The sequence below is a fragment of the Burkholderia arboris genome, from assembly GCF_902499125.1.
GTDB lineage: Bacteria > Pseudomonadota > Gammaproteobacteria > Burkholderiales > Burkholderiaceae > Burkholderia > Burkholderia arboris.
The window spans coordinates 1-97,569 of record NZ_CABVPX010000030.1 but is presented as its reverse complement, the minus strand read 5'-3'; the positions used below and the strand labels follow the sequence as shown (position 1 = coordinate 97,569).

Genomic DNA, 97,569 nt, shown 5'->3' with positions numbered 1-97,569 from the left:
TTCGCGCCGAGCAGGTCGTTCCGGTACTGCTGGAACGTGCGGATGTATTCATGCCCGATCGGCATCTGCTTTTCGAAGCCGGCATCCATGCGCAACTGCACGGCGAACACGGCCATCGCAACGGTGAACAACGCGATCGCCGCGAGCACGAGCGCGCGATGACCGAAGAAAAGCCTTTCCAGGCGACTGACCAGACGATTGAGCACGACGTTACTCCCTCATGTATTCCGGTGGCGCACGCCACCTGCCATCCCGCCACCGTCAGAAATTCCGCGTGACGAACAACCCGACGAAATTCCGGTCCGCATACGGCTGGCCCACCGTGTTGTGGCCGCCCCAGAACGCAGTGAAATTGATGCCGGCCTGCCAGTTCGGCGGGTTCTGGTTGAACAGCACGTAGACGTTCACCGACTTCGCACCCTGCATGTAATTCGCGGTGAAGGTCGGCGTGTAGCCGTACAGGCCGTCGGAGAACGTCACGCCCGGGGTGACCTGCCAGCCGGGAATCAGCGACCCGTCATAGGTCCAGTTGAAGTCGATCGTCGCGCCCACCGAGCTCGACGTGCCCTGGCCCATTCCGATCGGATAGCCGGCCGCGGATCCGTTGTTCAGCCAAGGCAGGTAGCCGGTCTGCGGCACCTGCGTGACGGTCTGGCCGTCGATCGTGCGCGTGACGCCGCTCGAACTCAGTCCCGGGTAGTAGATCCACGTGAGTTCCCACGTTAGCGCGGCGGAATCGGCACCGAGCAGCTTCAGGAACGGGTATTCGCTGCGCGTGAGCGCCAGCAGCCCGTTGAGGTCGTACTGAAACTTCTTCTTGTCGACCCACTGCCGGCAGTCGATGCCCGTCACGCCGTTCGTGTTCAGGTCGAGCGGGCCGCCCGGCCCGTAGCAGCCCGACAGCGCGACCGCGTCGCGCGGCCGGTACGACAGCTCGGTGCCGATCGCCCAGGGCCCGAGCCCGAAGTTCGCGCTGACGCCGAACAGTTGCCGCCGGCCGAGATACGACCATTGCTCGGTCCCGTTCGCGAGCGACGCGAGCACCGGCGACTTGTCCGTGTAGTTCAGGTAGTAGAACGCGAAGTTCGCATCGAACGAGCGCGGCGAATAATTGAACTTCACGCCGAACTGCGGCCGGTATTTCGCCGGCAGGCTCGTCGTGCTCGGCAGGCCGATATCGTTGAACGGCGGCCCCGCGTACGTGCCGTTCACGAGCCCGTTCTTGATCGCATTCAGTGTGTCCTGGTTGCCGGCAGCACCCGATCCGCCGATCGCGTTGGCGATCGTGCCCGCGCTCGGGCCGGTCACGTTCAGGTTGTTCGTGTTGATCGTGAACGGCTCGGCGCCGCGGCCGAAGCCGTTCGTCACCGACCAGTACGAGCCGACCGGCGGGTAGCGGTTGCCGTTCCACTGGAACTGGTAGTACGCCTCGGTGCTGAACCCGTGCGACAGGTCGGCCGCGAAGCTCGCCATCGGCGCCGGCAGCAGCGCCTGCTTGAGCTGCGAGCCGGGAATCAGCAGCTTCTGCACGTCGATCGAGTTGGTCGCGTTGATCCCGCTTTGCGCGAACATGCTCTCGCCCCAGTTGATCACCTGGTTGCCGAGCCGCACGTGCGCGTTGCGCCCGCCGATCGTGAAATCCTTCTGCGCCCACAGGTCGAGCAGTTGGGCGTTGTACACCACCTGCGCGGCCGCCGTGCTCGACAACGGCGTGCGGTTCGTATTGCCGGCAAGGAAGTCGTACATGCCGGTGCCGCGCACCATGAACTTCAACCCTTCACTCGGCATCTTCAGCAGCAGCTCGCTGGTCGCGCTGATGTACGTGCTGAACGGCTGGCCTTTCCGGTAGTTCAGGTCGCCGTTGTCCGCGTAGCCCCATTGATTGGTGTTCGCCGCCGCGCCACAGCCGAATGCATTCGGATCGCCGGTAAGCGAACAGCTCGGGTTCTTGGTCCGGATACCGGCGCCGGCCGTCAAGTTCGTCACCCACGAGCCCTGCAGGGCGCCGCCGCCCGCCGTGAAATCGTACGCGTAGGCGCTCGATGTCGCAGCACCGGCGATCGCAATCGATACTGTCGCATTCCTTACTAATCTTGCCGGTTCCATGATCCACCTCCTCCCCTGTCCGCCGCCGGCGCGCGATCGTTGCGCGCGCCGGTCCTTTCATCCGCCAGCCGTCAGCCGGTTGTCGTCACCGTTCGCTGACCGAGCGCAGCGATTCCGCCGTGAAAAAATCCTGCTTGAAGCGCGGTTCGTCGGCCTGCTCGAGCCAGCGTACGTCTTTGCCCTGCCCAATCGACGACGCATCGAACACGTAACGGCCGTTGATCATGTCGTACTGAGCGAGCGGTTCGTTGTCGCAGGTGCCGCCGAGCTCCCACACCGGAATCGGGTAGCTTTCCCGCACTTTCCACAACTTGCCTTGCGCGTCGTAGTCCTCGCCGACGAGCGCAAGCCAGCTGTCCTCGTCGAGATAGAACACCTTCTTCGACGCGACGTGCCGCGCGCTCGGCTTCAGCGTCGCCTCGACGATCCATACGCGATGCGTCTCGTAGCGCCGGCTCGCAGCGGACAGGCCGTCGGGCGTCGCGACGTCGTGCAGCTTGTTCTTGAACCGGTACAGGCCGAACGCGTTGTACGGGACGATCATTTCCTTCTTGCCGGCCAGCTTCCAGGTGAAGCGGTCGAGCGAGCCGTTGACCATGTTGCCTTCGTCGATCAGGTACTGGTTCTCGAAGCCGATCAGCGGCGCATCGTGCGTATAGGCCGGCATCCGCCGCACGCGGCGCTGGCCCGGGAAGTAGTAGTACGTTTCCGATGCCTTGTTGAAGTACTGGCGCTGCACGAACGCCTGGCCGGCCAGCGCGGCCGGCGAATTCATCTGGAAGTAGACGGCCGCGCTCAACTGGTCGACATCCTGCGGCGACGTCTTGCCGAGCTTGCCCGACGGGAAGTAATACGTCTGCGGGCCGACCGCGTCGATCCATTCGCTGCTGCCGGGGCGCGGCGAAACGGTCGTGGCGACCTGCGCCCAGTCGACGCCTTCGCCGCGATAGCGCATCTCGTAGTTCAGGATCGCTTCGATGCCGCTCTTCGGCTGCGGGAACGGCACGCCCGGCAATACCGCCGACGCGAGGTTCTCGCCGGTCGAATCGAGCTTTGCGGCAGTGAGGTTCGCCTTCGAGTTCTGTTCGACGGCATCCGGCAGCTGGCATTCGCGATGGGACGGGTACACGTCCATCCGGTAGCCCTTCTTCTGCTTGATCAGCGCGACCTGCCCGGGCGACAGCTTGTCCGCGTACTTGTCGACGTTCGCCGCGTCGATCGAATAGAGCGGCTTTTCGTTGCGGTGCTTCCAGAAATCACCGCGCACCTTGCCCCACTCCCAGCCCGCGTCGGGCGACTGCTTGCCGGCATAGGCCGGCACCGCGCCGTCCTTGCTCGCCGCACGGTCGGCGCCGGCCGGCGTCAGGTCGTCCGCCGCGACGGCGGTGCCGATCGCGACACATGCAGCGGCCGCGATCGCGGACGCGGCCCACAAACGATGCTTCTTCATCACGGTTCTCCTTCCCGTTCCGCCTGCGCTCGCCCGTCACGGACGAAACGCGTTCGTATCGATCGCCGTCGTCAGCCGACGAAGGCGTCGCTCCCTGATCGTGGCCGGCCGGGATTCCGGCCGGGGGCCCGCCAACTACCTTTCAACTTCCCGATTCTTCTTGAGGACTGCGATTCATATGAAATGCAGTTCCGGAAAAATCTCGATTCGCCTCGTCAGTCCCTGCCGGACCCGGCTACCGCCACCGCACGAATCTCGACGCACAGCCCCGGCAGTGCCAGTTGCGACACGCCGACCGCCGTCCACGACGGGTAGCGGTTCGGGAAATACACGTCCTTGACCGCCGCGAAGCCCTCCGCCTCACGCTGCAGATCCGTGTGGAAGGTCGTCAACTCGACGACGTCGGCGAGACTTGCACCGGCTTCCTCGAGGATCATCTTCACGCATTCGAACGCGATCTGCGCCTGCGCCTGCACGCCGTCGGCCGGCTGCATCTGCGCGTCGAGGCCGACCTGGCCCGACACCCAGATCGTGTCGCCGACGCGCGTCGCCGCCGAGAAGTGGTACGCGTCGTACCACGGCTGGAATGCGGCCGGTACGATCGATTGCCGCTTGGGGGTTGCCGTCATGATCAAATTCTCCCGGTTCAGACGAGTTGACGAAAACACGGTGCGCGGAACGGATCGCCGGCCTTCAGCGCGGCAAGCTCCTCGACGAACAGCACGCCGGCCGGCGTAAAACCCGAACGGCTTTCGTCGGGCAGCGGGCTGAACACCGCGTCGTCGCCGAAGAAGCGCAGCACCAGCGTGTGGCGGTCGGGGAAGTCGGCATCGACCGCACCGCCGCCGTGCAGTACGCCCGGATGCAGCAGCAGCACGTCGCCCGGCTTCGTTTCCCACGACAGGATGTCGTACGCCTCCGGTGCGGCACGCCGTTCGACCTCGATGTTCGGCAGGCGCGGCCAGACGTTGCCGCCATGCAGCGGATCGGTCGGATCTTCTGCGTTCTGGAACGTCGTGCCGTCGTGGCGCACGCCGTGATGCGAGCCGCGCACGATCTCCAGCGCATTGCGCTTCGGCACGCCTTCGAAGCTGATCCACGCGTTGCCGAAATGCATCCCTTGCCACGGCAGGTACGACGTGTCCTGGTGCCACGGCGAGCGTGCGCTCTTGCCGCCGGCCTTCATGAACAACTCCTCCGCGAAGTACCACACGTGCTTCGAGCCCCACAGGTCGGCGAACAGCGGCCCGAACGGCAACGTGGCGACGAGTGCGTCGAGCCGCGCCTTCGCATACGGGTTCGCGTTGTCGTTGTGCGATTTGTATTCGGTGCCGTCGAGCAACGCCGACGCCATCGGGCCCGGGTTCTCCATCCCCCAGTCGAACACCGCGCGGCATTGCGCCAGTTGTTCGTCGTTGAGCACGCCTTCGATGAGCACGGCCCCATCCTCGAAGAACGCCCTGCGAGTCTTTGCATCCATCGTCAATCTCCTGATTCGTCCAGCGACCACCGGCGGCTGATCTTCATTGCCGACCCTTCGATAGAACATGATGACTATGTTAGGTCATCATGACAAAAATAATGAAAAGAAAAAGACGGGGTATTCCCTGTTTCGTCTACATGATCGAACGCGCATCGCGGCAGACGACCGGCCCGTCGTGACCATCGGCTTTCGGCCTTCCGGCAATCCTGCGACCATGCGGGCCGCCGCTGCGCCGCTCCGTCACCCGCGCACGCGGCCGAACACCGTGTGCGCCAGGAATCCGGCCAGCACGGCGTCGGTCAGCGAATCGGCCGTGCTCCGTGCATCGGCCGCGCAACACGCCGCCACGCCGTCGCACAGTGCGGTCAGGCCGAGCGCCAGCACCTGCGTGGGCAACGGCAGCAACGCGCCGGTGCGCACCGCGTATGCGTCGATGCATGCAGTCGCCAGCGCCTGCCGGTCACGCAGGAACACACCGAACCGCGCGCGGAACTGCGGATCGCGCGCCGCCTGGAGCTGGGCTTCCAGCCACATCAGGCGCGACGGCTGCCGCCCGATGCACCGCCGCCAGTACGCGAGCATCGCGTGCTGCATATCGTCCGCCGGGTCATTTGCACCGGCGATCCGCTGCAACGCAGCCGCGGCCTCGTCCTGATCGCGCCGCAGCAGTTCGAACAGCATGTCCGCCTTGCCGCGGTAGTTCGAGTAGAACGCGCCGCGCGTATGCCCGGCCGCCGCCGCGATATCTTCGACGCTCGCGGCCGCATAGCCTTTTTCGGCGAAGACCGTGCGCGCGGCGCCGATCAGGCGTTCGCGCGTCGCGTCACGCCGTTGCGTTCGGGTCAGGCGTGGCGCATCCATCGGCCCGCTCCACCGCCCCTGCCGCAGCCGCCCGTCCGCGATTCGGCCATCCCGGCCACTTTCTCGGTACAGCGATTCATTTCGGATACGACAACACGCCGGCACCGGCCTGACTGCGCCCCTTCCCCCGCTCCAGCGCGCTGTATGCGTAATAGATCACGACCGTGAAGTACGACCACGTGAGCAACGCCAGCACGTAGAAGTTGAACACGACGTTGGTGTCCTCGCCCGGGATCCTGTAGAAATCGTAGATGCAGGCAATCGACTGCGACGCAACGAGCGCGACCGTCGTTGTCAGCGCATGGAACGCGTGCCCGGCACGTAGCAGCCGCATCACGAAACCGGCGAGATAGACCGAGAGCAGCGTCCACATCGTCACGTAGAAGTACGGCAGCACACCTTGCAGGAAGCCGGCCGCCACCAGCGCGACCGTGCCGACGGCCGCGAGCACGAACAGCAGCAGATCCTGCCGCACCGACGGCCGGTAGCCGTGCGTGACGGCCATCAACCCCGCGACCGCGATGACCGGCATCCCGAACCCACGCGAGAATGCGTCGAGAAAGTGCGAAATACCGTACGACACCGGCGATTCCGTCACGAAGAAGAGCAGCGCGTTGGACGCGGAGATCGTGACGATCCACCATTCGAAGCCGAGCAGGAAATTGCGCTTGCGGACGAACTTGAAACCGTAGACGCCCGTCGTCATCGCAAGCGTCGCGCTGGAAAGGCAAAGTGCAAGTGATCTGTGATCCATGATTCGAACTCCGTAGGTCGATTGCTTTCGATGATTCACTGTTTGCCGGGGCTGACGCTCGCGAGATAGGTCGCGACTGCCGCCCGGTCATCCGCCGACATCGCCTGCGCGACGCGCTGCATCGTGCCGGTCGCCTCGCCGCGCGATCCCTGCGCGAATGCGTCGAGCTGCGCAAGCAGGTAGTCGTAGCCCTGTCCGGCGAGGCGCGGGAACTGCGCCCGGCCCGTCAACCGCGCACCGTGGCAAGCAGCGCACGCGCCGCCCGTCACCAGTTGCTCGCCCTTCGCCCGCAGCCGGGCATCCGGTTTGAAGTACCGGTTGTCCACCGGTACCTGCTTCGCGTAGTAGCCGGCCAGATGCGCGATCTCGGTTTCGCTCATCGTCATCGCGAGCGGGCCCATCGTCGCGTTCTCACGTTGCCCGCTTGCAAACGCGCGAAGCTGCGCGGCCACGTATTGCGCCGGCTGGCCGGCCAGGCTCGGATACGCCGGGTTGAGCGACGTACCCTTCACGCCGTGGCAGCCCATGCACACGTCGGTTACGCGCGGCCATGCACCACCGTCCGCCTCGGCGGCCTGCGCGGCCGTATCGATATGACGCTGCAGGCGGTAGAAGCCGAGCAGCGTCGGGCCGTAGAGCGCCAGCAGCGCGCCGGTCGCCACGAGCGCCGCAAGCACCACAATCCGTTTCTTCATCTTCGCTCTCCTAAGCACGACGCAGCGCATTGAGCGCCTGAAGCGCGCTTTGGTGACCGGCGCGCACGGCGCCGTCCATGTAGCCGGCCCAGATGGTCGCGGTCTCGGTGCCCGACCAGATCAGGTTGCCGCACGGCGCGCGCAGCGCGTCGCCGTGCGCACTCCAGAAGCCGGGCGGGATCGCCGATACGCACGTGATCGTCCACGGATCGGCCAGCCCCCAGTCGCGATCGTGGTACGACACCGGCGCGCGCGCTTCGTCACCCCACGCCTGCGCATAGAGATCCATGTGCATCTGCTTGGCGGCCTGCGGGTCCGACGGCATCAGCGCATTCCGCACGAATGCGTTGATCACGCCGATCTCGCCGCCCGGCGGCGAATTGTCGTAAGCCCAGAACACCGGCCCGTCGGTCTGGAAGACGTGGCCGTTCAATCCCTTGCCGCGCCAGAACGGGCGGCGATAGACCATCGCCGTCTTGCGCGCCGGCGAATGGGCCGGCCATGCGCGCTGCAGCGCGTGGCGCTTGTCGGGCAGCGGCGGATCGAACTGCACCTGGTGGCACAGCGCCGGATGGAGCGCCATCACGACCTGTTTCGCGCGCACCGTGCCGCGATCGGTTTCCAGCGTGACGACGTCGCGATCCCAACCGACGATCCGGCGCACCGGCGACGACAGCCGCACCTTGTCGCCCAGTTGCTGCGCCATCCGGATGCTGAGGATCTGCGAGCCGCCGACGAAACGCGTTTCCTGCGCGCTGTGCCTGATCGAGTCGAGCTGTGAGTAATCGCAATCGGCGGAGTTGATCATCGACAGGAAATGCAGCAGCCCCATCTTCGCGGGCGCGACGCCGCCCGACAGCGAGATCGACGCGTTCCAGCCCATCCGGTCTTCCGGCTTGATGCCCTGCGTCGCGAGCCAGTCGCCGACCGACAGCCGGTCGAGCTCACCGGCCTTCGGCGACGTCCACGGCGCACCGGACGGCACGTCGCGCGACAACTTGCTCAGCTTCGCCGCGACGGTTTCGTCGGTGCCGAACGTGCCCTGCAGGTCGATCTCCACGCGCCCGTCGCCACCGAGAATGACCGTCTTGCCCGCGTAATAGCTCGGGAACGTGCCGACTTCCAGCTCGCGGGCGAGATCGGCGACGGCCGTCTGGCCCGGGCCGATCCACTGGCCACCGACCTCGGTCACATACCCGCCGCCCACGTCGTAGTTCAGCGTGCGGCCGCCCACCCGATCGCGCGCCTCGAGCACGGCGAACGATTCGCAGCCCGCGTAGCGCAGGTCGCGCGCGGCCGTCAGGCCGGCCAGACCGGCGCCGACGATTGCAACGTCGAGCACGCCGGCGTCATGGCCGGCGGCCGGCGCCGCGTCGGCCTTCGCCCGTGCGGCGCCGAGTGCCAGCCCGCCCGCCGCGACCGACGCGCCCGCGACCTTGAGCCACTGCCTGCGCTGCAGGTCGGCCGCTCCGCTGATGGATGACTTCCTGGACATGATGTGTGGGTACCGCCTGCAAATGGCGCGAGCGGCGGCCGCCCCGGCGGCACGCGGCCGTCGCTCGCGCGGAATCTGACAACGGGATGCGATCCCGATCCGGCTACACCTGCCGCCGGCCCGCCCCGAATCGGGCGCGCGAATCCGGTTCGCCTGCCTGCCTGATCACGTGCCGTACTGCCTTGTCCCGATAAGGATTTTCCGGCACCCTTAATTAGTACATGTTGCAAAAGATAGGTCATGATACATAAAACAGGATTGAAAAAAAAAGACAGGGTATTCCCCTGTCGCACCGCGTATTGCGACGATTCCGAAAAGTTGCGGAAAGCCATCGCGCACGCGCCGGAACGGCCGCGCTGCGCCCGCCTTCGTTCGATGGAACGGGTCGTACGGTAGTATGGCGATTCGATGGAACCCCGATGGATCTGAACGAGTGGCCATGCCCGAATTTTCTTCATCTCCCGGCGCCGGCCAGGGCGCGCAAGCGCTCGTCCTCATCGCCGAGGACGAACCCGAGATCGCCGAGATCCTGATCGCGTACTTCGCGCGCAACGGCCTGCGCACCGTGCACGCGGCCGACGGCCGCCGCGCGCTCGAACTCCACCTGTCGCTGAAGCCGGACCTCGTACTGCTCGACGTGCAGATGCCGCACCTCGACGGCTGGAAAGTGCTCGCCGAAATCCGCCATCGCGGCGACACGCCGGTCATCATGCTGACCGCGCTCGACCAGGACATCGACAAGCTGACCGGGTTGCGCATCGGCGCCGACGACTACGTGGTCAAGCCGTTCAACCCGGCCGAAGTCGTCGCGCGCGCACAGGCCGTGCTGCGCCGGTCGATGGCCGGCTCGCGCCAGGAAGAACAGCGCGTGCTGCGCGCCGCGCCGTTCGAGATCGATCTCGAGCACCACGAAGCGACGGTCGAAGTCGGCAGCGAACGCCACACGCTCGTGCTGACGCTCACCGAATTCAAGCTGCTCGCGCAGCTTGCGCGTGCGCCGCGCCGCGTGTTCAGCCGCGCCGAGCTGATGGCCACCTGCCTGCCGGAAGGCGACGCGCTGGAGCGCACCGTGGACAGCCACGTCAGCAAGCTGCGCAAGAAACTGGACGACCTCGGCGTGCAAGGCGTGCCCGCCAGCGTGCGCGGCGTCGGCTACAAACTGTGGAGCGGCGATTGAAACTCGACGGCCTGAGCCGCCAGATCGCGCTGACGATGGGCGCGATCGCCTTCGGCATCACGGTGCTGATCGTCGTGACGGCCTACGCGTTCTACTACCTGCTGTACAAGTACTCGCCCGAGTACTTCAAGCCGCAGAGCTGGCTCCCGAGCGGGCCGGAGTGGGTGTGGATCATCTCGACCACGCTGGTCGGCCTGCTGATCGCGATCATCGTCGCGGTCAACCTGTCGCGCCGCATCCTCGTGCCGCTGAACTCGGTGACGGACAGCATCCGCCGCGTCGCGCGCGGCGATCTCGCCGCACGCGCCGTCGCCGGCGACCGTTCGCTGCACGAAGCGGCGCTGCTCGCCGACAACTTCAACGCGCTCGCGAGCGAACTGCAGCGCGTGACCGACGAACAGACGTTCTGGAACGCGGCGATCGCCCATGAACTGCGCACGCCCGTCACCGTCTTGCGCGGGCGGCTGCAGGGGCTCGCCGAGGGCGTGTTCACGCCGAGCGAAGCGCTGTACCGCAGCCTGCTCACGCAGGTCGAAGGCTTGACGCGGCTGATCGAAGATCTGCGCGTGGTCAGCCTCGCCGACAGCGGGCACCTCAGCATCGAGATCCGCGACACCGATCTCGCTGCCGACGTGCGCGCCGTGGTCGACGTGTTCACGCACGCGCTGCAGGCCGCCGGCCAGCATCCGGAACTCGATCTCGACCCGCGGCGCATGCGCTGCGACCCGGTCCGCATCCGCCAGGCTTTACTGGCGCTGCTGGAGAATGCGCGCCGCCATGCGGTGCCCGGCGCGATCCGGATCCAGACGCGCATCGAAAACGGCATGTGCCGGCTGCGCGTCGAGGACGACGGCCCCGGCATCCCGGCCGATTTCGCACCGCACGTGTTTCAGGCGTTCCGGCGCGTCGACGATACGCAACCCGGCGGCACCGGCCTCGGGCTCGCCGTCGTCGCGGCGATCGCGCACGCGCATCACGGCGAAGCCCTCTGCGCACCGACCGGCGCGGGCGGCACGCGGTTCGAGGTGCAGTGGCCCGACAACCTCGCGCCGGCGCCCGACAGCGAACGGTTCCCGGCGTAACGCGCACCCTTACACCTTTAAACCTTTACACCTTCACGCGCGCGGTTCACGCCCGACCTGTTCGAGCGGCGGGCTGAACCCGAGCACCGTGTACTCCATCACGGATACCGTCCCTTTTCCGGCCGCGCCCTGCACGACCACCGCGCGCACGGCGCCGGCCCGGTCGAATTTCAGCCGCGTGCCGACGGTCGCGTGACGCAGCGCCTCCAGTTCCTCGATCCGCGCGATCGCCAGCTTGCGCACCGCACCGGATACGTACACCGGCAGGAACACCAGCGCGATGAAGATCGACACGGCATCCTTCGACACGCTGTCCAGCACCGGCTGGCCCGACATCACGAGCGACAGCGACGTCGCGGCAACGAAGATGGCGAGCACGGTCGCGCCGACGCCGAGCGACGAGAACCGCTCGGCCGCCTTCTTCATGCGCGCCTTCACGAGCGCGCGCGCGGTCACGGACGTCATCAGCCATTCGCGCTGCGCGCCGTAGAACCCGGCAAAGCCGAGGAACAGCGTCGCGACCGCGCTGACGGCGATGCTGGTGTACAGCGCTTCGAACATCATGCAGACGAATTCGAGCACGCACACGAGCACGAGCGGGTGCAGCAGCAGACGGAACGAATAGCCGTCGCTGCCGTGCCCGCGGATCCACCATCTCACCGGCGCGAGCTGCCAGAAGCGGCTCTCCCGGCGGAGCGAAAGTTCGTCGTTGTCGGTCAATTCTTCACCCGTGGTGTTGCGTTGCGTCTGTGGTTCCGGCGTGGCTGAAACAGGAATGAATACCTGCGGTTATCGATTGATCCCAAAGATTCATTAGACAGTGTCTCCGCCGCCGCGCGATGCTGGCTTCGCCCGTGAACGCCGCGTCATTGCAACGCCGCGCACGAAAATGGAGTGAGACACATGCATAACGATCACCGTCAACGGCGCCACACGCTGTGGCTGCTGTGTGCGCTTTCGTTCATTCTCTACGTCGACCGCGTCAACCTCGCGACCGCGGCCGGTGCGATCAAGGCCGAACTCGGCCTGTCGAATACCGAACTTGGCGTCGCATTCTCCGCGTTCGCGTATTCGTATGCAATCTGCCAGATCGGCGGCGGCTGGATCGCCGACCGGTTCGGCGCCCGCATCACGCTGATCGGCTGCGGGTTGATCTGGATCGTCTCCACCTTCACGACCGGGCTCGTGCACAGCCTCGGGCTGCTGTTTGCCGCACGCCTGCTGCTCGGCATCGGCGAAGGCGCGACGCTGCCGGCCCAGGCCCGCGCGATCACGCACTGGTTTCCGCGCGAGCGGCGCGGCGTCGTGCAGGGCTTCACGCATTCGTTCTCGCGGCTCGGCAACGCGGTCACGCCGCCGATCGTCGCCGCGCTGATGACGTGGCTGTCGTGGCGCGCGGCGTTCTTCGTGATCGGGGCGGTCACGGTGGTATGGCTCGCATGGTGGATCGTCGGTTTCCGCGAGCACCCGCTCGGCGACGACGACGGCCGCGCGCGCACCGCCCGCCCTGCCGCCCCGTCCGGCCCGACGCCGTGGGGGCCGCTGTTCCGCCGGATGGCGCCGACCATCTTCGTCTACTTCTGCTACGGCTGGACCGCGTGGCTGTTCTTCACGTGGCTGCCGACGTTCTTCCTCAACGGCCAGGGCCTGAACCTGAAATCGACCGCGCTGTTCGCGTCCGGCGTGTTCTTCGCGGGCGTCGTCGGCGACACACTCGGCGGCTGGCTCTGCGACCGCATCTACCGGAAGACCGGCAACCTCGCGCTGTCGCGCCAGAGCGTGATCGTCACGAGCTTCGCCGGTGCGCTGATCTGCCTGCTGCCGCTCGCGTTCGTCCACTCGACGGCCGGCGTCGCGCTGTGCCTGTCCGGGTCGTTCCTGTGCCTCGAACTGACGATCGGGCCGATCTGGGCCGTGCCGAGCGACATCGCGCCGACCCACGCCGGCATCGCGAGCGGGATGATGAACGCCGGCTCCGCGATCTCGGGGATCCTGTCGCCGATCCTGTTCGGCTATCTCGTCGACCGCACCGGCAGCTGGACGGTGCCGTTCATCGGCTCGGTCGCGATGCTGCTGATCGGTATCGTCGCCGCGCTGCGGATTCGCCCCGATCGCACGCTGTCCGAATCGATGCCGTCGCTCGCCGACGCGCCCGCCGCGCCGTCGGCGCGCTGAAGCCTTTCGCTTCGGGTTCGCCTGCCTCCCCCGTCTCGCCGGCGGCGCCATCACGTTTTATCGCGTTCCGCGATGCGGGCGCATGACCGGCTCGGTTTGCTCGGCTGGTTCGGCTGGTTCGGCTGGTTCGGTTGACTCGGTTGGCTCGGTTGGCTCGGTTGGCTCGGTTGGCTCGGCTGGCTCGGCTGGCTCGGCTGGCTCGGCTGGCTCGGCTGGCTCGGCTGGCTCGGCTGGCTCGGCTGATTCGGCCTGCTCGGCTGATTCGGCCTGTTCGGCCGATTCGGCCAGCGCGGCTGGTTCGGCCAGCGCGGCCGACGCGGCTGGCTCGGCCGCCTCGGCTGGCAAACCGCGCCATTACGCGTCGCCGTCATCCTCGGCTCCGTCGTGATGAAACAGCGCGAGAAACTGCTGCGCGGGCGCGCTCAGCGGCCGGTCGCGCCGCACGATGCTGCCGTACGACGGCAGTTTCAGCTCGAGCGTGTAATCGACGATCGCGACGAGCCCGTGCTCCGCGTTGCGCTGCGCAACCGTCAGCGGAATCACGCCGAGCATCGACGAGCGGTCGACGAGGTTCATCGTCGTCAGGATCGAGCCCGTTTCGACGAGCCCGCGCGGCATCGGCCGGTGGTGCGCGCGAAATTCGCGTTCGACGACTTCACGCGCCGGGCTGCCGGCCGGCTGCACGATCCACGCGTAATCGAGCAGCGCATCGAACGCCACCGGCCCCGCGCCCGCCAGCGGATGGTCGCGGCCCGCGATGATCGCGAGCGCCTCGTCGTCGACCACGCGGAAATCGCAATCCGTGCCGACATTGCGCCCGATCACCACTTCGAGCACGCCTTCGCGCAGTTGCGGCATCAGCCGGTCGCTCGTATCGACCGCGATGTCGATCGCGAGCAGCGGATAACGCGCCTTCAACTGCACCAGCGCCTCGGTGAGCCGCCCCGGCGACGCGGCCATGATGCTGCCGATCGCGAGCCGCCCGGCACTGCCGAGCTGCAGTTCGCCGAGCTCGCGATTCAACGCTTCCACGCTGCCGCGAATCCCGCGGAAATAGCCGAGCACGCGCTCGCCGGCCGGGTTCAGCACAAGCCCGCGCCCGACGCGATCGAACAGCCGCTGGCCGAGCGCGCTCTCCAGTTCCGCCAGCATCTTCGTCGCGGCCGGCTGGGTGAGGCCCATCTGCTCGGCGGCCGCGCGCAGCGTCGAGCATTCGTCGACGGCCAGCAGCAACGCGATCTGGCGCATGCGCAGCCGGTTCAGCAACTGCGGGGTCGAGTCTCGTCGGTCGATCGAGCCCATCTTTGATTACTCCAGGTTATCGATTCATCAAGAGTTTTCAATTTACCGACTCATTCCGTCTACCTAGCATGAACCCCATACACGAACGGCCACGCGCCGCCACCGGAGACACCGCATGAACACCTCCTCGACCGCCGCCACCCTGCCCGTCGTCGCGCTGACGCTCGGCGACCCCGCCGGCATCGGCGCCGAACTGATCGCGAAACTGCTCGCCCGCCCCGACGCCACCGCCCGCGCGAATCTCGTGCTGATCGGCGATCGCTGGCTGTGGGAAGCCGGCCAGCGCGTCGCGGGCGTCACCGTCGACGTCGAGCCCGTGGCGTCGCTGGCCGCCGTGCGCGGCCGGCCGTCGGCCGCGCGCGCCGCGTTCGTCGAAGTCGACACGATCGATCCCGCGCAGGTCACGGCCGGCCAGCCCGGCGCGGCCGGCGGCCGCTCGACGCTCGCCGTGCTCGACCAGTGCCTCGACGCGGCGCTGGCCGGCGACATCGACGCGATCTGCTTCGCGCCGCTGAACAAGTACGCGATGAAGCTCGGCGGGCTGCGCCACGACGACGAGCTGCACCACTTCGCCAAAGCGCTCGGCGTGACCGGCTACTTCTGCGAATTCAACACGCTCGGCGAACTGTGGACGGCGCGTATCTCGTCGCACATCCCGCTGAAGGACGCGGCCGGCTGCCTGAGCATCGAGCGGATCGAACAGGCGTCGGAACTCATCTACCGGTCGCTGCTCGCGAACGGCGTCGCGGCGCCGAAGGTGGCGATCGCCGCGTTCAACCCGCACGGCGGCGACGGCGGCAGCTGCGGCCGCGAGGAAGTCGACATCATCGAGCCGGCAGTGCGCAAGCTGCAGGCGCGCGACTGGCCGACCGACGCGCCGTTCCACGGCCCGTTCCCCGCCGACACGATCTTCCTGAAGGCGCAGGCCGGCGACTACCAGGCGATCGTCACGATGTACCACGACCAGGGGCAGATCGCGATCAAGCTGCTCGGCTTCTCGCGCGGCGTGACCGTGCAGGGCGGGCTGCCCGTGCCGATCACGACGCCCGCGCACGGCACCGCGTACGACATCGCGGGCCGCGGCACCGCCGACGTCGGCGCGACCTGGCAGGCGCTGCAGATCGCCTGCCGGATGGGCGCCGCGCGCCGCACCCCCGCTGTTTCGGCGTGACGGCCAAGCCGGCCGCCCGCCTTTCACACACGACAACACCGACTCTCGGAGACACCGCCATGAAAATCCGGTCCGTACGCGCACGCGTATTCCAGTGGAAAGGCAAGACCGTCCCGCCGCAGGGCAACTTCTGTTCGAACGCGATGGATCTGCTGTACGCGCCGCAGGAGACGATGAGCACGTTCCGTTTCCATGCGTGGACGGTCGTCGAGGTCGAGACCGACGACGGCATCGTCGGCCTCGGCAACGTCGCGCTCGCGCCGCACGTCGCGAAGGTCATCATCGACCAGTACCTCGCGCCGCTCGTGATCGGCCAGGACCCGTGGGACTACGAATACCTGAACCAGCGGATGTACCGCGCGACCCACGCGTGGGGCCGCAAGGGCATCGGCATGGCGGCGATCTCGGCGGTCGACATCGCGATCTGGGACATCCTCGGCAAGAGTGTCGGCAAGCCGGTGTTCAAGCTGCTCGGCGGCCGCACCAAGGAAAAGATCCCCTGCTACTACTCGAAGCTCTACCGCACCGACCTGAAGGCGATGCAGGACGAGGCGCAGCAGTACCTGAAGGAGGGCTTCCGCGCGTTCAAGATGCGCTTCGGCTACGGGCCCGCGCACGGCCAGCAGGGCGTGGTCGAGAACCTGAAGTCGGTCGCGGCGATCCGCGAGGTGATCGGCTACGACAACGACCTGATGCTCGAGTGCTACATGGGCTGGAACCTCGAATACGCGAAGCGGATCCTGCCGAAGCTCGAGAAGTACCAGCCGCGCTGGCTGGAAGAACCGGTGATCGCCGACGACATCGACGGCTATGCGGAGCTGAACCAGCTGACGCGCATCCCGATCTCCGGCGGCGAACACGAATTCTCGCTGTACGGCTTCAAGCAGCTGCTCGACCGCAAGGCCGTGTCGGTCGTGCAGTACGACACGAACCGTGTCGGCGGGATCACGATGGCGCACAAGATCAACGCGCTGTGCGAGGCGTACAGCGTGCCGGTGATTCCGCATGCGGGCCAGATGCACAACTATCACCTGACGATGAGCACGCTCGCGTCGCCGATGAGCGAGTACTTCCCGATGTTCGACGTCGAGGTCGGCAACGAGCTGTTCTATTACATCTTCGACGGCGAGCCGGTGGCCGAGAACGGTTTCCTGCAGCTGCGCGACGACGTACCGGGCCTCGGCCTCACGCTGAAGACCGAATTCCTCGACCAGTTCGACATCGTCGAGTGAGGCCGGCCATGAAAACACGCTACCAGGGCGTTTTTCCGGTCGTACCGACGATCTTCGACGCGCACGGCGCGCTCGATCTCGACGGCCAGCGCCGCTGCCTCGACTTCATGATCGATGCCGGCTCGCACGGCCTCTGCATCCACGCGAACTACTCCGAGCAGTTCGCGCTCGGCGACGACGAACGTGACCTGATCACGCGCACCACGCTCGAGCACGTCGCGGGCCGCGTGCCGGTGATCGTCACGACATCGCACTTCAGCGCGCGGCTCTGCGCGGCACGCAACCGGCAGGCGCAGGCGCTCGGCGCGGCGATGGTGATGGTGATGCCGCCGTACCACGGCGCCACGTTCCGCGTGCCCGAAACGCAGGTGCGTGCGTTCTTCCGCGAAGTCGCCGACAGCCTCGACATTCCGCTGATGATCCAGGACGCACCGGCGAGCGGCGTCGCGCTGCCGGCGTCGCTGCTCGCGTCGCTCGCACGCGAGCTCGATGCCGTGTCGTACTTCAAGATCGAGACGGCGGGCGCCGCGTCGAAGCTGCGCGAGCTGATCGCGCTCGGCGGCGACGCGATCGAGGGGCCGTGGGACGGCGAGGAAGGCATCACGCTGCTCGCCGATCTCGATGCCGGCGCAACCGGTGCGATGACGGGCGGCGGCTATCCGGACGGGATTCGCCGGATCACCGACGCGTATTTCGCCGGCCGCCGCGACGAAGCCTGCGAGCAGTACGCGCGCTGGCTGCCGCTGATCAACTACGAGAACCGCCAGGCGGGTTTCCTCACCGCGAAGGCGCTGATGAAGGAAGGCGGCGTGATCGCGTGCGACCAGCCGCGCGCGCCGTGGCCCGAGCTGCATCCGCAGGTGCGGGCGGGCCTGCTCGACGCGGCGCGGCGGCTCGACCCGCTCGTGCTGCGCTGGGGGCGCTAATACCGGAAGTACGTGCGGCGCGCGGGCGCCGCGCATCGGCGGCCGGCACCGGCCGGCCCGCCACGGCAAGACAGCGGCCCGTCAGATGGCCGCCGCGGCCGACGACCCAAACTGGATGGAGACGCCATGACCCTGTTGACCCCCGCCACCCCGGCATACGAAGCCGGCGAAGCCATTCCGCGCCGCCGCTGGCTGCGCGTGATTCCGCCGCTGCTGCTCGCCTGCATCATTTCCTACATGGACCGCGTGAACATCGCGTTCGCGATGCCCGGCGGGATGAACGCCGATCTCGGCATGGACGCGACGATGGCAGGGCTCGCCGGCGGCATCTTCTTCTTCGGCTACCTGTTCCTGCAGATTCCCGGCGGCCGGCGCGCGGCGCTCGGCAGCGGCAAGACCTTCATCGCGTGGTCGCTCGTGAGCTGGGCCGTGCTGTCGGTGCTGACCGGTCTCGTCACGCACACCTGGCAACTGCTGGCGCTGCGCTTCATGCTCGGCGTGGCCGAAGGCGGGATGCTGCCCGTCGTGCTGACGATGGTCAGCCACTGGTTCCCCGATCGCGAGCGTGGCCGTGCGAACGCAATGGTCATCATGTTCGTGCCGCTCGCGGGCATGATCACCGCGCCGCTGTCCGGCTTCATCCTCGCCGCGTACGACTGGCGTCACCTGTTCTTCAGCGCGGGCGCACTGTCGCTGCTGTGCCTGGTCGCGTGGATGATGTTCGCCGACGACGGCCCGGAGACCGCGCGCTGGGTGTCGCCCCGCGAGAAGGCATACATCCTCGACGCGCTGCGCGACGAGCAGGAGCGCAAGCGCGCGGCCGGCACGCCGGCGGCCGCATCGTTCGGCGAGATGCTGCGCAACCCGACGATCTGGCTGCTCATCGCGATCAACTTCTGCTATCAGGTCGGCATCTACGGCTATACGATGTGGTTGCCGACCCTGCTGAAAAACCTCACGCACAGCGGGATGGGCAAGATCGGCCTGCTCGCGATGCTGCCGTATGTCGCGATGGTGATCGGGATGTTCGTCACGTCGTATTGGTCTGACCGGACCGGCAAGCGCCGCCTGTTCGTGCTGCTGCCGCTCGTCGGCTTCGCCGCGTGCCTCGCGCTGTCGGTGCTCACGCACGGGTCGATGGCCGTGTCGTTCACGTTCCTGATCGGCTGCGGCTTCTTCCTGCAGGCGGCCGCCGGCGTGTTCTGGGCGATTCCGCCGAAGCTCTGCAGCGTCGAGACGGCCGGCAGTGCGCGCGGCCTGATCAACGCGCTCGGCAATCTCGGCGGCTTCTGCGGCCCGTATGCGGTCGGCGTGCTGACCCAGCACGTGAGCGCGGCGGCCGGCGTCTACAGCCTCGCGGTCACGCTCGCGGTGGCCGGCCTGCTCGCGATGACGCTGCCGAAGCGCTGCGAGGACTGACCCCGGATACGCGGGACTGCGAACGACATGACGGAGACTCACCATGAACGACATCCTGTTGCTGGTGCAGAAATGCGCCCACACCTTCAGCTTCTACGACCTCGACACGAAAGCGCCGCTCAAGCACATCGTGCTGCCCAACTTCCCGCACGAATTCACCGTGGATGCGAACGAGCGTCACGCGTACGTCGGCATCTTCGGGATCGAAACCGCGTGGTCGCGCGGCCATGAAGGCGATCACCGGATCGCCGAGATCGACCTCGTCGAGCGCACGCACACGCGCATGCTCGACCTGTGGCCGTACTACCGGCCGCACGGGATGGCGGCCGACCGCGACGGCCGGCTGTACGCGATGAGCGAGGCACACGACATGCTGCTCGTATTCGACGAGCCGACGCGGCAGCCGGTGCCGAACATGGCCGTGCCGTCCGGCGGCGTGAAGACGCACCTCGTGACGCTCACGCGCGACGCGAGCCGCGCCTACGGCGTGCACCTGCTGTCGAACACGGTCACGCAGTTCCATCCGCGCGACGCAACGGTCGCGCCGCGCGCGGTGATGCCCGGCCCGCGCCCCGAGGGCAATGCGCTGTCGGGCGACGAGCGCACGCTGTTCGTCGCGAATCGCGGCGACGACACGCTGGTCGAGATCGACACGGAAACGATGACCTGCGGCCGCCGCGTGAAAACACGCAGCGATCCGAACCGCATCTACCGGACGAGCGCGCCGGACGGCCGCGACCTGCTGCTGCTGACCAATTCGGGCGAACGGTCGATCTCGGTGTTCGATGCGCGGCAGCTCGAGGAGATCGAGCGCATCGCGCTGCCCGCGAACCCGACCGCACTGTCGTTCCATCCGTCGCGGCGCGTCGCGTACGTGTCGTTCCAGGACGACTACGTGCGCGAACTCGATCTCGATACGTGGCGCTTCGTCGGTGCGCTGGCGACGCTACGCGAGCCCGATGCGTCGTACGTGCTCGCCGGCGCGCGCTGACATGCACGACGGTTCGTCGCCCGACGACATCGACGGCCTGCCCGATGCGCTCGTCGATGCGCATCACCACCTGTGGCAGCTCGATGCGGGTGCGCACTACCCGTGGCTGCAGGCGCAATACGATCCGGCGCGCTTCATGTTCGGCGACTACGCGGCGCTGTGCCGCAACTTCGGCGTCGACGAATTCCGGCACGCGGCGCAACACGCGCCGATCGTCGCCAGCGTGCACGTCGAGGCCGAGCGCGCGCACGACGAGGCGCTGGCCGAAACGCGCTGGCTGCACGACGTCGCCGCCGCGCACGGGCTGCCGTCGGCCGTCGTCGCGTGGGTCGACTTGCTGGCCGGCGACGTGGACGAACGGCTCGCCGAACAGGCCGCGTGGCCGCGCGTGCGCGGCGTGCGCTTCAAGCCGCGCACCGCGGCCACGCCGGATGCGTCGATCGACGGGCCCGGCACGCTGCACGACTCGCGCTGGCCGGCCGCACTCGAGCGCCTCGCCGCGCACGGCCTGACCTGGGACCTGCGCGTGCCGTTCTGGCATCTCGGCGAAGCGGCCGCGCTGCTTGCCGGCGCCCCCGACGTCGACGTCGTGCTCGAACACGCGGGCCTGCCGTGGGACCGCTCGGCAGCCGGGCTCGCGCGCTGGCGCAGCGGCATGGAAGCGCTCGCCGCGTTGCCACGCGTCACCGTGAAGATCTCCGAACTCGGCCTGCGCGACGCGGCGTGGAACGACGCCGACAACGCGCGGATCGTCCGCGACACGATCGCGATCTTCGGCTGGCAGCGCTGCCTGTTCGCGAGCAATTTCCCGGTGGCCGGGCTGCGCGTGACCTATCCCGTGCTGCTGCGCACGTTCGCCCGCGCGATTGCGCATCTCGACGACACCGCGCGCCGTGCGATCTGGCACGACAACGCGCTGCGCGTCTACCGGATCGCGCCCGACGCGCCGCACCGGCCGGCGCGCGGCTAGCGCCCCGCCTTCCCCTCCCTTCCCCGCCCCTCCTGTCGGTCGGGCGGCGCACCACGCCACGCGCCCGACCGACACATTTTGTGCATCGCACGACCGACCCTGAGCAAAAAGTATCGGTTCGCGTTTTCTTTTGATGTGGTGCCCGCATCGCCGCCGTCACACCATGAGTCCTGCCGTCATCGACGGTATTCGAACAAGCAGAATCAAGGAGACACGGGTGAACAAGATGCGAATCGTCGCAGCCGGCTTGCTGCTCGGCGCCTGTCTGCCGGGCGTCGCGGCCGCGCAAACCTGCAAGGTGCCGACCCTTCGGGTGCTCGCGCAGAAGAGTCTCGGCCTGTCGGTGATGGAGAAGTCGCTGGCCGACTACGAGAAGAAAAGCGGGACCAAGGTCGAGATCAGCTATTTCGGCGAGAACGACCGCCGCGCGAAATCGCGGCTCGACGCGTCGACCGGCGCGGGTTCCTACCAGATCTACTACGTCGACGAGGCGAACGTCGCCGAATTCGCGTCGGCCAACTGGATCGTGCCGCTTCTCAAGTACTACCCGAAGGATTACGACTACGACGACTTCCTGCCCGGCCGCCGTGCGGTCGCGAGCTACAACGGCGTCGCGTACTTCGCGCCGCTGATCGGCGGCGGCGACTTCCTGTTCTACCGCCGCGACCTGCTCGACGCCGCGCACATCCCGGTGCCGAAGACGCTCGACCAGCTCGTCGCCGCGATCAAGAAGCTCAACGCGCCGCCGAAGCTGTACGGCTGGGTCGCGCGCGGCCAGCGCGGCTCGGGGATGAACGTGTGGCGCTGGTCGCCGTTCATGCTCGGGATGGGCGGCGCCTGGACCGACAAGGGCGGCCAGCCCGCGTTCAACTCGCCGGCCGCCGTGAAGGCCACGCAGCTCTACAGCGACCTGTTCAAGTACGCGCCGCCGGGCGCCGCGACCTACGACTGGAGCAACGCGCTCGAAGCGTTCCGCTCGGGCAAGGTCGCGTTCATGATCGAATCGACGCCGTTCGCGGACTGGATGGAGGATGCGAGCAAGTCGAGCGTGGCCGGCAAGGTCGGCTACACGCGGCCGCCCGCGCCGCTGCCGTCGGCCGCGTACGGCCACGGCTTCGCGATCTCGGCGGTCGGCGCGAAGGACGACTGCACGCGGATGGCCGCCGGCCGCTTCATCGCCTGGGCGACCAGCAAGGACCAGGAGCAGGCGCGGCTGCGCAGCGGCGTGTTCAGCGACTACAACCGCACGAGCACGATCAACAGCCCGTACTTCAAGCAGCACGTCGCGCCGCAGATCCAGGCCGGGCTGAACGACACCAACCCCGTCACGCAGGTGACGATCTGGCGCACGCCGCAGTGGCCGGATATCGGCGACAACCTCGGCATCGCGCTCGAACAGGTGTTCACCGGCACGCAGGCGGACCCGCGCGGCACGCTCGACGACGCGACCCAGTACGCGAAGGATGCGCTCGAACATGGCGCTCGCAAATGACGGCGCCGGCGGACGCGCGCTCGGCGTCCGCCCGGCCCCATCCACAACGTCGGCCCGGCGCGGCCGCGCGCGCCGCGACCGCACGAGCCTGCCGTGGGTATTCCTCGCGCCGACGCTCGCGCTGCTCGCGGTCCTGAGCCTCGTCCCGACCGTCGCCGCGATCAACCTCGCATTGCGCAACCGCGTGCTGCGCTACCCGGACAGCGAATACGTCGGCCTGCGCAACTTCATCCGGCTCGCGTCGGACCGCCGCTTCCTGAACGCGATCGAGGTGTCCGTGCTGTGGGAAGTCGTCACGGTCGCCGGCGCGGTGCTGGTCGGCATCGCGCTCGCCGTGTTCCTGTTCGAGCGCGTGCACGGCCGCTGGCGCCGCTTCGCGTCGCTGGTGCTGATCATGCCGGTGCTGCTGCCGCGCGTGTCGGCCGCGTTCATCTGGAAGTTCATGTACGCGCCGCTCACCGGGATCCTGAGCTGGCTGCTCGGCACGCTCGGCGTCGGGAACACCGCCTTCCTCGCCGATCCGCATCTCGCGCTGTACGCGGTCGCGCTCGTCGACGTGTGGCAATGGGGGCTGTTCTTCGCGGTCGTGATCCTGAAGCTGCTGGAGACGCTGCCGCCCGAGCCGCTCGAAGCCGCGCGGCTCGACTACGCGACGACGTGGCAGGTGCATGCGTACATCGCGCTGCCGATGCTGAAGGCGCCGCTCGTGAGCCTCGTGTTCATCAAGATGGTCGAGTCGCTGCGTTCGTTCGACCTGATCTACGTGATGACCAAGGGCGGCCCCGGCATCGCGACCGAGACGCTCGATCTCTATGCGTACCAGCAGGGCATCGGCCTCGCCGGCAAGGTGTCGTATGCGTCCGGCATGGCCGTGCTGATGATGGTCGCGACCACGCTCGTCTTCACGCTCATCTGGAAGAGGGTCAACAAATGGGACGACTGATGGCCCGCCGCGGCCCCGCCGCCGTTTCCACCGTCGCGATCGCCGGCGCGATCCTGCTGGTCGCCGCGTTCCCGCTGTTCTGGGCCGTGCTCAATTCGCTCAAGCACCTGCTCGACATCGTCACGCCGACCCCGCGCTTCTTCTTCACGCCGACGCTCGCGAACTACGAGCAGGTGCTGTCGAGCCCCGAGGTGCTGATCGGGCTCGGCAACAGCATCGCGATCGTCGGCGCGGCCGTGCTGATCGGCGCGATGCTCGGCGTGCCGGCCGCGTATGCGATCGCGCGCTACCCGGTGCGCGGCAAGCGCGACATCCAGTTCTTCCTGCTGTCGCTGCGCTTCCTGCCGCCCGTCGCGGTCGCGCTGCCGCTGATCGCGATCTGGGTCGACCTCGGGCTGTACGACACCAAGCTGTCGATGATCGTCACGTACCTGCTCGTCACGCTGTCGACCATCACGTGGCTGTCGATCCCCGTGTTCCGCCGGCTGCCGCGCGAGATCGAGGAAGCCGCCGCGCTCGACGGCTACGGCCCGTACGCGGTGTTCTGGCATATCGCGCTGCCGGTGTGCGCGAGCACGCTGCTCGGCGGCATCGTGTTCAGCTTCGTGCTGGTCTGGAACGAACTGATGATCGCGCTCGCGCTGACGTCGTCGCGCAGCGCGACGCTGCCGGTGGTCGCATCCGCGTTCACGTCGCTCGGCCAGGAAGTGCCGTGGGGCGTGATCAACGCGTCGACGGTGCTGCTCGCGCTGCCGCCGCTCGTGTTCGTCGGCATGCTGAGCCGCCTGCTCAATTCGATGGTCAAGGGAAAATAAGGAGGATGTGTTGAAAGCGCTCGTACTCGAACGCACGCGCGAGCTCGCGCTGCGCGACATCGACCTGCCGCAGGAGGTCGGCCCCGGCGACGTCCGGATCAAGGTCCATACGGTTGGCGTCTGCGGCAGCGACGTGCATTACTACGTTCATGGCGGCATCGGCCCGTTCCGTGTCGATGCGCCGATGGTGCTCGGCCACGAAGCCTCCGGCACCGTCGTCGAGACCGGCGCCGGCGTCACGCACCTGCGCGTCGGCGATCGCGTGTGCATGGAGCCCGGCGTGCCGCGCTTCGATTCGCCCGCGACACTGCGCGGGCTCTACAACCTCGATCCCGACGTGCGCTTCTGGGCAACGCCTCCCATCCACGGCTGCCTGACGCCGTTCGTCGTGCATCCGGCCGCGTTCACGTACCGTCTGCCCGACAACGTGTCGTTCGCCGAAGGCGCGATCGTCGAGCCGCTGTCGATCGGCCTGCAGGCCGCAAAGAAGGCGGCGATGAAGCCAGGCGACCTCGCGGTCGTGATCGGCGCCGGCACGATCGGCGCGATGACGGCGCTCGCCGCGCTCGCCGGCGGCGCCGCGCGCGTGATCCTCGCCGACGTCGTGCCCGACAAGCTCGCGCTGTTTGGCGACAACCCGGCCGTCACGACCGTCGACGTGCGCACGCGGCCGCTCGCCGATGCGGTAGCCGACGCCTCCGGTGGCTGGGGCGCGGACGTCGTGTTCGAGGCGAGCGGCAGCGCGAACGCGTATGCGGGCCTCGTCGACCTGATGTGCCCGGGCGGCTGCGCGGTGCTGATCGGCATGCCGGTCGAGCCCGTACCGCTCGATGTGGTCGCGCTGCAGGCGAAGGAAGGCCGCATCGAATCGGTGTTCCGCTACGCGAACATTTTCCCGCGCGCGCTTGCGCTGATCGCGTCCGGCGCGATCGACGTGAAGCCGTTCATCTCGCGCACGTTCCCGTTCTCCGAAGGCGTGCGCGCGTTCGAGGAAGCGGCGAGCGGCCAGCCGCGCGACGTCAAGATTCAGATCGAAATGGATTGAGCCATGGCCCAGATCACCTGCAAGGCTTTGTCGAAGCACTACGACGGCGGCCCCGCCGTGCTGCACCCGCTCGACCTCGAGATCGCCGACGGCGAATTCATCGTGCTGCTCGGCCCGTCCGGCTGCGGCAAGTCGACGATGCTGCGGATGATCGCGGGCCTCGAGGCGATCACCGGCGGCGAGCTCGTGATCGGCGATGCCGTCGTCAACGACCTGCCGTCGCGCGAGCGCAATGTCGCGATGGTGTTCCAGAACTACGCGCTGTACCCGCACATGACGGTGTACGACAACATCGCGTTCGGCCTGCGGCGCCTGAAGGTGCCGGCCGGCGAGATCGACCGCCGCGTGCGCGACGTCGCGCGCATCCTGAGCCTCGACGCGCTGCTCGACCGCCGTCCGCGCGCGATGTCGGGCGGCCAGCAGCAGCGCGCGGCGATCGCCCGCGCGATGATCAAGACGCCGGCCGTGTTCCTGTTCGACGAGCCGTTGTCGAATCTCGACGCGAAGCTGCGCACGCAGCTGCGCGGCGACATCAAGCGGCTGCACCGGCAGTTGAAGACGACCACGCTGTACGTCACGCACGACCAGCTCGAAGCGATGACACTCGCGGACCGCGTCGTGCTGATGCGCGGCGGCCACATCGAGCAGATCGGTACGCCGGCCGAACTGTATGGCCGGCCGCATACCGTGTTCGCCGCCGGGTTCGTCGGCACGCCCGCGATGAACTTCGCCGACGGCACGATCGAGCGCCTCGGCGCGAACCTGCTGCTCGACTGCAACGGCGCGCGCTGGCCGCTCGCATCGTCGCGCTTCGCGGGGCTGCAGGACGGCCAGCACGTGAAGGCCGCGATCCGGCCGAACCACCTGCGGCTCGTCGCCGAAGGCGATCCGGCCCCCGGCACGCTCGCACTGACCGGCACCGTGGAGCTCGTCGAGCTGCTCGGCGCCGAGGCGCTCGTCACGCTGGACTGGCGCGGCCAGCCGTGCGCGGCCCTCGTGCCGGCCCCGATGGCCCCCACGCCGGGCGCCGTGGTAGCGTTGCGCTTCGACGAAGAAGCCCTGCATCTGTTCGACGCCGGCACCGAGCGCAACGTCACGCTGCCGGACGCGAACCCGATCGCGCAGGCGGCGCCGCCGGCGGCCGCAACGCGCGCCACGCCGCCGGCCGCGACGGGCTGGTCGATGTCCCGTTCGTAGCACGCCGGCACGCCCCGACGGAGCACACGATGAACCCGGATCTCGAGATCGTTCCCACCCACCGCGACGAGTCGTTCCGCGCGTGGGTCCACGACTACCCGCATTCGGTCGCGAAGTGGCACTTTCATCCCGAGTACGAGATTCATCTGATCCAGGCGTCGCACGGCAAGGTGTTCGTCGGCGACCACATCGGCGATTTCGGCCCCGGCAACCTGATCGTCACGGGGCCGAACCTGCCGCACAACTGGGTCAGCGAGCTCGCCGACGGCGAACGCGTGTCGTCGCGCGACGTCGTGCTGCAGTTCTCGCGCGATGCGATCGAGAAGATGGTCGGCGCGTTCAGCGAGCTGCAGCCGGTGATCGACCTGATCGACGACGCGGCGCGCGGCGTGCAGTTTCCGGACCGCGTCGGCGCAGAGGTCGCGCCGCTGATGCTCGAACTCGCGAACGCGCACGGCTGCCGGCGCGTCGAGATCCTTATGTCGCTGTTCGACCGGCTGTCGTCGTGCCGCGAGCGGCGCGTGCTCGCGGGCCCCGGCTACCGCAGCGACGCGCAGCACTACATGTCGTCGACCGTCAACCAGGTGCTGTCGTACCTGCAGCAGAACCTGCCCGGCATGCTGCGCGAGACCGACGTCGCCGCGTTCGCCGGCATGAGCGTCAGCACCTTCACACGGTTCTTCCGCCGCCACACCGGCTCGTCGTTCGTGCGCTACCTGAACCGCCTGCGCATCAACGAGGCGTGCGAGCTGCTGATGTTTTCCGACCTGACGGTGACCGACATCTGCTACCGGGTTGGCTTCAACAACCTGTCGAACTTCAACCGTCAGTTTCTCGCGATGAAGCAGGTGCCGCCGTCGAGGTTCCGCGCGCTGCACCGGCTCAACGAACCCCATGGCCGCGACGACGCGCCGCCCCCGCGACGCGCGCCGCCGCGCGCCCCAGACAGGACGCTTCATACGTGACATTTCTCGGCATCGATCTCGGCACGTCCGAGGTCAAGGTACTCCTCACCGATTCCCGTTCGGTGCCACTCGCGACCGGCTCGGCCACGCTGTCGATCAGCCGCCCGCATCCGCACTGGTCCGAACAAAGCCCGCAGGCGTGGTGGCACGCGATGCTCGACGCGATCGCATCGGTGCGCGCCGCACACCCGGCCGGCTTTGCCGCGCTGCAAGGCATCGCGCTGTCCGGGCAGATGCACGGCGCGACGCTGATCGATCGCGCGGACCAGGTGTTGCGCCCCGCGATCCTGTGGAACGACACGCGCGCGGGCACCGAATGCGTCGAGCTCGAGGCGCTGGTGCCGGAATCGCGCGCGATCACCGGCAACATGGCGATGCCCGGCTTCACCGCGCCGAAGCTGCTGTGGCTCGCGAAATACGAGCCGGCCGTGTTCCGCGCGGTGCACAAGGTGCTGCTGCCGAAGGATTACCTGATCTGGCGCCTGTCCGGCGAATTCGTGTCCGACCTGTCCGACGCGTCGGGCACGCTGTGGCTCGACTGCGCGCGCCGCGACTGGTCCGACCGGATGCTCGCCGCGACCGAGCTGTCGCGCGCGCAGATGCCGCGCCTCGTCGAAGGCAATGCGCCCGCCGCACAGCTGCGCGACACGCTGCGGCGCGAATGGGGCATCGCGGGGCCCGTGACGATCGCCGGCGGGGCCGGCGACAACGCGGCCTCCGCGATCGGCATGGGCGTGACGGGCGCCGGCAGCGGCTTCCTGTCGCTCGGCACGTCCGGCGTGCTGTTCGCCGGCAACGACCGTTTCGCGCCGAACCCGGACGCCGCCGTGCACGCGTTCTGCCACTGCATCGAAGGGCGCTGGCACCAGATGAGCGTGATCCTGTCGGCCGCCGCGAGCCTCGACTGGCTCGCGCGGGCACACGGCACGACCGCCGCTGTGCTGGCCGCGCGCGCCGAACGCGCGGAGCCGGCCCGCGCGCCGCTGTTCCTGCCGTATCTCGGCGGCGAGCGCACGCCGCACAACGACGCGCATGCGCGCGGCGTGTTCTTCGGGCTGTCCAACGAACACGATGCGTACGACCTCGCGTATGCGGTGATGGAAGGCGTCGCGTTCGCGATGGCCGACGGCTACGACGCGCTGCGCGCGGCCGGCACGACGCTCGACGCGGTGTCGTTCATCGGCGGCGGATCGAAAAGCGCGTTCTGGGCGCGGCTGTGCGCGAATGCGACCGGGCTCACGATGCAGCGCCACGCGGACGGCGCGGTCGGTGCAGCACTCGGCGCCGCGCGTCTGGCGCGACTCGCTGCGACGGACGACTCGCTCGCGGACGTCTGTGTCGCGCCGCCGGTGACGGAGACGGTCGCGCCCGATGCGGCGTCGGTCGATCTGCTGGCCGGCCGGCTCGCGCGGTACCGGCGGTTGTATCACGCGCTGCGGGACGAGTTCGCGGCCGCCGACTGAGCAGCGGGGCGTGGCCGTCATGCCCGCATCGCGGCCGGCCGAAACATGCGGAAACCCGCTTGACCCGGCCCCTGGGATCGCCTTTATGCTGACCGCAACGAATCGACGACCCGGGGGCGACCCATGAGCAACGTCACGCGCGGCCTGAGCGCATCGGAAGCCGCGACACGGCTCGGCGTATCGGTCAAGGCGCTGCGGCTGTACGAGCGGCAAGGGCTGGTCACGCCCGGGCGCACGGTGTCCGGATACCGGGCCTACGGCCCGGACGATCTGGCGCGTGCCGCCGAAATCGCGGCGTTGCGCGCGCTCGGCCTGAGCCTTGCCCAGGTCGCGAGCGTGCTGGATGGCGACGCCGGCAGCCTGAACGACGCGTTGGCGACGCATGAAGCGGCGCTCGAGCGCGGCATCCGGGATCTGGTCGGCAAGGTCGGCAAGGTTCGCGCCATCCGTGCCGATCTCGCACGCGGCCGAATGCCCAACGACGGCGAATTGACCCGCCTGCTCGACCCCGCGGCCGCCGGCGTTGCGTTCAGCCTCCCCTGGCCGTGGAACGGCGAATGGTTCGAGTGTCGCGATATCCGTCCGTTGAACTACATCATCGGTTCGCTGGGGAGCGGCAAGACGCGGCTCGCGCTTCGGCTGGCCGACGCGCTGCCCGGCGCCGCGTTCATCGGGCTGGACCGGCTGGAGGACGACGGCGCGGCGGCATTCGCCGCGTTGCAGGCCGATCCGGTGCTGAAGGCGCGCGTCGGGCGCACGTCGGCCTGGCTCGCGGGCGAAGGCGCCACGCCGTCTCCGGCGCTGACCGCGCTGCTCGCCGGCCTCGAGGCGGACGGCGCCGGCGCCCGGGTCGTGGACATGATCGAACAGGATCTCGACCAGTCGACGCAGGCGGCGCTGATCGCATGCCTTCGCCAGCGCGCCAGGGCCGGCGGCATGCGGCCGCTGTTCCTGCTGACCCGCTCGTCGGCCATGCTGGATCTGTCGGCCGTCGGCCCCGACGAAGCGATCATTCTGTGTCCCGCCAACCATAGCCCACCGGCTCGCGTCGCACCGTACCCCGGCGCCCCCGGCTACGAAGCCGTGGCCACCTGTCTTGCATCGCCCGCGACCCGCGCACGGATCGCACGGCGGCCGGAGGCCGGGTAACGGCATCGCTCCGGCCCGGCATCACGGTGGGCGATGACCCGCATGCGCGGCCCGGGCGGCCGGCACGTTGCCGGCCACGCGCGGTTCACGCGCGAATGAGCCGGTGCAGGCGTCGAACCAGGGTCAAGGCCTGCTGCGCCGAGGCCAGGTTCGTGAAGCCGAGCAGCATGCCGGACGGCGTCCGGCCGCCCGGGCTCCAGCCGCTCAGCGGCTGGATGGACAAACCGTGCAGGTCGGCCATGCGTGCGACGGCGCGATCGTCGACTGCCGCGCGCCAGTACGCCACGACATGCAGGCCGCCCGCGCGGGGCGGAATGTGCAGCGCGTCGCCGAAGACCTTGACCAGTGCATCGATCAGCCACGTGCGGCGGGTTGCGTACAGCGCACGCATTTTCTTCAGGTGGCGCGCGAAGTGCCCGTGTTCCATGAAGTCGGCGACGACGGACTGCATCAGCATCTGGCCGCTGCCGCCGAGCCAGCCGGCGGTTTCGCGAAAGGCATCGACCTGCTCCTCGGGCACGACGAGATAGCCCAGTCGCAAGCCCGGATACAGCACCTTGCTGAACGAGCCGGTGTAAAGCACGCGGCGATGGCGATCCAGGCTTTTGAGCGCGGGCAGCGGGCGACCGTCGTACCGGAACTCGCTGTCGTAGTCGTCCTCGACGATCCAGGCCCGCTGCCGGCGGGCCCAGTCGAGCAATGCCAGGCGTCTCGGCAGCGACAGCGCGATACCGAGCGGGCTTTGATGGGTCGGGGTCACCACGGCGAAACGCGCATCGGCCGCACGGCGTCGCCCCGCTTCCACGCACAAGCCGTCGTCGTCGACCGGAACGGACACGAGCCGCATGCCCGCGTGCTCGAGCAGGCGGCGTGCGTGGATGTAACCGGGATCCTCGAACCAACCGGTATCGCCAGGGCGCAGCAGGGTCCGGCAGATCAGGTCCAGTGCGCCGCGATACCCCGCGGTGACGAAGATCTGCCCGGCCGAGCAGTCGATGCCGCGCGATACGCCGAGATAGGCGGACAGCGCGCGCCTCAGCGCGTCGTGACCTTGGGGCGGCGCGTAGTCCAGCGACGGTGTCGCCATCGCCCGCACATGACGCCCGGTCAGCCGAATCCAGGGCATGCGCGGAAACGCATCGAGCGCGGGAATGCCCATCTGAAACGGCTTCGGCCCGCTCGCCGCCGGATCGCCGTGCGGCGCTTCGTCCGGCCGGGGCGCGGCGGCGCGCGGCTGCCGGCCATCCGGCAGCTGCGGTGAAACGACGGTACCGGCCGGCCCGCGTGCGACCAGGTACCCTTCGCCGATGAGGATCTGATAGGCCGCTTCGACCGTGCCGCGTGCCAGATTCAGTTCGCCGGCCAGGCCCCGTACCGACGGCACGCGATTGCCCGGCGCAAGCCTGCCCGTCTCGATTGCATCGCGGATGCGCCCGTACAGCTGCCGGTAGACCGGCATGTCGAGATGGCGGTCCGGGATCAGGTCGTCGAAGTTCATGTCCCAGTCAAATAGTCACTTTTTGCCCCTTCAGGATAAGCCATCCGGTTTGTAAAGTAACGGCGTTACCGTGGAGCCATCGTGATGCAAGAAATTCATTTGAAACGAGCCGTGACGGATGCGGATTACCGGTCGGCGCTCGACGTGATGCGCGAGCTGCGCCCCCACCTGACCGATGCCGATGCGTTCGTGCGGCAGATGCGCCGCCAGGCCGAACAAGGTTATGTGTTGCTGACCGCGCGGCACGCCACCCCGGACGGTGCGGTCGTCGCGCTGGCGGGATACCGTCACCTCGAAAACACGCTGTACGGCCGCTTCGTCTACGTCGACGACCTGGTCGCGACCGGGCACGCGCGCGGCCAGCGGCTGGGCGAGCGGCTGCTCGATGCGGTGCGCGACGACGCGCGGCAACACGGCTGCATGCACCTGGTACTCGATACCGGGCTGTCCAATGCGCTCGCGCAGCGTTTCTATTTCCGCCAGGGGCTGCTGTCCCGCGGCATGCATTTCAGCCAGTCTCTGCAGGCGCTCGGATGAACCACCTTCTTTTTGTCGATGCCAGCCCGCATGGAAGCGATTCGCTGGGCGCGCGCCTCGCATGCGAAGCCATCGCGCAATGGCAGACGGCCCGCCCCCATGCACGTGTCGTGTCGCGCAGCCTCGGTGAACCCGGGTTGCCTTCGCTGTCGACCGCCTATGCGCACGCACTGGTCGCGAGACAACCGGATTCCGATCCCGCGCTGGCGTGCTCCGAACAACTGATCGCGGAAGTGGAACACAGCGGCGGCGTGTTGATCAGCACGCCGATGCACAATTTCACGGTACCCGCCGCGCTGAAGTTGTGGATCGATTACGTGCTGCGCATCGGCCGCACGTTCAGGGCCACGCCGGAAGGCAAGTTCGGCCTGCTCGCCGATCGGCCCGTGCTCGTGCTGGTGCGCTCCGGCGGCATCTGCACGGGGCCGGCGGCACGGCAGCCCGATTTCCTGACGCCGTACCTGAAGCAGGTGCTGGCCGTCATCGGCCTGTCGACGGTCGATTTCATCTACCTTGAAGGCATTGCGCCGGACGACGCAGCGATCGACGCGGTACGCGGCCAGCTGGCCGCATCGGCGCTGCTGGCTCAACGCGCGACGGCAACGGCATGAATGCGCCCCGGCGCTCGCATGCATGAGCCGATGCGTACCGGGGGCGGCGGATGTCGGGCGTCCCGAGCCGGGCGCTTCGGCGTCACGGTTCCAGCCGCCCCATCCTGCGCGCCATCGCCTGGCTCACCGCATGCACGGGATCGAACCCGAAGAATTCGAGCACGTGCCGCGCGACGTCGTCGCGATCGTTGTCCGCGCAGATCATGTGATAGCTGTTCTCCAGCACGATCCCGCGCGCATCGGGCATCTTCTCCAGCAGGAAATCGGCCGAGCGCAGGCTCGTCAGTTCATCCTCGCGTGCATGCAGCACGAGCGTCGGGCACGGCGTGCCGGCCGCGGCGTCGAGCGCCCAGTCGCGCATCCGGTCGACCTGCCGCACGCAGGCAAGCGGCACCCACGCATAGTGGAAACTGTCCTGCCGCTCGAACTTCTTCTTCACGATCGCGCGGATCGTCGCGTTCTTGATGCCGAACGGATCGCCTTCCTCGACGCGCATTCGCTCCGCCACTCCGGGCACGCGGTACAGCACGTGCCGCAGCGACCGGTACCACGGTGTCGACCAGCCGTCGATGAACATCGGCGTGGCCAGCAACGCGAGCCGGCCGCGCGCATGCTGCACGCGATGGCACAGCAGCAGCGCGACCAGCGAGCCCATGCACATGCCCGCGACATGCAGCGTGTCGTACTCGCGCTCCAGCGCGCGATATTGTTCGGTCACCGCGTCGAGCCACGCCTCCGCGCGCACGCCGGCCAGATCCTCGGGGCGCGTGCCGTGCCCGGGCAGCGTGATCATGTGCGTGTCGGCGCCCGCGCGCCGCATCGCCTTGTGCAGCGAACCGAGATCGTATTGCGTGCCGCCGAGCCCGTGGATCAGCAGGACGCCCGTGCGGCCTGTCATGACGCGTGCCCGCTCATTCGTCCGCCGGCCATACGCGTTCGATCTGCCAGACGCCCGCGACCACCGTCACGTCGACGTTCGAATCGAGCAGCGGTGCGCCGTGGTCGGTGATCGTCTGCGTGCCGCCGTCGCGCAGCACGATGCGCAGCGACAGCGATGCGCGATCCTCGCCCGCGATCTCCGCGTTCCAGTAGTCGCTCAGCGCCTCGCGGTCGCCCGGCTGCACGCGTTCGAGCACGAGCGGCACGCTCGCGATCTGCGAAGCATCGACGCCGACGCCGAACACGCGCTCGACGTCGCCGCTCCAGTCGATCCGGCCCGACTCCGGATCGAGCACGTACGCGATCTGGCCGGCGCTCGCGAGTGCGAGCTCCATGTTGTTCTGCAGGACCGCCGCATGCTCGTGCACGCGTTCGCGCGTCGTCTTCAGCGTGCTGACCGTCAGCACCAGCAGCGACGCGACCGCCAGATAGAGCTGCGCTTCGAGCAGCGCGCTGCCATAGTGCTCGTGGAACGACGAGAACGGGCCGTCGCCCTGCGCGGTCTGCTCGATCACGATCAGCGCGAGCACCAGCACCGACGACGAGCCCACGCGGCCGCCGAGCAGCAGCGTGACCGCGACGGTCAGGAACAGCGGGATATACGTGAGCGCGAAGCCGGCGCCCGTGCCAAATTTCCGCGACGTGTCGCCGTCGAAGATCACCAGCGCGACGACCGCGAGCAGCACGAACGCGACGATGCCGAGCACCAGGTCGAAGCGTTCGTGGTCGCCCGAGCGGTGCGCACGGAAGCGCGACCACGATGCGAGCACCGGCGTGACCAGCAGCACGCCGACGAAATCGGACGCCGCCCACACCGACCACACGTCGAAGAACGGCGCGCCCTTGACCGTCGTGTACCACGCCGCGCCGCCGACCGCGCCGACGACGCCCGCGATCATCCCGGCGAGGATCACCGAGCGCAGGAAGTACAGCCCTTCGAGCGAGAAGCGCACGCGCTGCACGAGCCAGACCGCGAGCGCGGCCGCGCCGACCTCGTCGACCGTGAACAGCACCGCGTTGACGAGGCTGCCGTGTTCGATCGTGGTCAGCGCGAGCTGCCCGACGAGGAACGCGCCGGCCAGCGTCAGCCAGTCGCGCACCGGCCGCAGCATGAACGCGCCGACCGTCACGCCGGCCGGCAGCCAGATGTAGCCCGTCAGCCGGACGGGGCCGTTGAACTCGTGCGAGATGTAACCGGTCGCGAGATACAGCGCCGCCCAGAGCAGCGCGGCGACGAGCCCCGGCCGCGATCGTTTGGTGTCCATCGAGAATCCCTGTGTGCCGCGCCTGCGGCCTGCAGGTGCGCGATGTGCGAATGATATGCGGACGCGGCGGGCGGGGGAATACCGGCGGGCGCAACGCCGGCCGCGCTCGCGGCCGTTTGCGGCTGGCTTCGGATCTCCGTCCGTCTCAGTCGACTCGCCGCCACACCGAAATCGGTATGTCTCCGTTGGGCCGCGGTGGAACGCGATAGCTCAATTCGCCCTCTTTCAATTGATAGCTGCGCGTTTGCGTCTGCCCGACCCAGTTCGGATAGGACGCGTTGACGATGTGAAACGCCAGCGTGTGCTCCGCGGGATCGACGGTCAGGGTGCCGTAATGGGTGCTGGACCCGAGCACGGCTGTACGGAATTCATCCGGCGTGCCGGTCGCCTTGTCGTTCGAAGCGAAACGCAGGCGTTCGGACTTGAAGATCTGCAGCGAGTAGTTCCCGTGCGGGTCGATCAGCAGCAGGCCTTTCGGATCCGCACCGTAGTCGCGGCCGATCGTGCCGTCGGGATGCTGAACGTCCGCCGCGACCAAGGTCCAGGTCCCCGCGAGCGACGGTGCGGCCGATGCGCCGCCGGGAACCATCGATGCGGCCAGCAACATGCCGGGGAAGCCTTGACGGAATATCGAGCCGATTTTCATTCGCAGTCCTTGTCGGAAAGAAGGGAAGAAACGTCACGGGAATCCGCAGTGGCGTAGGCGCGCATCCCCGTCAACCGCAATGAACGGTTCGCTTGATCGTAGCGGGGAGAATGTGCAATAAATACGATAATTTGAAACTGACTTATAAGAAAAACCGAATCATGACGCTCCCGAATCTCGACATGGATGCGCTGCGCACGCTGATCGCCGCGGACCGGCTCGGCAGCCTCAACCGCGCCGCCGACCGGATCGGCCGTTCGCAGTCGGCGGTCAGTCAGCAGATGCGCAAGCTCGAAACACAGATCGGCCAGCCGCTGTTTCGCCGGCAGGGGCGCGGCCTCGTGCCGACCGACGCCGGCGAACTGATGCTGTCCTATGCCCGCCGTATCCTCGAACTGAACGACGAAGCGGTGAGTGCCATCCGTGGCTCGGCAATCGAAGGCGCCGTGCGATTCGGGTTGCCCGGCGACTTCGCCGAATCGTGGCTGCCGGTCGCGCTCGGCCAGTTCAAGCGCACCCACCCAGGCGTGCGGGTCGACATCGTCGTCGACGGCAACGGCGCACTGCTGGAGCGGCTCGACGGCGGCGAACTCGACCTCGTTCTCGCAATGGGCCGGGGCCATCGCGCCGACGCCGAACGCCTGGTCACGCTGCCGATGGTGTGGATCGGGCCGTCCGGTGTCGACGTGCGCCCGCGCGCCGGCGCCTCGCTCGATCTCGCGTTGTACAAGCCGCCGTGCCTGTTCCGCAAGGCCGGGACCGAAGCGCTCGACAAGGCCGGCATCCCGTGGCGGCTCGCTTACACGACCGGCAGCCTGCAAAGCCTGTGGGCCGGCGTCGCGGGCGGACTGGGCATTACGCCGAGAACGATGGTCGGTGTGCCGTCGGCGCTGCGACGGCTTGGCGAGCGCGACGGCCTCCCGCCGTTGCCGCCCGTCGACGTGTGCCTCCACGGCGCGAGCGGCAATGCGCCCTCCGCACTCGCCAGCCTGAAACGCGTCGTGATCGACAACCTGACTGCCAATCTTGGCGACGCATGATCGACATCCGGCACGCCCATCGGGCAGGACGATCGGGTATGTCCCGCACATTCCGTTGCCCTGCCTTTGACCGGCTTCCCGCAATCGGGAATCATGCGCGGCGGGGAGCCACTTACCGCTCCCCATCCCGAATGCACGAGTCCGCACCATGACATACGCAATCAGCCTGCGCACCGCCTCCGACACCGACCTCCCCTTCCTGCTGACGCTCCGTCGACTGACGATGACCGAGCACCTGCAGCGCGTCGGCGCGCCGACCGACGACGCAGCGCACGACCAGCGCATCCGCGCGCACTTCGACGATGCGATGATCGTCTGCGAAGGCGCTGCCGCCATCGGCCTGCTGAAGGTGACGCGTGCCGCCGGCGAATGGCACGTCCATCAGATCCAGATCCTCCCCGCGCACCAGGGCCGCGGCATCGGCGAGGCCGTGCTGAACGCGTTGCTGGCCGACGCCGCGCGCGAGCACGTGCCGGTATCGCTCAGCGTGCTGCACGGCAACCCGGCGCGCCGGCTCTACGAACGGCTGGGCTTCCGGCTCGCGTCGGAAACCGGCACGAGCGCGAGCATGATCTGGCGCGCGTGACGCGCGCCATTGCAATGCCGCCGCATGACGATTACTGCGTGATCTTCGCGTCCTTCAGCAGATTGCCGATCATCTGCGCGCTCGCCTTCTCGACCGCGATCGCCTGCAGCTGCTGCTGAAGCCCCGGCTTCGCGGCCTCGAAACCCGGCACCTGCGTCGGCCGCTTCGCATCCAGCTTCACGATCGCCCGCACGCCGTCGACCGGAATCGAATCCTTCGTCACCGCGCCGGCGGTCAGCTTCTCGAGCGCCTGCGCGACCGGCAGCGGCAACCCGCCCGTCTTGCCTTCCGCAGCGGGCGTATTGAAGCTCACCCACGGCAGTTCGCCGCCGCTGTCGCGGCTCGGCGCCATGCTGTACTGCCGCGCCAGCCCGTCGAACGACTTGCCCGCTTTCAGCTCGCTCAGCACGGTCGCAGCCGTCACCGGATCCTTGACGACGATCACGCGCGGCTTGTATTCGCTCTTGCCGAGCGTCGCGACGAGTGCGTCGTAGCGCGCCTTCACCTGCTCGTCGGTCACCGGCTCGGGCTTCACGTTGTCGCGCAGGTACAGCTGCACCTCGGCCGTCACCTTCGCCTGCTGTACCGCCGCCTTGACCTCGGGCTTGTCGCCGTAGTTCGCCTTCTCGGCCGCCTGCTGCACCAGCAAGCGCGTGATCAGCTGGTTCTTGATCGCCTGGCGAACCTGCGGCGAGTCGGGCTGCCCCGACGCGCGCAGCAGCGTATCGACGTCGGCCTGCGTGATCGGCGTGCCGTTGACCGTCGCGACGGTCGCCGCCGTCTGCGCGTGGACAGGACCGATCAATGCGCCTGCGAGCGCGGCAATCAGCAACAGGCGGTTCGGTGTCGTTTTCATCTTCATCGTTTCGTCACTTCGAGCATGGAAAGCGCGGCACGGGGTGGCCGCGCCCGTTCATCGTGCACACCTGCACACGCAGCGTCTGCGTGTGCCGCTGTCATTGTGCACGGAACGGCATTTCCGCGTCGGGAGGTTGGGGAGAGGCCGCGCAACGCGGCACGGCGCGCATTGTGCGCGCCGTTCATTGCATTCGTGTTGTGCAGCAATCCCGCGAGAACGCCCCGATTGCCGTCATGACTTCGCGAGTACGGCCGCCAGCCGAAGCGGCCGCGCGTTCAGCGGCTCAGGGCGTCCACCGGTACACGGTGATGCTGTCCCCTTTCACGTTGTTCTTCATCACCACGTACTCGCCATTCGACCGGCGGTACGCGCGGATGCTGTACATCGCGTCGATTGCGCTGCTGGTATCGACGGTCGCGGGGCTTGCATTGACCAGCGTGGCGTCGAGATTGCCGGTGGTGAGGTTGAACGCGTCGACGTTCGGCCACAGCGGCCCGCTGCTGCTGAACCAGTAGCCGACGAACAGATGATTGCCCACCGCGTCGATCGATTTCGCGCCGCTGTGCGGCAGCGTGATCACCGGATCGGGCTTCGTTGTGTTGCCGGCGCTCCAGCCGTGATACACCTCGATGCGCGTGCCGATCGACGTCCAGTCGTTGCTGCCGGCCGCCCCTTGCGCGAGCACCATCGTGTCGCTGTCCGCGAGATAGACGATGCGCGTCAGCGGCACGATGCTGGCCGGAATGCGGGTCGCGACGCCCGGCCCCCACGACGGCTTGCCGTTCGCGTCGAAGCCGCTCAGCGGGTAATGCGTGATCGCACCGGTCTTGTCGAGGCCGGTCCACACGCCCCCCTTGCTGTCGAGGCTGAAGCCGCTCGTCACGCGTTGCGTCGTGTTGAACGCGGGGCCCGGAATCGATCCGTCCGGAATCGCGATATAGCCGTTCGCCGCGTTGAAATGGTAGAAGTAGAAGACCGGCGGATTCTGGCCGGCCGCGACGAGGATCCGGTTCGCGCCCACTGACGTGAGCAGCCCGAAGTGTTCGTCGCGCTGCGTATCGCTCATGTTGATGCGCGGGTCCGACGGGTAGGCGAACGGGTCGACGGTGTTCGCGACGAACTTGCCGCCCGCGGTACCACTGTACACGTGCGTGCCGCCGTAGAACAGCGCGCCGTCCGTGACGGGGTCCGGCGCGGCGATGCCTTCGAAGTTCAGCGACTGCAGCGTGTAGCGCAGGCTCCCCGTGCTGCTGTACGCATGAATGTCGGTCGCGCCGTTGCGGCCGAGATCCCAGCTGCCGCCCCACGGGTTGTTGAGCACGTAGAGGTTGCCGCCGGTGTCCTTGCCGATCCCGACGATGCGCGTGAAGCGCTGCGCGCCGACCTGCCCCTTGATGCCCGTCGTCGTGTCGAGATAGCCGCCGCGCACACCGAACGTGCCGGCCAGCGCGGGGCGGCCCGCTATCGAATAACGCTTGATGTTCTGGTCGGGGCCTTCGTCGCCCACCAGCAGCTGGGCGGCCGCCGCATCGACATACAGCGCCGACGGCTGCGAGCCGGCCGGCATCCGGATCGTGTTCAGCAACGCACCGGCCGGGCTGAAGCCGACGATCGAGCCCGCCGCCTTCTGCGCGACCCACACGTTGCCCGCGCCATCCACCGCGAGTGCGCCCGGCGCCGGCACGTCGATGTCGCGCTGCCACACGCCGTCGGTGGTGAACACGCGCACGCGATTGCCGTAGAAATCGCTGGCATAGAGCAGCGAGCCGGCCGTCGCGAGCCCGGTGACGACATCGATGCGCGGCTGGTTCGTCGCCGCGCTGATCTGGATCACGCGGTCGCGATACTTCGTCGCGCGGTTGTAGCGTCCCACCGCACCGCTGCCGTACGTCTTGCCAGGCTGCAGCGCGACGAACAGCGACGTCGCGTTGCCGGTGATCGCGCTGCCCTGGAATTCCGAATGCGTGCCGATCGAGCCGATGCTCTTGCCGTTCTGGTAGATCGCGACGCCGCCTTCATCCTCGTCCCACATCGACGCCGTGTAGATCACGCCTTCGGGCGCGACCCACATCGCGCGCGCGACGTTGCCGACGTGCGCCGCGAGCGTGCCGTACGTATTCGCCAGCCAGTCGGTGGTATTGCCTGCATGAGTCGCCGGCGCAATTGCGGCGATCGCTGCGGCAAGAAGCGCAGCCTGGATTCGTTTACTGGCGACCATGACGGATGCGCTCCTGAATGAGGCAAACATTCACATGAGGGATCGGGCCGGCCAGATGGCTTGAAATCCGCGATGCGGAACTTCTTCCCCTGAATCATCTGGCGCAGTCGGTATTACGTACGGCATGCCTTCGATAATGAGCAGGGCGAGAATAGCGTTATATAAATCGAAAAAAATTGCGGACCGCACGCTTGCGGCAAGCGCGACTGCGCAACAGTGAATGTTCACTTGCGCGCCTGAACGGGAATGGAGAGAGTCAGGCGTTCGCCTGCGGGAATATCGCCGCTTGTCCAGCGACGACAGATTGAAACGGCGGACGCTTTTACCGGAAAATCGGAACAGGCCGCCGCATACGGCGCAAAGTCATTGCACAAAACAAATCGCCGGCCTGAATCCGTATCGAATCCAGGCCGGCGATCGTCATGGACGCCGGGGCAGGCAACGCGTCGCCGCGTTGCCGCGCATCATGCCGATGTCTCCCGTACCTTCACGTCGGCAACCGTGCCGCCGTCCGACTCGTTGTCGTCGCGCGGATCACCGAGCTGCCCTTCCCACTTCGCGACCACGGCCGCCGCGATCGAGTTGCCGACCGCGTTGGTGGCCGAGCGCCCCATGTCGAGGAACATGTCGACGCCCATGATCAGCAGCAACCCGGCCTCGGGCATGTTGAACTGGTTCAGCGTCGCGGCGATCACGACCAGCGACGCGCGCGGCACGCCGGCCATCCCCTTCGACGTCACCATCAGCATCAGCAGCATCGTGATCTGCGTGCCGAGCGGCAGATGGATGCCGTACACCTGCGCGATGAACAGCACCGCGAACGTGCAATACATCATCGAACCGTCGAGGTTGAACGAGTAACCGATCGGCAGCACGAAGCTCGAGATCTTGCGGTTCACGCCGAAGCGGTCGAGCGCGTCCAGCAGCTTCGGATACGCGGCCTCGGAGCTCGCCGTCGCGAACGACAGCAGGAACGGCTCGCGGATCAGCCGGATCAGCGTGAACGCACGCTTGCCGAGGAACGTCACGCCGGCGAGCGTCAGTACGCCCCACAGCAGCGCGAGCGCCAGATAGAAGCTCGCCATGAACTTCGCGAACGTCAGCAGGATGCCGAGCCCTTCGGTCGTGATCGTCGACGCAAGCGCCGCGAAGACCGCGATCGGCGCAAACCACATCACCGCGCCCGTCACCTTCAGCATCACCTGCGCGAGATCCTCGATCACGCCGGTCAGGCGCTTGCCCGCATCGCCCAGCGCGGACAGCGCGGTGCCGAAAAAGATCGAAAACACGACGATCTGCAGGATTTCATTGTTCGCCATCGCCTCGGCGATCGACTTCGGCACCAGGTGGACCACGAAATCCTTCAGCGTGAAGGCGCCCGTCTTCAGGTTGAGCGCCGCATCGGAAGGCGGCAGCGGCAGGCTCAGGTGGCTGCCCGGCTGCAGGATCGTCGCGGTCAGCAGACCGAGCAGCAGCGACGTGAACGATGCGATGAAGAACCAGCCGAACGCCTTGACGCCCACGCGGCCCACCGCGCTGCCGTCGCCCATCTGCGCAATGCCGACGGTCAGCGTCGCGAATACCAGCGGCGCAATGATCATCTTGATCAGTCGCAGGAACACGTCGGACAGCAACGACACGTAGCCGGCGACTTCCTTCGCCATTTTCGGGTCGGGAAACGCGCTATGGCATGCGTAACCCACGGCGATACCAAGAATCATCGCGACAACGATGTACTTGGTAATGTTGTGCTTCTTCTTCATTAGTAATCCAAATTACAAAACGTATGTTGCTAACGGCTGGCAAATCATTCGCGTCCGGCTGCGAATCGGAACCTGTGTCGCCGCGCGGGCGACGCGTCCGCTTTGGCGGTCTCTGGCGGTCGCCTGGGCGGACAAGGGGGGGCATTCTAACGCAAATGGCGCACCGGCTTTCAAATCTGAAAGCGGCGCCGGTTGATTTGCGTCCGGATGTCGTCGTAAAAGGCGGGTTTGTCGCGATCCGGCCCGCTTCCTGTGGGGCCGGATGCCGGGGAATGCAGGCGGATCAGGCAGGGAACGGCGCGGCAGGCCCGTGGATGCGTCAGGGCGCGGGGGCCCGGCCGAACTGTGCGAGAAAGTCCGCCGCCTCGGCGGCAAACCGTTGCGCGAGCGCGCGCGCATGACCGGTGCGCTGGAAGCTCCCCATCAAATCCCGTGCGCCGCCATCGTCGGCCAGCAGCAGCAACGCTTCCTGCCGGCGCGTGCGGCCATCGAGCGCTTCGACCTCGATCGACAGGCCGCCCGTGCTGACCGGCCACAAGATCAACGACGTCGTCACGATATTGAGCAGCGGCGACGCGTCGGCCACGCGCGTGATGCGAACGCGAACGGTGAGCGAGGGGCCGGCATCGCCGCTCGCCGGCGCGGCGAAGCGCTTGTGCAGTTCCGCTTCCAGGCTGTGCTGCAGCACATCCCGCACCGCCTGAACCTCGTCGGGTGACACGTCGGCCGATACGGACGGCGTGGCCTGCACCGACTCGACGACGACCCGCTCATAGCGGCCCAGATCGGCCGGCCGCGGCGGCACCGCCATGCCATGCTCGCCGCTTTTCACGAGCCCGCGATAGGACACCGCCTCGCCGGACTTCACCACCTCCGGCGGCGTCGCGCAGGCACCGAGCAGGAGGACGCACACGATCGGCAACAACCGGCTGCACCGTTTGAGCAAGCCTGCAAGCGCATGTATCCAATAATAAACGGAGTACTTCGTCTCGTTAATGAGCAAAAAAAACGACCCGGGCGGGCGGGCCGATGCGTGAACGACGTCGGGCGTCATTGTCTGCATGATGCGATGTTCCTCATGAAGGGCAGCGTGGGGTGTCAGGAAACCAGGACGTAGGTCCGGAAGAAGTCGCCGAGCGCGGCGGCCATGTGCTCGATGTCGCTCGCGGTCCCGAGGCTCTGGTCGAGCCACAGGCCGTTGAACAGCGAGAAGACGATGTTCGCGGCCCCGGCCGGATCCAACGATGGCCTGACCCAGCCATCGGCCTGGCCGCTCGCCAGCACGCGCGCGAACTCCCCGCGCAACTTCCGGTCGAGTGCGACGAAATCGGGACGGCGGTCGGCGTCGCGCGCAAGTTCGAGCCAGCTGTCGACACCGAGGCCGCCATCGGTCTGCCCCGTCATCCCGGCCAGTTCGTCGGCCGTGATGCGAGCGAGCCGCGTCAACCCTTCCCGGTTCAGAAAACGCTCGACATCCTGCGTATAGCGCTCCACCTCGGCCACGATGATCGCGTCGATCATCTCGCGCTTGTCGGCGAAGTAGCGGAACACCGCGCCCGCGCTCATGTCGGCCGCCGCGCAAATATCTTCGGTGCGCGCGCCGTGGAACCCCTTGGCCTTGAAGACTCGGGCGGCCGCGGCAAGGACCTGCTCCCGGCGCTGCCGATGAAGGTTTTCGTTGCGTGTGCGAGCCATGCTTGCAGAGATAACCGGACTAATTCGTCGCATTATATGGAAAGCGCCCGTCGAGATCAAATCCCGGGGGCACATCTTCCAGTCAGGTTCACCGGAGATCGTCACGCCGGTGGCGACACGATCAAGCGATCGCGACACATTTTCACAAAGATGCGCAGACCTCGACACTACGGCACGTAAACGATATGTAATATTTGGAAATGTTTCGCCTTGACGCCATCCCTTGACGTCAATGCGCGATCCAGAGCCGGAAATGCAGCACCGTGTTCGAGTCATTGCTCCCATCAGGCTGAGTCGTTCTTTTCATCAGGATTCCTTTGAAGTGAGCGATCGAGAAAAAACGGCATCGTGATGAACATTCTGTACACCAACTTCCACGGCGATTACGGCGGCGGCCAGGACACCTACGTCCGCGATCTCGCCGTCGCGATGAGCCGCCATCACAGCGTGACCGTCGCGTCGCCGGAGGGGAGCCGCCTGTCGCGACTGTTGAAGGACAGTCCCGGCGTGGCCATCTTCGACATGGAATTCAAGCCGCGCTGGAACCGGCTCTGCCAGGAAATCGTCCGGCTGCGCCAGCGGATCGTCGCCGAGCGCTTCGACGTCATCCACGTCAACGGGTCCGCCGATCACCGGCAGGTGATGCTGGCGCTGCTCGGGTGCCGGTACCGGCCCGCGGTCGTGCTGACCAAGCACAACACCTATCGCGCCGACAGCTTCGGCAACCAGTTGCGCGCCCGGCTGGCCACCGACCACACGATCGCGGTCAGCGACTACGTCGCGAGCATGCTCGCGCTGCGCTCGCCGTATGGAAACGTGACGGTGGTCAAGCACGGCGTGCGCCGGCCGGCTGCCGAACGGCTGGCGGGCGACGAGCTCCGCCGCCGCAAGATCGCGCTGTTCGGGTCGTCCGGTGCGGATGCGATCGTGCTGGGCAGCAGCGCCGGCACTGCGCCGGAAAAAGGCTGGATGGATCTGATCGCGGCGCTCGGCCGCCTGCCCGAACCCGAGCGCGAGCGGTTTCGCGTACTGCTGGTCGGCGCGGAGCCCTCCGGCGAGCAACGCGAGCAGATCGCGCGGCACGGCATGGCGTCGCGCACCGCCTTCACCGGACGGCTCGACGACGTACGGACACCGTTCTCGATCATCGACGTGTCGTTCGTCCTGTCGTACCACGAGAGCCTGTCGTACGCGTGCCGCGAAGCGATGTCGCTCGGCTGCCCGGCCATCGTGACGCGCGTGGGCGGGCTGCCCGAGAACGTCGAGCCGGGCGTGGACGGGTGGGTCGTCCCGCCGCGCGAACCCAAAGCGATCGAGGCGATCCTGCGCGCGATCGTGCGGGAACCCGGCTGCGTTCGCGCCATGGGGCGCAGCGCGCGGCTGAAAGGCAAGCACGAATTCTCGTTCGACAAATTCGTCGAGGCGACCTTGTCCGTCTATCAGAACTCGATTCGACACAACCCCTATCGCTGGGTGACATCCCTGGGAACCACGAAATGGCAATGAATATCTGGAAGAAGTACTGGGATCTGCGCACGCAGGAATGCCCGTGCGACGTGCACTTCGTCGAATGGCTGGAATCCGTGCGCCTCAAGGGCGTGCGCATCTATCACTTCGGCACCGGCGGCCATCACCATGTCGGCGTCGAATGCGCGCGGCCGCACCTGAACAACACAGTCTTCGGCGTGACGGCGTCGCCGAAGGAATACAAGTCGTATGTCGATCTCGTCACGCGGCAACCCGAGGTGAGCAAGACCTATCTCGCGTATTTCGGCGACATCTACACGAGCAATTCGGGCCTGCTGCCGGCATTCGACGTCGTCACGCTGTTCCATCTGTGCGAATTCCGCGACGAGTCGAACAGCCGCTACGGCGCGAAGACCGACGAAGAGGTGCTCGACCTGTTCGCACGCCATACCACACCCAACGGCCACCTGCTGTTCTACAAGGGTTCGTCGGCGTACCGGAAGGCCGAGCCAATCATTACGCAATGGGCGGCGAATGCCGATTTCGTCGAGGTCGGCGACTTCAAGACCCTGCGGATTTTCCGCAAGGCCGCGTAACCCCGCTTTCCCGCGATCCGCCGATGCTTGCGCGCACCCCACGCTATCCGATCCTGATGTATCACCAGATCCGCCCGCTGCCGCCGCCGCCCGACCGGCTGCGCGGCCTGAGCGTCGCCCCCGACGCGTTCCGCCGCCAGATGACGCTGTTCAAGCGGCTCGGCTACCGCGGTGTGAGCGTGCGCGAACTCCAGCCGTACCTGCGCGGGGAGCGCAAGGGCAAGGTCTTCGGCATTTCGTTCGATGACGGCTTCCTCAACGTGCTGACGCACGCGATGCCCGTGCTGGACGCGCTCGGGTTCACCGCGACCTGCTACTTCGTCGCCGGCCGGTTCGGCGGGGCGAACGACTGGGACGCAGATGCCCATACGGCACGCTCGCCGCTGATGACGCGCGAGGATATGCTCGCGTGGCGCGATCACGGCCATGAAATCGGCTCGCATACGCTGGATCACGTCGCGCTGTCGTATGTGCCGACGCCCGTATCGGACTTCCAGCTGACCGAATCGAAGCGGCAACTCGAAATGCTGAGCGGCCGGCGTGTCGAATCGTTCTGCTATCCGTACGGCGACCTGGACGCGCGCGTGCGCGACCAGGTCATGGACGCCGGGTACGGCAACGCGACGACCACCCGGCGCGGATGTGCCAGCGCGGCCGACGATCCGTTTCTGCTGCCGCGGATTCCGGTGGCGGGCGGAGTCGGGGCCGTGCGGCTGTGGTTCAAGTGTGCGAGCGGGCGGTTCCGAAGGACCCGGTAGCATGCGCCGCCTCCGGCGTACCCGCCGACACTCCGATACCCGTCCATGCCGCGACGACACATGGACGGGCTCCGCCGTCCGCTCAAACCGGCGGACGAAACACGCGCGTCGCTGACGGCGCGCGTGCCTGCTGCTTCAGGTAAGCCAGCGCATCGTCGAGCTTCAGCACGTGCTGCTCCCCGCCTCTCGTCCGCAACGACACCTCGCCGGCGAGCGCCTCCTTCGGCCCCGTTACCGCGACGATCGGCGCGGCCAACTCCCGCGCATCGAAGATCTTGCGTGGCAAGCGTTCCGAACGAAAATCCCGCAGCACCCGGCAACCGATTTCTTCGAAGGCGAACGCCGTATCGTCGGCAAACGCGCGGTCGCCCTCCCCGATGTTCGCGACGACGATCTGATCCGGCGCCAGCCACGTCGGCAGCCACCCTTCATAGTGCTCGAGCAGAATCCCGATGAACCGTTCGAGGCTCCCGAGCACCGCGTGATGCAACATGACGGGCGTGGCCTTCGCACCGTCCTCCGCAACATAGGTTGCGCCGAGCCGCTCCGGCAACACGAAGTCGAGCTGGATCGTTCCGCACTGCCACTTCCGCCCCTGACGGTCGAGCAAATGAAACTCGAGTTTGGGGCCGTAGAACGCGCCTTCGCCCGCCAGGACCGCGAAATCCAGGCCCGCCGCTCGCGCAGCGGACGCCAGCATCGCTTCCGCGCGATCCCACACCGCATCGTCGCCGGCTCGAAGCGCCGGCCGCGTCGACAGCGCCACGTCGAATCCGTCGAACCCGAAGTCTGCGTAGATCGTCTTCAGCAGCACGCAGAAGCGCGCCACTTCGGCCTCGACCTGATCGGGCATGCACAGCACGTGGGCGTCGTCCTGCGTGAACGCACGGGCACGCATGAGGCCGTGCAATGCCCCCGACGGCTCCGCCCGGTGAACCGCGCCGAACTCCGCATACCGGACCGGCAGATCGCGATACGAACGCGTGCCTTTCCTGAAGACCTGTACATGGCCCGGGCAGCTCATCGGCTTCAGGCAGTATGGCTTGCTGTCGCTCTCGAGCGAAAACATGTTTCGCCCGAACTTCTCCCAATGACCGCTCTGCTCCCATAGCTCGCGCGAGACAATCTGAGGTGTCCTGACTTCTGCGAAGCCGGCCTGCCGCATCCGGGCACGAATATATTCCTCGACGACGCGAAAAAGGATCATGCCGCGCGGATGCCAGAAAATGGCGCCCGGGCTTTCATCCTGCTGGTGAAACAGATCGAGCCTGTTGCCAAGCACTCGATGATCGAAATCGTCCATCACGTTCTCCGTTGACGTCAGGTGCCGGTCGAACGGAGCATGAAAAAAGCCCCGTCCGTTTCCGGCGGGGCTTCTGGGGAAGATCGACGCATGGATCTACGACGTGCAACCTCCCCCCAGCCCGCCATTGGCGGTCGTGGTGGTGGTCGTGGTGGTCGTGACGAAACGTGCGTTCATGCGATGAATCTAGTCAACCTCGTGCCACCTGTCAATCAGGCGTTCGAATTTACCCGAATGAATCGCGTCGCACGATCGCGCTGCGCCGGCGATCCGCTGCACCGGACCGCAAGCAGTCACCCGGAAGGGCGACGCCCGTCGGCACTTGCGCCGACGCTGCCTCCGTTCCGACCAGTTTGGTCATCCCGCTGATCACGCCGACGTGATCCTTCGGCACCCGATCCGCGGCCACCCAGCAACCCGCCGCGACCGTGGCGGGAACACAGGCCGGGCAGATCCGGCGCGAAACCCGCGAGGCTGGCGGTATCGGTTCCGACATGAACAGGGAACAGCAGTCGACCGATATCACGAGTAGACGCAGGGGCAGAACAGGCTCGCCCAGAGAAAGTAGCGTCAAAAACTACAAGCTGAAATAAATGCTGCCGGGGCTTCCAGCAGGCAGCGCGACGCGAACGTCAATTGGACAAAGCAGATGTTCGGAGCGAATGCCAACGACAGCGACTATGACGTCGCGGCAGAAATGGCCCTCGAAGCGGCTCGCCAAAATTCACTCGTGTGGGCATGGATTAGTGAGCGTATCGATAACGATATCAGAGCGAGAAACAGCACAAGTCAATCCGCAAACCCAAGCCCGGACCAATCCGTGAGTCAGCTTTCTGATCGTTCTGGGCGCGCGAGCTTCTTTCAACTCGTGTGTCGACCTTTGATGAGCAAGTCGTTTCAGAAGGGCGCACTGAAGACCTGCTGTGTTTCGTCACAGCGCTCAATAACAGGTACAGCGGGATAGCGGCGGATACACCCGTCGCGAGCATACAAAATGGCGACTAGCCAACACGGGTTGCCGGCGCGGACGCGAGCGAAGTTTGCCTGCCTGAGGACAACGCTTGGCCCGGCTCACACAGGACGCCCCGAAGTGCTTTCCTTCGACTTGACCGTCGATGGGACGCTCGTCTCTATCGTCACCTGGATGGGCCGCATCTGGAAAAATACCCAACTCGTCGTGCTGCTCGCGCGAGATTCTCGTCAGCCGCCCTGCCTTGGCATTCAGTCGGCTGGAACCACCGATAAGATTCCGCTGCCCATTACCGCCCTCACGACCATGAAAATCGCCGCTTCTCGAAGAGGGCTAAAATCAGATCGCCGAGTTAGGTAAAATCCCACTTGTGTCCGCTCACTCGTCACATCAAGGTGATGAAAAATAATCAAACAGACCGAGGCGCGCTCTTCCTGAATGACAACGCGATACCAGGCTGCTACGAGACCATCATTCGCGAGAATTACAGAGTGGAAGGGGATATCGGGTGCCTTCAAAGGGCAGTCTGCCCATTTTCGACATGCGGACCGGAAAACCCACGCGCTAGATACCGCTTGTCCAATATATTGTTCATCGCTATTAGTCGCATTTCACGAGAATGTTCAATTCCCCTCCCGATCTACGCCAGTGGTACTACTTCGTGGCAGTTGCTGAAGAGCGGCACTTCGGTCGCGCGGCCGTGCGCCTTTCAATCACCCAACCTCCCCTCTCACAGGCAATTCGTTCCCTGGAGCGGGAACTCGGCGTCGTTTTATTTGCGCGCACGAACCGAACGGTTGCGCTAACCCCGGTCGGCGAAGCGTTGCTCCCCGAGGCGCGCAAACTGCTCGCTGAGGCTGAAGCGCTTCCGCGACTCGCGCAGAGCCTCGCGCGCGGCGAAACCGGGAAACTGTCATTCGCATTTGTTTCCATTGCCGATTACGGGCTCCTGCCATCGCTGCTACGCGAATTCGGCGCCCGCTATCCGCTAGTGCGGCTGCAACTCACCGAAGCGACAAGCGACGTTCAAATCGACGCGCTGGTCGCAGGCCGCATCGACGCGGGCCTGATTATCCCGCCAGTATCGCCGCGCTACGCGGCTGAAATATCGTATTTTCCGGTCTTGAGCGAACCACTCGTGCTCGCGATGCCGGCCGGCGCGTCGAACGCACCCGAGGACGTACCCATTCATCTGCCAGACGTCGCAGCGCTTCCGCTCGTGATTTTCCCGCGGCATCTCGCACCGGCTTTCTACGACACCATTATGGAGTGCTACAGTTCTGCCGGCGTCGTTCCTCGCATTGGTCAGGAGGCGATCCAGATGCAAACAATCGTCAGTCTCGTTTCCGCCGGCATGGGCGTCGCCCTGGTTCCGCAATCGCTTCGCAACTTGCGACGCACGGGCGTCGTCTATCGCCCTCTGGCACACGGGCCATCCATCGTTGAAACGGGTCTTGTGTGGCGGAAAGACGATATCGGGCACGTCCTCGCCAGCTTCATCAACATCGTGCGAACCCTCGCACCTCAAACGAGACAAATTTAATCCCGAGAACGGTCAACGCTCGAGACCGATTCGCCATCCGCTCACGGCTCGACCATCCATACGCGCGTCAATACGCGCGCTCGAGTTGCTCGGTCATTTAAAGCGTCGGGCATGCTCGTCCATTTGTCGGCGCCGTCGCATCCGATCGAAAAGACCGCTTGCTCGTCCATCTTCCGGGTAGAAACGCAGCACCCCGTCCGGTAGCCGGCCAACCAAGCATGGCATCCGTTGCCAACGCAAACAAAGAAGCCCCGCGTATTGGGGCTCCGTCCCACCAGTCGGATCCACGCTGGATCACACTTGCAACGCCTACGTGAGCGCGCTCAATGCAGCCCCCGCGGCACTTCGCCGAGCGTCGGGTGCGCGTGGATCGTGCCGCCGATATCGGCCACCGGCACACCCACCTCCGGCAACTGCAAGCGCATCGCAGCCTGTCCGCGCACCGCGGCGGGCACGCACCGGCCGCCGGTCAGGCCTTGCCGTGCCCCAGCGATCCAGGGCCGGACGAAAATTCGCGCACGCCGTCGCGATTGATGCCGAAGCCGAGGCCCGGCGCATCCGGCAGCGCCAGCGTGCCGTCCTGCTCGGCCGGCAGGCCGGTAAACAGGTTCCGGCAGATCTCCACCGCGACAACGTGCCACTCGACCGACCCGCCGTTCGCGAGCCCGCCGTGCAGGTGCATGTTGTGGAACGGGAACGTGCCGCCGTTGTCGATCGGCACGCCGAACGCCTGCGCGAGCGCGGCCGCACGCGCCGCGACCGAAAAGCCGCCGCACACGCATACGTTGGGCTGCAGGATGTCGACGGACTCGTTCACGAGGAAATCGCGGAACCGGAACAACTGCCCCTCGCTCTGCCCGGTCGCGACCGGAATGCCGCCGCGTTTTCTCAGGTCGGCGAGCTTGACGGGATCGTTGTCGGCAATCGGCTCCTCGAAAAAGCCGATGTCGCAGTCGGCCACGCGCTCGGCGAGCCGCAGCGCGTGATAGTGGTCGAGCCCGCAATTCGCGTCGATGTAGATTTCCGCGGCATCGCCCACCGCATCGCGGACGGCCCGCACGCGCGCCACGTCGTCAGCGACGACCTGGTCGAGCGGCCGGCCTTCGTTGCGGCGCGCCAGCGCGTGATAGCCGACGATCATCTTGATGCGTCGGTGCCCGGCGCCGACGAGCGCGCGCGCGGCATGCGTCAGCTCTGCGCGCTCGAGCGACGCGAAGCCGAACGTCGTGTACAGCGGCACCACCGGGCGCGCGCCGCCGAGCATTTTCCATACCGGCATGCCGGCGATCTTGCCGATCGCGTCCCAGACCGCGATGTCGATCGCGGAGATCACGTGCCCCGCGTAGCCGGTCTGCCCGCGCGGGCACAGCAGCCAGTAAAGCTTGTCGAGAATCCGCTCGCGCTCGACGACGTTCATCCCGACCAGGTTCGGCGCGGCAACGTGATCGATCGCGGCGGCCACGACCGCTTCGTCGGTGATCGCCGTGAAGCCGTGGCCGGTCACGCCCTGCGACGTCTCGATTTCGACGATGACGCCCGACAGCTTGCCGGACAACCGGACACCGGCGATCTCGGCGTCGCCGCGCGCGAACACCGGCGTCGCGGTCATTTTCACGATGGTGTGCTGCATGTTTGCTCCGTTTTGTTTTGATGAGTGCAACAGGACTTCGTCAGGCCGCGCGTTCGCGCGGCATCACCGGCTCTGCGCGCGACGCAGCACGAACGTGACGCCGATGCCGGTCAGCAACCCCCAGAACGCGCCGCCGATGCCGAAGAACGCGTGGCCGGCGATCGTCACGAGGAAGGTCAGGATCGCGGCTTCGCGCGCCTCCTTGTCGGTGAATGCGTTGAGCAGCGCGCCGCCGAGCGCGTTCATCAGCGCGAGGCCCGCAACGGCCTCGATGATGATCGGCGGTGCGACCGCGATGAAGAGCGTCGCCGCGCTCGCGGCCAGCCCGTACACGATGTACGCGGCGCCGCACACGATGCCCGCCCAGTAGCGGCGCGATTCGTCGGGGCCGGCCTCGTCGCCCGCGCACAGCGCGGCGGTGATCGCGGCCAGCCCGATCGGCGGTGCGCCGAACGGCGCCGCCAGCAGGCTGCACAGCCCCGTGGCGGCGAACAGCCGCGACGCTTCGGGCCGGTAGCCGTTCACGTTGAGCACCGCGACGCCCGGAATGTTTTGCGACGCCATCGTCACGATGAACAGCGGCACGGCGACGCTCATCATCGTCTCCGCCGAGAACACCGGCGCGACGAGCGCGAGATGCGGCATCATGCCGTCCGCACCGATGCCTCCCGTCTTTGCGATGAACGCGATCACGATCAGTGTCGCGACTGCCGCGCACGGCACCGCGAGGATCTTGCGGATCCGCATCATGACGACCCAGACGAGCAGGATCGGCGCGACGACCAGCGGGTACCGCGCGAGCGCATGCACCGGTGCGACGCACAGGTTCAGGATGATCCCGGCGAGCATCGCGTTCGCGATCGGCAACGGGATCTTCGAGATCGCGCGGCCGAGCGGCTTCCACAGCCCGGCCAGCGTCAGCAGCACGCCGGTCAGCACCAGTGCCCCGACCGCCGCCGGATAGCCGCCTTTCACCGCGCCCAGGCCGAGCAGCAGCGCGGCACCGGGCGTCGACCACGCGACGCTGACGGGCATCCGGGTCCGGACGCTGAGCACGATGCCGGCCAGCCCCATCACGATCGACACGGCCATCAGGCCCGACGCGGCCTGCGCGCGCGTCGCGCCGACGTTCGTCAGCGCATTCACGATCAGCGTGAATGTCGACGCGAACCCGACGAACGACGCCAGCGCGCCTGCGCCGGCCGCGCGTGCCGAGAACCCGCGTTCGGTTTTCATTTCCGCGATACTGCTCATCTGTCCTCCGTGGAATGGATTCGGTACAGCAGCGGCCTCATCGCGCGTCGCGCGCCGGCTCGCCGCACTCCTGGTTCAGCGTTCCCGCGTGATACGCGGCGAGGAACGCGTCGAAATTGCCGATCTGCGTGCGTTCCAGATCGGCCTGGCGGCTCAGCGACTCGGCCGCCGTCGCATCGAATCGCGCCTTCAGGTCAGCCGGCAGCGGCCGCGCGCGGAAGTCCCCGGTATGCGTACGCGACTGCCGCATCCCGAACGCAAAGCACGCGCCGCGCGGGTCGTCGCGCAACGTGTGCAGCGCGTCGAGCACAAGTGCCGACGGCGTCGCCCGCGGATCGTCGAGCTTCGCGTATTGCGCATCGAGCGCCGCGGTCGTGCGCGTGTCGCCGCGCTGGAGATCCAGCACACCGGCCGCCTCGTGAACGCGTGCGAGCAGTTCGTGCGCCCAGGTGCGCAGCGCAACGCGTTCGCCGCCGCGCTGCAGTTCGAGCCCCGGGCGCCGGCCCTCCCGTGCAACCGTCGCGAAATTGCGCCGGCACGTGTCCTGTTCGGCATCCGTGAAGCACGGGCTGTCGTCGAGCGCGCAGAACAGCAGGAATGCGTCGACGAAGCGCAGCGTCGTCTCCGCTACGCCGTGCGGTGCAAACGGATCGATATCGAGGCACCGCACTTCGACGTACTCGACGCCGCGGCCGCGCAACGCATCGAGCGGCCGTTCACCGCTGCGCACCGTGCGTTTCGGGCGAATCGCCGAATAGAACTCGTTCTCCATCTGCAGCAGGTGCGTGCTGAGCTGCAGCCACTCGCCATCGCGCTTCGCACCGATCGCCTGGTACTCGGGACACGGCTGCGCGACGGCCCGCGCGAGCCCTTCCAGATAGGCCGGCAATGTGTCGAGGCACGGCGCGAACGCGCCCTGCACCCGGTTCTGGTAACCGAGGTCGCTCATGCGCAGGCTCGTCGCGTACGGCCGGTACAGCGTCTGTGCATCGAACGTGTCGAGGTCGTGCAGGTCGCCCGCGACGAAGCCCGCGCACAACGCCGGCGATGCACCGAACAGGTACAGCAGCAGCCAGCCGTAGCGGTGGAAATTGCGGATCAGCGCGAAATAGCCGGCCGAACGCGCGTCGTGCCCGTCGCGGCCGGCCGGCGTGCGCCCGTCGCGCAGCAGCGGCCACACGGCATCCGCGAGCGAATAGTTGTAGTGAATCCCGGCGATGCACTGCATCGCCTTGCCATAGCGGAACGCGAGCCCGCGCCGGTACACGTGCTTCAGGATGCCGAGGTTCGACGTGCCGTACCACGCGATCGGAATGCGGCGATCGTCGTCGAGCGGACACGGCATCGACTGGCTCCACAGCAGCTCGTCGCCGATCGCATCGCACGCGTAGCGATGCAGCTCGTCGAGCCGCTCGATCACGTCGGCGGCGTCGTGCTGCGGCGGCGTGACGAACTCGAGCAGCGGCTCCGCATAGTCGGTCGTGATCGACGGGTGCGTGAGCGCCGCGCCGAGCGCGCGCGGATGCTGCGTCATCGCGAGCCGGCCGGCGGCATCGACGCGCAGCGTCTCGCGCTCGACGCCGCACAGCCCGTGGCCGAGCAACGGCAGGTGGGCCGCGTCGCTCAGCACGCCCAGCCGGCGGCGATAGGTCGTCGTCATCCACGTGTGTCTGGGTGAAGCTTCATGGGTCATTACGGTCTCCCGTCACGAAATCGGATGCGGCGCCGCTCAGTCGAGCGGGCTCTTCGGCCGCGGCAGGCCGATGTTCTCGCGCAGCGTCGCGCCTTCGTAGCGCGTGCGGAACAGGCCACGCCGCTGCAGCTCGGGCACCACCATCGTCACGAAGTCGTCGTAGCCGTCGGGCACCGTGTAGAACACGACGATGAAGCCGTCGCATGCCTCCGTCATCAGCCACTCCTCCATCTGGTCGGCGATTTCCGACGCCGTGCCGACCATTTCGCCGGTGCCGGATTCGGCTGCCCGCTTCGCAAGCTCGCGCACCGTCAGCCCCTCGCGACGCGCCAGCGCCGCCCATTCGCGCTGGTTGCCCTGCCCTTGTTCGGTATGCGGCAGCTCCGGCAACGGCTTGTCGGGATCGAATTTCGAGCAGTCGACGCCGAGCCGGATCGACAGGTTCGGAATGTTGCTGTCGACGTGCACGAGATCGTCCATGTAGCGCTTCTTCGCCAGCGCCTCGGCACGCGTGCGGCCGACGTACACCTGGTTCGCGGGCAAGACCTTCAGATGGTCGGGATTGCGTCCGGCCGCGACCGCGCGCGACTTCACGTCGCGATAGAACGCGCGGCCCGTCTCGATGCTGCGTGCGTTGCCGAACACGAGATCGGCCGATCGCGCGGCCATGTCGCGCGCCTCCTCGGACGCCCCGGCGAGCGCGATCACCGGCCAGCCCTGGACCGGCCGCGCAACGTTGAGCGGCCCCTTCACCGAGAAGAACTTGCCCTTGTGGTTGAGCGGCCGGATCCGGTCGAGATCGGAGAACACACCGGCTTCCTTGTCCATCACCAGCGCATGATCGGACCAGCCGTCCCACAGCCCCGTCACGACCTGGAAGAACTCTTCCGCGCGCTCGTAGCGTTCCGCGTGCCGCAACGCTGTCTCGAGCCCGAAATTGAGCGCGGCTTCCGGATTGACGGTCGTGACGATGTTCCAGCCCGCGCGCCCGCCGCTCAGGTGATCGAGCGACGCGAAACGGCGTGCGAGCAGGTACGGATCCTCGTAGCTCGTCGTGCCGGTCGCGATCAGGCCGATGCGGTCGGTGCACGCGGCGATCGCCGACAGCATCACGAGCGGGTCGTACGACGTGATCGTGCCGCTGCGCTTGAGTGCGTTCGGCGGCATCGGCATCACCGCCAGATGGTCGGCCGTGAAGACCGCGTCGAAGCATGCATGCTCGAGCTTCTGCGCAAGCGACCGGATGATCGGCCAGTTGAAATTTGCGAGCGTCGGCGCGCTGGGATGCCGCCACCACGCGGTGTGCAGGCAGATCGGTCGCATGAATCCACCCAGGCAGAGTTGCTTCGTCATACGGGGTTCCTCGTCGTCGGAATGGGGCGCAATGCGTGCGGGCCGCGCGCGGCGGGCCCGTCAGCGCGCGTCGTTGAAGCGGGCGAAGCCGGCCTCCAGATCGCCGATCAGGTCGTCGGCGTTTTCGAGACCGATGTGAAAGCGCACGCACGGGCCGCCCGGATCCCAGTGCGACGCGGTGCGGTAGGCCGAGCAGTCGAACGGCATCGCGAGGCTTTCGTAGCCGCCCCACGAATAGCCGAGCCCGAAATAGGCCAGCCCTTCGAGCAACGCGGCGACGGCCTGCGCGGGTGCCGGCCGCAGCACGACGGAGAACAGCCCGGTCGCGCCACTGAAGTCGCGCGCCCACAGCGCATGGCCGGGATCGTCCTCGAGCGCCGGATAACACACCCGCCGCACTTCCGGGCGGGCCGCGAGCCAGCGCGCCACGCGCAGCGCATTCGCCTGGTGCTGGCGAATCCGCACGCCGAGCGTGCGCACCCCCCGCAGCGCGAGAAACGCATCGTCCGAGCCGATGCACTGCCCCGTGTCGCGCTGGTACTGCTCGAGCGCGGGCAGCGCGCGCGCCGACGCCGACACCATGCCGATCATCACGTCGGCATGGCCGGCGAGATACTTGGTGCCGGCCTGGATCACGAGATCGGCGCCGTGCGCAAACGCATCGAAGAACAGCGGCGTCGCCCACGTGTTGTCGAACAGCACCACCAGCCCGCGGTCGTGCGCGAGTGCGGCGAGCGCAGGCACGTCGCACATCTCCATGCTCTGCGACGCGGGCGCTTCGAGATACAGCGCGCGCGTGTTCGGCCGGATCAGCGCGGCGAGCGTGTCGACCGACGCGCACGGATCGAAGTACGTAGTCTCGATGCCCGCGCGCCGCAGCACGCCGTCGCACAGCTGCCGGGCCGGCCGGTACACCGCATCCGTCATCAGCAGATGGTCGCCAGCCGACAGGCACGACGACAGCGCGGTCGTGATCGCGGCGAGCCCCGACGGACACAGCACCACGCCGGCGCCGTGATCGAGCGCAAGCACCGCGTCCTGCAGCGCGGCGGTCGTCGGCGTGCCGCGCCGGCCGTAAACGTATGGCTGCGTGTAGCCGAGCAGATCGGCCACGCTGGGCGCGAGCACGGTCGAGCCGCGATAGACGGGCGGATTGACGAAGCCGTGATGCGCGGCCGGCGCGCGGCCGCCCGTGACGAGCACGGTGTCGACCTGCGCGTCGGCTGCCGGACGGATCGGGGCGGGCCGCATGATCACCCCTTCACGATGCGCACCGCACCGCGCGCGGCGCTGGTGGTCATCGCCGCATACGCGCGCAACGCACCCGACACGCGGCGCTGCCGCTTCTCCGGCTGCCACGCGCGTTCGCCGCGTTCTTCCATTGCCGCACGACGACGCTGCAACTCGTCGTCGTCGACGACGACACGGATCGAGCGGTTCGGGATGTCGATCTCGATCACGTCGCCGTTCTCGATCAGGCCGATCTCGCCGCCTTCGGCCGCCTCCGGCGACACGTGCCCGATCGACAGTCCGGACGAGCCGCCCGAGAAGCGGCCATCGGTGATCAGCGCGCACTGCTTCGCGAGCCCTTTCGATTTCAGGTAGCTGGTCGGATACAGCATTTCCTGCATCCCGGGCCCGCCCCGCGGCCCCTCGTAGCGGACGATCACGACGTCGCCCGGGCCGACCGCACCGCCGAGGATGCCCTCGACCGCCTCCTCCTGCCCCTCGAACACGCGTGCGATGCCGGAAAAGCGCAGCATCCCGCCGTCGACGCCGGCGGTCTTCACGATGCAGCCGTCACGCGCGATGTTGCCGAACAGCACCGCGAGCCCGCCGTCGCGCGAGAATGCATGCTCGGCGTCGCGAATGCAGCCGGTCTTGCGGTCGAGATCGAGCTCGTCGTAGCGGTTGTCCTGGCTGAACGCGACGTGCGAACGCACGCCGCCCGGCGCCGCGCGATAGAAGCGCGCGACCGAATCGACCCGATTGCGCATCACGTCCCAGCGCTCGAGCATGTGCGCGACGCTCGGTGCATGAACCGTCGGCAGCGTCGTATTCAGCAGCCCCGCGCGATCCAGTTCGCCCATGATCCCGATCACGCCGCCGGCGCGATGCACGTCTTCCATGTGCACGTCCTGCACGGACGGCGCGACCTTGCACAGCACCGGCACGCGGCGCGACAGCCGGTCGATGTCGGCCATCGTGAACGGCACTTCGCCTTCGTGCGCGGCGGCCAGCAGGTGCAGCACCGTGTTCGTCGAGCCACCCATCGCGATGTCGAGCGTCATCGCGTTCTCGAATGCATCGCGCGTCGCGATCGAACGCGGCAGCACGCTCGCATCGTCCTGCTCGTAGTAGCGGCGCGCGAGATCGACGATCACGCGGCCGGCCTCGAGGAACAGCCGTTTGCGCTCCGCGTGCGTTGCGAGCACCGAGCCGTTGCCCGGCAGCGCGAGCCCGAGCGCTTCGGCCAGGCAGTTCATCGAGTTCGCGGTGAACATGCCCGAGCACGAGCCGCAGGTCGGGCATGCGACGTTCTCGACCGCGCGCACCTCGTCGTCCGATACCTGCTCATCGGCGGCCACCACCATCGCGTCGATCAGGTCGAACGACCGCCGCTTTCCGCGGAAGGTCAGCTTGCCGGACTCCATCGGCCCGCCCGACACGAAGATCACCGGAATGTTGAGGCGCATCGCGGCCATCAGCATCCCCGGCGTGATCTTGTCGCAGTTCGAGATGCACACCATCGCATCCGCGCAGTGCGCGTTCACCATGTACTCGACGCTGTCGGCAATGAGTTCGCGCGACGGCAGGCTGTACAGCATGCCGTCGTGGCCCATCGCGATGCCGTCGTCGATCGCGATCGTGTTGAATTCCTTCGCGACCGCGCCGGCCGCTTCGATCTCGCGCGCGACGAGCTGGCCGAGATCCTTCAGGTGGACGTGGCCCGGCACGAACTGCGTGAACGAGTTGACGACTGCGATGATCGGCTTGTCGAAATCGGCGTCGGTCATTCCGGTCGCGCGCCACAGCGAGCGAGCGCCGGCCATGTTGCGTCCGTGGGTGGAAGTACGTGAACGATAGGTAGGCATCCTGAACCTCGGTTGATTCGATTCGAAAAGGTCGGCGCGGCCGGCAAGCAGCCCGCCGTCAGTGCGGCCGGCCGGCCGCACCCCAGTTGTTGTCGTTCTTCGCGAGCGTCGGCAGCACGAACGACAGGATCTTTCTCCGGTCGAGATCGGACGACACGCTGAGCTTGTATTCGAGCGCGGTCAGCTTGATCACGATGGACCTGAGCGCCTGGGTCAGGCGTTCGTAGCCCCCTTCGAAATAGAGTGTTTCGCCACGCTGCGCGATCACGCCGTGACGAGACAGGTAATGAAACAGCGCGACGGACGAGCGCGCGTCGTAGTTGTCGAGCGGCGGCGCCTGCAGCGGGTAGCGGATCAGACGCTCGGCCAGGATGTACTGGATCGATGCGCGCAGCACGCGATCGTCCGAGCGCAGCCGGAACAGCGCGAGGATCGACAGGATGTCGACGCGCAACTCCTCGGCGCCGGCACCGTTGCGCGTACTCTTCGCATCGAGGTACTCGGGAATCGGCAGGAAGCCCGTGCGATGGTGGTATTCGTGCAAATGCACCCAGATCGCGCTGGCCTGCGTCAGCAGTTCGTCATCGGCCGCGAGCAGGTCCGGAAAGGCCGTCGGCGACCATCTCGCCTCGATCGCCGGGCGCGTGTAGCGTTTGAAGCGCTCGACGAACTTGTCGATGAAGTAATACGCCTTGTGATAGGCGTGCAGATCGGCATCGATGAAGTTCTCGCCGAACACGGCGACCGCCAGCGGATTGCGGAAGCCGTCCGTGCACATCCGGATCTGCACCGGCAGCGCATTGCCGTCCGGCGCGATTTCAAGCACGCTCGGCGGAATCGGCACGGGTGCGATGGCGGCCGCCTCGAGAAACGCGTCGGCGTTGTACGGTACATCGAAAAAACCGAGGATGAAGCTAGGGTCAACCGAGTACGTCAGGTCCAGCAGGCGCCCCGATGCGAGGCAACGGTTTTCCAGCGTCACGAGCAGCGCGCGCACGTGCGGATTGTCGGCATAGTTGCCGAGGTGCGTCCGTGCGCATTGCGCAATGCGCGTAACGTCGGTGCGAAAGCCGCCCGCGAGGATCTCGCTCCGGCAGCGGTTGGTGGCTTGTACGATTTCGCGTTTCATGTGAGTCGTCCTGTCGGCGCGCGTCGTTATACGACGCGGAATTCGCGCTGCAGATAGACGAGCGCGTCGTCGTCGGGCGCCGCGCAATGCAGCGACACCACTTCGCCCACGAGCAGCTCGTGCGTCGCGGCGCTCATCGATGCCACGAGCCGGCAGTCGAGCGCGATGCGTGCACTCGCCAGCACCGGCGCGCGCGTCGCGAGCGTGCCCCATTCGCCCACCGAGAAGCGCTCGTCGCGTGCGTGCGCGGTGCGGCCCGCGAACACGTCGGCGAGAAACCGGTCGGCCGCGCCGAGCGTGTTCACGCAGAACACCTCGTTCGCGATCAGCCGCTGCGCCGACACGCTGTCTCGATTGACCGACACCAGCACCGTCGGCGGCGCGTCCGACACCGACAGCACGGCGGTCGCCGTCATGCCGCAGCGCCCCGCCGGCCCGTCGCTCGTGAGTACGTGAACCGCCGACGCAACGCGGCACATCGCGTCGCGAAAGCGTTGCGGCGAAGCGCCGATCGACTGGTCGGTGAACAGCGCGGGTTCGTTGTGGATCATGTCCTGTCTCCGGGATGCATTGGGGGAAACGCCGCGCTACCGGTTCACCAGCGCCTTCGGCAACGACAGCGCGAGCAGCCCGCCCAGCGCCATGCAGCCGGCCATCATGTAAAGGCCTGCGTCGTTCGATCCGGTCACCTGCCTGAGCAGCCCCATCAGATAGGGGCCGAGGAATCCCGCGAGATTGCCGATCGAGTTGATCATCGCGATCCCGGCGGCCGCCGCGGTGCCGCCGAGAAAAGCGGTCGGCAAGCTCCAGAACAATGGAATCGCGGTGAGGATGCCCATCGTCGCGAGCGTCAGCGCCGCGATCGCAAGCCCGGTCTGATGCGCCCATCCGACCGCGAGCACGAGCCCGACCGTGCCCATCGCGCCAGGCACCGCAAGGTGCCAGCGCCGCTCGCGCTGCCGGTCCGAACTGCGCGCGATCGCGATCATCGCCAGCACCGCCAGCGCGTACGGCACCGTCGACAGCAGCCCGATCGTCAGCGGATCGGCCACACCGGTCGCATGAATGAGCGTCGGCAGCCAGAACCCGACGCCATACAGTCCGATGACGAACGAGAAGTAGATCGCGCACATCAGCCAGACCCGCGGATTCACCATCACGGCGCCCAGCGACAGATGCGACTTGACGGCTTCCTCCGCGTTCACGTTGCGCTCGAGCAGCGCGCGCTCGTCGTCGCTCAACCATTTCGCCTGCGCAATCCGGTCGTCGAGCAGCGCATACACGAGCACGCCGGCGACGATCGACGGCAACCCTTCGAGCAGGTAAAGCCACTGCCAGCCGTGCCAGCCGTTGAGCCCGTCGAACGCCTTCAGGATGTAGCCGGACACCGGGCCGCCGACGACCCCCGACAGCGCCACGGCCGTCATGAACACCGTCGTCATCCGCCCGCGCCGGTGCGCCGGATACCAGTAGGTCAGGTACAGGATCACGCCCGGGAAGAACCCGGCCTCGGCGGCGCCGAGCACGAAGCGCATCGCGTAGAACGCCGCCGGCGTCGTGACGAACATCGTCAGCGCGGATATCGCGCCCCACGTCACCATGATCCGCGCGATCCAGACGCGTGCGCCGACACGATGGAGAATCAGGTTGCTCGGTACTTCGAAGATGAAGTAGCCGAAGAAGAAGATGCCGGCGCCAAGCCCGTAGGCCGCATCGGACAGCCCGAGATCGCCGGCCATCTGCAGCTTCGCGAAGCCGACGTTGACGCGATCGAGATACGACACGAGATAGCAGAACAGCAGCAGCGGCATCAGCCGCCACGCGACCTTGCGATAGGCTGCTTCCTCCGAAACCCGCAATGCGGGCGATACGGTCGATACAAGCGTCTCCATGATTTTTCCTTTCTTTCGATCGGTTATTTTTTGTTGCGCACGGCGTCCGGATTCCGGCTTGCGCCGCTCGGCATCGGGCCGCGTCGCCCAGCGCGGCCGAGCGCAGCCGTCACGTTCGCGCGCGCAGGATGCCGCGGGCCGCACGCCTGCGTGCGACGTCCGTTCAGCGGTTCGTCGAATCCGGTTCGGGTGCTGCGGATCAGGTGCGCATCGGTGTCGCGATGGCCGGTCGCGACAGCGCGACGCCCCCGGGGGCTCGTTGTACGTCGTTGTGCCCGGGAACTGCGTCGCCGGCAGGATGGAACGCGCGCAGCGCGCGCGGGTAGTCGAAAGCGTTCTTCATGTTCAGCCTTTTGCTCACATGCCCGCTTAGGGCTCCTTTACAACGTTCGTCGACGTTCGAAGTCGAGAACGCACCGCTGGACCGGACGCCCTTGTGGAGCCTCCGGTATCGTGATTCCATCCGGCCGCGCACGGCGTGCCGTCACTGCATTGCTGGCGGGCGATCGCGCAACCCGGCGATGTAGGCGACCGTGCTGTCCCGATACGACGTCGACACGCCCGCATCGGCCAGCCCGCGCACCAGCAGGTCGCGATAGCGTGCACTCGGCGCGGCGTCGCAGTCGAGCGTGACTGCACCGCGATACGTCAGCGCGTGCACGCGCTGCCCGCCCTGCTCCGACACCTCGACCGCGCACCGTACGTAGCGGCCGAGATGCACGCCTTCGCGGCGCTCCAGCGCGGCGAGCATGCCCATCGGCAACCGGTACAGCGCCCCCTCGACGATTGCGCCTGCAGCCGGTTCGATGTTGGCGCAGCAAACTGGCTCGTTGAGCGACGCGTAGTTGAAGGCGAGACGGTGGTCATCGAGCCGCGCCGCGCCCGCGAAATATGCCGCCGCATCGCATCCGAGCGAGGTCGACAGGCTCGCGAGATTCATGCACGAGCCGTACGCGAAATACGCGAAATGCTCGCCGCTCAGCAGGTCTTCCGTCGTCATCGTGTCGCGTCCCGGGTCGTGACGTTCGAGGTTGGACAGGCGCGCATCAGCATGAAGAACCTGCAGCGCGCGGCGTACCCAGCACGTAGTGGTCGTAGATCGCCGCGACCGACGCGATCGAGTCGAGCACGAAATCGCCGATCGGAATCTCGATCCTGAGCGTCTGCTCGATGAACAACACGAAGTGCACGAGCGACAGCGAATCGAGCAGGCTGGCATCGAGCAGGTTCGTCTGCGCCGTCACACGTGCCGGGGCGCCCGGATCGATGCCGGCCAGAAACGTCTTCACGCTGTCGATCAATTCGTCGAGACTCATCATCCGCATCACGATTACGCTCCAGAAACTTTCGTTCGTCCCGTCCCGCATGCATCGCGCCCGCCGGCGACATTCGCATCGAGCCGCACTATCCTTCACATCGTCTTTCGTTTTTGACTTTCGAGCGGGCGTCATGCACCATGCGACGCGTCGACACGACAACCCGGTCAGCTTCCCGATTCATATAAATAGGACACTTAACCAATATGAAAACTCATACGTTGTTCTACTGCCCCGGCCACCTGTCATTTGCACCGCACGTCATCCTGCGCGAGCTCGGCGCGCCGTTCGAACTCGCACTCGTCTCGATCAAGGACGGTGCAACGCAGAGCGCCGAATTCCGGCAACTCAACCCGAAAGGCAAGGTGCCCGTGCTGCACACCGGCGACGATGTGCTGACCGAGTCGTCCGCGATCCTGCTCTATCTCGGCATGCGCTATCCCGAGGCCCGGCTGCTGCCCGATACCGCGATGGGCATCGCACGTGCCGTCGAGTGGATGAACTGGCTCGCGTCAGTGCTGCCCGGGACGGTCGCGCTCAATTTCCATCCGTCGCGCTTCAGCGACGACACGGCCGCGCACGACGGTATCCGTGCGAAAGGACGCACCGGCATCCTCGCCGCGTACGCGCAAATCGACGAACGGCTCGCCGCGCACGACTGGGCACTCGGCGAGCATTACTCGATCGTCGATCCGATGCTGCTGATCTTCTTCAAATGGGGGAACATGCTGAAGCTCGACATGCGCGGGTTCGCGCATTGGGCTGCACATACGGAGCGCATGCTCCGCCGCCCTGCCGTTGCGACCGCGCTGTCGGTCGAACAGATCTCGGTCTGGGCGTAATGGCGAAACCGGGTCGGGCATGTGCCCGATCCGGAGTGCTGCCCGCGTCCGTCGCGTCTCCTTCATCTTCTCAGGTCCTTTTCGCCGCTTTTCTTTCTTTGTTGCCCCGGCCTGGCCCACGGACATTATTTTCAATGCCCGGCCGACCCGTGCCACGACTCCGGGAACAGGAGCCGCGACCGCAATCGTGAATGGCGTTCGCTCGTGTCACCTGGCCCCTTCGGCACAATTTCCGCGATCACGGCGAATGCGTGAACAATGCAGCATCCATTTCGAGACGTCCAATATATTTTCGACAACCGATTGAGTCGCGGAAAATATCAATCCGGCGATTCCAGCCTCGTCGGAAACAATCACGCACCTTCTCGCCGATCACCAAACACGGCAAACGTATCGGCTGGCATGTAGGTGGAGGGCAACAGATTGAGAAGCCGGACATCTTTTCGGAGAGACAACAACAACTCGGGCCCCTCGGAAAAAGGGACTTTTCCGCCCGATAAAAATCAATGACTTAGCCATATTTTTTGAAACAACCCCATGCTACCCAGCTCGGAAAAAATGTCCTTGGGTATGGGATTTCTCAGAGAATTCGTCTTTGGGAATGTCGCCCGCCTGCATCGGAGTATTCCGGTAGAACCATCCGATGAATGATTTGCCGTGTGCCGCTGGTTTCCGGAAGTCGCGCAGGACCCGAGCGCCAGCGAAATACCATGGCCCATCGTCGGGTAAGGCATGGTCCGGCCACGATCTGCGCCCGAAACGGCTCGCTGGCAAGCCGCTCGACTACTATCCGGTCGAGCGAGCAGCGAAGCCGTGGTGGCTCGACAAGGACGCCTGACGCATAGCGACAGATATCTCGGGTTCGATCGAGCATGCGCCCCTGTCGGCCAAGCGGCCCGGGAACAGCAATCCGCCCGGGTATCGGTGGCGTCGAAGCGATCGGATGGCGCCTGTTGGCCCCGCGACTGTTCAACCGCGGTCTGTCGCAAGACACATGAGAGCGCATTTGCCTGCATCCTGGTGCCGAGACAGCAGAGGTTCGCTTTCCGACGCGACGCTTGTCCAGTCCATGACCTGCTTGATCGCTTGCGAACCGGGTCCGTGGCTATGGGGCGCTACCGATCGGAAAGAGGTCGAGCGTACCGTCCCCAGGATCGTATATGTGGAGGCGATACATCCTCGCGGCGTAGCAGAACTTGGGAATCCTTCCCCCAAGACGCCTAGAATTCAGTCATGGCTGCATTCCACAAGGAGGCTGTCATGACTCAGTCGATGATTGGTTGGGTGGTTGGTCTTGCGGTGGTCGCGGTGGTTGCCCTCGCGTTGGCGCGCCGTTACCAGAGCGAACATCCCGGTATGGAAGTTGTTCAGTGGTTGGACTCGCATCACCTGGGGTGGCTGCATCGCAAACATTGACGTGCCCACGCTGGCGGCGACAACCCCGCCTTGCCGAAGTTTACCGGGGACCAAACGCACGGATGCAGGCGGGCGGGTGTAGTCGACCATGTCGTTGTCTTACCAGGGGTCCTGGCAAGGAAGGCATCATGGATGATGAAGTATGTACAACCCATACGCACGTGGCACGCCTTCGCGTGGTGAAGACCGTGTCTGGGCGCTATCGCGGAATCGTCCACGTGCACCGCATTGGAGAGGATCCTGACTCCTCTGAGCAACACGATACCGAAGGGGATTTTTCGACGGACATAGAGGCGCGTGACGCCGCTCGAACGCTCGCGCGCAGTTTGCTCGACGAGCAAATCGAGGTGCACGAAAAAGCGCAAGGAATCGATTGAATCTGCGTCGGCGGATTAGTGGCTACGCAGCGTCGCTCGACAACGCGACGTCCATCAGCGCGTGGCACGCCAGTCGCACAATGCGGCCGCTCGTCCGTTGATCTGCTTTGAGAGCACGGAAAAAAGGAATGCCGGTGTTACGGTGCAAGTTTCCCGTGACCGGCAGCATGGCATCGGCTCGCTCAATATCGGATCGGGACGCGAGTCTCCGATTGACGCGCGCACCCATGCATTGCTGTTCGACAAAGAGTCGTCTCAAAGAACCGCGTCGAGCATCCAGTGCTCGCCTCGGTTCCGGTCGATGATGTCTTCTGCGTAACGTTGCGAGGCCCGGCGTGCGTCACCGGCACTGGCAAACGGCGCACCGTCGACAAGCTTGAAGGTCTGGCTCCGGGTCAGCGTGGTGTCGGTGCCGCGCAGGCAAACCTTGACCGCCGCGTCGAAACCGGCTTCGTAGTTGTGAGTACGGCCGGCGCCTGCGTGAAAGTGAGGGTAGATCAGCGGATATATTTCGAATCCGCGATAGGTACACATACTCATGATGAACTCCTGGTGATTGATGGCTACAAACTGCGTAGACGAGCGCGATCAATCCTGTATCGACGCTACATGGTCAGCGTCGAACAAATCGGTTTCGTGGCGCACTGGGCGAAGCCCGTTCGTCTTTGTGCCGGAAATTGATACGCCCTTTGGTCAGGTCATAGACCGACAATTCGAGCCTGACCTGATCGCCAACGAGAATGCGAATGCGGTGCTTGCGCATGCGGCCCGATGCGTACGCCGCAACGACCGCACCGTTTTCCAGGGTGACGCGAAACCTGCTGTCCGGAAGCACCTCATTCACTACGCCGTCCAATTCCAGCAATTCTTCCTTTGCCAAATCAATTTCTCCAATCGATGTGACGCACCGCAATCGCAGTGGCGTGCGGATCTCCGCCCCCGACAGGGCGCGGCTTCATTGCAAATACGAGATTGACCATGCGTGGGGAGCGCGTACCAACACGACATGCGGGCCACGCCCTGTCCGGCCGCTAGCGCGTCTCGGTGGAGCGCTTCTTCCCGCTCGATCTGGCGGGCGCAGCGGGTGCCTTCGGCGGCACCCAGTTCAGCGCCGCGCCGAGCATCGGCCAATCCTTGGAGCGCCGTGGTCTCGCGAGTGATCGCTTGTTGCGCAACTGACTCTTGGTCAAAGTTACCTCCGTACGCGTCGATCGCAAACTCACGATGAATGAGCCGTCCAGTCGTTCGCCGCCGGACGCGCGGCGTCCCCACCTTCTTCCTTGTGGTGTACGTTCGCACATATCCGTGCAAGTCGTCTCGACGCGAAACGGTAGTCGCAGGAGGACCGGGGACGCCTGCGGCGGATGCGAAAGATCCCGACCGATGACTGCATGACCGACCCTGTACGCAGGATCGGAGAATGATGTGGATTACTGAGGAGTGATGTTCGATGCCTGCAGACCCTTGGGCCCGTGCTTCGTCTCATAGCTGACCTTTTGACCTTCGGCCAGCGTCTTGAAGCCATCGCCGCGAATCTCCGAGAAGTGCGCGAACAGATCATCGCCGCCGCTGTCAGGCGTGATGAAGCCAAAACCCTTGTTGTCGTTGAACCACTTGACGGTACCGGTATCCATGGAAACTCTCCTGATATTGGACAATATGCATGCGCCCCGATAGGGGTGCACGAAAAAGGATCAAGGAGGGAGAGGACAACGAATACCGCGTTCCGCGGTCAGTGATGAGCAGCAATCACGCTTCTTGAAGGCTTCAGACACCCACCCTACGCGGGGCCAAACACCCTGTCAAGCTGTTTCGGTCGGAGCATGTCGGGTAGGCGCGCAAGAAGACGCCGCGATCGGCGAAGCTCGCCCCGGTTGCACATCTTTGTCTCCATGGCTTCGAGTTGTTTCGAATTTCTAAGTGAAATTTCGACGATACCGTCAGGGCACCATCGCTCCGCGTACCGGCGATTGTTCACACGTGACGGAACCGATGCGTCCCCGCGCCCGATCGGGGCCACAAGCCATGCGGCGGTTCGCGCAGAACTTTCGCTGTACAAGTTCGCCAATGGGCGTAGGATGGATTCGTTGACTGACTCGCTACCGATTCCCGCGCCACTCAAGGCGCGCCCCCCTCCGAACGTGATCGGGCCTCTCATCGAAACCGCGCAATGCGGACGAGCGCGACACGCATCGCCTCCCTATACGAAGCGTCTGATCGATACGTGTCTGCAGGGCATGAGCGTGTTGGATAGCGCGTCCCGATCTCTTCCCCTGTCCATCCTGCTTCTGCGTCCGCGGCGGCGCCACAGACTCGAGCACGCCTGGCGCATGGCGTGCCGGCATCGGCGGGAGACTGGACATGAACAGGAAAGACCTGTTGAAGTGAATTCGACACGATGGTTCTGGCGTCATCGAGCAGTTCCTGCCGTATGACGCTCGTGCCGAGCTGGATGACGTCATTCTCGATCGTCGTCATGAAATCGATGAGGATGCCTTTCTGATGTTTCTCTCGATCCGCGCGCTGTTGCGCAAAGGCGGAATGTCGAGCTGAGAATCGGGCCCGGAGGCAGGTCATATCATGGCATTCCTCGATATTTGATGGTCCCGGTCGCGACGAAACGCTCGCGGTGGCCACTGGTCCCGCAGCAACTGAAGGAGGAAGGAAAATGCAGCTCGATTCAACCCGATTCCATATCGACCCGACACCGCGCAGAGCCGACGGGGAATACATGGCACACGCGCGGATCAGCATCAATCGTTCGGATGGCAGCGAGTATGACGTGCAACTGAGCGGAGATCTGGCTGGCTTCGATGTGCGCGAGGACGCGATTGTCTTTGCGAAAAGCTGGGCCCTCGAATGGCTCGAGGCGTATTGGGTCGACGATCTCCCAGCGTCGATGATTTGAACTTCGGGTGGCACGCCAGCCACCCGCGCAGGAAGCGCCTCCATTGCGCCGCTCGTCTTTCCCGCGCCCACGCCATCGGGCCGCACGAGTCCCTCGCCCACGAAGTCCGCGACTCTCGTAAGCCGGACTTCCTCCCAGGTGCGGCACGTCGCGTCGGGAAATCATTCCAGTCTATCGAAGGCACCCGCTTCGAGATCTTTCCTGAAATGCTGTAGCCAGTCGCTTTCGTCGCCGACCACGTATTCCCTCGCAATCTGCGTCGAGAACCTGGTTATGGTGACATAGCCCTGCAGACCGAGGTTCTCATCACCCTTCGGATCGGTCGTATCGGTTTCCTGCAGATCGAAATCGCCCTCTGCCAAACCACGGCGCGCCAGGGTCGCCAGAAAGTCTCGGTGTTCATCCGGTTCGATCAGCCGCATATTCAGCCCCCTTGTGTTCAGCGCAGATGTCGCGGGGCTCGATGTCACGGGGGGCCGACGGCACCCGCTCAGGCGTTGAAATCATGCGCACTGAACCCATGCGGTGTACATCACGATCCCCGACATACGGCGCTACCAGACAGCAAGCATCATTGCCTGCGGTTTTATCGTCTCGGTCCTTTCATGCTTTCCGACTCCATGGCCGCATTCCGCTCTTCACTCGCCTCGATGGGGTCCATCGCTTCGTCAACCGACGCCGTTGCGCGCTCAGCAGCCGCTTTGGTTTCGTCTTCCGGGGAGTCGGCATCGCTGTTGCTGTCACCCGGGGGGAGCAGCATGTCCTTGAGCATCGCGCTCAGCTCCGGCGTGTCCCACGGCAGGCCACGGCTGGTTCGGACCTTGATGTAGTGCCTCACTTCCGCGTCCTGCTCCGCAGTTAGCGGCAGCCCCCGGAAGGTGCTTTTGGGGTCGGGGTCTCTCATCACTGTCTCCTACTGCTATAGCGTCTTCAGTGTAGTCCCATTGCGACCATGAGAGCCGTGACCGCAGCGCTCATTCGTTGAATCGAGTGCCATGCGTCGCTGCGGCAGGCAACAGGCGGCCATCAGCTGCCGCTGGCTGCCTACGTCACGATGACATTCGAGCCGCCGTGTCCCTCGGTTAAGCGGCATTCCGCCCAGGATTCCGTTCGCGAGTACGTCCCCTGGTACCGCAGGCAGTGTCTCCAGCCGCAGGCTGACTACGCACACGATATCCAGGCGCGGGGCGTTCAGGCAGGCGCCCTCTACGTTCACGACCTTCATCCGGGCCGGTAACGCAGTTGCAGCCGTCGCAGATATCCTCCTTCGTCGTTCATGACCGACTAGTCCTGCGGACTGCGAATGGATTTAGCCAGGCACCCGGACGATATTGGAGCAAGACAAATCAGCGACGGCCGGTGGCAGCAACTGGCCGACGCAGTTCAGGGGATGCTCGGCAATGCGAGCGATGACGTGCCGCAGGCAGGCTTTAACCGATCCATATGCACGTGGCATGTTGACGTCAACGGAACGGGACACCGGGTCGAACCGCTAATGGCCGGTTTCGGCTTGTGGCCACGGGCAGAGCGAAAATCGAGCGCGCGACGAAGTAGGGGCGGACGCCCCCGATCAACTATGCTGGAAGCTCACAAGGAGCCGACCATGAAGCCACATGACGTGATGACGATCTTCGAGCGGATGAACGCGGAAGGAAAGGCGGCCGCCGATCTGGACCATGCGTGTGCCGGGTTCGCTGGCTGGTTGGCGGAGGCATGGAGTCGATTGAGTGAGGACGAGATCGCACTGCTGACGTCAATCGGCGCTACGCTGTATCGCGAGGGGTATGCGCGGCGGTACTAGGCAGGTTCGGGGGCTGGCGTGATATATGGGCGGGGCGGACCGAAAGGGCGTATAAAGTCCGAATGACTATCCCCTCCGTGACCGCCGAGTCGGTCCTTGGTCTGTTCCGGCTCATTGCCGGGAGGGAGGAGCGCCGGACTTCTGGCGAGTCGGCCAGGATGGTGGCGCTCCTGGCTCTTGCCGAGCAGCTTGCACGCAACCATCAGGCAATGACCGAAGATAGCTGGGATGCAGCCGTTCGTGTCGGCGGCCTGCTGTTGCGAGCGGAAATGCTCAACAACGACGCTGACACGGTGGCACTTGAGCTGCTAAGCCGGCTGCGGCGGCGGAAATGAAAAGCCGCGTTCGGGCGGAGATGGATTCGAAGAGATCGCCACGCACCGAAGAGGAGCGAGGCTGACAGCCGTCGTCACGTGCAGGCAGCGATCCGCTTCGCGGAGCTCGTGATCGCGATACGCGCCAGGCCACCTTCGGTCAATTCAATTGCGGTAATCGTCTCGGCGCCGCCCTAAGGTGCTCGTTCGAAGGTATAGTGACTCACCCCCTGTGGAGTGACCAACATGTCGACACGCCCGCTTCTTTTCTACAAGGGGTATGAGCTTCATCCCCTCGTCTTCGCCCGCACATTCATTCGCTTTGACGGACATTCCCGCTACGCCGAAGGGTATGACGTTGCGGTGCGGATATGTCGCCCGGGCGCGATAGCAACCTCCGCCGCGAGCCGTGTTTTCAGGCTGGACCAACCGCTTGCATTCTCTGACTTTGGAATGGCAAGGCGTGCCGCCCGGCAGCAGGGAGAGGACATCATCGACGGAAAGGTGAGCGGCGCTTCGGTCATCGACATGTGACGAGGCTGCCGATGCCCGGCATCAGCTGACTGGTTCGGGCCGCGAGTTGCTCTCTCGTCGATGGCCGATTTGACCGTCGTTGTTTCTGAAAAACGATCACGTGCGGAGGGTATCCTCCGGCACATTTCTTCGTTCGGTCGAGCGCAGCGATCGGCCACGGCGACGCCAGAAGCCGAACGCACGCGTCATGGGTTCGCTTCCGCGGCGTTCATCGCATCGAAATGACTTGCGATGCCCGGGCAGCGAGCGATCCTCGCGGATATTCCCCCGCCAGGATCGATGCGTGGGCTTGCGCATCAAGGCTGAATCTCGTACGGCGGACATGCCGACAGGCGTGGATCGTCCACCGCGCCACCGACGGTGAAGTGATACAGGGATTGCCAGACATGATCCTTCACGCCGAGCAATGCGTGCATCTCATCATCGAAAAAGCAGCCAATCCCCGTCGCGCGCACACCGGCGGCTTCTGCTTCGAGATAGAGCGCCTGGCCGAGCATGCCGCATTCCCAGAACAGATGGCGATAACGCCAGGGTTGCTTCAACGCGATTTCGAATCTCGCGATCATTCCAAGCGCAAAGCAGGAATCGGCACCGATATCCTGATGGCAGCAAATCAACTTTGCCGCCGCGCGCAAATCGTACGGCAGTAGAAGATAGAGCGGCAGATGGTCCGGCCCGATCTTTTGCCACAACCATTCGGGACGCAGAGATCGCTTGAGATCCGGCAGTGCGCCCGGTGTCCTGACGAGCATATACAGGCCCGGCTCCAGCCCGTCGACGCGGTGCACCAACAGCGCCGCATGCACTGCGGCAGGAGACATCTGCGCATTCCACGGCGGCGTGTCGGGATGTGTCAGCAAGCACGCCAGCATGCTGAATAAAGTCGCGTCGCTGATGCGCGTCGTGCCATCGAAATTCACGGCGCTGCGACGCTGTCTGGCGATTCGGGCGAAGCTGAGATCGAGGGTTGGCGTCGCCGGCGCTGGACACTGCTCCGGATGCGGTGGCGAAGGTGGTTCGCGAGTGTGGGTCTTGTGGGTGGCGCGATGAATCGAATCGATGTCCGGCCAGGCCACATGTCCCGAACTCAGTCGATTGGCGCGTCCGTGCCACTGTGCCCCGTCCAAAGCGATCAGCATGCTCTCGAGATCGGGCCGCGTATCAGGGTTACCAATCCAGAGCAAAAGATCCGGCGCCTCCGTTTCGGCTTCCCTGAAATCTTCGCGGCGGTCCACTCCAAGCAAGCCGGCCACGGCATCATCCGCAACCGACTCCATCAACCGCGTCTGCCAGCCGAGCGCTGCGGCTGCGTAACTCATCGCAGCGATGACATGGCCGCAATCCTGCTGGCAGTAGCGCCAGGCGCGCATGCCGTATTTCCATGCCTCGCGCCAGTGGATCGAGCTTATGCCGACCAGGACACCACTTTCAGAAAACGCCTCGTTCCATTGTGGCTCGTCCACTGAAGCGCGATGTTCAAGCGCATGATCCCGGCTCAGGTAGTGGTAGACGCCTGCGGGCAAGCCGGGCAGAGCCGGACACAGAAGATAGCCCTCGGTCGGATGCAGATTTCCGCTCGAAGGGTTGCAGCGCAGTGCCCACCGCTGGGCACCAAAGGATTTCCACGCCGACAAGCCAAGCGAGAGTTCGAACAGGATTGCCAGACTGGATAGATCGAATCCCTGCGTGGGCGGCAGGGTGCCGCAGCGTAACGCGTTGTAGCAGGTGGCCAGGGTGTCCGCGGCCAACGGCAGAGCAACGCGCGGAGCGCCGTGAAATACGCGAAACGAATCCGGCTGGGTTGCCCAGTCGAGCCCCCCAGGGCCAGGAGCGTAGAAGTTGAGACGGTGCTTGCTGCGTTCGTGATAATCAAGCACCGCACGCCTTGACCGATCCATGTCCCCTCAGACCCGGAATACCCGCACGCGCGGCGAGTGCAGGTCAGAAAGAAGCCGCGCATGGGGTGCGCGCGCAAACGGGGGCCACGCTCACGAGATCGTGTACCGGTTCTGGGGCCCCCCCTTGTAAAGGTCTCTGGCAAGTCCCAGAATCCGGTCGCGATTGCGGTCGAAGGCCGCAAGCAAGGCGGGCTCGCCGGAACCCATGTCGGAGTTCAGTTTCGCCAGCATCGCATCGTCGACCAGAAAGGTAATCTCGCGAGAATTGTCGTAACCCCAGAAGCACACACAGTGTCTGGAAGCGTCGTAGGTGCGGCTGGGATTGGGAAAGTTGAGTGTTACGGCGCTATTCCCCATCTAACCCTCCTGACAGATATAACGCCACTTGCTCGCGTTGACATTAATTCGGGCGTCGTTTTCGCGCCGCTTCTCGGCGCGCTCGCTGTCCGCGCGCTTCAGTGCCAAGGCGCGCGCCTTTTTCACGTCAACGTAATCGCCTTGCCTGGCGGGCGTGTCTGGGTTCAGTTCAGTTTGCTTAGGCATGCCGGATCCCAAAAGAAGAAATTCAAGTTTCAGGACCGTCGCGGTGACTGAGTTTCGTCGTCGCCCGCCCCATACGAGGAGCGGACGACGACCCGCGGGCTTGCGGCCGACGGCATCTCTCGCGCACGGAACTGCCGGATCGAACCTCGGACGGAGGCTCGGTTGACGCGCGAAGTTCGCAGCTTCGACGTTCGCGCGCGGGATCGTCGTGGTGAGCCTTCTGCGTAGCTTGCGGACAGGGGGAAGCGTAAGGAGTCGAAGCAAAACCGTCGGTCGCGCGCATCGAACCTCACGAGAATGCGCCCTATACCACGGCCGTGCAAGCGCTATCTCATGTCAGGGCCATGATCGGCCCGCCCCCCAGGCAACGCTACCGTCATCAAAATTTGGGCATGGCGGCCGCCAGCCTTCCTGCCCGATGGCCTGGGACGGGGCGCGTTCATACCATCTTCGTTGAATCGCCTCTTCATTGCCGGTCCTCAACAATTGTGGGCTCTCAGAAAAGGTGTCTTTGGCCCCCTAGACAGATCAAGGACTTGGACATCTTTTTTGAGAACACCGCATGCTTCTTGTCTCAGAAAAGATGTCCGCAGCCCCGGAAATTCTCAGAAAAGTTGTCCTTCGGAATGTCACGCCCCTACCTAGGCGCCTCGGCGGAACTCGGCGACCAGCAGCACAATGGATGAGCGTTTCAGCGGCCAGCGATGTCGGCACTTCTTGTGCTATAAATGTGCACATAGTGTGCGCCGAGAAAGCTTCCATGAACTCCGGTCTGACCCGAGATTCAACACCACCCCTCGATTTCGATCAGTTCTTGGCGTCTTTGGAGGACTCGGAGAGCGCTGCGCCGATCGTCTCGGCGCGACGCTTCGCGGCCGCCCTGCATATCGATATGCAGACACTCGCACTGCTAGCCCACGTCCATCGCAATACCATCAGTCGTCTTCCCGGCGCCGAAAGCGTGCAAAAGTATCTTCGAGACGCGCTGCGGGTCATCCGAGTTGCAACCGATATCTCCGGAGATATACGGAGCACACTGTTTTGGTATCGCAATGAACCGCTGCCGACCTTTGGCTACAAGACTGCCGAAGAGCTGATATCGGAGGGACGCACTGAAGACCTGCTGCGTTACGTCACATCGCTCGAGGCCGGTGCGGCTGGATAGCCGGAGACACACGTTGCGGGTCCGCAAAATTGCGGCTACTCTCACATCGTAGCTAACTTCCGTTCGGCGAAAGAAAACAGGGTGCGGGGCTTACCGGCTTGGAGGTGATTCCACGGTATGTTCCTGCCCCACCTCTCCAAATGCCCGCCCGATGAGCGGGTATTTTTTCGGCCGCCTTGACCGTACAGCCATTCGAAAAATATGCATTTCGAACCCGTGCGCTGAACCAGCTTCAACGTCGCATGATGTCGGTTGTCGTGTCGAATGCCGCGCAAGCGGCGGCTGCCGCAGAGGACAAACTTAAATAAGCATTGCTTGTAAGAGGCGTGGGCAGCTCACTTACTCCTGAGCCAATAGACTCGGCGCAAATCTCCCAGCCGTGGCGTGCTATAAGAGCGGCTAAGGCGTGCAGTGCCGAGTTATGCATCTACGCGGAAAGGCAATGATGCTGACGTAAAGTTGCACCCATCACCATCACTCCATGCGACGATGAAAGCTCCCAAAACACTAATACAAGCGGCCGAGAACGCAATCCGAACCTGTCCGCGCGGGACCCAGTAACGTCCTGGTCAACGGCGGCTACACAACGAAGTAACGAGCGTGCGCATCGTTCGGGCAGCGTCGGGCGATAGCGCCCTGGTGCAACTTGCGCGGTCTTCCGGAGAAACATGGCCTGTTAGATGCATCACGTCGCCTGCGTGATCGATGATACGATCGCAGCGGCGTGACCCTGCGGCCCCGCACGGGGCGAGCTGGGGACGCGTCGCTGCGGTCAGGTACAACCGCGGCGAACGATTTACCCCCCGAACTAAAAAAGCGACGGCTTTCTGTCTGTCCGGAGTTGAAACTTGAAAAAAATCCGAATTCCGCTTGTTCTTTCGCTTTTCCTGTTCTGGGCAGCCGCGCAGGCGGCGACCGATGTGTCAAGTGCTCCCGACTACGGTCTCGAGCGCAACTGGCTTTGCAAACCGGGACGGGTCGATGCTTGCGCGACCGACATCAACGCGACGGAAATCTCGCGAAAAGGCGAACAAACCGTGGAGCCATTCGTCCACACGCCTGACGACGAGAAGAAAATTGATTGTTTCTACGTCTATCCAACGGTTTCCACACAGGACGCCGACGTCAGCAATCTTGAGCAGGAGAGCGCCCAGTTCGATCGCATTCGCACGCAGTTTGCGCGTTTTTCCAACGTTTGCCGCCTGTTCGCGCCGATGTATCGACAGGTTACGTTGAAACTCATGGCTGAATATGCAACCGACCTGAAGAAATTCGATCCCAATGCCGTCATGGCGGCGGCTCCGCAATACAAGACTGCCTATGACGATGTCGTTGCGGCGTGGAAGCACTACCTCGCCCATGACAATCATGGTCGCGGTGTTATCCTCATCGGCCATAGTCAGGGTTCGTTTATCTTGCGCGATCTCATCAAGAATGAGATCGACGGAAAGGCGGACCAGAAAAAGCTGGTATCTGCTTATCTGGCAGGTGTCGTGATTGCCACATCCAAAACCAATGTGGACAAGAACGAGTTCAAGACAGTACCCGTCTGCACGAAAGCATCGCAGACGGGTTGCTTCATTTCGTTCTCGAGCTTTGAGGCGGATGCGCCGCCGCCATCCTGGAGCAAGGCATTCGGTATGAGCACCGCAGCCGGAACGACCAATAACTGCTCCAACCCCGCAGAACTTTCCAGCGACAACGGCCGCTTGATTCCCTATATCGACGCCAGCCGCACAACGGATGATGGCAAGGCACCTATCGAATGGACGAGGCGTGCTTTGGCGGTGGGGACCCCGCTTGTCAAATTACCGGACTTTCTCAAGGCAAAGTGCGTGACGCGCGACGACGGCGCCGGTTATCTTTCGATCGACTTCATCACCCCGGACGCGAGTGGCGATCTGCGCAAGAGACATATCCCCGGGCACGTCATTGTCGGCCCCGTCTTGCTGTCGAACTGGGGTGTCCACGATGCTGACATGGAGCTGGTCATGGGGAACCTAGTCAAGCTTGCCGGACGACAGGCTGCAAGTTGGTCGCAAAAGTAGCGGCTCCGGTATTTGAACCGCACCGGGAATCGTGGAGGCCGGTTCGTTCCTCCATGTTCTCCGGTTTCGCGTGCGCCGCGACGCATGTCGAAACCGTGTTGAACGCAGGTTAAACCGTGCTGGGTGCGTCAAAATAGTTCTATTTTTGGATGCAACCGTATCGATTTTTCAGATATCGCGAGAATCGACCACCCGGCGCTGCGGCACGCGGATCTGCGTGGGTCGGGCGGCCCCGGATTGTCGCGAGACGGTCGGTTGATATGATGTTTACCGCGCCCCCATCAGTTTTCCACCGGAAAGGATCCTGACGCTCAGACAGCTCAAGTATTTCGTCGCGACCGCCGAGCTCGGACAGATCTCGCAGGCCGCGATCCAGCTCACGATCTCGCAGTCGGCCGTGACGAGCGCGATCAAGGAACTGGAGGACCGTCTCGGCACACCGCTGTTCGTGCGCACGTCGTCGGGCGTGACGCTGACCGATACCGGACGGCGTTTTCTCAATCACGCGTACACGGTCCTGTCGTCGATCGACGAGGCGATGCGGATCCCGAATCTCGAAAGCACGCTGACCGGTACGCTCGCGATCGCCGCGAGCTACGCGATGCTCGGTTACTTCCTGCCTCATCACTTGTTGCGGCTCAATACGCTCTATCCGCGCCTGACGATCCATCTGCACGAGCAGAACCGCGAGTCGATCGAGGACCGGGTGATCGCGAGCCGCTACGACATGGCCGTGCTGCTCACGTCGAACGTGTCGAATCTGGAGCTCATGCTGGAGCCGGTGATCCATTCGGTGCGCAGGCTGTGGGTCGGCGCGCATCATCCGCTGCTGCGGCGCGAGAGCGTCACGTTCGCGGAGGTCGCGCACGAGCCGTTCGTGATGCTGACGGTGGACGAGGCCGGGCAGACCGCGCTGCGTTACTGGAACGAGACGCCGTATCGGCCGAACGTGATCCTGCGCACCTCGTCGGTCGAGGCGGTGCGCAGCATGGTCGCGAACGGCAGCGGTGTCGCGATCGCGTCCGACATGGTGTATCGCCCGTGGTCGCTCGAAGGGCGGCGTATCGAGACGATCGTGCTGCGCGACCCGGTGCCGCCGATGAGCGTTGGCCTCGCGTGGCGCAAGAACATCGAGCTGAGTCCCGCGATGCACGCGGTGTGCGACTATTTCACGAGGGTCGGCCGGAATTTGTGAATATGGGGAACTTCTCATATTTATGATTAGGCGCAGTTCCCGACCATATCCGGCTCTTCAAGGGGTGAGTTCTGCGATGAGCGGAGAGTGCCGGCAATAGCCGGCCGGCGTCACGGATTTACAGTAATCACTCGACCAGCACCGTAGCGTATGTCGTTGACGACAGGAGAATCGCGATGCTATCGGATGGGCTCGACGTGAGCAGTAGACGGCAGCGACGGCGCCACGTTCCACGGCAGCAGTTCGTCGATGCGGTTGATCGGATGGTCAGCAATGCGCTCAAGCACATAGGCGAGATACGCCTCGGGATCGAGGCCGTTCAGGCGTGCCGTGCCGATCAGGCTATACATCGCGGCGGCACGTTCGCCACCTGAGTCAGCGCCGACGAACAAGTAATTCCGTCTGCCGAGGGCGACACCGCGCAGTGCTCGCTCGGCGATCAGATTGTCGATTTCCGCATGCCCGTCGCTGCAGTAGTAGATGAGCGCCGGCCAGCGATTCAGCGCGTACCGAATCGCCTTGGTCGTGTCGGATTTTGCAGAGAGCGTGGCGAGCGTTGCTTCGAACCAGCGTTTCATGTCGTCGAGCAGCGGCACCGCTCGCGCCTGGCGCACACCGTGCCGCTCATCAGGTGGCTTGCCACGGATCTGCTCCTCGATCTTGTAGAGCGCGCCGATCCGGTGCAGCACTTCCTCCGTTACCGCATTGGGACGGACGGCATGTAGATCATGGATCTTTCGGCGAGCGTGGGCCATGCAGGCAGCTTCCTGGATGGTGCCGCCGCGATACAGCTCGGCATAGCCCGCAAACGCATCGGCTTGCAGCACGCCGGCGAAGTCTGCAAGATGCTGCTGTGGATGCTCACCCCGTCGATCGGGTGTGTAGGCGAACCAGACCGCCGCCGGCTCTTCGGAGGCACTTGGCCGATCATCACGCACGTAGACCCACAGACGTCCTGTCTTCGTGCGGCCGTTGCCGGGCGCCAGCACTGGCAGCGGCGTGTCGTCCGCATGAACCTTGCCGCCGGCCAGCGCGTAGCGGCGCACGGCGTCGACCAGCGGTGCGAGCAGCGCCGTGATACTGCCCATCCAATACCCCATTGCGCCCGGATCGATCTCGACGCCCTCACGCGCGTACATAACTGCCTGGCGGTGCAACGGGATGTGGTACGCGAACTTCGACACGGCGATGTGTGCGAGCAGCGCCGGTCCCGGGATGCCGCGGTCGATCGGCCGACTCGGTGCCGCAGCCTGCACGATGCGATCGCAGCACGCGCAGGCCAGCTTCGGACGGCGGTGACGAATCACGCGGAAGTGCGCCCTCACGTATTCGAGCTGTTCCGCGACGTCTTCGCCCAGCGGCTTGAGTTGCCCGCCGCAATCGGGGCAGTCATCGTCGGCTGGCAGATGGATGCGCTCTTCGCGCTCAAGGTGATCCGGCAACGGCTTGCGGCCCGCACCTTCGCGACTCGGCCGCTTCACTGCTGCAGCCGTGGCCATATCGGCCGAACCTTCGTCGGCCTGCAGGTCTTCCAGACGTAATTCAAGCTGTTCGATCTGGCGATCCAGCTTCTCCGATTTCCGGCCGAACTGCATCCGGCGCAGCTTGGCGATCGTCAGCTTCAGATGTTCGATCTCGATCGCGCGCGACGAGAGCTGCTCGCGCAAACTGGCGACCATCGCCTTCAGCGCATCAATGTCGTCGGGGAGATCGGTGGGAGCAGCGGACATGCAGTGAGCTTACACGACGCCACCATCAAGCTCTCCACACGTAATGAACGTTTACAATGCGCTGCGCGGGCGTGCCGCATCGACCGGTTGCCGCCAATCGAAACCTTCGAGCAAGAGCGCGAGCTGAGCGGTCGTCAGCGCAACAACACCGGCATCGGCGCGCGGCCACGCGAAACGTCCTTTCTCGAGGCGCTTCGAGAGCAGGCACAGGCCACCGTCGCACCACCACAAGCACTTCAGCAAGTCGCCGCGCTTACCCCGGAACACGAACACGTGCCCGCTGTAGGGATCCTTCTCCAGCACGGTTTGTACCTTCGCGGCCAACGAGTTGAAGCCGGAACGCATGTCCGTGACGCCCGCCGCGATCCAGATTCGCGTGTTCGGCGGGATCACTTCAGACAGTCTCGCAAATACTGTTCGGCGAACTCCTGCGACACACCGCGGATACGAATACGTCGTTTGCCGACCTCGATCTCGATTTCACAGCCCGGTGGCATTGCCGGGCTCGCCGACACATCCAGCGTTTGCGGTAGAGCGCGGTTTGGGACGTCTTTCGCAGGCAGATCGACCACATCAACAGGCAGCAGCGCGATGTTTGGTACCGACGGTACACGTTGCGCATCTAGTAAGCTTCTTCGCCACTGCGCGACCATATTGGCGTTCAAGCCGTGCGCACGAGCTACCTCGGCAATCGAGCGATTCGGATCGTTCGCTTCTGCAGCAACCGCTTCCCGAAACTCCTTCGTGTAGTTCCTCGATCCCGGTTGTCTTCCATGCACCACTGGCCTCATCAATCTGATTCCCATTACATCTGATGGGAATCAGATTGCCTGTGCCGCGCCCTCATGAACAGACGGTACATGTCGAGTGCTTACGATTTACAGACCTCCAGAACAATACGGATTTTGTGTGCGCGCTCGGCAAGATCGCGACTTTCGCGGTGGCGGAGCCGACGACGGCTGGAAACGGCAGCCCACAGATGAAAACGCAATTCGAGGGTTGGCCGGGATTCGTAAAACATTCGCTACATCTGGATTGGCGCGACAAGACAGCGGCCAGACGCCTGATGTGCAAGCTCCTCAGCGGTAGCGGGGCGGCGCGTGATTGTGACGGACAAACTGCGCAGCTACAAGGCGGCCAACGACGACATCAGGCTGGAGAGCGTTGACCACCGCCAGCACAACCGGACGCGCATTTGCAGCGTTAGGCCGTCTGGAGCGCGCACACGAACGAACTGCGAGACTGCAGTTCCGGTCTGTTTGCGCTCGTCATGCAGGACCTGATACCCCCGCGCCGCGAGGAACGGTCCGACAGCGTCTCGCGTCACCGCCTCCTCGGCCAGACTTTCTGTGCTGCGAAATACGCGGGGCCTTTTGCTCATCGCTTTTCCTTCTATTGCTTGATCTGAATCACGTGCTCTTGAAGAAGGTGCCGACGGTAATCGATGCTCCTCCGCACTCCGGACATTTCGGACGCATGTCGTCTGCGCCGACGCGCTTGCGTCCGACAGCATAAGAATCAGGTGCTACGTTCTCGAACCCTTCAAACCGCGTTGCCGAACGTCCCCAATCGTCAGAAGACTTGATACAGACACCTTCGTGCCCGCAGGCATCACAGGTCGCCTTATAGTGATCGTGTTCCCAGGACATAAACGCTCAGTCTCCCGATTCAAGTTGCGAAGATTTACCGCACAGAATGTTGTGGTTTCTCCGACACCAAAGGCTAAAGCATAGACGGCCGAGAACGCGCCACGCGCCCTGCTAGGCGCTATCGACTACAGCTAGATCGTAACGCGCAAGCGCTTGGCCCGCTCCTTAAAGGCTCGTTCACCGCCCTCCAGAATGTCACAAACGTGCTTTCGGATCCGCGGGTTTTCCAAGCTACCGCTGTCGTACGATATTTCCGGGAGTTGCGACGGACGATGCGGTCCGCATGTCGCCACAATCACCTGCTCCGCATCGGTATTCACTACCAGATTGGCATTGTGCGTAACGATAATAATTTGCCGACGCTTTTTGGCCTCCCGAAAGCAGTCGACCAACTCCTGAAAAATGGACTGCGGATCAAGATTCTCTTCGGGCTGGTCAATAATGAGCGGACGATCGTCTTCCGCGTCGATAGCGAGGTATAACAACAGGAGCACAATCCCTCGAGTACCCGGTGAGAGTTGCTCAATGTCCACGCCGTCATACTGTAGCCCGTAGCCAACGGAAATGTGATCGGTACTGTAGAGCCAGTCTGATACATTTCGCGCCCAGGAACGAAAATCCTCGCCATCCGGGATATGCGTCCGAAGATCAGCCTCATTCGCTTTGACAAACTCGAACAGGGTCGCCGCAGCGGTCGCCGCGTCACCTGTCGACCAGGCCCCGAGCAGTTTTTCCTTGGCGCGCTTCAGCAGTTCGCCGCGGCCACGGAAAGGACCGCTCTTGCGCAGATCCAGCAAGCCCTCGCCGCGAGCGGCCCAATCGCCAAGATTGATAGCCCGCCGAATAGAGAAAGACAGCTTTGATAGCGATCCGGCGGACTGCTCGATTCGCTCCTTGATCGGTGCATATAGGGATGAAAGCTCGGTTTCCTCCTCCACAATTGCAGCGAAGACCTCCGCGTAAGCCTTACGCCGTGCGTCGATCAGCTCCTTTATCTTGGCGTCGGCCGCCTTTGCACGCTCTATCTGCTGCAGAACCTTCTTCCATGCAGATTCGGCCTTGGAAATTTTTTCGGACAGCGTGGTATATCGCTTGGCATTCTGGATGTCGATTCCAACCAAAGCCTGCAATCGACCAAATTCGCGCTCAAGTAGTGCCAGCGTCTGATTCCCAAGTACGGCATCGCCTGCAATTAGTGGGATGGTCGGATCGGCGTTGGGATCGAGCTCCCCCTGTACACCCTGGAGCGCAACCAAACCACGCTTGGCCTCGGCAACCCGGGTCTCAAGGAGCGCATCGACATCGCCGGCGAAGACGAGCTTGAATTGATCCCAGTCTTGCTGTGTCAGCGCACTTTCTTCCCTTCTCTGTTTGAGAGCCTCCAGATGCTCGACCGCTTCGCGGGCCCTAAAGTCCACAACGTCCTGCTGCAGGAGTTGCAGTGCGCGGAGCTTGCGATTCGCGAGATCCACGCTCTGACGTTTGCGATCGACAGCCTCTGAGAGCTGCTCAAGTCGCCGGGCGCGGGCCTCATCGCCTTTGCCAACCAACGAGTTTCGATTCTTCTTGTCCTTTTCGATAGCCGCCTGCCTCTCATCTCGGTCTTTCTCCAATACCTTCAAACCATCCTTTCTGACACGCTCCTCCGTGAGATCGACAGACGCCCTCTCAAGATACTGTTGACTGCGACTTCGCTTGTCGCGTGACGCTTCGAGCCGAATATTCAGAAGTTCTTCGAATGTGTCAGCACCGAATCTATCCTGATACGGGTGGGCATTAAAAATAACCCTCTCGATTTCGTCGACCAGCTCGTCGTTCGGCCCTTCCGCAGAGCACAGCAGATCAACGAATTGCTGGGACATGTATTGCACATGCGGGCGATCGAATACGTCCCCTGGGTCTGCCGTGGTTAGAGGGCTATGCGTTTGCTCGCCAGATGCCCAGTACAGACGAGCTTCACTGCCGCCCAGAAACGGTCTTGCCCGAGAGAGGAACGATTTTTCGTTGGTCCATGGCGGCAACGAATAGCCAGCGGCCGCGATAAGGTCAGCCAAAGCGGTCTTTCCGGATCCGCGGGCACCGATGATTGCCACGAGGCCCGTGTTGAGTTCAATGTTGCTTCTCGATAGCCACGTTGCGTCCGAAACCGATATCGACTCGATCGTCGATCCACTGAGCGCGCCTTTCGGCGGCTCTTCACCGATAAACACGCGCTCACCGGGCTCGATGCACACCTGCCGTAACGTCTCGAAATTCAGATCGCCTTTTATCCAACATAGACGCTTGATATCTGGCACCCCCACCTTATTTGCAGAATGTGCGTCAGAGCCGTGCAAGCAAGGTTTTGGTCCACCGTACTGCTGCTGCAGTTCCTCAACGGATAGCGCCTCCTTGCCCAGCCAAAAGCTAACCTGCTTCGGATTGCCGCTGAAAATAATGTGGACGGTACGTTCGATTTCCTTGCGCAGCGCAGCAAAAGAAGCAGATATGTCGCGCAATCCTGAAGTCCCATCCTTTTCGCCGCCGGCGACAGCAAATAAAACGTTTCTCCGAGCCCATTCCGACTTGTGAACCGCTTCTTTCAGATGATCCAGCGTAACCTTGAATTGATTTGCGCCCTCTGCGCGAGCCGAGTCATCATCCGTGAGCCTCGGGTTATACGTACGACCGAGACGGATGAGATCCGTGCGCTCACAACGATACGTTTCGCCTTGGTATGAAAATTGCAGTTCACGTAGGAAACGATGAATGCGGTCAACGTGATCCGCATCGCCTGGGTTGAAAAGCAGGTGTAGGTTGATCGCAGATGCCTTTGATGTCTCGATACTCAGGCGCAGCTCGACGTTGGGAAAGACAAAATCGACGTTCGAAAGGCGTCCCTGCTTCCTGAATTCTAGCGCCTGTACATAGCCATCAACACCAAAATAGTCGGTGATACCTAGCGCACACAGCGGCGGAGACGTCGCCTCAACTGCTTTGAGGAAATCTTCCCACGGTGCGTTGCCACTATACTGATCGTTCAGTGCAGTGCCTGGCGCGTGAACGTGCGGATCCCATCGATGCCACACCGATCCCCGAGCGTTCCGTGCATCAAATTTATCTGTCATTGGTTTCCCCAGATCCATGTTCCTAACCGATCGCATAAGTTTTCATTCGACCGGGTCTCGGCGAATTTTATAATGTACCGCACGATCGAAAGAGATCGACAAAAAATAATGTACCGAACCAATTCGGGTAAGTTACTAGTATTTATGGCCTACCCACTCACCATCCATCGCGAATTATCAACACTATCATTTCGAAAGCTTGCGATTGCATTGACTCTCTCTACGGAATCTTAGATTATCAGCATCACGCGAATTCGACGTCCTCTCTAGGTAACCCGTCGCATAATCTGTCCCGCTACAATGATCTCAACATCGGCGGCAGCAAGCTCACGCATTCCCAACGAAATGCTTCCCAAAACCAGCAACACCGCGCGTATCAATTCGATGCATAGCCCCTACGCCAGCCACATCCTTGAAAACATGGCTAGTTCCACAAGACGAGGATAGCCCGGCGGCAATTCGCTACTGCCTCACTTCCGCGCGTCGGCCATCGGGACTTTCCGCGAGCACATTGCAGCCGTTCCTGACAGCCGAAAAGCGCTATCATGTGCATAACATCACTAGGAGGAAATTATGGCAACCTACAAAGAATTGAAGGCCAAGATGGATGCTCTCGCAGAGCAAGCCGAAGCTGCGCGCATCGCCGAACTTCAGACCGTTATCGCCGACATCCGTGTCAAAGTGGCGGAATATGGGATTACCGAAAAGGATATCTTCGGCAAGCAGCGGGGCCGCGTGGCGGGGGCCACGTCCGAAGCGAAGTATCGCGATCCGAAGACGGGTGCGACTTGGTCGGGTCGAGGACGCGCGCCGGCGTGGATCAAGGATGCCAAGAATCGTGATCGATTCCTGATCCAGGAGTAACTACACGCGGCCGCAACTCGGTCGTTCGATTGCTGCACGCGTCGAACGCAATCGACACATGCCTTACGTCCGGTTACCGCGCCGCAATCCCACCAATCAGCATCGGAAAGCGGCGTCGCTCGACAACTCGCGACACCTTAACAGTTGCTCAGCCGCGCTCGCAAGCTGAAGCATTGACTGCTGCCAAATCTGCATGGACCAAAATACGTCCACATCACGTCCGCGAGCATCCGTGTGCCCGTTGTGTAAGCGGTCCTGGATCGCCCCTGCCAATTGTGGTGGGTGGAATAATCACGGACTAAACAAAAACCGAGGACCCGATAACCAACTCGCGTGCCCCGGTTGCCGCACACGCATTGCTTCGTGTGCCAAGTCGCCACGAAATACGCGGCTGCAGGAAATGCTTTATTTGTAGTTGAACGCGCCAGGATGGTTTGCGAGGCTACCTGTCAGCGCAGCATAGAGGATAGTCCGGCCATCAATCGATTCATCACCGCCGCCAATGTTCAGCCACGTCAGTCGCTCAGTTCCCTTCTTCGGGCTGACGGTAGACAGCACGCCGTACATTTCGTTCTTCTGCGGATCGTATAACACTGCGATGCTCTCTGAGCTACAGTCGTGCGGCTTGCAGGCGGTCATCACGTAGACATCGTGTCCTCCGAACGACACGGTGATCGATGGCGACTCGGTTCCACCGCGCACCACCCACGCCGGCAACTGATGTCCTTTCTTCATCGCATCGAATGCTGCGCTCGCGGCGCGATTACCCGCGATTGCGCTCATTGTCCACGTCTCCGTTGTCGCGGGACTGCCAGCCCATACGGCTTGGGCAACGAACAATGCAGCGGCAGCAAAAGGCATTCTGATATACATGTATCCTTCTCCTATCCAATGTACAAAAATCCCATTAGTCTCGAAACGAGTCGGTAAGTTTCGTGAGCAAGTCGACGATATGCCTCCATATTAGATCAGTAGTCGGCAGGCGTTCTGTGCCATTGCCTCTTGGACCTCCATGCGGCATCATTAAAGAATAATGAGCGAACACGGCTCTATATGGCTACAAAATCCCGCTGCAGGTCATTCACACATCGGTCAAAAAATATCCGCCCTGTAGGGATACGCCTCGTAAATGGTAGGTGACATCCAACGCGTCCCCAGAATGAACTTTTATGGTCTACACAGGCTTGCGGCACACACTCGCTTGCCACGCACTTGGCCTCCTCATGCGCGATCGTGCGGCCTCATCTTACTCAAGATGACTTCCTCGACGCACGAACCATGGCAAAGATCGCATCACTCAAAGCCTCATCATGATCCACCGACGGCGCTGTAGTTTCGCAACGACAACGTCGATCTATTTTCACTCGGCGCTCCGATTTATTGTCATGCGTCAACTCCACAAATCGTACATCAACTACAACATCATCGAGGAGCACAATCCGATAGGTGTTCTTGTGAAGCGATTCAATGCGGCTACTTTGATAGATCTGATGGGCGTCGATCAGCACTCGAACTGCTGACCTGACTTGCGCGATCGACAATTCAAGTTCGGAGGCAAGCTCCGGAATTGTCCAATCGCTCTTGTCAGCCATAACTTTAAGGATACGCTTACGTACGCGTTCTGCTTTACCCGACGGAGCCATGTTGAAGAGCGAATACGTTGATTGTGGCGATTTCTATCCGATGCTAGACCAAAGGAAAGCAGCGCGCCCGCTGAAATTTTGACTGAACCTTAAATCACCACTACACGCTTCCTTTTTGGTAAGCGACGATCATCGAATCAATTTTTCATCATCTAAAATATCATTTTCGATCGCTTACTGTTCTTGCATAATTGCAATTCCTCTCCATACCGAATAGACGTCAACGCAACCCTTCAAGGCTACCTACTTAAACGATACTTTGTTTCGGTAAACCCAAGTCATCATTGCCAAACCAGCGAATCACGCCAGTTGATTCAGACGATAGCAATTCCGTACGCGCGGCCTGTATGGCAAACAACATCGACTGCAGACCATCAATCCCCCACACTTCCCGACGAACAGTACGATGTGGCCACATGACTTCAAGAGTGCAGCGCCAATCACGAACGGATACCACCTCGGGAACATGAAGTCGGACCCGAACGGTCCACTCCGCGTCCAGATCGTAGATGCGCTCTACAAAAACACGCGAGTTTCCGGAATCGGTGACTCCGCGTGCCATCTTAAGACTGCGTATCGACGTGACATCCGCCCAATCCTCCATCGTTACTCGCCGCTCCACCGCAACCGAATAACCCACATCCACTCAGTGCCAGCGCACCGTGCCGCCAACATGGTGACATTCACAAGCCTTCGTTGTACTTTTGCTCTCATCGCTGACTCAACGCCGCAAATAAAATCACCTGAGATATCACATGCAATGCTCTCGGGTTCGACAATATGACAATGACAGGTTCAGCTGATCCACGGCGCTGCGCAACCATCGTGACAAAATGAGTCGATGTCGAGGAACACGTCCATTCCGAATGATTCAGATCGTCAATTCTCCTGTCCATTTTCGGCTGCGACTGACGAACTCGACAAGTCACGCGGCGACGATACGCAGGGCAGTCGCATCCCGGACCATGACGTCGACCGCGTGAATCTCGTCTGGTGTTGACCGAATACGGGATCCTTCGATTGGAGTTCGACCGTTTTTCACCACAACGTACATGAGCTTTCGCCACGCGTCGGCATATCGATAAGCCGGCGCGACAGCCAGTTGCATGTCGAACAGTAGGAGGACTTGCTCGATGATTGAATACTCCTCCTCTCTCAACGCCCATCGTTCATTACGTACCGCGTGTATGATGCAATTCTCTATAAGTACTTCGGCCACACGGAACTGCTCAATATCAGCTCCTACAGACGTCACATCACGCATGAGATACGAGAGATAGTTGACTTTCGCAAGATGCCCAATCAGTACGACATTTCCTCTCCCACTTCGTAAAACTGATAGTGCAATATGCCCTTCCAGCGACAGACCTCGAACCTTCTCAGCAGGCATCGGAAGAAGTTCCTTACGGGTTAGCGGCTTGCGCTTCATTCTTCGTGGATTTCGAGACATGTACATACGGGATTCAAATCCCGTCCTCCTAAGATACTGCCGCATCAGTCCGTAACTCGCCTCCACCAAATAATGGAGTTCTCTCTATATAAAAAGATGCAGCAACACTTGCTGCTGCGTAAAAACTCAGGTCCAAGAGGATGCAAAACCTGAGTTAGGCCACTTATAAATTTTTTAATCACACACCATTTAGTCATGTGCGATCAGTCGCAGTGACGATCTCCTTACGAGCGACTACACCGACACCTTTCGCCCGGCGACCATAAAGCTCGGGAAGATCACGAGCTTCCCGTCGAGCCGCCTCGCGGCCTCAGTCGAGGATCCCAAATGCCCCAAGTTCGCTACACCCACCGGCGATACGATCCGTCGCAGCACAGAAATGTGCAAGCACCTGGCACGTGGCCCAGCTAGCACGTGTCTCTTTCTCGACTATACATTTCGACGAATTCCCTACCAATTTCCTTGCAATTCCATAATTTCTCTCATGATTGAACGCCATGAGGAGTCGACCTCTACCTCTCTCATAAATTAGCCTCCGGATAAAAAAGAGGCGCACGCAAGATATCAGCACATTGGATCATCTCGCAAAGAATCCATCCAAGCTCAGTACCCAGCACAAATGAGACAAATAAAAGCATTGATAGAGACAAAACGTCCGATACTTAAGAACCGCTCATGCACTCATTCATCAATGGAAAATCCAACCCCATAACTCAACATCACAAAATCGTCGTATTCATACCACTTACCGGCCGTGGATATGAATGTATCGTGACGCAATCTCGCCCACGCAAAGGGCGTCACAAATTCAAAAAAAACAATAATTACAATCACTTACCAAGCACACCCGAACCATCTATTTCTAAATCAGAAATACATAATTTCCATTTCCGAAAAGTATCGCTTCGCACTCCCTCATAAACTCATATCTCCCAAGAGGGCATCCATCCGGACACACTCGGGATGATTGTTAGCGCTCCATATGGTTGAGACCATCGATGAAACCAGGTCGCAAGGCTTGCATCTTTATGAAAGGATTTCCACGCATGAAAAAGACACTGATCGTGGCAGCAGTCGCATCTGTTGCGGCATCATTCGCAACCGTCGCTCACGCACAAAGCAGCGTCACACTCTATGGCCTGGTTGACGCAGGTATTACTTACCAAAGCAACATCGCCGGCAAGTCGCGGTGGGCGATGGGTTCAGGTATCGACCAGAGCCGTTTTGGTCTGCGCGGGTCGGAAGATCTCGGGGGCGGCCTGAGGGCGATCTTCACGTTGGAGAGTGGCTTCAACATCGGAAACGGCAGCTTCACGAATAACAGCGGCATGTTCAACCGCCAGGCATTTGTCGGTTTGTCGAGCCAGTACGGCACAGTTACGCTGGGTAAGCAGTACGACTCCGTTCAAGACTATCTGGCGCCGCTAACGGCAACGGGCAGTTGGGGCGGTGGGTACTTCGCACACCCGCTGAACAACGACCGCCTGAACAACGGTGGCGACGTCGCGATGAACAACACCGTGAAGTTCGCGAGCGCAAACTACGAGGGCCTGCAGTTCGGCGGCACGTATTCTTTCTCGAACAGCACCAACTTTGGCAACAACCGTGCGTATAGCGGTGGTGTTTCGTATCAGTACCAAGGCCTCAGGCTGGGTGCGGCATACTCGCAAGCGAACAATGCGGGCCTGAGCACGTCAGGTGCGGTGAATCCGTACGTTGATTCGCGCGGCATCACATACGGCATCCAGGGCCGCACCCGAACGTATGGTGCTGCTGCCGCGTACGCATTCGGCCCGGCACAGGTCGGCGCTGCATGGACGCAATCGCGTATTGATAATCAGACGAATGGCGCCGGTACCCTGCGCGCCGACAACTACGAAGTCAACGCAAAGTACAACCTGACGCCGGCTCTGGGTCTTGGCGCCGCGTATACGTACACGAGTGGGAAGCAGAACGGCCACAGCACACACTGGAACCAGTTCGGCTTGCAAAGCGACTACGCACTGTCGAAGCGCACGGATGTGTACGCACAGGCGGTCTATCAGCGCGCTGCGAAAAATGGCATCGGTGCATCGATCTACAATGGCGATCTGAGCACACCGCCGAGCTCGTCAATCAACCAGACCGCCGCAACGGTCGGTCTGCGTCATCGCTTCTAAGAGCGACGGTCAAGCAACACCGTCGAGGCACCTTCGGGTGCCTTTTTTCGTGGTCGATTAATTCCATCGACGTTGCCATCAAGAGGCAAGTGGCTAGCTTGAGTTGTTCTTTACACGGACGCGGCCGAGGATCGCGCACTGCGGACACCATTTCCCAGCACTGATATTCACCGGACGTGTTTCCCAAGTGTGTCCGCGATGGCATTGCCACATCAGTTTAACCCGCCTGCCGCGATATTCACTCGAAAGACATAATCCGCCGCGCATAGCCGCTAGGTTCCGCATATCCTCGATTGTATGGCGCCGTTTGAGGTTCGCGCATTGCCGGCACCAATGCCCAAGCCACACCTGGCTCGCTATAGCCAGCCACTCGTGACCAGCTGCACAACGGAAAGGGTACTTTTCACCTGCGCCATGATACGCAGTCGCCAAACAGACTCCGCCTCGCCTGCGAGCTGCCGCCTCCAAGCGGACCAATCCATTGGGATCCACTTGCCCAGCAGAGATCAGCTTCGCACAACGACTACACCATGTACCCCGAAGAATGTCAGATGCCTTGGCCTCCCATCGATGGCCCTGTGCACATTCAAACTTGTATTTACGGCCACGCGCCGTATATTCGGTTGGCAGACATCTTCCGTCCTTCGCTTGCGCCGCGGCCTGCAGTTGCGTCAGGCTGTCAGCATGCCAACCGCGATGCTTAGATTCAGTTCGAGCACAGTCTGGACACCAACGACCTTCGCTAATCTTCCGTCCTTGTACATCCCATTCGTGTCCTGCAGCACAACGAATTCGGTAACGCCTCATCAGTCCAGTGAACGGGCCATTCAAAAGCGTCCCGCCCCTCTCGGCTAGCTTGTCCATCCATCGATCCCGAAGACCTTCGTCTTCGCACCGGGCACACACCGGCGCCCCGCCGCTTCGGTAAAGTAAGGTGGCCGCGGTTCGCTCAAAAACGTGGCCACGCGCGCAGATAAACTCGTAGCGCGCGTTCGTATCGATCCACGTGCTGGACAAACAACACCAACCGAGATCAGCAACGCATTGCTGCAACTTCACCAACATAGCCTCGCGCTGCACCGCACCAGTCGACTTACATTGGCCCCGTGTCAATGCTTGCCCCTTTCATCAGTCCATCGACAAAACTCGCCGTTGCCTTCTCTGTTTCTAACGCTTCCAGTTCCTGCCGAATCGTCGGCTTGGCCGCCTCGAACGTCTGCATCTGAGTCGGTCGTCTCGCATCGACCTTCACGATCGCTCGCGGCCCGTTAGCGTCATTGCTCAGTGGAATCGACTCTGATGTCACTCCGCCAACCGGCAGACGAGTAATCGCCTGCGCAACAGCGACTGGAAACCCGTGCGTCTTGCCTTCCTGTACCGGTGTCTTAAAACTCACCCACGAAAGCTCACCGCCGACGGATGCTGTCGGCGCCTGACTGTATTGATGCGAGGCCCTTAACATTGCATCGACCTCCCCCTGCGTAATCGACGTGCCGTTGACCATCGCAACTACGCCTGCAGGCAATGAAGTAGTTTGCGCCTCGACTGGTATAGGTAGAATCAGTTGCCATGCCCATGCAGTAACGACCAGCATGCGATCCAAAACTTCGTTTTTCATCTCTGCTCACACTTCATATATAAAGAGCGCAGCGACCCACTACCACGCGAAGCACCTGCTGTTAAGAACGAACGGGTATATGCAGCCAGTAGTTCCTATCAATCGACGTGGCTAGGGGAACGGTGTGCATGGGTTCCAGGGTGGAAGACGCGGTCAATTCCGCCGAATACCTGATCTAACATCGGCGTATTCTTTGCGTTGCCGATCAACAAACAGCCGACTAGAACTCTGGGCAGGATTCGCGCCGACGACAGCGGGTATCTGCGCAACCGAACCACGCGCAAGCCATAGAATCAACAGCAGCAGCACGATCATCACTAGCCACAACTTAAATAATGTTCCCATAGTCACGCGGCCTACCGCGCAATGACAAAGATCTGGCGACCGCTACTAGTGACTAACTGGAAGACAGCAGAACGGCGTGTCAATTTTGATACCGCCCTCTTCGCAGGCCGTGTCGATCACACCGGACCAATGCTCGTGCGCATAGGTAGGCCAAGAATTGCAAGACGACTTCATCGTCATTCATTTTTCTCAGGCAGGCAACGCCAATGACAATTTTTTAATTTTATTGATTTAATAAAAAATTAAAGTCATTTAAATCTCTTAAAGATTAATGACACAAGCCGTCACGTCACCTCAATATCAAAGCAAGCTCGCAACGTCACCTATGCGATAGTGCCCGTCAATCCATGTATTTTTTTGCTGATTCTTCTTCCGATTGCAGCGAAGTCTCTGCATCGGACTCGTATGTAGGCAAACTTCCCGTCTCATGTGATAGCCTGCCCTAACAGCGCAATCCCTCATCGTCCACGACATCTATTTGGCCATGCTCACTCCTGCGCGTCCCAACCCTGAGCACCCTTCGACTGACGTTATCTCCGTCTGGCGCCTCACCACGGCAACGAGTACTTACACTATCGAAGTCCGTTCTGATCGAACCTGGTTGCCGTTCCAGATCGATTCCCACCCACGTCATCGCACTTGGACGATGAGTGCGCTTGCTCCTCAGCCGACTGCAGACGATTTAGTAGCGGCGATTTGCAATTGGACCGCATCGCGAGGCGGTTTGCAACAACTTCATTGCGTATGGGAAAGCTGACAGCCCGATCAAGGCACTTCGCTAACTGATTCTAGATCCATTGAGGGTGATACATTGCGCGATGAATTGATGACCGAAGCCATGTGCTGGCAACTCGAATCGAAAGTTACCGCAGAATACGCATACTCGGTGAGAACGACCTTTGAGCTTGCCTGCTATTGTCCGTACGAATCCTGCCTCGCCAAGGTGTACCCAAAGCAGAGAATCAACACATATTTCTACGCGCCGGACAAGCACGTCACCGGCTGTCCGAATGAGGCTCCCTCCACGGAATCCTCACTCAATCCCGCCCCCTCCAAGCCGAGACCAGTAGACGTTCAAGCGAGACCGATTCCGAATATTCTGGGCCCAGGACCAACAATCGAACACAAGCCATGCACCCCGACGAAAGAAGAACTACTGCAGCTCGCCGCAATAGTAAAAACGCGCCCAGCGTTGCATCCTGGAACGCTGGGCACAGTGATTGAAGCGTGGGTATGCACGACGCCTTATGAACGAGCAACGCAACCGTTAGTTGTTGCAGGGCGTAGCTTGACGTACGCAACCGCATTTACATTTCTTGGCAGCGCGACCGACGATATAGACACACTGAACATACTGGAGCGGATCGTCTTTGGTGCAGCTACTGTCGTTGACCTCGAGCATTGCTGCCTTGTAGAAAGCAGGAAAAAGTTTTTGCACGGGGTCAAGAGATCTTCGTTACGGGTGGTATTGAAGAAGCCAAACTTGTCGTCTGACCATCTTCCTGTGGATTGGCCCCGTCGAAAACCGGACACGAGGTAACGCTTAAAATTTGATTCATCGCAGGAAACCGTGGAGGGTTTGAGAGCGATTGCGTAACCTGACGCCTGACTTTAAGGACGTCAGGAGATGCAATTGCTCGATCGCAAGGCACTTCAGGCACTGGGCTGCTGGACGGGTTACCGACTGGAGCGTGTGGAATGGCCGGAAGGCGAAGGCCGCACGCTGTCGCTGTATTTGAAGCCGGTCAGCAAGATCATGTACTGCGAGCAGTGTGGGGCACGTTGCCAGCAGATCCACGAGACGACGGTTCGTCGGGTGCGTGACTTGCCGCTATTCGAATACCGGGTGGTGTTGCATGTGCCTCGTCGCCGGGTCTGGTGCGAACGCTGCGGCGGCCCGCGACTGGAGAAGCTGGCGTGGTTGGGCCGTTACCAGCGAGTGACGGAGCGCTTCGCCAAGGCTTGCGAGAAACTGCTGCAAGCGGCCAGCGTACAGGCGGTGGCGGCCTTCTACGATCTGGGCTGGCACACGGTCAAATCGATCGACAAGATGCGCCTGCGGGCGCGCGTGAGCGAGCCCGATTGGTCAACGATCCGCTATCTGGCGATGGACGAGTTCGCGCTGCATAAAGGTCATCGCTACGCCACGGTGGTGGTCGACCCGATCAGCCGGCAAGTACTCTGGATCGGACCGGGACGCTCGCGTGAGACGGCCCGGGCCTTCTTCGAACAGCTTCCCGAAGGCGCGGCCAAGCGTATCGAAGCGGTCGCGATCGACATGACCACGGCCTATGAACTCGAAATCAGGGAACAGTGTCCGCAGGCGGAAATCGTCTTCGACCTGTACCACGTGGTGGCCAAGTACGGCCGCGAAGTGATCGATCGGGTGCGGGTCGATCAGGCCAATCAACTCCGACATGACAAGCCAGCCCGCAAGGTTCTGAAGTCCAGCCGCTGGCTGTTGCTGCGCAACCGCCACAACCTCAAGCCGGATCAGGCCGTGCACCTGAAGGAATTGCTGGCGGCCAATCAGGCGCTGTTATGCGTCTACGTGTTACGCGACGAGCTCAAGCGGCTCTGGTTCTACCGAAAGCCGGCCTGGGCTCAAAAGGCTTGGGAACAATGGTTCGAGCAGGCTCAGCAAAGTGGGATCGCGGCCCTGCAAAAGTTCGCCGAGCGTCTGCAGGGCTACTGGCACGGCATCGTGACTCGCTGCCGCCATCCGCTCAATACCAGCATCGTTGAAGGCATCAACAACACCATCAAGGTCATCAAGCGTCGAGCTTACGGGTACCGCGACGACGAATACTTCTTCCTTAAGATTCGCGCCGCGTTCCCCGGTAATCCTCGATGAACCTAAAATTTAAGGTAGTCTTCCGCCTATGTTTAAGCCTAGCTCCAATGTAGAACCCATCGAGGTTCTGACCCAGCCGGAACAGCGCCGGCGCCGCTCTGTCGATGAGAAGCTTGCGATAGTGCGCGAGACCTTCGAACCCGGAGCGAGCGTTTCCGGGGTGGCCCGTCGCCATCAGGTGAATGCGAACCAGGTGTTTGCCTGGCGCAAGCTGTATCAGGATGGAAGCCTGTCAGCCGTGAGTGCCGGAGAACAGGTGGTGCCAGCCTCCGACCTTGTCGAAGCGATGAAGCAGATTCGCGAACTCCAGCGGCTGCTGGGCAAGAAGACGATGGAAGTAGAAATACTTCGCGAAGCAGTGGAGTACGGCCGGGCAAAAAAATTGATTGCGCGCTCACCATTGCTGCCAGGGGACGACCGTTGAAGACGGTCTGTGAAGTCCTGGGTGTGTCGCGCTCTAATCTTGCGGTCAAATCGAAGCGCCCCGCTGAGTGGGTCGACCAGCGCAGGATGCCGGTTCTGGACGACATGCCACTGGTCAACGAACTTCGGGGACTGGTCGCCGAGCTTCCCACCTACGGTTACCGGCGTGTGTGGGCGCTGTTGCGGCGAAACAGGGATGCGCAGGCCCAACCTCGCGTAAATGCAAAGCGGGTTTATCGGGTCATGCGCACGCACGGTCTGCTGCTCGAGCGCCGCCCTCGACATCCTGAATCCACACGCCGGCACGACGGCAGAGTCGCGGTGGAGCGAAGCAATGCGCGCTGGTGCTCGGACGGCTTCGAATTCCGTTGTGATGACGGCTCGCCATTGCGCGTCGTCTTTGCATTGGACTGCTGCGACCGCGAGGCCATGAGTTGGGCGGCAAGCACCGGGGGCTACACCGGCGATATGGTGCGTGACGTGATGCTTCAGGCCGTCGAGAACCGCTTCCAGGGAGCGCTGAAAACCGATAGCGAAATCGAGTGGCTTAGCGACAACGGTTCCTGCTACATTGCCGACGAGACGCTGACGTTCTGTAAGCGTCATTTCGTGGCCGCATGGACAGAGCTGCAGCCGGTGTCCAAAGTGATGTCCGTTACTTCAAGTGATGGG

The 97,569-nt window shown here is 63.9% G+C and carries 88 protein-coding genes and 1 pseudogene; 40 read left to right on the top strand and 49 right to left on the bottom strand.

Annotated elements, in window-relative coordinates; genetic code table 11:
- The 9 genes from BLA15945_RS29220 to BLA15945_RS29180 form a co-directional block, all read right to left on the bottom strand.
- Nucleotides 1–206 (bottom strand): hypothetical protein (locus BLA15945_RS29220; protein ID WP_174994016.1); only part of this gene is annotated, 206 nt, incomplete at its 3' end.
- Nucleotides 207–261: 55 nt separating this feature from the next.
- The gene (locus BLA15945_RS29215; protein ID WP_174994015.1) at nucleotides 262–2,106 is read right to left on the bottom strand and encodes a DUF1302 domain-containing protein; all 1,845 of its coding nucleotides are present in this window, start codon (nucleotides 2,104–2,106) and stop codon (nucleotides 262–264) included.
- A gap of 85 nt (nucleotides 2,107–2,191) precedes the next feature.
- Nucleotides 2,192–3,556 carry a DUF1329 domain-containing protein gene (locus BLA15945_RS29210; RefSeq protein WP_059238038.1) on the bottom strand — a complete coding sequence of 455 codons (1,365 nt, stop codon included), beginning with the start codon at nucleotides 3,554–3,556 and terminating at the stop codon, nucleotides 2,192–2,194.
- 215 nt (nucleotides 3,557–3,771) lie between these two features.
- The gene (locus tag BLA15945_RS29205) at nucleotides 3,772–4,185 is read right to left on the bottom strand and encodes a RidA family protein (RefSeq protein WP_059238040.1); all 414 of its coding nucleotides are present in this window, start codon (nucleotides 4,183–4,185) and stop codon (nucleotides 3,772–3,774) included.
- Between the two features lie 17 nt (nucleotides 4,186–4,202).
- Nucleotides 4,203–5,036, bottom strand: coding sequence for a phytanoyl-CoA dioxygenase family protein (locus tag BLA15945_RS29200; RefSeq protein WP_059238042.1), 834 nt, complete (start codon nucleotides 5,034–5,036; stop codon nucleotides 4,203–4,205).
- 243 nt (nucleotides 5,037–5,279) lie between these two features.
- On the bottom strand, nucleotides 5,280–5,900 hold the full coding sequence (locus BLA15945_RS29195) for a TetR/AcrR family transcriptional regulator (RefSeq protein WP_174994014.1): 621 nt from the start codon (nucleotides 5,898–5,900) through the stop codon (nucleotides 5,280–5,282).
- A 76-nt stretch (nucleotides 5,901–5,976) separates the two neighbouring features.
- Nucleotides 5,977–6,654, bottom strand: a complete 678-nt coding sequence (locus BLA15945_RS29190; RefSeq protein WP_059238046.1) for a hypothetical protein — start codon at nucleotides 6,652–6,654, stop codon at nucleotides 5,977–5,979.
- Nucleotides 6,655–6,689: 35 nt separating this feature from the next.
- Nucleotides 6,690–7,349, bottom strand: coding sequence for a c-type cytochrome (locus tag BLA15945_RS29185; protein WP_174994013.1), 660 nt, complete (start codon nucleotides 7,347–7,349; stop codon nucleotides 6,690–6,692).
- Nucleotides 7,350–7,359: 10 nt separating this feature from the next.
- On the bottom strand, nucleotides 7,360–8,844 hold the full coding sequence (locus tag BLA15945_RS29180) for a flavin monoamine oxidase family protein (protein ID WP_174994012.1): 1,485 nt from the start codon (nucleotides 8,842–8,844) through the stop codon (nucleotides 7,360–7,362).
- Nucleotides 8,845–9,283: 439 nt separating this feature from the next.
- On the opposite strand from BLA15945_RS29180, the gene BLA15945_RS29175 reads away from it, so the two are divergent.
- A complete protein-coding gene (locus BLA15945_RS29175; protein WP_174994011.1) occupies nucleotides 9,284–10,021 on the top strand; it encodes a response regulator in 738 nt (245 codons plus the stop codon).
- Nucleotides 10,018–11,103, top strand: a complete 1,086-nt coding sequence (locus BLA15945_RS29170; protein WP_059238053.1) for an ATP-binding protein — start codon at nucleotides 10,018–10,020, stop codon at nucleotides 11,101–11,103. Before BLA15945_RS29175 ends, BLA15945_RS29170 begins: the two co-directional genes overlap by 4 nt.
- A 33-nt stretch (nucleotides 11,104–11,136) precedes the next feature.
- Here the strand turns inward: BLA15945_RS29170 and BLA15945_RS29165 are convergent, their stop codons facing one another.
- Nucleotides 11,137–11,823, bottom strand: a complete 687-nt coding sequence (locus BLA15945_RS29165; RefSeq protein ID WP_174994010.1) for a hypothetical protein — start codon at nucleotides 11,821–11,823, stop codon at nucleotides 11,137–11,139.
- Between the two features lie 183 nt (nucleotides 11,824–12,006).
- Between BLA15945_RS29165 and BLA15945_RS29160 the strand changes: the two genes are divergently transcribed.
- Nucleotides 12,007–13,278: an MFS transporter gene (locus BLA15945_RS29160; protein ID WP_174994009.1), complete on the top strand. Its 1,272-nt coding sequence runs from the start codon at nucleotides 12,007–12,009 to the stop codon at nucleotides 13,276–13,278.
- Nucleotides 13,279–13,632: 354 nt separating this feature from the next.
- Here the strand turns inward: BLA15945_RS29160 and BLA15945_RS29155 are convergent, their stop codons facing one another.
- Nucleotides 13,633–14,580, bottom strand: a complete 948-nt coding sequence (locus BLA15945_RS29155) for a LysR family transcriptional regulator (protein WP_174994007.1) — start codon at nucleotides 14,578–14,580, stop codon at nucleotides 13,633–13,635.
- A 115-nt stretch (nucleotides 14,581–14,695) separates the two neighbouring features.
- Here BLA15945_RS29155 and BLA15945_RS29150 point away from each other — a divergent pair, with 115 nt between their 5' ends.
- From BLA15945_RS29150 to BLA15945_RS29085, 14 genes are all read left to right on the top strand, one after another.
- Nucleotides 14,696–15,751 (top strand): 4-hydroxythreonine-4-phosphate dehydrogenase PdxA, encoded by a 1,056-nt coding sequence (locus BLA15945_RS29150; protein ID WP_059238063.1) that lies wholly within the window; start codon nucleotides 14,696–14,698, stop codon nucleotides 15,749–15,751.
- A 59-nt stretch (nucleotides 15,752–15,810) separates the two neighbouring features.
- A complete protein-coding gene (locus tag BLA15945_RS29145; protein ID WP_059238065.1) occupies nucleotides 15,811–16,983 on the top strand; it encodes an L-rhamnonate dehydratase in 1,173 nt (390 codons plus the stop codon).
- 8 nt (nucleotides 16,984–16,991) lie between these two features.
- Nucleotides 16,992–17,909, top strand: coding sequence for a dihydrodipicolinate synthase family protein (locus BLA15945_RS29140; RefSeq protein ID WP_059238067.1), 918 nt, complete (start codon nucleotides 16,992–16,994; stop codon nucleotides 17,907–17,909).
- Between the two features lie 126 nt (nucleotides 17,910–18,035).
- A complete protein-coding gene (locus BLA15945_RS29135; RefSeq protein ID WP_174994006.1) occupies nucleotides 18,036–19,328 on the top strand; it encodes an MFS transporter in 1,293 nt (430 codons plus the stop codon).
- Nucleotides 19,329–19,371: 43 nt separating this feature from the next.
- A complete protein-coding gene (locus tag BLA15945_RS29130; RefSeq protein ID WP_059238071.1) occupies nucleotides 19,372–20,319 on the top strand; it encodes a YncE family protein in 948 nt (315 codons plus the stop codon).
- Between the two features lies 1 nt (nucleotide 20,320).
- Entirely contained in the window at nucleotides 20,321–21,289 is a 969-nt protein-coding gene (locus BLA15945_RS29125; RefSeq protein ID WP_059240856.1) for an amidohydrolase family protein, read from the top strand.
- 226 nt (nucleotides 21,290–21,515) lie between these two features.
- Nucleotides 21,516–22,781: an ABC transporter substrate-binding protein gene (locus tag BLA15945_RS29120; RefSeq protein ID WP_264168222.1), complete on the top strand. Its 1,266-nt coding sequence runs from the start codon at nucleotides 21,516–21,518 to the stop codon at nucleotides 22,779–22,781.
- Nucleotides 22,765–23,724: a carbohydrate ABC transporter permease gene (locus tag BLA15945_RS29115; protein WP_233464333.1), complete on the top strand. Its 960-nt coding sequence runs from the start codon at nucleotides 22,765–22,767 to the stop codon at nucleotides 23,722–23,724. The genes BLA15945_RS29120 and BLA15945_RS29115 overlap by 17 nt, the downstream gene beginning before the upstream one ends.
- On the top strand, nucleotides 23,712–24,539 hold the full coding sequence (locus BLA15945_RS29110; protein WP_174994005.1) for a carbohydrate ABC transporter permease: 828 nt from the start codon (nucleotides 23,712–23,714) through the stop codon (nucleotides 24,537–24,539). Before BLA15945_RS29115 ends, BLA15945_RS29110 begins: the two co-directional genes overlap by 13 nt.
- 10 nt (nucleotides 24,540–24,549) lie before the next feature.
- Complete coding sequence (locus tag BLA15945_RS29105) at nucleotides 24,550–25,584, top strand: NAD(P)-dependent alcohol dehydrogenase (RefSeq protein WP_174994004.1); 1,035 nt, start codon at nucleotides 24,550–24,552, stop codon at nucleotides 25,582–25,584.
- A gap of 3 nt (nucleotides 25,585–25,587) precedes the next feature.
- Nucleotides 25,588–26,781, top strand: coding sequence for an ABC transporter ATP-binding protein (locus BLA15945_RS29100; protein WP_059238077.1), 1,194 nt, complete (start codon nucleotides 25,588–25,590; stop codon nucleotides 26,779–26,781).
- A 29-nt stretch (nucleotides 26,782–26,810) separates the two neighbouring features.
- Nucleotides 26,811–27,746: an AraC family transcriptional regulator gene (locus BLA15945_RS29095; protein WP_174994003.1), complete on the top strand. Its 936-nt coding sequence runs from the start codon at nucleotides 26,811–26,813 to the stop codon at nucleotides 27,744–27,746.
- Nucleotides 27,743–29,209 carry a xylulokinase gene (gene xylB / locus BLA15945_RS29090; protein WP_174994002.1) on the top strand — a complete coding sequence of 489 codons (1,467 nt, stop codon included), beginning with the start codon at nucleotides 27,743–27,745 and terminating at the stop codon, nucleotides 29,207–29,209. The genes BLA15945_RS29095 and xylB overlap by 4 nt, the downstream gene beginning before the upstream one ends.
- A 123-nt stretch (nucleotides 29,210–29,332) precedes the next feature.
- Nucleotides 29,333–30,358 (top strand): MerR family transcriptional regulator, encoded by a 1,026-nt coding sequence (locus tag BLA15945_RS29085; protein WP_174994001.1) that lies wholly within the window; start codon nucleotides 29,333–29,335, stop codon nucleotides 30,356–30,358.
- 85 nt (nucleotides 30,359–30,443) lie between these two features.
- Here the strand turns inward: BLA15945_RS29085 and pdxR are convergent, their stop codons facing one another.
- Nucleotides 30,444–31,856 (bottom strand): MocR-like pyridoxine biosynthesis transcription factor PdxR, encoded by a 1,413-nt coding sequence (gene pdxR, locus BLA15945_RS29080; protein WP_059238085.1) that lies wholly within the window; start codon nucleotides 31,854–31,856, stop codon nucleotides 30,444–30,446.
- Nucleotides 31,857–31,940: 84 nt separating this feature from the next.
- Between pdxR and BLA15945_RS29075 the strand changes: the two genes are divergently transcribed.
- Both BLA15945_RS29075 and BLA15945_RS29070 read left to right on the top strand, forming a co-directional pair.
- Entirely contained in the window at nucleotides 31,941–32,393 is a 453-nt protein-coding gene (locus BLA15945_RS29075) for a GNAT family N-acetyltransferase (RefSeq protein WP_059238087.1), read from the top strand.
- Nucleotides 32,390–33,004 (top strand): FMN-dependent NADH-azoreductase, encoded by a 615-nt coding sequence (locus BLA15945_RS29070; protein ID WP_174994000.1) that lies wholly within the window; start codon nucleotides 32,390–32,392, stop codon nucleotides 33,002–33,004. Before BLA15945_RS29075 ends, BLA15945_RS29070 begins: the two co-directional genes overlap by 4 nt.
- Before the next feature lie 82 nt (nucleotides 33,005–33,086).
- Here the strand turns inward: BLA15945_RS29070 and BLA15945_RS29065 are convergent, their stop codons facing one another.
- The 3 genes from BLA15945_RS29065 to BLA15945_RS29055 all read right to left on the bottom strand — a co-directional run bounded on the left by BLA15945_RS29065 (nucleotide 33,087) and on the right by BLA15945_RS29055 (nucleotide 35,854).
- Nucleotides 33,087–33,902, bottom strand: coding sequence for an alpha/beta hydrolase (locus BLA15945_RS29065; protein ID WP_059238090.1), 816 nt, complete (start codon nucleotides 33,900–33,902; stop codon nucleotides 33,087–33,089).
- A 13-nt stretch (nucleotides 33,903–33,915) separates the two neighbouring features.
- On the bottom strand, nucleotides 33,916–35,208 hold the full coding sequence (locus BLA15945_RS29060; protein ID WP_174993999.1) for an MASE1 domain-containing protein: 1,293 nt from the start codon (nucleotides 35,206–35,208) through the stop codon (nucleotides 33,916–33,918).
- 145 nt (nucleotides 35,209–35,353) lie between these two features.
- Nucleotides 35,354–35,854, bottom strand: a complete 501-nt coding sequence (locus tag BLA15945_RS29055; RefSeq protein WP_059238094.1) for a lipocalin-like domain-containing protein — start codon at nucleotides 35,852–35,854, stop codon at nucleotides 35,354–35,356.
- 161 nt (nucleotides 35,855–36,015) lie between these two features.
- Between BLA15945_RS29055 and BLA15945_RS29050 the strand changes: the two genes are divergently transcribed.
- Both BLA15945_RS29050 and BLA15945_RS29045 read left to right on the top strand, forming a co-directional pair.
- Complete coding sequence (locus tag BLA15945_RS29050) at nucleotides 36,016–36,894, top strand: LysR substrate-binding domain-containing protein (RefSeq protein WP_174993998.1); 879 nt, start codon at nucleotides 36,016–36,018, stop codon at nucleotides 36,892–36,894.
- A 148-nt stretch (nucleotides 36,895–37,042) separates the two neighbouring features.
- Entirely contained in the window at nucleotides 37,043–37,480 is a 438-nt protein-coding gene (locus tag BLA15945_RS29045) for a GNAT family N-acetyltransferase (RefSeq protein ID WP_174993997.1), read from the top strand.
- A gap of 31 nt (nucleotides 37,481–37,511) precedes the next feature.
- On the opposite strand, the gene BLA15945_RS29040 is transcribed toward BLA15945_RS29045, so the two are convergent.
- The 5 genes from BLA15945_RS29040 to BLA15945_RS29020 form a co-directional block, all read right to left on the bottom strand.
- The gene (locus BLA15945_RS29040; protein ID WP_174993996.1) at nucleotides 37,512–38,342 is read right to left on the bottom strand and encodes a peptidylprolyl isomerase; all 831 of its coding nucleotides are present in this window, start codon (nucleotides 38,340–38,342) and stop codon (nucleotides 37,512–37,514) included.
- A 280-nt stretch (nucleotides 38,343–38,622) separates the two neighbouring features.
- Nucleotides 38,623–40,557 (bottom strand): SMP-30/gluconolactonase/LRE family protein, encoded by a 1,935-nt coding sequence (locus tag BLA15945_RS29035; protein ID WP_174993995.1) that lies wholly within the window; start codon nucleotides 40,555–40,557, stop codon nucleotides 38,623–38,625.
- A 464-nt stretch (nucleotides 40,558–41,021) separates the two neighbouring features.
- Nucleotides 41,022–42,320, bottom strand: coding sequence for a dicarboxylate/amino acid:cation symporter (locus BLA15945_RS29030; RefSeq protein ID WP_059238104.1), 1,299 nt, complete (start codon nucleotides 42,318–42,320; stop codon nucleotides 41,022–41,024).
- 319 nt (nucleotides 42,321–42,639) lie between these two features.
- Nucleotides 42,640–43,383, bottom strand: a complete 744-nt coding sequence (locus BLA15945_RS29025) for a DUF3313 family protein (RefSeq protein WP_174993994.1) — start codon at nucleotides 43,381–43,383, stop codon at nucleotides 42,640–42,642.
- 35 nt (nucleotides 43,384–43,418) lie between these two features.
- Nucleotides 43,419–44,120, bottom strand: coding sequence for a TetR/AcrR family transcriptional regulator (locus BLA15945_RS29020; protein WP_233464332.1), 702 nt, complete (start codon nucleotides 44,118–44,120; stop codon nucleotides 43,419–43,421).
- A 246-nt stretch (nucleotides 44,121–44,366) separates the two neighbouring features.
- Between BLA15945_RS29020 and BLA15945_RS29015 the strand changes: the two genes are divergently transcribed.
- Genes BLA15945_RS29015 through BLA15945_RS29005 form a run of 3 tightly spaced genes read left to right on the top strand, consistent with a single transcriptional unit; the run spans nucleotide 44,367 to nucleotide 46,836 of the window.
- Nucleotides 44,367–45,521, top strand: coding sequence for a glycosyltransferase (locus tag BLA15945_RS29015; RefSeq protein ID WP_059238109.1), 1,155 nt, complete (start codon nucleotides 44,367–44,369; stop codon nucleotides 45,519–45,521).
- Nucleotides 45,518–46,078 carry a hypothetical protein gene (locus tag BLA15945_RS29010; protein ID WP_174993993.1) on the top strand — a complete coding sequence of 187 codons (561 nt, stop codon included), beginning with the start codon at nucleotides 45,518–45,520 and terminating at the stop codon, nucleotides 46,076–46,078. Before BLA15945_RS29015 ends, BLA15945_RS29010 begins: the two co-directional genes overlap by 4 nt.
- Before the next feature lie 23 nt (nucleotides 46,079–46,101).
- Nucleotides 46,102–46,836, top strand: a complete 735-nt coding sequence (locus BLA15945_RS29005) for a polysaccharide deacetylase family protein (RefSeq protein WP_059238113.1) — start codon at nucleotides 46,102–46,104, stop codon at nucleotides 46,834–46,836.
- An 82-nt stretch (nucleotides 46,837–46,918) separates the two neighbouring features.
- Here the strand turns inward: BLA15945_RS29005 and thrS are convergent, their stop codons facing one another.
- Nucleotides 46,919–48,139 (bottom strand): threonine--tRNA ligase, encoded by a 1,221-nt coding sequence (thrS, locus tag BLA15945_RS29000; protein ID WP_217468174.1) that lies wholly within the window; start codon nucleotides 48,137–48,139, stop codon nucleotides 46,919–46,921.
- A 1,090-nt stretch (nucleotides 48,140–49,229) separates the two neighbouring features.
- On the opposite strand from thrS, the gene BLA15945_RS28995 reads away from it, so the two are divergent.
- Together BLA15945_RS28995 and BLA15945_RS28990 are read left to right on the top strand one after the other, a co-directional pair.
- Nucleotides 49,230–49,469: a hypothetical protein gene (locus tag BLA15945_RS28995; RefSeq protein ID WP_155627241.1), complete on the top strand. Its 240-nt coding sequence runs from the start codon at nucleotides 49,230–49,232 to the stop codon at nucleotides 49,467–49,469.
- A gap of 259 nt (nucleotides 49,470–49,728) precedes the next feature.
- A complete protein-coding gene (locus BLA15945_RS28990) occupies nucleotides 49,729–50,652 on the top strand; it encodes a LysR family transcriptional regulator (RefSeq protein ID WP_059238119.1) in 924 nt (307 codons plus the stop codon).
- A gap of 469 nt (nucleotides 50,653–51,121) precedes the next feature.
- Here BLA15945_RS28990 and BLA15945_RS28985 read toward each other — a convergent pair whose 3' ends face one another.
- The 11 genes from BLA15945_RS28985 to BLA15945_RS28935 all read right to left on the bottom strand — a co-directional run bounded on the left by BLA15945_RS28985 (nucleotide 51,122) and on the right by BLA15945_RS28935 (nucleotide 64,023).
- Nucleotides 51,122–52,282, bottom strand: a complete 1,161-nt coding sequence (locus tag BLA15945_RS28985; RefSeq protein WP_059238122.1) for a mandelate racemase/muconate lactonizing enzyme family protein — start codon at nucleotides 52,280–52,282, stop codon at nucleotides 51,122–51,124.
- 63 nt (nucleotides 52,283–52,345) lie between these two features.
- On the bottom strand, nucleotides 52,346–53,536 hold the full coding sequence (locus BLA15945_RS28980) for a benzoate/H(+) symporter BenE family transporter (RefSeq protein ID WP_059238123.1): 1,191 nt from the start codon (nucleotides 53,534–53,536) through the stop codon (nucleotides 52,346–52,348).
- A gap of 37 nt (nucleotides 53,537–53,573) precedes the next feature.
- A complete protein-coding gene (gene gshA, locus BLA15945_RS28975) occupies nucleotides 53,574–55,196 on the bottom strand; it encodes a glutamate--cysteine ligase (RefSeq protein ID WP_174994021.1) in 1,623 nt (540 codons plus the stop codon).
- Nucleotides 55,197–55,265: 69 nt separating this feature from the next.
- Nucleotides 55,266–56,582 (bottom strand): LLM class flavin-dependent oxidoreductase, encoded by a 1,317-nt coding sequence (locus BLA15945_RS28970; RefSeq protein WP_059238127.1) that lies wholly within the window; start codon nucleotides 56,580–56,582, stop codon nucleotides 55,266–55,268.
- Between the two features lie 60 nt (nucleotides 56,583–56,642).
- Complete coding sequence (gene metC / locus BLA15945_RS28965) at nucleotides 56,643–57,833, bottom strand: cystathionine beta-lyase (protein ID WP_059238129.1); 1,191 nt, start codon at nucleotides 57,831–57,833, stop codon at nucleotides 56,643–56,645.
- A 2-nt stretch (nucleotides 57,834–57,835) separates the two neighbouring features.
- A complete protein-coding gene (ilvD, locus tag BLA15945_RS28960; RefSeq protein WP_174993991.1) occupies nucleotides 57,836–59,677 on the bottom strand; it encodes a dihydroxy-acid dehydratase in 1,842 nt (613 codons plus the stop codon).
- Nucleotides 59,678–59,735: 58 nt separating this feature from the next.
- A complete protein-coding gene (locus BLA15945_RS28955) occupies nucleotides 59,736–60,806 on the bottom strand; it encodes a DUF6421 family protein (protein ID WP_226196145.1) in 1,071 nt (356 codons plus the stop codon).
- 26 nt (nucleotides 60,807–60,832) lie between these two features.
- Nucleotides 60,833–61,357 (bottom strand): flavin reductase, encoded by a 525-nt coding sequence (locus tag BLA15945_RS28950; protein ID WP_059238133.1) that lies wholly within the window; start codon nucleotides 61,355–61,357, stop codon nucleotides 60,833–60,835.
- 36 nt (nucleotides 61,358–61,393) lie between these two features.
- Nucleotides 61,394–62,698: an MFS transporter gene (locus tag BLA15945_RS28945; protein WP_174993990.1), complete on the bottom strand. Its 1,305-nt coding sequence runs from the start codon at nucleotides 62,696–62,698 to the stop codon at nucleotides 61,394–61,396.
- 484 nt (nucleotides 62,699–63,182) lie between these two features.
- A complete protein-coding gene (locus BLA15945_RS28940) occupies nucleotides 63,183–63,698 on the bottom strand; it encodes a gamma-glutamylcyclotransferase family protein (RefSeq protein ID WP_059238135.1) in 516 nt (171 codons plus the stop codon).
- A gap of 46 nt (nucleotides 63,699–63,744) precedes the next feature.
- Nucleotides 63,745–64,023 (bottom strand): phosphopantetheine-binding protein, encoded by a 279-nt coding sequence (locus tag BLA15945_RS28935; protein WP_196486645.1) that lies wholly within the window; start codon nucleotides 64,021–64,023, stop codon nucleotides 63,745–63,747.
- A 197-nt stretch (nucleotides 64,024–64,220) separates the two neighbouring features.
- Between BLA15945_RS28935 and BLA15945_RS28930 the strand changes: the two genes are divergently transcribed.
- The 3 genes from BLA15945_RS28930 to BLA15945_RS28920 all read left to right on the top strand — a co-directional run bounded on the left by BLA15945_RS28930 (nucleotide 64,221) and on the right by BLA15945_RS28920 (nucleotide 66,649).
- On the top strand, nucleotides 64,221–64,856 hold the full coding sequence (locus tag BLA15945_RS28930; protein ID WP_174993988.1) for a glutathione S-transferase family protein: 636 nt from the start codon (nucleotides 64,221–64,223) through the stop codon (nucleotides 64,854–64,856).
- 1,233 nt (nucleotides 64,857–66,089) lie between these two features.
- A complete protein-coding gene (locus BLA15945_RS28925; protein WP_174993978.1) occupies nucleotides 66,090–66,272 on the top strand; it encodes a hypothetical protein in 183 nt (60 codons plus the stop codon).
- A 128-nt stretch (nucleotides 66,273–66,400) separates the two neighbouring features.
- Entirely contained in the window at nucleotides 66,401–66,649 is a 249-nt protein-coding gene (locus BLA15945_RS28920; RefSeq protein ID WP_233464329.1) for a hypothetical protein, read from the top strand.
- A 255-nt stretch (nucleotides 66,650–66,904) separates the two neighbouring features.
- On the opposite strand, the gene BLA15945_RS28915 is transcribed toward BLA15945_RS28920, so the two are convergent.
- From BLA15945_RS28915 to BLA15945_RS28905, 3 genes are all read right to left on the bottom strand, one after another.
- Complete coding sequence (locus tag BLA15945_RS28915) at nucleotides 66,905–67,189, bottom strand: hypothetical protein (RefSeq protein ID WP_059240859.1); 285 nt, start codon at nucleotides 67,187–67,189, stop codon at nucleotides 66,905–66,907.
- 73 nt (nucleotides 67,190–67,262) lie between these two features.
- Nucleotides 67,263–67,529, bottom strand: coding sequence for a translation initiation factor IF-1 (gene infA, locus BLA15945_RS28910; RefSeq protein ID WP_081051969.1), 267 nt, complete (start codon nucleotides 67,527–67,529; stop codon nucleotides 67,263–67,265).
- Nucleotides 67,530–68,079: 550 nt separating this feature from the next.
- Complete coding sequence (locus tag BLA15945_RS28905; RefSeq protein WP_059238145.1) at nucleotides 68,080–68,283, bottom strand: cold-shock protein; 204 nt, start codon at nucleotides 68,281–68,283, stop codon at nucleotides 68,080–68,082.
- A 1,034-nt stretch (nucleotides 68,284–69,317) separates the two neighbouring features.
- Here BLA15945_RS28905 and BLA15945_RS28900 point away from each other — a divergent pair.
- Nucleotides 69,318–69,557, top strand: coding sequence for a hypothetical protein (locus tag BLA15945_RS28900; protein WP_059238147.1), 240 nt, complete (start codon nucleotides 69,318–69,320; stop codon nucleotides 69,555–69,557).
- A 161-nt stretch (nucleotides 69,558–69,718) separates the two neighbouring features.
- Here the strand turns inward: BLA15945_RS28900 and BLA15945_RS28895 are convergent, their stop codons facing one another.
- Nucleotides 69,719–69,979, bottom strand: a complete 261-nt coding sequence (locus BLA15945_RS28895; RefSeq protein WP_059238149.1) for a hypothetical protein — start codon at nucleotides 69,977–69,979, stop codon at nucleotides 69,719–69,721.
- A 164-nt stretch (nucleotides 69,980–70,143) separates the two neighbouring features.
- Complete coding sequence (locus BLA15945_RS28890; RefSeq protein WP_059238152.1) at nucleotides 70,144–70,461, bottom strand: hypothetical protein; 318 nt, start codon at nucleotides 70,459–70,461, stop codon at nucleotides 70,144–70,146.
- A 699-nt stretch (nucleotides 70,462–71,160) separates the two neighbouring features.
- Between BLA15945_RS28890 and BLA15945_RS28885 the strand changes: the two genes are divergently transcribed.
- From BLA15945_RS28885 to BLA15945_RS28875, 3 genes are all read left to right on the top strand, one after another.
- A complete protein-coding gene (locus tag BLA15945_RS28885) occupies nucleotides 71,161–71,358 on the top strand; it encodes a hypothetical protein (RefSeq protein WP_059240860.1) in 198 nt (65 codons plus the stop codon).
- Nucleotides 71,359–71,420: 62 nt separating this feature from the next.
- Nucleotides 71,421–71,693, top strand: a complete 273-nt coding sequence (locus tag BLA15945_RS28880) for a hypothetical protein (protein WP_059238153.1) — start codon at nucleotides 71,421–71,423, stop codon at nucleotides 71,691–71,693.
- A gap of 225 nt (nucleotides 71,694–71,918) precedes the next feature.
- A complete protein-coding gene (locus BLA15945_RS28875; protein ID WP_059240861.1) occupies nucleotides 71,919–72,206 on the top strand; it encodes a hypothetical protein in 288 nt (95 codons plus the stop codon).
- Between the two features lie 296 nt (nucleotides 72,207–72,502).
- Here BLA15945_RS28875 and BLA15945_RS28870 read toward each other — a convergent pair whose 3' ends face one another.
- From BLA15945_RS28870 to BLA15945_RS28860, 3 genes are all read right to left on the bottom strand, one after another.
- Entirely contained in the window at nucleotides 72,503–74,083 is a 1,581-nt protein-coding gene (locus BLA15945_RS28870; RefSeq protein WP_233464328.1) for a SagB/ThcOx family dehydrogenase, read from the bottom strand.
- Between the two features lie 111 nt (nucleotides 74,084–74,194).
- On the bottom strand, nucleotides 74,195–74,461 hold the full coding sequence (locus BLA15945_RS28865) for a DUF1488 family protein (protein WP_174993986.1): 267 nt from the start codon (nucleotides 74,459–74,461) through the stop codon (nucleotides 74,195–74,197).
- A complete protein-coding gene (locus BLA15945_RS28860) occupies nucleotides 74,462–74,647 on the bottom strand; it encodes a hypothetical protein (protein WP_174993985.1) in 186 nt (61 codons plus the stop codon).
- Between the two features lie 760 nt (nucleotides 74,648–75,407).
- On the opposite strand from BLA15945_RS28860, the gene BLA15945_RS28855 reads away from it, so the two are divergent.
- From BLA15945_RS28855 to BLA15945_RS28845, 3 genes are all read left to right on the top strand, one after another.
- The gene (locus tag BLA15945_RS28855; RefSeq protein WP_080331033.1) at nucleotides 75,408–75,812 is read left to right on the top strand and encodes a DUF2384 domain-containing protein; all 405 of its coding nucleotides are present in this window, start codon (nucleotides 75,408–75,410) and stop codon (nucleotides 75,810–75,812) included.
- An 848-nt stretch (nucleotides 75,813–76,660) separates the two neighbouring features.
- The gene (locus BLA15945_RS28850) at nucleotides 76,661–77,860 is read left to right on the top strand and encodes a DUF3089 domain-containing protein (protein WP_174993984.1); all 1,200 of its coding nucleotides are present in this window, start codon (nucleotides 76,661–76,663) and stop codon (nucleotides 77,858–77,860) included.
- A gap of 301 nt (nucleotides 77,861–78,161) precedes the next feature.
- Nucleotides 78,162–79,055 carry a LysR family transcriptional regulator gene (locus tag BLA15945_RS28845; protein ID WP_174994019.1) on the top strand — a complete coding sequence of 298 codons (894 nt, stop codon included), beginning with the start codon at nucleotides 78,162–78,164 and terminating at the stop codon, nucleotides 79,053–79,055.
- Between the two features lie 179 nt (nucleotides 79,056–79,234).
- On the opposite strand, the gene tnpC is transcribed toward BLA15945_RS28845, so the two are convergent.
- From tnpC to BLA15945_RS28825, 4 genes are all read right to left on the bottom strand, one after another.
- Nucleotides 79,235–80,785: an IS66 family transposase gene (tnpC, locus tag BLA15945_RS28840; protein WP_012339753.1), complete on the bottom strand. Its 1,551-nt coding sequence runs from the start codon at nucleotides 80,783–80,785 to the stop codon at nucleotides 79,235–79,237.
- A 51-nt stretch (nucleotides 80,786–80,836) separates the two neighbouring features.
- Entirely contained in the window at nucleotides 80,837–81,178 is a 342-nt protein-coding gene (gene tnpB, locus BLA15945_RS28835; RefSeq protein WP_012339754.1) for an IS66 family insertion sequence element accessory protein TnpB, read from the bottom strand.
- Nucleotides 81,175–81,591: an IS66-like element accessory protein TnpA gene (gene tnpA, locus BLA15945_RS28830; RefSeq protein ID WP_012339755.1), complete on the bottom strand. Its 417-nt coding sequence runs from the start codon at nucleotides 81,589–81,591 to the stop codon at nucleotides 81,175–81,177. The genes tnpB and tnpA overlap by 4 nt, the downstream gene beginning before the upstream one ends.
- A gap of 974 nt (nucleotides 81,592–82,565) precedes the next feature.
- Nucleotides 82,566–85,541: a TrlF family AAA-like ATPase gene (locus BLA15945_RS28825; protein ID WP_174994018.1), complete on the bottom strand. Its 2,976-nt coding sequence runs from the start codon at nucleotides 85,539–85,541 to the stop codon at nucleotides 82,566–82,568.
- A gap of 573 nt (nucleotides 85,542–86,114) precedes the next feature.
- On the opposite strand from BLA15945_RS28825, the gene BLA15945_RS28820 reads away from it, so the two are divergent.
- On the top strand, nucleotides 86,115–86,405 hold the full coding sequence (locus BLA15945_RS28820) for an H-NS histone family protein (protein ID WP_174993983.1): 291 nt from the start codon (nucleotides 86,115–86,117) through the stop codon (nucleotides 86,403–86,405).
- Between the two features lie 405 nt (nucleotides 86,406–86,810).
- Here the strand turns inward: BLA15945_RS28820 and BLA15945_RS28815 are convergent, their stop codons facing one another.
- The 4 genes from BLA15945_RS28815 to BLA15945_RS28805 all read right to left on the bottom strand — a co-directional run bounded on the left by BLA15945_RS28815 (nucleotide 86,811) and on the right by BLA15945_RS28805 (nucleotide 89,477).
- Nucleotides 86,811–87,278, bottom strand: a complete 468-nt coding sequence (locus tag BLA15945_RS28815) for an Ivy family C-type lysozyme inhibitor (RefSeq protein ID WP_174993982.1) — start codon at nucleotides 87,276–87,278, stop codon at nucleotides 86,811–86,813.
- Nucleotides 87,279–87,655: 377 nt separating this feature from the next.
- Nucleotides 87,656–88,048 (bottom strand): hypothetical protein, encoded by a 393-nt coding sequence (locus BLA15945_RS28810; RefSeq protein WP_174993981.1) that lies wholly within the window; start codon nucleotides 88,046–88,048, stop codon nucleotides 87,656–87,658.
- 247 nt (nucleotides 88,049–88,295) lie between these two features.
- Nucleotides 88,296–88,610, bottom strand: a complete 315-nt coding sequence (locus BLA15945_RS38065) for a DUF6968 family protein (protein WP_407045120.1) — start codon at nucleotides 88,608–88,610, stop codon at nucleotides 88,296–88,298.
- A gap of 363 nt (nucleotides 88,611–88,973) precedes the next feature.
- Nucleotides 88,974–89,477, bottom strand: coding sequence for a hypothetical protein (locus BLA15945_RS28805; protein ID WP_233464325.1), 504 nt, complete (start codon nucleotides 89,475–89,477; stop codon nucleotides 88,974–88,976).
- Nucleotides 89,478–90,544: 1,067 nt separating this feature from the next.
- Here BLA15945_RS28805 and BLA15945_RS28800 point away from each other — a divergent pair.
- The gene (locus tag BLA15945_RS28800) at nucleotides 90,545–91,657 is read left to right on the top strand and encodes a porin (protein ID WP_174993980.1); all 1,113 of its coding nucleotides are present in this window, start codon (nucleotides 90,545–90,547) and stop codon (nucleotides 91,655–91,657) included.
- Between the two features lie 1,093 nt (nucleotides 91,658–92,750).
- Here the strand turns inward: BLA15945_RS28800 and BLA15945_RS28795 are convergent.
- Nucleotides 92,751–93,275 (bottom strand): peptidylprolyl isomerase, encoded by a 525-nt coding sequence (locus tag BLA15945_RS28795; protein WP_174993979.1) that lies wholly within the window; start codon nucleotides 93,273–93,275, stop codon nucleotides 92,751–92,753.
- Between the two features lie 1,978 nt (nucleotides 93,276–95,253).
- Here BLA15945_RS28795 and BLA15945_RS28790 point away from each other — a divergent pair.
- Entirely contained in the window at nucleotides 95,254–96,474 is a 1,221-nt protein-coding gene (locus BLA15945_RS28790; RefSeq protein ID WP_044844244.1) for an ISL3 family transposase, read from the top strand.
- A 28-nt stretch (nucleotides 96,475–96,502) separates the two neighbouring features.
- Nucleotides 96,503–97,569 (top strand): annotated as a pseudogene (locus BLA15945_RS28785) (IS3 family transposase); the annotation flags it as partial.

What these genes read in the sequence shown, in the direction of transcription:
- BLA15945_RS29215 (WP_174994015.1), bottom strand. Translation starts at nt 2,106, where the DNA reads ATGGAACCGGCAAGATTAGTAAGGAATGCGACAGTATCGATTGCGATC.
- BLA15945_RS29210 (WP_059238038.1), bottom strand. Translation starts at nt 3,556, where the DNA reads ATGAAGAAGCATCGTTTGTGGGCCGCGTCCGCGATCGCGGCCGCTGCA.
- BLA15945_RS29205 (WP_059238040.1), bottom strand. Translation starts at nt 4,185, where the DNA reads ATGACGGCAACCCCCAAGCGGCAATCGATCGTACCGGCCGCATTCCAG.
- BLA15945_RS29200 (WP_059238042.1), bottom strand. Translation starts at nt 5,036, where the DNA reads ATGGATGCAAAGACTCGCAGGGCGTTCTTCGAGGATGGGGCCGTGCTC.
- BLA15945_RS29195 (WP_174994014.1), bottom strand. Translation starts at nt 5,900, where the DNA reads ATGGATGCGCCACGCCTGACCCGAACGCAACGGCGTGACGCGACGCGC.
- BLA15945_RS29190 (WP_059238046.1), bottom strand. Translation starts at nt 6,654, where the DNA reads ATGGATCACAGATCACTTGCACTTTGCCTTTCCAGCGCGACGCTTGCG.
- BLA15945_RS29185 (WP_174994013.1), bottom strand. Translation starts at nt 7,349, where the DNA reads ATGAAGAAACGGATTGTGGTGCTTGCGGCGCTCGTGGCGACCGGCGCG.
- BLA15945_RS29180 (WP_174994012.1), bottom strand. Translation starts at nt 8,844, where the DNA reads ATGTCCAGGAAGTCATCCATCAGCGGAGCGGCCGACCTGCAGCGCAGG.
- BLA15945_RS29175 (WP_174994011.1), top strand. Translation starts at nt 9,284, where the DNA reads ATGCCCGAATTTTCTTCATCTCCCGGCGCCGGCCAGGGCGCGCAAGCG.
- BLA15945_RS29160 (WP_174994009.1), top strand. Translation starts at nt 12,007, where the DNA reads ATGCATAACGATCACCGTCAACGGCGCCACACGCTGTGGCTGCTGTGT.
- BLA15945_RS29155 (WP_174994007.1), bottom strand. Translation starts at nt 14,580, where the DNA reads ATGGGCTCGATCGACCGACGAGACTCGACCCCGCAGTTGCTGAACCGG.
- BLA15945_RS29150 (WP_059238063.1), top strand. Translation starts at nt 14,696, where the DNA reads ATGAACACCTCCTCGACCGCCGCCACCCTGCCCGTCGTCGCGCTGACG.
- BLA15945_RS29145 (WP_059238065.1), top strand. Translation starts at nt 15,811, where the DNA reads ATGAAAATCCGGTCCGTACGCGCACGCGTATTCCAGTGGAAAGGCAAG.
- BLA15945_RS29140 (WP_059238067.1), top strand. Translation starts at nt 16,992, where the DNA reads ATGAAAACACGCTACCAGGGCGTTTTTCCGGTCGTACCGACGATCTTC.
- BLA15945_RS29135 (WP_174994006.1), top strand. Translation starts at nt 18,036, where the DNA reads ATGACCCTGTTGACCCCCGCCACCCCGGCATACGAAGCCGGCGAAGCC.
- BLA15945_RS29130 (WP_059238071.1), top strand. Translation starts at nt 19,372, where the DNA reads ATGAACGACATCCTGTTGCTGGTGCAGAAATGCGCCCACACCTTCAGC.
- BLA15945_RS29125 (WP_059240856.1), top strand. Translation starts at nt 20,321, where the DNA reads ATGCACGACGGTTCGTCGCCCGACGACATCGACGGCCTGCCCGATGCG.
- BLA15945_RS29120 (WP_264168222.1), top strand. Translation starts at nt 21,516, where the DNA reads ATGCGAATCGTCGCAGCCGGCTTGCTGCTCGGCGCCTGTCTGCCGGGC.
- BLA15945_RS29115 (WP_233464333.1), top strand. Translation starts at nt 22,765, where the DNA reads ATGGCGCTCGCAAATGACGGCGCCGGCGGACGCGCGCTCGGCGTCCGC.
- BLA15945_RS29110 (WP_174994005.1), top strand. Translation starts at nt 23,712, where the DNA reads ATGGGACGACTGATGGCCCGCCGCGGCCCCGCCGCCGTTTCCACCGTC.
- BLA15945_RS29100 (WP_059238077.1), top strand. Translation starts at nt 25,588, where the DNA reads ATGGCCCAGATCACCTGCAAGGCTTTGTCGAAGCACTACGACGGCGGC.
- BLA15945_RS29095 (WP_174994003.1), top strand. Translation starts at nt 26,811, where the DNA reads ATGAACCCGGATCTCGAGATCGTTCCCACCCACCGCGACGAGTCGTTC.
- BLA15945_RS29085 (WP_174994001.1), top strand. Translation starts at nt 29,333, where the DNA reads ATGAGCAACGTCACGCGCGGCCTGAGCGCATCGGAAGCCGCGACACGG.
- pdxR (WP_059238085.1), bottom strand. Translation starts at nt 31,856, where the DNA reads ATGAACTTCGACGACCTGATCCCGGACCGCCATCTCGACATGCCGGTC.
- BLA15945_RS29075 (WP_059238087.1), top strand. Translation starts at nt 31,941, where the DNA reads ATGCAAGAAATTCATTTGAAACGAGCCGTGACGGATGCGGATTACCGG.
- BLA15945_RS29070 (WP_174994000.1), top strand. Translation starts at nt 32,390, where the DNA reads ATGAACCACCTTCTTTTTGTCGATGCCAGCCCGCATGGAAGCGATTCG.
- BLA15945_RS29065 (WP_059238090.1), bottom strand. Translation starts at nt 33,902, where the DNA reads ATGACAGGCCGCACGGGCGTCCTGCTGATCCACGGGCTCGGCGGCACG.
- BLA15945_RS29060 (WP_174993999.1), bottom strand. Translation starts at nt 35,208, where the DNA reads ATGGACACCAAACGATCGCGGCCGGGGCTCGTCGCCGCGCTGCTCTGG.
- BLA15945_RS29055 (WP_059238094.1), bottom strand. Translation starts at nt 35,854, where the DNA reads ATGAAAATCGGCTCGATATTCCGTCAAGGCTTCCCCGGCATGTTGCTG.
- BLA15945_RS29050 (WP_174993998.1), top strand. Translation starts at nt 36,016, where the DNA reads ATGACGCTCCCGAATCTCGACATGGATGCGCTGCGCACGCTGATCGCC.
- BLA15945_RS29045 (WP_174993997.1), top strand. Translation starts at nt 37,043, where the DNA reads ATGACATACGCAATCAGCCTGCGCACCGCCTCCGACACCGACCTCCCC.
- BLA15945_RS29040 (WP_174993996.1), bottom strand. Translation starts at nt 38,342, where the DNA reads ATGAAGATGAAAACGACACCGAACCGCCTGTTGCTGATTGCCGCGCTC.
- BLA15945_RS29035 (WP_174993995.1), bottom strand. Translation starts at nt 40,557, where the DNA reads ATGGTCGCCAGTAAACGAATCCAGGCTGCGCTTCTTGCCGCAGCGATC.
- BLA15945_RS29030 (WP_059238104.1), bottom strand. Translation starts at nt 42,320, where the DNA reads ATGAAGAAGAAGCACAACATTACCAAGTACATCGTTGTCGCGATGATT.
- BLA15945_RS29025 (WP_174993994.1), bottom strand. Translation starts at nt 43,383, where the DNA reads ATGCAGACAATGACGCCCGACGTCGTTCACGCATCGGCCCGCCCGCCC.
- BLA15945_RS29015 (WP_059238109.1), top strand. Translation starts at nt 44,367, where the DNA reads ATGAACATTCTGTACACCAACTTCCACGGCGATTACGGCGGCGGCCAG.
- BLA15945_RS29010 (WP_174993993.1), top strand. Translation starts at nt 45,518, where the DNA reads ATGAATATCTGGAAGAAGTACTGGGATCTGCGCACGCAGGAATGCCCG.
- BLA15945_RS29005 (WP_059238113.1), top strand. Translation starts at nt 46,102, where the DNA reads ATGCTTGCGCGCACCCCACGCTATCCGATCCTGATGTATCACCAGATC.
- thrS (WP_217468174.1), bottom strand. Translation starts at nt 48,139, where the DNA reads ATGGACGATTTCGATCATCGAGTGCTTGGCAACAGGCTCGATCTGTTT.
- BLA15945_RS28990 (WP_059238119.1), top strand. Translation starts at nt 49,729, where the DNA reads ATGTTCAATTCCCCTCCCGATCTACGCCAGTGGTACTACTTCGTGGCA.
- BLA15945_RS28985 (WP_059238122.1), bottom strand. Translation starts at nt 52,282, where the DNA reads ATGCAGCACACCATCGTGAAAATGACCGCGACGCCGGTGTTCGCGCGC.
- BLA15945_RS28980 (WP_059238123.1), bottom strand. Translation starts at nt 53,536, where the DNA reads ATGAGCAGTATCGCGGAAATGAAAACCGAACGCGGGTTCTCGGCACGC.
- gshA (WP_174994021.1), bottom strand. Translation starts at nt 55,196, where the DNA reads ATGACGACGACCTATCGCCGCCGGCTGGGCGTGCTGAGCGACGCGGCC.
- BLA15945_RS28970 (WP_059238127.1), bottom strand. Translation starts at nt 56,582, where the DNA reads ATGACGAAGCAACTCTGCCTGGGTGGATTCATGCGACCGATCTGCCTG.
- metC (WP_059238129.1), bottom strand. Translation starts at nt 57,833, where the DNA reads ATGCGGCCCGCCCCGATCCGTCCGGCAGCCGACGCGCAGGTCGACACC.
- ilvD (WP_174993991.1), bottom strand. Translation starts at nt 59,677, where the DNA reads ATGCCTACCTATCGTTCACGTACTTCCACCCACGGACGCAACATGGCC.
- BLA15945_RS28955 (WP_226196145.1), bottom strand. Translation starts at nt 60,806, where the DNA reads ATGAAACGCGAAATCGTACAAGCCACCAACCGCTGCCGGAGCGAGATC.
- BLA15945_RS28950 (WP_059238133.1), bottom strand. Translation starts at nt 61,357, where the DNA reads ATGATCCACAACGAACCCGCGCTGTTCACCGACCAGTCGATCGGCGCT.
- BLA15945_RS28945 (WP_174993990.1), bottom strand. Translation starts at nt 62,698, where the DNA reads ATGGAGACGCTTGTATCGACCGTATCGCCCGCATTGCGGGTTTCGGAG.
- BLA15945_RS28940 (WP_059238135.1), bottom strand. Translation starts at nt 63,698, where the DNA reads ATGACGACGGAAGACCTGCTGAGCGGCGAGCATTTCGCGTATTTCGCG.
- BLA15945_RS28935 (WP_196486645.1), bottom strand. Translation starts at nt 64,023, where the DNA reads ATGCGGATGATGAGTCTCGACGAATTGATCGACAGCGTGAAGACGTTT.
- BLA15945_RS28930 (WP_174993988.1), top strand. Translation starts at nt 64,221, where the DNA reads ATGAAAACTCATACGTTGTTCTACTGCCCCGGCCACCTGTCATTTGCA.
- BLA15945_RS28925 (WP_174993978.1), top strand. Translation starts at nt 66,090, where the DNA reads ATGGCTGCATTCCACAAGGAGGCTGTCATGACTCAGTCGATGATTGGT.
- BLA15945_RS28920 (WP_233464329.1), top strand. Translation starts at nt 66,401, where the DNA reads ATGGATGATGAAGTATGTACAACCCATACGCACGTGGCACGCCTTCGC.
- BLA15945_RS28915 (WP_059240859.1), bottom strand. Translation starts at nt 67,189, where the DNA reads ATGAGTATGTGTACCTATCGCGGATTCGAAATATATCCGCTGATCTAC.
- BLA15945_RS28905 (WP_059238145.1), bottom strand. Translation starts at nt 68,283, where the DNA reads ATGGATACCGGTACCGTCAAGTGGTTCAACGACAACAAGGGTTTTGGC.
- BLA15945_RS28900 (WP_059238147.1), top strand. Translation starts at nt 69,318, where the DNA reads ATGCAGCTCGATTCAACCCGATTCCATATCGACCCGACACCGCGCAGA.
- BLA15945_RS28895 (WP_059238149.1), bottom strand. Translation starts at nt 69,979, where the DNA reads ATGCGGCTGATCGAACCGGATGAACACCGAGACTTTCTGGCGACCCTG.
- BLA15945_RS28890 (WP_059238152.1), bottom strand. Translation starts at nt 70,461, where the DNA reads ATGAGAGACCCCGACCCCAAAAGCACCTTCCGGGGGCTGCCGCTAACT.
- BLA15945_RS28885 (WP_059240860.1), top strand. Translation starts at nt 71,161, where the DNA reads ATGAAGCCACATGACGTGATGACGATCTTCGAGCGGATGAACGCGGAA.
- BLA15945_RS28880 (WP_059238153.1), top strand. Translation starts at nt 71,421, where the DNA reads ATGACTATCCCCTCCGTGACCGCCGAGTCGGTCCTTGGTCTGTTCCGG.
- BLA15945_RS28875 (WP_059240861.1), top strand. Translation starts at nt 71,919, where the DNA reads ATGTCGACACGCCCGCTTCTTTTCTACAAGGGGTATGAGCTTCATCCC.
- BLA15945_RS28865 (WP_174993986.1), bottom strand. Translation starts at nt 74,461, where the DNA reads ATGGGGAATAGCGCCGTAACACTCAACTTTCCCAATCCCAGCCGCACC.
- BLA15945_RS28860 (WP_174993985.1), bottom strand. Translation starts at nt 74,647, where the DNA reads ATGCCTAAGCAAACTGAACTGAACCCAGACACGCCCGCCAGGCAAGGC.
- BLA15945_RS28855 (WP_080331033.1), top strand. Translation starts at nt 75,408, where the DNA reads ATGAACTCCGGTCTGACCCGAGATTCAACACCACCCCTCGATTTCGAT.
- tnpC (WP_012339753.1), bottom strand. Translation starts at nt 80,785, where the DNA reads ATGTCCGCTGCTCCCACCGATCTCCCCGACGACATTGATGCGCTGAAG.
- tnpA (WP_012339755.1), bottom strand. Translation starts at nt 81,591, where the DNA reads ATGGGAATCAGATTGATGAGGCCAGTGGTGCATGGAAGACAACCGGGA.
- BLA15945_RS28825 (WP_174994018.1), bottom strand. Translation starts at nt 85,541, where the DNA reads ATGACAGATAAATTTGATGCACGGAACGCTCGGGGATCGGTGTGGCAT.
- BLA15945_RS28820 (WP_174993983.1), top strand. Translation starts at nt 86,115, where the DNA reads ATGGCAACCTACAAAGAATTGAAGGCCAAGATGGATGCTCTCGCAGAG.
- BLA15945_RS28815 (WP_174993982.1), bottom strand. Translation starts at nt 87,278, where the DNA reads ATGTATATCAGAATGCCTTTTGCTGCCGCTGCATTGTTCGTTGCCCAA.
- BLA15945_RS28810 (WP_174993981.1), bottom strand. Translation starts at nt 88,048, where the DNA reads ATGGCTCCGTCGGGTAAAGCAGAACGCGTACGTAAGCGTATCCTTAAA.
- BLA15945_RS38065 (WP_407045120.1), bottom strand. Translation starts at nt 88,610, where the DNA reads ATGGCACGCGGAGTCACCGATTCCGGAAACTCGCGTGTTTTTGTAGAG.
- BLA15945_RS28805 (WP_233464325.1), bottom strand. Translation starts at nt 89,477, where the DNA reads ATGAAGCGCAAGCCGCTAACCCGTAAGGAACTTCTTCCGATGCCTGCT.
- BLA15945_RS28800 (WP_174993980.1), top strand. Translation starts at nt 90,545, where the DNA reads ATGAAAAAGACACTGATCGTGGCAGCAGTCGCATCTGTTGCGGCATCA.
- BLA15945_RS28795 (WP_174993979.1), bottom strand. Translation starts at nt 93,275, where the DNA reads ATGAAAAACGAAGTTTTGGATCGCATGCTGGTCGTTACTGCATGGGCA.